Origin of the sequence: Pseudonocardia nantongensis (genome assembly GCF_046546495.1) — a bacterium.
Lineage (GTDB): Bacteria > Actinomycetota > Actinomycetes > Mycobacteriales > Pseudonocardiaceae > Pseudonocardia > Pseudonocardia nantongensis.
Genome location: NZ_JBKGXT010000008.1, coordinates 1 through 113,948, shown reverse-complemented (window position 1 = coordinate 113,948; position 113,948 = coordinate 1). Strand labels below are relative to the sequence as shown.

The following is a 113,948-nucleotide window of genomic DNA, read 5'->3' as shown; positions in this document are numbered from 1 at the left end:
CGAAGCGTCCCCCGGACTGATCCGCGCCTGCGCCGTGCCGGGCGCTCCGAGCCGGACCCTCCGGCACCGTCGGAGTGACCGGGATCGCACCCGGGAACCGGTCCGGGCATCCGGGCGACCACTGCGACGTGCCGAACGAACGTCGCGCGTGCCCGCCGCCGCACCGGGAGGTCCCGTGATCTCGTCCCTGCCACTGGCGCTCGGCCTGACCGCCCTGTTCGCGGTGACCGGTGGCTACGCGCTGCTGCGCTGGTCGTCCGCGGTGGCGGCGGCGCTGTCCCCGGGCCGGCGGCTCGCCGAGCTGGCGCACCTGCTGATGAGCGCGGCGATGCTGGTCATGACCTGGATCTGGTACGGCAGCGCCGGGCTGTGGGTGCAGATCGTGCTGTTCGGCGGCTTCGCCGTCTGGTTCGCCGCGGACGCCGTGCGCCGGCACCACCGGCGGGTGCACGGCTGCGCCGGCGGGTCCGCACACGCGCTGATGGCCGCGGCCATGGTGTGGATGCTTGCGGCCATGCCGCTGATCATGGCGGCGCCGGTGACCGCCTCCGGGGGCGGCGGGCACGAGGGCCACGGCGGGCACTCCGGTGGCGCCGGCGCCGCGTCGACCGCGCACGCCGGCCCGGCGGGCTGGGCGGTGACGGTCACCGTGCTGCTGTGCGTCGTGCTGCTGGTCACCGCCGGGTTCTGGGCGGCGCGGGCGCTCGCGTCCGGCACCCGCGGGCACGAGTTCGACGAGGACGTCCCCGGGGTTCCGCTCCGCGGCAGGGGCGACGACGATCCGACCGGCGCCGCGGCCGCCGCGACCACCGCCGTCGCCGAGCGGGCCGCGGTCGGGCCGGTCGGCCGGCTCGGTGCCCGCACCGACGCCGGCTGCCACGCGCTGATGAGCATCGGCATGGTCGTGATGCTCGCGGCGATGGTGGCGGGCTGGTGAGCGCCGGCCCGCAGCTCCGGGACGGCGGCGACCCCGCAGGCACGGCACCGGCGGCACCGCCCGGTCGCTGGCGCGGGCTCCGCCCGCTGATCCTGCGCATCCACTTCTACGCCGGCCTGCTGGTCGGCCCGTTCCTGCTGGTCGCGGCCGTGACGGGGCTGCTGTACACGGTGGCCCCGCAGCTGGAGCGCTGGGTGCACTCCGGCGCGCTCACCGCGCCGGTGTCCGGACCCGAGCGGCCGCTGTCGGCGCAGGTGGACGCGGCCGCGGCCACCCAGCCCGGGCTGCCGGTCACCGAGGTCCGGCCGTCCGGCGGGCCCGGGGCGACCACCCGGGTCTCGTTCGACGCGGGCCTGCCGGAGAGTTACGCCCGCACCGTGTTCGTCGACCCGTACACGACCCGGATCGCCGCCACCGAGGACACCTACGCCGAGTGGCTCCCGGTCCGCGGGGTGCTCGACAACCTGCACCGCTCGCTGCTGCTCGGCGACGCCGGGCGGGTTTACACCGAGCTGGCCGCGTCCTGGCTGGCGGTGCTGGCCGCGTCCGGACTGGTCGTGGCGCTGACCCGGCGGGTCCGGGGCCGGCGGGCGCTGCTGCCGCAGCGCGGCGGGTCCCCGCGGGCGCGGTTGCGGTCCTGGCACGGCGCGGTCGGGATCTGGGCCTCGATCGGCCTGTTCTTCCTGGCCGCGACCGGCCTGACCTGGTCGCAGTTCGCCGGGGCGAACGTGACGGCGCTGCGCGAGGCGCTCGACTGGACGACGCCGTCGGTGAGCTCCACGCTGCCCGCCGCCGGTCCGGCGGCCGGCCTTCCGGCGACCGGTGCAGCGCCACTCCCGGCCGCGGACGTGCCCGCGGCCGCCCAGCGGGTCCTCGACGCGGCCCGCGCGGACGGCGTCGGCGGCCCGGTGGAGATCGTCCCCGGGGACCCGGGCGAGGCGTGGCGGGTGCAGCAGACGGTCCGGTCGTGGCCCTCCCAGCAGGACGCGGTGGCGGTCGCGCCGGGCACCGGCGAGATCACCGACCGGCTGGCGTTCGCCGACTGGCCGGTCGCGGCGAAGCTCGCCCGCTGGGGGATCGACGCGCACATGGGGTTGCTGTTCGGCGTCGCCAACCAGATCGCGCTGGCCGCGCTGGCGTCCGCGGTGATCGTGCTGGTCGTCTGGGGGTACCGGATGTGGTGGCTGCGCCGGCCCCGCCTCCCGGGATCGCGCCTGCCCGGGCCGGGCCCGGCCGGGCCGCCGGGTTCCCCGGAGCGGCCGTCGCCGGCGGCGGTCGCCGTGCTCGGTGCGGCCGGCCTGCTCGCCGGGCTGGTGCTGCCCGTGCTCGGCGTCTCGCTGATCGCGTTCCTGGTGCTCGATGCCGTCCTGGCCGGGCGGTCGGCGGCCCGGTGCCCGGCCGCCGGAGGGCACCGGACGGGGGACGGCTGAGCCGGTCCGCACACTTCGGCGCCCGGGTGGGTACCCCGGGCCCGAGTACCCCGACCCCGCGAATGGAGCTCCCCGTGTTCTGGTCCGCACCCGCCCCCTGGACGACCGCCGACATCCCGCCGCAGCACGGCCGCACGGTGGTGGTGACCGGCGCGACCAGCGGGCTCGGCCTGGAGACCAGCCGGGCGCTGGTGCACGCCGGCGCCCGGGTCCTGCTGGCCGTGCGGGACACCGACCGGGGTGCGGCGGTCGCCGCCGAGCTGGGCGGCGCGGCCACCGCGCACCGGCTCGACCTGGCCGACCTGACGTCGGTGCGCGAGTTCGCCGCCGGCGTCGAGGGCCCGATCGACGTGCTGATCAACAATGCCGGCCTGATGGCGGTCCCGCAGGGCCGCACCGCCGACGGCTTCGAGACCCAGCTCGGGGTGAACTTCCTGGGGCACTTCGCGCTCACCGGGCTGCTGCTGGACCGGATCACCGACCGGGTGGTCACGCTGTCCAGCGTCGCGCACCGGATGGGCCGGATCCGGCTCGACGACCTCAACCGGGAGTCCGGCCGCTACGAGCGCTGGTCGGCCTACGGCCAGTCCAAGCTGGCCTGCCTGATGTTCGCCTACGAGCTCCAGCACCGGTTCGTCGCGGCCGGCTCGACGTTGCGGTCGATGGCCGCGCACCCCGGGTACGCGGCGACGAACCTGCAGTCCCGGACCGAGTCGTTCCAGGACGCGGTGATGAGCGTGCTGAACCGGGTGGTGGCGCAGTCCGGCGAGGCCGGGGCGCTGCCGTCGCTGTACGCGGCGACCGTGCCGGACCTGCCCGGCGGCAGCCACATCGGCCCGGACGGGATCGGCGAGGCCCGCGGCAACCCGCGCCCGGTGGGGTCGACGGCGGCCTCGCACGACCGCCGGATGCAGCAGGCGCTCTGGGAGCGCGCCGAGGAGCTCACCCGGGTCGCGTTCCCGCTGTAGAAATCCCGCCGGAACGCGAGCGATGAGTTCCGCCGCCCGGACCGGTCGTCCCTCCCGAGCACCGAGTGAGGGAGGGCACATGTCCGGAGTGCGGGTACTGGTCGGGACGCGCAAGGGCGCGTTCGTGCTGTCGTCGGACGGCCACCGCCGGGACTGGGAGGTGACGGGACCGCTGTTCGGCGGCTGGGAGGCCTACCACGTGGCGGGTTCCCCCGCCGACCCGGACCGGCTGTGGGCAGCGCTGTCGCTGGGCTGGTTCGGCCAGCAGGTGCAGCGCTCCGACGACGGCGGGCGCAGCTGGGCACCCGTCGGCAACGAGTTCAGCTACGCCGGAGTCCCGGGCACGCACCAGTGGTACGACGGCACCCCGCACCCGTGGGAGTTCACCCGGGTCTGGCAGCTGCAGCCGTCCGCGACCGACCCGGACGGCCTGCTCGCCGGGGTCGAGGACGCCGCCCTGTTCCGGTCCGCCGACGGCGGCGCGACCTGGTCGGAGATCGCCGGGCTGCGCGAGCACGGCTCGGGGCCGCACTGGCAGCCGGGCGCGGGCGGGATGTGCCTGCACACGATCGTCCCCGACCCGCGCGACGACGACGCCCTGCTGGTCGCGATCTCCGCGGCCGGGGTGTTCCGCACCGCCGACGGGGGCGCGAGCTGGAAGGCCGCCAACAAGGGCCTGCTCAGCGAGGGCATCCCGGACCCGGACGCCGAGGTCGGGCACTGCGTGCACAAGCTGGCCCGGCACCCGGCCCGGCCGGACACGGTCTACATGCAGAAGCACTGGGACGTGATGCGCAGCGACGACGGCGGCAGCTCCTGGTACGACATCGGCGAGGGCCTGCCGAGCGACTTCGGGTTCGTGGTGGACGTGCACGCGCACGACCCGGACACCGTCTACGTCGTTCCGATCACCAGCGACACCGAGCACTTCCCGCCGGACGGACGGCTGCGCGTCTACCGCAGCCGTACCGGCGGCGAGGGGTGGGAGCCGCTGAGCACCGGGCTGCCGCAGCAGCACTGCTACGTCGACGTGCTGCGGGACGCCATGGCGGTGGACGCGATGGAGCGCTGCGGGCTCTACCTGGGCACGACCGGTGGGCAGGTCTACGGGTCCGCCGACGAGGGCGACACCTGGGAGCCGATCGTCCGGGACCTGCCCGCGGTGCTCTCGGTGGAGGTGCAGACGCTGTGACCGGCACCGGATCGGGGACCGGGCCGGTGCCCGGGTCGGAGCCGGAGGGCACCGCCGTGCGGGTGGTGCTGCCGGCCCAGCTGCGCCGGCTGGCCCGGGTGAACGGCGAGGTCCGGCTGGCGGTCCCGGCGGCGCCGGTCACGCTCGGGGAGGTGCTGGACGCGCTGGAGGCCCGCCATCCGGAGCTGCGCGGCGCCCTCCGGGACCGCGAGACCGGTCGCCGACGCGCGTTCGTGCGCTACTTCGCCTGCGAGGAGGACCTCTCGCACGATCCCCCGGCGACGGTGCTGCCGGATCCGGTCGCCCGGGGCGCGGAGCCGCTGCTGGTCGTCGGCGCGATGGCGGGCGGCTGAGCGGCCACCGTGCCAGGTGACATGCGCCACTTGACACGGACGAGCGATCTTGGAAATGTGCTCTGTCGGCGGGATGGACTTCGATGACGTTCGGGCGATGCCCGCCACCTTTCCCGGCACCAGAATGATCGAGTTCGGCGGGGACTTCTTCGCGATCCACGACCCTGCCGGGGACTACGAGCAGCGCCCCCGGCAGGGCTGGGCGACCCTCGTACGGTCCGATGCCCACGACTCCGCATCCGACCTGACCCGACCCGGTGTGTACCGGCTGAACATCGGCCGTCCGCGCCGGCGGTTCCGCGAGCTCACCGACGAGGTGGTCGCCCCGGACTTCACCGAGGCCGACGTCGTGATGCCGCACCCGGTCTACGCCGGCTACGGCTGGGTGTGCGTGCTCAACCCCGACCGTTGCCGGACGACCGTCGAGACGCTGCTGGCCGAGGCTCACGACTTCGCGGTCCGCAAGCACGACAACGCCGCCCGACGTCGGACCGAGGCGTCGGAGTAGCCGCGAGCGGGACGTCACGGCTGTTCGACCAGGCCCGGGAGCCGTGACGTCCCGCTCACCGGTTCAGGGTTTCGAGCTCCTGGCGAAGCTCTCCGGGATGATCAGATCGTCCCGGGACAGCTCGTGGATGGACGCCTTGCCCAGCCCGAGAAGCGCCTCGTCGATGCCCTTGTACATGATCGACAGCACGTTGCTGACGCCCCGCTCGCCCTGCGCGGCCATCCCCCACAGGTAGGCCCGGCCGATCAGGCAGGCCCGGGCGCCCAGCGAGAGCGCCTTGACGACGTCGGCGCCGCGGCGCACGCCGCCGTCCTGCAGCACCTCGATCTGGTCGCCGACGGCGTCCGCGATCGCCGGCAGCGCCCGGATCGATGCCGGTGTGCCGTCCAGGTTGTTGCCGCCGTGGTTGGACACCGAGACCGCACTGGCACCGGCGTCGACGGCCCGGCGGGCGTCGTCCGGGTGCATGATCCCCTTGACCATGAACGGGCCGCCCCACTGCTCGCGCAGCCAGGCGATGTCTTCCCAGGTCGGCAGCGGCGAGGTCCACCACTGGCCGTAGGCACCGAAGAAGGTCGGTGCGTCGTCGGTGCCGGGGGGCGCCATGTTCGGCGTCGTCAGGTCCGGGAGCTTCCCGGTCCTCGCCCAGTCCAGCAGGTAGCGCGGCTTGGTGACGACCTCGGGCGCGAACTGCATCATCGCCCTGAGGTCCATCTTCTCCGGGATGGGCGGGCTGCCCCAGTCCCGGCGGGTGGCGAAGGTCCAGTCCAGGGTCACGATGAGCGCCTTGGCGCCGGCGGCCTTCGCCCGCATCGCGCGGGCCAGGACGTCATCCCGCGAGCCGGCCCAGTAGACCTGGAAGAAGACCCTGTCGTGGACCGCGCAGACGTCCTCGACCGAGCGCGAGGCGAACGACGAGAGCCCCATCGCGGTGGAGACCGTCTGCTCCGGGTTCAGCGGGTTCTGGATGTTCGAGCTCGCCGCCGCCCTGGCTACCGCGACCTCGCCCTCCGGGTCGACCGCCTGCACGCCGGTCGGCGAGATGACGACCGGGAAGTCGATCTCCTGCCCGAGCACGCTGGTCGTCTGCTCGCGCTGCTGGGGCAGGTCGGCGATGTGCGGGCGGAAGCCCAGCTCGTCGAAGGCGGCGACGTTGTCGGTCAGGGTGATGCCCTGCTCCGCCCCGGCGACCAGCGCGTAGTAGACCGACTTCGGGAGGCGCCTGCGCGCGCGGCGCTGGGCCTCCGCCACCGTCTCGAACCAGTCCTTGGTGCTCGCCATCGAAGCCCCTTCGCCGTCGGTCGTCGATCGTGGCCCGTGACGGTGCCACGTGATGCGGTTCACGACACGGTAGCGATTCGGCACCCGGTGCCATAATGCGGGGCACCCGGACCCCGCCGAACGGCGAGGACGCGCTCACCCGGCCGGCCGGGGAGCGCGACCGGCCACCGCGGCACCGGCCCGCCGGGCCACCGGACCGGACGCCGAGCGCTCACCCTCCGTCGTCGACACCACCGACCCGGCCTACCCCGCATCGTGGTACGGCGCGGCCGGGCCCGGGGGGCAGTGACGCTGTGCAGTCTCGCTACGGTGTGCCGGCAGTCACCGGTCAGCGGACTCCGAGGTCCGCGGCGAGGAGGAGCCGTGTACAGCCACGCGCGCGGTGGGCCCGCTCCCGGCACGATGCCGGTCGCCCCGGGCCCCACCCCCGGGTTCGGCGCGCCCGCCGGCTACGGCGCGAACCACCACCGGCCGATCGGGCTGCCCGGGCAGTCGCCCAGTCCCGAACCGCCACCGCCACCCACCCCGAGCGGTGCGATGACCGTCCTCGCGGTGGACGACGAGGAGCCGGCCCTGCTCGAGCTGGCGCACCTGCTCGGCGAGGACCCTCGGGTGGGGGACGTGCTCACCGCACCGGACGCCACCGAGGCACTGCGCATCCTGCACGGTTCGCAGGTCGACGGCACGACTCCGCGGGTGGACGTCGTGTTCCTCGACATCCGGATGCCCGGCCTGGACGGGCTGGAACTCGCGCGGGTGCTGAATGCGATGGCCGACCCGCCGCAGGTGGTGTTCGTGACCGCGCACGACGACCGCGCCGTGGACGCCTACGAGGTCGGCGCCGTCGACTACCTGCTCAAGCCGCTGCGCACCGAGCGGCTGGCCGGCTCGCTGGACCGGACCGTGGCGTTGCGCACCGCACGCCGCACCGAGCCGGGCCCCCGGCCGGACGGCGCCGCCCCGGCCCCGGACGGCGCCGCGGTCCGCCGCGGCGCGGCGCCGGCACCCTCCGCCGACGACGAGGTCGTCCCGGTCGAGCTGGCCGGCACCACCAAGCTCATCCCGCGGTCGTCGATCCGGTTCGTGGAGGCGCAGGGCGACTACGCCCGGCTGCACACCACCGAGGGCAGCCACCTGGTCCGGATCCCGGTCTCGGTACTGGAGGACCGGTGGGGCGACGCCGGGTTCGTCCGCATCCACCGTGCGTACCTGGTGGCGCTGCCGCTGATCACCGAGCTGCGGATGTCCGGGTCGGGCTACGTCGTCCGGCTCGGCACCGGAACGAGCGCGGTCGAGCTGCCGGTCAGCCGCCGGCACACCGCCGGGCTGAAGCGGATCCTGCGCGGCCGGCCGCCGCGCCCGCCGCGGAGCCCGGAGGACGGCCCCGACGGGCCGATCCTGCCCCGCTGAGCAGACCTGCCGACCACGCCGGCGGCCGTCCGGGCCGGGCTTGTGCGGAGAGACACGCCGTGGTCACGCTCCGGTACACCGGGGGACGCCGCGTCACCTAACGTGGTGACAGTGTCTGCTCCCGGGGGTCCGCGTCCGCTCACCGTCCGCCGTCGACCCGGCCGCCTCCGGCCGGCCGCGCTGCTCGCCGTGCTCCTCGCGGCGTGTGCGCTCGCCGCCGGGTGCACCGGCGCGCCCGCCGATCCGGCGACCGCCGGGACACCGCCATCCGGGCCGCCGGCCGCCGACGCACCGGCCACCGCGGCCGCGCCGCCGGTCCCCGAACTGCCCGGCGGCGGCACCGAGATCTTCCCCGGCCGCCGGATGGCGGCCCTCTACGGCCACCCCGGCGCCCCCGGTCTCGGCGTGCTCGGCGAGCAGGACCTGCCCCGCTCGATCGCCCGCGCGGAGGACCTCGCCGCCGACTTCCAGCCGCTGGTCCGCGAGCCGGTGGTGCCCGCGTTCGAGATCATCGCCACGGTCGCCGACTCCGGTCCCGGGCCGGACGGCGACTACTCCGCCGAGTCGACGGTCGAGACCCTCCGGCCCTGGGTGGACGAGGCCCGCAAGGCGGGCGTCTACGTCGTGCTGGACCTGCAGCCGGGCCGCGCCGACTTCCTGGAGCAGGCCCGGCGCTACACCGAGCTGCTCCGCCAGCCGCACGTCGGACTGGCGCTGGACCCGGAGTGGAAGCTCGAGCCCGGGCAGCGACACCGGACACAGGTCGGCTCGGTGGACGCCGCCGAGATCAACCGCGCCTCGGCCTGGCTGGCCGACCTGGTCCGGCGGGAGCGGCTGCCGCAGAAGGTGTTCCTGCTGCACCAGTTCCAGGTCCCGATGATCACCGATCGGCAGGCGGTCGTCACCTCGCACCCGGAGCTGGCGACGGTGCTGCACGCCGACGGGTTCGGCTCGGCCCAGGAGAAGCTGGAGACCTGGAACACGCTGCACACCGCGCCGGGCCCGGCCGGGCTGTGGTGGGGCTGGAAGAACTTCCTCGACGAGGACACGCCCACCTTCACCCCGCGGCAGACCTACGATCTCGGGCCCGCGTCACCGGTGTTCGTCTCGTACCAGTGACCGACCGCCGCCACCAGGTGCGTTCGCCGGTGCGTGCTCCCCCGAACGGCCGACGCTCGGGCGGGTGGGTGGGCGCCGGGCGGGTACCGGGTGGGCAGCCCCCGAGATCGTGATCACGGGAAGTATCCTCGACGCACCCGGACGCCGCAGCCGTCGCCGGGCACACGAGGCCCGTGGCCGGTTCCGCACACCGACCGCGGGGTACCCGTCCGTGCCGACCAGTGAAGGGGGGTGCCCGGGTGGGAGATCGACCACGAGAGGGCGCCCGTCCCGCGGACGACGACCCGCGACGTCCCGGCAGTCCGGCGGGCCGCCGGAGCCCGGCCGGTGGTCGCCGTCGTCCCGACGAGGGCACCCGGCCCGACGACGCCCCCGGCGCCGCTCCCGAGGACCCCGCCGCGGGTGCACGGCGTTCCGGGCAGCCCGGCCCGCGCGGTGCCGACCCCCGCGCCGCCGACCCCCGAGCGGCCGACCCCCGAGGCCACGCCTCGCGCGGCCCCGCCCCGAGCGGCTCCGTGCCGCCGGGCGCCCCGGAGGCCCGGGACGCCGGGTCCTCCGGCCCCCCGCCGCACGACCGCCGGCCCGCCGGTCCCCCGCCGGCCGGCCGGCCGGTCCCGCCACCCGCCGGCCGCACGGCCGACGACCCGGCCGGCGGTGCACCCGGCGGGCCGCCGCCCGGAGGCGGCGCGAACCCGTCCGGCGAGGTCTGGCCGCGCCGCCGCGAGCGCGAGGCCGCCGCCGATGCCGAGCGCGCCGCCGCGTGGGCCCAGCGCAACACCCGTCCGGCCGCGTCGGAACAGGGCAGGCACAGCGACAGCCGCCCGACCGACATCCGGTCGATCGGCGCCGGTCGGCGCGGTATCGGCGCGACCACCCGCAGCCCGAGCAGCACGGGCGGCACGGCCGGGCGGCCGGAGAGCGCCGCCGAACGGCGCCGGCACCGGGCCGCCGAGGCGGACGCCCCCGCGGCCGACCGGGACCGCGCGGCACGCCTGAGCGGCGAGCTGCCGGTCGTCCCCCGCCGTCCCTCCGACGAACCGGGCGCGCCCGGGCGGCCGGTGCCACCCGGCACACGGCCGGCCGGACCACCGCAGGCCGGAGCACAGCAGGGCGGACCGCCGCAAGCCGGACCGCCGCAAGCCGGACCGCCGCAGGCCGGGCGAACGCAGGGGCCCGCCGCCGCGAACCGTGCGCGCACCGGGCCTCCCCCCGGCGCCCCGGCCCCGAACGGTCCGGGCAGCGCAGGCCCGGGAGCCGCAGGGCCGGGACCGGCCGGAACACGGCCCGGACGGCCGAACCCGGCGGGCCCGGGCCCGGCCGGAGGGTCCCGGGGAGCCCACCCGCAGGCGGGACCCGGCGGCCCCGGTCGCCCATCGGCCGGCACGAACCGTCCACCCGGCGATCCCTCCGGTAAGGGCCCCGGGCCGGCACAGCCGGGTGACGCCCCCCGCACCGCCACCGGTCGCCCGCCCGCCGGCGCCCCGCCGCGACCCGGCGGCCCGGGCGCCGCAGGAACGGCGGCCGGAGCGGGCGCCGTGGCCGGAGCGGGCGCCGCCGGCGCCGCAGCCGCGACCGGTCGCGCCGCGGGAGCGCCGCCGGCCGGGGCGGGCGCCGGTACCGGACGGCTCGGGGCGCGACGCCCCGGCACGGCCGACCCGGACGCCCCCGGCGAGGGACCGCGGCCGCCCGGCGGCCGGGAACACCCCGCGGCACCGACCGAGGTCGCTCCGGCGGCCGGGTCAGGCACGCCAGGGCGCAAGCGCCCGCTGGACACCGCACGGTCGTCGCTGGCCGCCGCGCTCGGCCTCACCGCCGCCTCCACCGTGCTGCCCGGCAGCGGCCACCTCGCGCTGCGCAGGCGCCGGACCGGCGGACTGATCATCGGCACGCTGCTCGCGATCGTGGTCGGGCTGGCGGTCCTGGTGCTGCTGACCCGGCGCTCGACGCTGCTGCAGAACCTGCTGTCCACCACCACGCTGACGGTGATCGCCGGCGTGCTGGTGCTCGGCGGCATCGGCTGGATCGCCCAGATCGCCCGCACCTACGCGCTGGCCCGCCCGCGCGGGATGCCGTTGGGCCGGCGGATCCTCGGCACCGGCACCGCGGCCCTGATGTGCCTGACCGTCGCCGTCCCGTTCGGGTTCGGCGTCGAGCTGCTGAACTCCCAGCGCGGCCTGCTGAACTCGCTGTTCCAGGGCGGCGGGACGTCCGCGGCCGAGGCGCTGGGCAAACCCCGGCTCAACGTGCTGCTGCTCGGCAGCGACGCCGGGGACGACCGGACCGGGACCCGGACCGACACCATGATGGTGGCCAGCATCGACACGGTGTCCGGGCGGACGACGTTGTTCAGCCTGCCCCGCAACATCCAGCGCGCCGAGTTCCCGCCCGGCAGCCCGGCGTCCGAGGAGTTCCCGAGCGGGTTCAACGACCCGTCGGGGTCGTCCGGGGACTACCTGCTCAACGCCGTCTACGCCTACGGCCAGCGGAACCCGCAGGTCGCCCCGCAGGGCCCCACCCCGGACCCCGGACTCAACCTGCTCCAGTCGACGATCTCGTACATGACCGGCCTGCCGCTGGACTACTACCTCGAGGTCAACATGGCCGGGTTCACGTCGATGATCGACGCGGTCGGCGGGGTCACGGTGAACGTCGGCCCGGAGCCGATCCCGGTCGGCGGGGTCACGGCGGGCGGCACGTACGTCAAGCCGGACTACTACATCCAGCCCGGCATGCAGACCCTCAACGGCACCGACGCGCTGTGGTTCGCCCGCTCCCGCCGGAACGGAACCGACTACCAGCGGATGGGCCGCCAGCGGTGCCTGATCCAGTCCGTGGTCGCCGAGACCAGCGCCACCGAGCTGATCACCCGGTTCCAGCAGATCGCCGCGGTGACCCGTGACCACGTCGCCACCGACATGCCGCAGCAGGTGCTGCCGGCACTCGCCGTGCTGGCCGACGAGGGCTTCCGGCTGGAGAGCGTGGCCTTCGACCCGTCGCTGCCGGACCCGAACACCTCGTCCGGCACGTTCGACACCTCCGACCCGGACGTGCCCTACATGCAGGAGGTCGTGCGGTCGGCGATCGCCGAGCCGCCGCCACCCCCGGACCCGGCCCTCGCCGCACCGCCGCCGGCCGCCCCGACGCCGTCGGACAGCGCGTCCCCGGACTCCTCCGGGTCGAGCGGGTCGGGGTCGAGCGAGTCGTCCGAATCGTCGGAGTCGTCCGGGTCGCCGTCGGCCGGGGCCGAGCCACCCGCCACCTCGGCCGCACCGCAGTCGGTCGCCGACTCGTGCGGGGGCACCGGCGGGGCCGGGGCACCGGCCGTCGACCAGTCCCCCGGGACCTCCGACTCCGGCGGCAGCTCGTCGGGGGGCGGCTTCTCCGGGGGGTCGGGGACCACGGCCAACGGCCTGGGCCCGGCGGCGGAGCTGCGCCGCGAGAGCGACTGAGCCCCTCCCCTCCGGCGCCCCACGCTGTCGGGCGGGGCCTCAGGCCGTGGCGAACGCCCCGAGGACGTGGCTCGGGCGGATCCCCGCGAAGTGGCCCTGCCAGATCTCGTAGTAGAGGAACTCCTCCTCCGAGCGCAGCGGCCAGCTGTCCACGGGCTGGCCCGGCACCGACCGGGTCTCCCCCCGTTCCCGGGCGGCGTCGGCCTTGCGGGCGGCCAGCTCGGCGAGCACGGTACCCGCGCCGGAGCCGTCGCCGAACTGCTCCTTGCCCCGCCACAGCAGGTCCTCGGGCAGCCAGCCCTCGAACGCCTCGCGCAGGATCGCCTTCTCCGGGCGACCGTCCGGGCACTGCTTCCACTCCGGGGGCAGCGCCAGCGCGGTGCGCACCAGCGCCGAGTCCAGGAACGGCTCGCGGGCCTCCAGCCCGACGTACATCGTGGTCCGATCGCAACGCTGCAGGTTCAGGTGGTGCAGCTGCTCCAGCGACCGGACCAGCTCGGCGTGCAGGGTGCTCGGGTGCGCGTACTCCGGGCCGTGGATGTAGGAGTAGCCGGCGAACAGCTCGTCGGCACCCTCCCCGGTGAGCACCACCTTGACCTTCTTCGACGCCTCCCGGGCCAGCAGCAGGTTCGGCACCGCGCTGCGGACCAGGGCCGGGTCGAAGTGTTCGATCACCTCGACGGCGTGGTCCAGCGCCTCGCCGATGTCGGAGGCGCTCACGACGATCTCGTGGTGGTCCGAGCCGATGTGCTCGGCCACCCGGCGGGCCGCGACCAGGTCGCCGGAGCCCTCGGTGCCGACAGCGAAGGTGGGCAGCACCTCGCCGCGGGCGGTGGCCTCGCGCGCCGCGATCGCCGCGACCAGCGCGGAGTCCAGGCCACCGGAGAGGAACACGCCCACCCCGACGTCGGACATCATCCGGCGGCGCACCGCGGCGATCACCGCGTCCCGGACCCGGTCGAGCACGGCCTCGTCCCACCGCGGCTGCTCGGCGCGGCGCGCCGGGCGGACCTCGACCGGGACGGCGTCGGCGTAGCGGACCAGACCGGACGCCGGGCTCCACAGGCAGCCGGGCGGGAAGGACTCGACCAGCGGCCGGTCCTCCGGGTCGAAGGCCCGCAGCTCGCTGGCGAACAGCACCGTCGTCGACGGATCCGGCGCGGTGTAGGGGACGGTGTCGTCGCCGCCGTCGGCCAGGTCGGCCGCCGGGATCCAGTACAGCGGCTTGACGCCCATCGGGTCCCGGGCGACCAGCCCGCTGCCGTCGGCCCGGCCCATCGCGACGGCGAACATGCCGTTCAGCGAACCGACCGCGATCTGGCCCTCGCGCATCAGCGCGTGCAGCGCGGCCTCGGTGTCGGACTTGGTGCGGACGGTGCCGTCCGGAAACTCCGCGGAGATCCGCTCGTGGTTGTAGATCTCGCCGTTGCCGACGATCCAGGCCGTCTCGGCCGCATCGGACATCGGCTGATGCCCGCCGCTCACGTCCATGATGGACAGTCGCTGGTGGCCAAGCCAGGTGTTCCCCACGACCACCACGCCGGTGTCGTCCGGCCCGCGGTGCGCCACCCTGGCGAGCATCCGCTCGTACTTCTCGGTGTCCTTCGGTGTCCCTACCGCTGTCCCGCCGAACGCGGCGACGATCCCGCACATGAACTCCATCGTCGCACGTCCGGATGGGTCCGCATCCTGCTTGCGCATGATCAGAGTGTGAGTTCCGACGCCGAAAGCCGTTTCCACGGCGTTCCGGTTTGCCCCCCACCCGCGGGCTTCGTACCGTCGTCGATGGCCGGGACCGTCGTCGTCACTGGTGCCGACTCCGCAGACCGGACCCGCGCACCACGCGGGGAGGCCCGAATCCGGCCACCGAGCAGGCGCGGACACCCCGCGCACCGGACCGACCGACGAGGGGCGGACTCACGTGAGCACGGCAGCACACGACGAACGGCGGGGCCGGCACAAGGTCGTGATCGTCGGCGGCGGGTTCGGCGGTGTGCAGGCGGCCAAGGCCCTCAAGGGCGCCGACGTCGACGTCACCGTCGTCGACCGCACCAACCACCACCTCTTCCAGCCGCTGCTCTACCAGGTCGCGACCGGGATCCTGTCCCCCGGCCTGATCGCCCCGGCGCTGCGCCGGGTACTGAAGACCCAGCGCAACGTGCGCACCCTGCTCGCCGAGGTCGGCGAGATCGACGTCGACAACAAGGTCGTGCACGCCGCCGCCCCCGACGGCCAGCACCTCGATCTGCCCTACGACACCCTGGTCGTCGCGGCGGGCGCCACGCACGCCTACTTCGGACACCCCGAGTGGGCCGAGCACGCCCCCGGCATGAAGAGCATCGAGGACGCCCGGCTGCTGCGCAGCCGCATCCTCGGCGCCTACGAGCTGGCCGAGGTCTCCGACGACCCGGCCGAGCAGCAGGCCTACATGACCTTCGTGGTCGTCGGCGCCGGCCCCACCGGCGTGGAGCTGGCCGGCCAGCTCTCCGAGCTGGCCCGCCACGTGCTGCCCCGCGAGTACCGGTCGATCGACACCCGGAAGGCCCGGATCGTCCTCCTGGACGCCGCGCCCGCGGTGCTGCCGCCGTTCGCGAAGAAGCTGCAGCGCTACACCAAGAAGACCCTCGAGGAGAAGGGCATCGAGGTCCGGCTGGACACCATGGCCACCGACATCGACGCCGACTCGATCACGGTCAAGGGCCCGAAGGGCGAGGAGCGCATCGTCGCCCGGACCAAGGTCTGGGCCGCCGGCGTGCAGGCCTCCCCGCTGGGCGCGATGCTGGCCAAGGCGACCGGTGCCGAGGTCGACCGGGCCGGCCGGCTCCCGGTCGATCCCGACCTGGCCCTGCCCGACCGCCGGGACATCTTCGCGATCGGCGACATGGTCTCGACCATCGACCGGCTGCCCGGCGTCGCCCAGGTGGCGATGCAGCAGGGCACCTACGTCGGCAAGCTGATCAGCGCCCGGGCCAAGGGCGACGACACCACCCCGGCCCCGTTCCAGTACTTCGACAAGGGCTCGATGGCCACGATCGGGGCCCGCGAGGCCGTCGCCGACGTGCGGGGCGCCAAGTTCACCGGGTGGCCCGGCTACCTGATGTGGTGCTACGTCCACGTGATGTTCCTGATCGGCTGGGGCAACCGGCTCGGGACCCTGTTCAACTGGGTCCGGTCGCTGCGCTACGCCCGCTACCGCGGGCACCGGCTGATCAGCGTCACCGCGAACTACGACACGGAGCAGCACTCGGGGCACCCGCCCGAGGTGGTGGAGCACCGGGCCGAGGTCGACCCGCGGACCGCGCCGGGGCGCACCGCCGCCTCCTGACCGGCCCGGCCGCGCCGGGCGGGACCCGCCCTCCCGTGCGGCGCCACCCGGTCGCCGATCCGGGTGACACCTCTCGTTCCGGTCGCTGACCTGCGACGACGACCCCGGTCGGGGTTCTGCGACGGGCGGTCGACCGGGTGCGCCGAGAAGCCGCTGACCAGCGGCGACACGCCTCGATCCGGGGGTTCCCGCAGGTCGCGGGCATGGCTCTGCCACGCTGTACCGCGACCTGCGATCCGTAGCCACCCCGTACGGGGTGCGTGGAACCGAGAGGAGGCGTCAGCGATGGCCCTGCCCACCCTGACCCCGGAACAGCGCCAGGAGGCGCTCAAGAAGGCGGCCGCCGCGCGCACCGCCCGCAAGGAACTGCGCGACAAGATCGCCAGCGGCGAGGAGACCATCTCCGGCGTGCTGGGTCGCGCGAAGACCGACCAGATCGTCGGCAAGACCAAGGTCGCCGACCTGCTCAAGTCCGTCCCGGGCTGGGGCCCGGCGAAGGTCACCAAGGTGATGGAGGACGCCAACATCGACGCCTCCCGCCGCGCCGCAGGCCTCGGCGACCGCCAGCGCCAGGCACTGATCGAGAAGGTCGGCTGAGACCCTCCTCGATCGTCGCGACGGCCCGGTCCGCCTCCCGCGGACCGGGCCGTCGCACGTCCGGGGCCGGTGCCCGGCACGGGTGCGCGGGCCCCTCCCGCCGCGGGCGTGATCACCGGCTGGCAGGCTCGGCCCCGTGCAGCGCGAGGTCGAGGTCGAGCCCGGGGTGACGCTGTGGGTCGAGGACCTGCCCGCGCACCAACCGGCCGCCGACGGCCTGCCGGTGCTGCTGGTCGCCGACGGCGACACCTCCGGTCTCGGCTGGCCGGACGAGCTCGTCGAGCGGTTGCGTGCCGGGCACCGGGTCCTGCGCTACGACCACCGCGACACCGGCCGGTCCACCGCGGCGTTCGAGGACCACCCGTACGGCATCGCCGACCTCGCCACCGACGCCGTGACCGTGCTGGACGCCTGCGAGGTCCCGCGGGCGCACGCGGTCGGCACCGGGACCGGCGGCATGCTGGTCCAGCTCCTGCTGCTCGACGCCCCGGAACGGCTGGCGAGCGCGGTGCTGCTGTGCACCGCCGCCCTCGACGCCGACCGGTCCGGGCTGCCCGGCCCGTCCCGGGAGGTGCGGCGGATGTGGCAGGAGCGGCACGACCCGCGCGACGAGGCCGGGGAGCTGACCTGGCGGGTCGAGTACCGGCGCCGGCTGCACGGGGCCGCGGGCGGGTTCGACGCGGCGTGGTCCACCGAGCTGGAGCGCCGGGAGATGGCGCACACCGGCCGCACCGAACCCCCGACCGCACACGCCGAGGCCCACCTGGACGGGCTGGACCGCGCCGACGAGCTCGCCGGCGTCACGGTGCCCACGCTGGTCGTCGAGGGGCCCGAGGACCCGGTGTACCCGGCGCCGCACGCGGCGCACCTGGCCGAGCGGATCGGCCCGGCCGCGCGGGCGGTCGCTGTCGAGGGCATGGGGCACGTGTTCGGCCCGGCGCTGGTGGGCACCCTGACCTGGCTGCTCGCCGAGCACTGGGTCCGCGCGGCGCGGGCGGCCTACCCGACCCAGCTGTAGCGACGCTCCGGGCGGCCGGTGCCGCCGTAGCGCAGGCGCACCGTCACCGCGCCGGTCGCGACGAAATGCTCCAGGTACCGGCGCGCGCTGACCCGGGACAGCGCGGTCGCCTCGGCGCACTCGGTGGCCGACAGGTCCGTCGCGCCGTCCGCGGTCCGGAGCCGCAGCGTCCGGGCCACCAGGTCCGCGGTCGGCGTCGTCAGGCCCTTCGGCATCCGCTCCGGGCCGCCGGCCGGGTGCGCCGGGGCCGGGCCGGAATGGAACAGCCGGTCGATGTCGTCCTGCCCGCGGACCCGGTCGAGATCGCGCCGGAGCCGACGGGCCCGCTGCACCTGGGTGGCCAGCGCGGCCTGGTCGAAGGGCTTCACCAGGTAGTGCAGGGCGCCGCCGTGCAACGCCGCGGCCACCGTGTCCGGGTCGTCGGCAGCCGTCACCACCAGGACGAACGGGTCGTCACCGGAGCCGGTGCGCAGGCTGCGCAGCACCTCCAGGCCGGAGACGTCGGGCAGGTACACGTCGAGTAGCACCAGGTCCGGGCGCAGCTCGGCGGCCCGCGCCACCGCGTCGGCGCCGGTGTGGGCCACCCCGACGACCGTGCAGCCCTCGATCCGCTGCACGTAACCGGAGTGCACCTTCGCGACCATGAAGTCGTCGTCGACCACCAGCACGTTCATCCACGCACCCCCTCGCGCACCGGATCGCCGGTCCCCGACGGGCCCGGGCCCGGGCGTGGCGGCAACGACGCCGTGAACACCGCGCCGGTCCCGGTGCCGCCGGTCACCGCGATCGTCCCACCACGGCGCAGGCACGCCTGCCGGGCCAGCGCCAGGCCGAGCCCGCGACCGCCGATCTCGGCGGCCTTCGTGCTGAACCCGGCCCGGAAGACCTCCTCGGCCAGCCCGGAAGCCACCCCCGGGCCGGAGTCGCGCACCTCGACCCGCACCTCCTCGTCGGCGCCGCCGGCCAGCCCGATCCGCACCCAGCGCGGCTCGGCGGCCCCGGCGGCGGCGTCGACGGCGTTGTCCACCAGGTTGCCCAGCACCGTCACCAGGTCCGCGGACAGGTCCGGGTCGCGTTCCGGGTCGATCGGCTCGAGCCGGGTGTCCGGGTCCAGCGCGAGCGCCACACCCCGCTCGGCGGCCCGGCTGTTCTTCGCCACCAGCAACGCCGCCGCGGCCGGGTCACCCACCGCCGAGGACACCTCGCGGCGCCAGCCCTCGGACGCCGCGACGATCCCGGCGACGAACCGCCGCACCTCCTCGTGCTCGCCCAGCTCGGTCAGACCGGCGATGGTGTGCAGCCGGTTGGAGAACTCGTGCGCCTGGGCGCGCAGCGTGTCGGTGACGGTGTGCGAGGCGTCGAGGCGATGCTGCAGCGAGGTCAGCTCGGTCCGGTCCCGCAGCGTGACGACCGCGCCCACCTCCCGGCCGTCGAGGCGGACCGGCATCCGGTTCAGCACCAGCGCCCGGGTGTCGCGCAGCACCAGCTGGTCCGCACCCGCCGCGGCGCCGGTGAGCACCTCGCGCAGCCGGTCGTCCAGATCCAGGTCGCCGACGTGGTCGCCGGGACCCGCGCCGGGCAGCTCCAGCAGCTCGCGGGCCACCGGGTTGAGCAGGGTGATCCGGTCGGCGGTGTCCAGCCCGACGACGCCCTCCTTGATCCCGAGCAGCATCGCCTCCCGGCGCTGCACCAGCTCGACGATCTCGTCCGGTTCCAGGCCGAGGGTCTGCCGGCGCACCCGGCGGGCCAGCAGCAGCGACCCCGCGAGCCCGACCCCGAGCGCCAGCCCGAGCAGCGCCACCGTCTCGGTGCCCGTCCCGGCCAGCGACGCCCACAGCGACGGCGCCCGGATCCCGGCCGACACCAGCCCGGCGACGGCGCCCCGGTCGTCGATCACCGGCACCTGGGCGACGACGGTCCGTCCGTCCGGGTTGCCCACCCACGCGCGGCCGGACGGCGCGGTGCTCGCACCCGGATCGAAGGGCTGCCGCACCCGGGACGGGTCCGGGGCGGTCCGCACGACCAGCCCGGCGTCCACGATCTCGATCTCGTCGGCCCCGGAGAGGTTCTCCGCGCTGCGGGCGAACGACGGGAGCAGGTCGTAGCGGCCCTGCTGAAGCGCGTCGCGCACGGTCGGCACCGCGGCGAGGTCCTCGGCGACCGACAGCATCCGGCGGCCCTGGGTCTCCCGGAACGACTCGGCCGACTGCACCGCGGCGAGCGCGGCGACGGCACCGAGCAGCACGACGACGACCGCCAGCTGCCAGACCAGGAACTGGCGGGCCAGCGGCCCGCCCGTCCCGCCGGCGCGCCGTCGCATCCGCCCAGCCTAGGCCGAGCCCGGGCCGGCGCACCGTGTACGAAACGACCACAACGACCGTTGTGTGCCCAACGCAGACAAGGCCCCGGCGCGCCGCGCAGACTCCCCGGAACCGGATCGACAACGGCGAGATCGGACGAGGATGACCCAGTCAACGACGACCGAGGGCAGACCGGCGGAGCCGGACGGTGCCCCGCCGCCCCCTTCCCGGAGGGCAGGCACCCTGCTCGGCACAGCCGTGGCCGTGCTGGCCGCCCTGCTGCTGGTGCCGCCGGGGATCGGCGCGCTGAGCGGTGGCGGTGACGGCACCCAGCTGCGCGGCCTGCGGATGCTGGTCCCGAACGCGCCCGGCGGCGGCTACGACGTGACCGCCCGCAGCGCGGCCAAGGCCATGGAGGACACCGGGCTCACCGGCTCGGTCGAGGTGTTCAACCTGCCCGGCGCCGGCGGCACCGTCGGCCTCGGCCGCACGGTGAACGAGGCCGGCAACGACCGGCTGACGATGAGCATGGGCCTCGGCGTGGTCGGCAGCGTGTACTCGAACGACTCGCCAGCCACGCTCGCCGACACGACGCCGATCGCGCGGCTGACCGAGGAGACCGAGATCGTCGTGGTCCCGGCGGACTCGCCGTTCCGCGACATCGGCCAGCTGCTCGACGCCTGGAAGCGCGACCCGTCCGGCACCCCGGTCGGCGGCGGCTCCTCCCCCGGCGGTCCGGACCACCTGGCCCCGATGCTGATGGCCGAGGGCACCGGCCTGGACCCGACCCGGGTCAACTACGTGGCCTATGACGGCGGCGGCGAGCTGCTGGCCTCCGTGCTCGGCGGCAAGGTCGCGTTCGGGGTCTCCGGGCTCGGCGAGTTCGCCGACCAGATCGAGTCCGGGGACCTGCGGGTCCTCGCCGTCACCGCCGGGCAGCGGGTCCCCGGCGTCGACGCGCCGACACTGCGCGAGTCCGGTGTGGACATCGAGTTCACGAACTGGCGCGGCGTCGTCGCCCCGCCCGGGCTGTCCGAGCAGAGCCGTGCCGAGCTGGAGCGGGCCTACGCGGAGATGGTCCGGACCCCCGAGTGGCAGGAGGTTCTGGCGCTCAACGGCTGGGAGGACGCCTACCAGCCCGGACCGGAGTTCGGCGAGTTCGTGCAGTCCGAGAACGACCGCGTGGAGCGGGTCCTGAGGAGGCTGGGGCTGGTATGACGATCACCGACGGATCGACCCCGGCCGGGCCCTCCGGCCTGCGGGAACGGCTGAAGGGACGCTCCGAGCTGGGGGTCTCGGCGTTGCTGGCGGCGGCCGGGCTCCTGGTCGTCGTCGACACCCTGGCCGAGTCCGGTGGGGGTGCCGCCGGTTCCGACCCGCTCGGCCCGCAGCTGGTGCCGCTGGTGCTCGGCGGCGCGCTGCTGCTGCTCGCGGCACTGCTCACGGTGGACATCCTGCGCGGCGGGCGCGGGGAGGCCGAGGGCGGCGAGGACGTCGACCTGACCGCGCCGATGGACCTGCGGACGGTCGGGACGCTGGTCGGCGTGCTGGTCGCCACCGCGGCGCTGATCCCGGTGCTGGGCTGGCCGATCGCGGGCACCGTGCTGTTCTTCGGCGCCACCTACGCGCTCGGCTCCCGCACCCTCGCCCGGGACCTGGCCATCGCGGCGACGATCTCGCTCGCCACCTGGGTGCTGTTCGACGTCGTGCTGGGCGTCGACCTGCCCGGTGGACCGCTGATGGGGGTGTTCGGGTGATGGGCACCTTCGACCTGCTCATGAACGGGTTCGGGAACGCGCTGACCCCGGGGAACCTGTTCTTCGCCGCGGTCGGGGTGCTGCTCGGCACCGCGATCGGCGTGCTGCCGGGCATCGGCCCGGCGATGGCGGTGGCGCTGCTGCTGCCGGTGACCTACGCGTTCGAGCCGACCGGTGCGTTCATCATGTTCGCCGGGATCTACTTCGGCGCGATGTTCGGCGGCTCGACGACGTCGATCCTGCTCAACACGCCGGGCGAGTCGGCGTCGGTGATGGCGGCGATCGAGGGCAACCCGATGGCCAAGTCCGGCCGCGGCGCGCAGGCGCTGGCTACGGCGGCGATCGGGCACTTCGTCGGCGGGCTCGTCGGCGTCACCGGGCTGGTGCTGATCGCGCCGCTGATCGCCTCGGTGGCCGTCAACATCGGTGCGCCGGACTACTTCGCGATCATGGTGCTGGCGTTCGTCGCGGTCACCGGTGTGCTGGGTGCGTCCCGGGTGCGCGGGTTCGCGGCGCTGGCGCTGGGCCTGACGATCGGGCTGGTCGGGCTGGACCCGGTCGCGGGCCAGCCGCGCCTGACCTTCGGGGTCCCGCAGCTCGCGGACGGCATCGACGTCGTCATCGTCGCGGTCGGCCTGTTCGCGGTCGGCGAGGCACTCTGGGTGGCCGCGCACCTGCGCCGTACCCAGCAGGAGGTCATCCCGGTCGGCCGCCCCTGGCTGGGCCGCGCGGACCTGCGCCGCACCTGGAAGCCGTGGCTGCGCGGCCCGTTCATCGGGTTCGGGTTCGGCTCCATCCCGGCCGGCGGTGCCGAGATGTCGACGTTCATGGCCTACGTCACCGAGCGGAAGCTGTCGAAGCACCGCGACGAGTTCGGCACGGGCGCGATCGAGGGCGTCGCCGGACCGGAGTCGGCGGCCAGCGCGTCCTCGGCGGGCACCCTGTCCACGATGCTGACGCTCGGCCTGCCGACGACGGCGATCGCCGCCGTCATGCTGGCCGCGTTCCAGCAGTTCGGCATCCAGCCCGGCCCGCTGCTGTTCGAGCGCGAGCCCGAGCTGGTCTGGACGCTGATCGCCAGCCTGTTCATCGGGCTGGTCATGCTGCTGGTGCTGAACCTGCCGCTGGCCCCGGCCTGGGCGAAGCTGCTGCGGATCCCGCGGCCCTACCTGTACGCGGGGATCCTGTTCTTCGCCTGCGTCGGCGCCTACGCGGTGTCCGGGCAGGCGGTGGACCTGCTGGTGCTGCTGGCGATCGGTGCGGTCGGGTTCCTGATGCGGCGGTTCGGGCTCCCGGTGCTGCCGGCGATCATCGGGGTGATCCTCGGGCCGGACGCGGAGCTGCAGCTGCGCCGCGCCCTGCAGATCTCCGACGGGGACGTGACGACGCTGTTCTCCACCCCGCTGGCGATCATCGTCTACGGGGCGATCGTGATCCTGTTCGTGGCACCGGTGGTGCTGCGGGCGGTCCGCGCGCAGCGCGACCGGGAGACCGAACAGGTCTGACCCGGATACCCGGCCCGGGGCCCCCGGCCGGGCGCCCCGCGATCGAGCGGGGCGGGGGGCGCCGGCACGCTCTGCTCGGCCACGCAGTCAGCAGGCCACGCAATCAGCAGGCCACGAAGCAGTACCGGTTGAGGGTGAACAGGTAGTCCTCGCCGCGGCTGCGCAGGTCGTCCGCCCACGCCTCGACGTCGGCCGCGGTCAGGCCGTCCCGCCCGGTGACGTACGCGGCGACCGTGTCGATCGTCAGCGCGCTGTAGGTGTCCGGGTCGTAGGACGGGTTGAAGATCGGCACGAGGTGCCGCCCGGTGACCCGGAACCCGGCGCGGCGCAGCATCCCCGGCAGCGTCCGCGGCAGGTACGGGTGCACCAGGTGCCCGTCCCAGACCGCCATCACCCGGCGGTGCCGGTCGGGGTCGGCCGCGTGCCAGACCACCGACTCCCAGTCGGTGTCCAGCACCACCACGCGGCCGCCGGGGCGGACCACCCGGCGGAGCTCGGCGAGTGCGGCGGGCACGTCGGGGACGTACTCGTACACCTGGGTGGAGACGGCGGCATCGAAGCTCGCGTCGTCGTAGGGGAGCGCGCAGGCGTCCCCCTCGTCCAGCCGCACGACCGCCCGGTCCGCGATCAGGGTCGCGGCGATCGCCTGCATGGCCGGCGCCGGGTCCAGGCCGTGCACCGCGCCACCGGGGCCGACCCGGTCGGCGATCTCGGCCAGCAGGTAGCCCGGACCGGAACCGACGTCGAGAACCCGGTCGTCCGGCCGCGGATCGAGCAGCTCCAGCACCCGTTCCCGCTGGGCGACGACGTCCGCGGTGGCGTAGACCCGCTGGATGTGCCGGGCCGCCCGCTCGTCGAAGTCGAGCGTGGGCATGGTCGCCCTCCCGTCGCCGCGTGCAGCGGGACTCGGGCCGGCTACCGGTCGCGTTACCGCCCGAGCAGCGCCTCCGGCACGTCGACGAGCCGGCTGCGCAGGTACTCCCCCAGCCCCTTGGCCTGCGGGTCCGGCCGGACCGAGGACGCGACGCCGTCGCCGAGCAGGCCGTGCACGACGACGTTCACCGCGCGCAGGTTCGGCAGCCCGAACACCTCGACGTCCAGATCCGCGGCCTCCGGGCCGAGCAGCGCGCGCACCCGCTCGGGGGTGAGGAACGACGCCAGCCAGGCGGCCCCGGCGTCGTCGCGGGCCCAGACGCCGATGTTGGCGTCGCCGCCCTTGTCCCCGGACCGGGCCCCGCAGATCGTCCCGAGCGGGACCCGCTGCGTCGGCCCTTTGCTCTGCGCACCTCCACGCACCACGCCGTCGACCTGCGGTTTCTCCGGCTGCGGGCCGGTGGGCGGGTCAGGGATGCCCCGCCGGGTTCCGTCCGGCAGCACGACGGTGTGAGTCACCGCGTCCCGCGACACGGCGGCGGGCCGGTAGACCCCGAACGCCGACGAGTCGGTCGGCGGGGTCGTGGTGTGGAACCCGGCGTAGCCACCGAGCGCGAGCTGCATCGTGGCGTTCGAGAACGCCCGTCCGACCTTCTTCGGGTCCGGGTCCTTCACCGTGATCCGCAGGTGCGCGGTGGCCTCGGCGTTGCCGCCGGCGTCCGGGTGGTCGAAGCGCAGCAGCCGGACGTCGACGCCGGCGAACCGATCCCGGCCGCCGAGCACGTCGAACAGCAGCGCCTCGGCGTGCGCGGCCTTCGCCTCGACGTCCAGGCCCGTGAGCACCAGGGTCATCGTGTTGCGGTGCCCGCCGACGTCGTTCAGCGCGACCTTGAGCGTGTCCGGCGGGGCGCTGCCGCGGACGCCGGAGATCGCGACCCGGTGCTCGCCGTCCGGGGCGAGCCGGATGGTGTCGAAGTGCGTGGTGACGTCCGGGCCGAGGTAGGCGGGCGGGCCGATCTCGTAGAGCAGCTGCGCGGTGACGGTCCCGACCGACACCAGCCCGCCGGTCCCGTCCGGCTTGGTGATCACGCTCGACCCGTCGGCGGCGACCTCGGCGATCGGGAAGCCGGGGTAGCGGCGGTCGGTGATCTCGTCCAGGAACGGGTAGTTGCCGCCGGTCGCCTGCGGCCCGCACTCGATCACGTGTCCGGCGGCGACGGCCCCGGCCAGCGCGTCGACGTCGTCGCGTGCCCAGCCGTGCCACCAGGCGGCCGGCCCGGTGACCAGGGCGGCGTCGGTGACCCGCCCGGTGACGACGACGTCGGCCCCCGCGGCGAGCGCCTCGGTGATCCCCCAGCCGCCGAGGTAGGCGTTGGCGGACACCGGCTCGCCGGACACCGCGGGCGCGATCCGGTCCAGGTCGCCGCGCAGGTCGTCGCCCTGGACATGGGCGACCTTCGCGTCCACGCCGAGCCTCGTGGCGACCTCGCGGATCGCCTCTGCCAGCCCGGCCGGGTTCAGCCCGCCGGCGTTGGAGACGATCTTGATACCGCGCTCGACGCAGGACGCGAGGACCTCCTCGACCTGGGTGAGGAACGTCTTCGCGTAGCCCAGCGACGGGTCCTTCGCCTGCGCCTTGGCCAGGATCAGCATGGTCAGCTCGGCCAGGTAGTCGCCGCACAGGACGTCCACGTCACCGGTCTCGGCCATCTCCCGGGCGGCGTCGATCCGGTCGCCGTAGAAGCCGGAGCAGTTGCCGATCCTGAGCGGGCGGGTCATCCGATCTCCTTCGAGAACTGTCCGGGAACCCGGCCGCCGCCGGGCGCCCCGGCGAACGCCTGGGCGAACGACATCCACTCGGTCGCCACCGGGCCGGTGATCGTCAGGGTCACGTCGTCGAGATGACGGCGCTGGGTGACGGCCAGGCAGAAGTCGAGCGCCGGGCCGGTCGCCCGGTCCACGGCGTCCTCCGGCCCCCAGGCCCAGAGCTCGCCGTCCGGGGCGGACAGCTCCACCCGGATCGGGTCCTGCGGCATCTCGCGCCCGTTGGCCGTGTAGCTGAACGCGCGCGCCCCGACGCCGATGTGCGCGACGTGCCGCAGCCGGGCGCTCGGCTCCCGGATCGCGCCGAGCGCGTCCGCGACGTCCTGACCATGCGCCCAGGTCTCCATGATCCGGGCCGTCAGCGACGACGCGGCGCTCATCGCGGGGCCGAACCACGGCACCCGCTCCTTCGGGTCCAGCGGGCGGAACGACTCCAGCAGCCGGCCCCGGGCCTCGTCGAACCAGGCCAGCATCGCCTCGCCGGACACGTCGCGGAAGCGCTCCGCGATGCGGTCCGGGTTCACGCCGCCGTCCGCGTCCATCTGCGCCTTCTCCGCCTCGAACTCGTCCGGTCGTACGGCGGACCGGACCGCGACGTCGTCGAAGTAGGCGAGGTGCGAGACCTGGTCGGCGATCGTCCACCCGACGGCCGGGGTGTCCCGCCGCCAGTCCTGTTCGGACAGCGGCGCGAGCAGCTCCCGCAGGACCGTGGACTCCGCGGCCAGGTCGTCGGCCAGCGCGTCCATCGATACCGGCATCTATCGTCCCTTCCAGACCGGGGCGCGCTTCTCCCGGAACGCCGCCGGGCCCTCCTGCGCGTCCCTCGAGCGGTACACCGGCGCCCAGATCTCCTCGGCCCGGTCGTAGGCGTCGTCGAGCCCGCAGTGCGCGGACAGGTAGGCCGTCCGCTTCCCGGCGGCCACCGACAGCGGCGCGTTCGCCGCGATCCGCTCGGCGAGCTGCTGGGTGAACCCGCGCAACTGCGCGCCGGGCACGACGTGATTGACCAGGCCGACCTCGCGGGCGCGCTCGGCGTCCAGCGGGTCGCCGGTCAGCAGGATCTCCATCGCCACCCGCGGCGGGACCAGCCAGGACAGCGGCGCCGCCCAGGGGGACCCGCGACCCACCTTGACCTCGCTCACCGCGAACCGGGCGGTGTCGGCGGCGACGACGAGGTCGCACTGCTGGGCGAGCAGGAACCCGCCCGCGAACGCGACGCCGTTCACCGCGGCGATCGTCGGCTTCGGCACCTCGACGTTGCGGCCGAACTGCGGCAGGAAGTCCGGAGGCGGGATCTCCAGTGACGTCTCGGCCATCTCCTTGAGGTCGCCGCCGGCGCAGAACGCCTTCTCCCCGGCGCCGGTGAGCACCAGGACGGCGGCGGACTCGTCGTCGACGAACCGCCGGGCACCCGCCCACAGGCCGTCGCGGACGTCCTTCGACAGCGCGTTGCGGGCGTCCGGGCGGTTGATCGTCAGCCAGGCGACACGGTCGACGACCTCGTAGGTCACCACGGGGTTGTCAGAGGTCACGGGAACTTCTTCCGCAGCTCGGGACGGTTCAACTTGCCGCTTCCGGTACGCGGCAGCTCTTCCACGATCTCGACCCGGCGAGGCCGGGCGATGCCGCGCAGGTTCGGGTGCTCGGCGCACCAGGCCGCGACGTCGTCGGCGGTGACACCGTCGCGGTTCGGGACGACGACGGCGGTCACCTGCTCGACCCAGCGCTCGTGTGCGGTGCCGATCACGGCGACCTCGGCCAGGTCCGGATGCCCGGCCAGGTGCTCCTCGACCATCTGCGGGAACACGTTCTCACCACCGCTGACGATCATGTCGTCGATCCGGTCGATGTAGTACAGGTAGCCGTCGCCGTCGCGCGACATCAGGTCGCCGGTGTGGAACCAGCCGTCCGACCAGCGCTCCGACGCCTCGATGCCCCAGTACCCCGGGGTCACGGCGTCGCCGCGCACCCAGAGCTCGCCGACGGCATCGGAGCGTGCGGAGCCGCCATCGGCGCCGTGGGAGCCGGACGGGACGTCCTCGCCCGTGTCCGGCGACACGAGTCGCGTGTGGACGATCTGCTCGAGCGGCCTGCCCATGGAGTCCGGGCGGCGCGGGTCACCGGGCGCGTAGCTGATCACCAGGCCGCTCTGCTCGGTCTGACCGTAGATCTCGGTGCCCTTGATCCCGGTACCCGCCTCCAGCCGTTCGATCGCCGCGGACGGCGAGCGGGACCCGCCGAACATGCAGATGCGGAACGAGTCCAGCACGACCGGACTCCCGACCGTCCGGTTCCCGACGTCGATCATCATCGTGGAGATCAGGCCGCCGTAGGTGGGCCGCAACGTCTGCGCCAGCTCCAGCCAGCGCAGCGGGTCCCAGCGCGGCATGAACGTGATCTGTCCGGCGCGCAGCAGCACGGTCAGGCTGGCCAGCTGCAGTCCGCCGACATGGAACAGCGGCATGCAGTTCAGCACCTGGTCCGACCCGTCGATCTCGTAGAGATCGATCACGGCCTCGCAGTGCGCGGTCGTGTTCCGGTGGGTCTGGCGGACGCCCTTCGGGACGCCGGTCGAGCCGGACGTGTACATGAGCAGGGCGTCGTCGCCGTCGACGCGCGGCGTGACGTCGGCGGCCGGCTCGTGCGCGGCGAGCGCCGCGGAGTAGGAGCCGTCCGGGCCGAGCGTGAGCAGCTCGGGCAGCGCATCGCCGAGCACGTCCGTCAGCCTGGCGACGTCGCCGGGCAGCACCACCAGGGACCGCGCCCCGGAGTCGCCGACGGCGTGCCGCAGCGCCGCGTCCGGGAACAGGTAGTTCAGCGGCACGGCGACGGCCCCGGCCTGCCAGACCCCGAGCATCCCAGGCAGGTACTCCAGGCAGTTCGGGAGGAAGAACCCGACGCGTTCGCCGGGCTCGACCCCGGACGCCCGGAGGAACGTCGCGAACCGGCCACCCTCCTCGGCGTACCCGGCGTAGGTGACCTCGGTGTCGTCGAGCCGGAGCGCGACGCGGGCGGGATGGTCGGACGCGCTGCGGCGCAGCAGAGTGGCGATGTTCATGTTCGGCCCTTCTCCCGGCGGCTGTGCCGAAACGTCTCGAACCCCTTCACGGCGCAACCCGCCGCGCGCCGGTCGAGAACGGTTCGCCCGAGGAACGGACTGCTCCTCGCCCGGGGGTCACGTCTCCTCCTCCGGGTCGGTCACGACCGCGAGGACCTGGCCGGTGTCGACCTGGTCGCCTGCGGACACCCGCACCTCGCCGAGGATCCCGTCGCCCGGGGCGGCGACGGTGTGCTCCATCTTCATCGCCTCCAGGACGACGAGCGGCTGCCCGGCCTCGACCTGCCGGCCCGGCTCGCCGAGCACGCGCACGACCGTGCCGGGCATCGGGGCGAGCAGCGAACCGGCGCGGGCGACGGCATTGGGGTCCGCGAAGCGCGGGACCTCGGCCAGCGCGACCGACCCGTCGGGACCGTCCACGAAGGACCACTCGTCGCGGCGGTGCACGGCGTAGTCACGGCGCACGCCGTCGGTCTCCAGCACGACGCGCTCCGGGGTGGCCGACACCAGGACCGTGGCGAGCGGCTCGTCGTTCACGCGCACGTCGAGGCCGCCGCGGCGGAAGCGGTACGCGACGTTCACATCGGAACCACGCAGCGTGTACGTGACGTGCTGGGAGGCGCCGCCGACGTTGCGCCACCCGGACGGCATCCCGGCCAGCACCCGCGCCGACGCACGGTTCGCGGCCTGGGTGGCGAGCGCAGCCGCGGCGGCGTGCCTGCGGCCGCCGTCGGCGAGCGTGCCGGAGAACAGCGCGACCGGGTCGTGGCGCACGAGGTAGCCGGTGTCCGTCGCGCCGTCGAGGAACTCGCGCTCGCGCAGGATCCCGACGAGCAGGTCGCGGTTCGTCGTGACGCCGTGCAGCGCGGCCCCGGCCAGTGCGCGGGCCAGCGTGCGGGCTGCCTCGGCGCGGGTGCGGCCGTGCGCGATCACCTTGGCGAGCATCGGGTCGTAGTGCGGGGAGACGACGGAGCCGTCCTCGACGCCGGTGTCCACACGCACCTCCCCCGGTACGTCGAAGCGGTGCAGCGTGCCGGTCGCCGGCAGGTAGTCGGTGCTGAAACTCGTCCCGCTGCCGCTGCTCTCGGCTCCGTTCTCCCCGCGGGCCACCGACTCCGCGTAGAGCCGCACCTCGATCGCGTGCCCGTCGATCCGCGCACCCAGCACGTCGTCGCCGAGCGCGTTGCCCTCCGCGACGCGGATCTGCTGCTCCACCAGGTCCAGGCCGGTGACCAGCTCGGTCACCGGGTGCTCGACCTGCAGCCGGGTGTTCGCCTCGAGGAAGTAGAACGACCCGTCCTGGCCGAGCACGAACTCGACGGTCCCGGCGCCGGTGTAGCCGATCGCCTTCCCCGCCGCCACCGCCGCGGCGCCCAACTCGGCACGCAGGGCATCGGAGACGGCCGGGGACGGCGACTCCTCGACGATCTTCTGGTAGCGCCGCTGGATCGAGCACTCCCGCTCGTAGAGGTGCACGACCGTCCCGTGCTCGTCGCCCAGGATCTGCACCTCGACGTGCCGCGGGTCGACGACGAACCGCTCCAGGAACACCGTCCCGTCGCCGAACGCGGCCTGGGCCTCCCGGCGGGCGCCCTGCACGGCGTCCCGCAGCGCAGACGGCTCGTGCACGACGCGCATTCCGCGCCCGCCACCGCCGAACGCGGCCTTGACCAGCACCGGGAAACCGATGTCGCCGGCGATCGCGTCCAGATCCGACTCCTCGGTGACCGTGGCACCCGGCAGCACCGGAACGCCGGCGCCGGCCATCAGCGCCTTCGCCTCGAGCTTCGAGCCCATCGAGGCGATCGCCTCCGGCGACGGGCCGACGAACGTCAGACCGGCCGCCGCGCAGTCGCGGGCGAACCCCTCGTTCTCGGACAGGAACCCGTACCCGGGATGCACGGCGTCGGCCCCGGTCGCCCGGGCGGCCGCGATGACCGACGTGCCCACCAGGTAGGTCTCGGACGGCGTCACGCCCGGCAGGCGCACGGCCTCGTCGGCCAGGCGGACGAACGGGGCGTCGGCGTCCGCGTCGGAGTACACGGCGACCGTCGCGATCCCGAGCCGGTGCGCGGTGCGCATCACCCGGACCGCGATCTCCCCGCGGTTGGCGACGAGCAGCTTCGAAATCATCACGGCCCTCACATCCGGAAGACGCCGTAGCCGCGGCGCCCCTGCACGGTCTGGTTGTGCACGGCCGACAGCGACATGCCGAGCACGGTGCGGGTGTCGCGCGGGTCGATGATGCCGTCGTCGTAGAGCCGCGCGGTGATGTAGAACGCGTGCGACTCCTCCTCGATCTGGGCCTCGATCGCCTCGGTGCGCTTCGCGTCCGCCTCGTCGTCGAACGGCTTGCCCTGCGCCTCGGCGGACGACTTCCCGACGATCGACATCACGCCCGCCAGCTGCGCCGCGCCCATCACCGCCAGCTTCGCGCTCGGCCAGGCGAACATCAGCCGCGGGTCGTAGGCCCGCCCGGACATGCCGTAGTTGCCGGCCCCGAACGACGACGCCATGTTGATCGTCAGGTGCGGCACCGTGCTGTTGGTGACCGCGTTGATCATCTTGGCGCCGTCCTTGATGATCCCGCCCTGCTCGTACTCGGCACCGACCATGTAGCCGGTCGTGTTCTGCAGGAAGATCAACGGAGTGTCGGTCTGGTTGGCCAGCATGATGAACTCCGACGCCTTCTTGGCCTCCTCGGAGAACAGCACGCCCCGGTGGTTCGCCAGCACGCCGACCGGGTAGCCGTGGATCCGCGCCCACCCGGTCACCAGCGACGTCCCGTAGAGCGGCTTGTACTCGTCGAACTCCGAGCCGTCGACGGTGCGGGCCAGGATCTCCCGCGGGTCGAACGGCACCTTCGACCCCGGCGGCAGGATGCCGAGGATCTCGTCGGGGTCGTACAGCGGCGCGGCCGGGTCCATGGCCGGGGCCGGGCCGAGCTTGCGCCAGTTGACCCGGGTCATGATCTCGCGCCCGATCCGGATCGCGTCGTGCTCGTCGACGGCGAAGTAGTCCGACAGGCCGGAGACCCGGCTGTGCATCTCGGCGCCGCCGAGCGCCTCGTCGTCGGCCTCCTCGCCGGTGGCCATCTTGACCAGCGGTGGCCCGCCGAGGAACACCTTCGCGCCGCGGTCGACGAGCACGGCGTAGTCGCACATGCCGGGCACGTAGGCGCCGCCCGCGGTGGAGTTGCCGAACACCAGCGCGACGGTCGGGATGCCGAGCCCGGACAGCTCGGTGAGCTCGTGGAAGATCCGCCCGGCCGGGACGAACAGCTCGGCCTGGGTGGGCAGGTCGGCGCCGCCGGACTCCACCAGGTTGATCACCGGCAGCCGGTTCAGGCGGGCGATCTCCAGCGCGCGCAGCGTCTTGCGCAGCGAGTACGGGTTCATCGCGCCACCGCGTGCGGTCGGCTCGTGCCCGATCACGACGCACTCCACACCGGACACCACACCGATCCCGGTGAGGATGCTGGCGCCGACGGTGAACCCCGTGCCCCACGCGGCGAGCGGCGAGAGTTCCAGGAACGGCGAGTCCGGGTCGAGCAGCAGCTCGAGGCGCTCGCGGACCGGGAGCTTGCCGCGGTCGCGGTGGCGCTGCATGTACTTCGCGCCGCCACCGGCGATCGTCGCCTCCAACTGCTCGTCGAGCGCCGCGATCGCGGCTTCCTGCACCTTCCGGTTCTGGGCGTACTCCTCGGTGGTGGTGTCCAGGCTGGACCGCAGGACGGCCATCAGGCCCCCTCGTAGTACGCGGCGTTCGACTGCCGCAGGACGTTCTTCTGGATCTTTCCGGTGGACGTCTTCGGGAGCGCGTCGGCGACGATCACCGACTTGGGCACCTTGTAGCCGTCCAGGTGTCGCCTCAGCGACGCCAGGAGCGTGTCCGGGTCGACGGACTCGCCCGGCTTCGGGACGACGACGGCCGTGATCGCCTCGGTCCACCGGTGGTGCGGCAGCCCGACGACGACCGCCTCCGCGATGCGGGGATCGGCCGCGTAGACCGCCCGCTCGACCTCGATCGAGGCGACGTTCTCACCACCGGTCTTGATCACGTCCTTGTACCGGTCGGAGAACCAGAGCATGCCCTCGGCGTCGAGGTGTCCGACGTCGCCGGAGTGGAACCAGCCGTGCCGGAACGCCTCGCCGGTGGCGTGCTCGTCGTCCAGGTAGCCGTTCATCGTCGACGGCCCGCGGTAGACGATCTCGCCCAGCTCGCCGGGCGGCAGCAACGCGCCGTCCGGGCCCATGATCGCGACCCGGACCCCGGTGATCGGGGTGCCGACGGCGCCGACGTGGCTGAGCTGGTGCTCGGGCCGGAACAGTGTGGTGCACGGGCTCATCTCGGTCTGGCCGAACAGCAGCGCGAAGTCGCAGCCGAACCCTTCCAGGCAGGCCCGGATCAGCGGTTCGGGCATCGGCGCCATCGCGTACACCGCGCGCCGCAACGAGCTCAGGTCGCGGCCGGCGAACGAGCCGTGCTCCAGCGCCGCCCGGTACATCATCGGCAGCCCGAAGACCTGGGTGATCCGCTCGCGCTCGACGGTGTCCAGGAACGCACCGGGCTCGAAGCCACGGGCGGTGTGGATCGTGGCACCGACCAGGACCGCCGGCGTGCAGAACGCGTTGAGCTGCGCGGTGTGGTACATCGGCATCATCGCGAGGAACCGGTCGGCGGAGTTCCAGCCCGAGTCCAGCGCGGCCGAGAACGACTCCATCGTGATCGCCAGGTGCGACGTCGCGACGCCCTTCGGGAACGACGTCGTGCCCGAGGTGTAGAGGTAGCTCAGCGGGTCCCGGTCGTCGACGAGGACCTCGACCGGCCCGCCGCCCGCGGTCTCGACCGCGTTCAGGGTGCACCAGCTCCGGTCGGTCGGCTCGGCAGCGTACTCCGCGCCCGTCCCCGGCGCGACGACCACGTCCGCCACCGCCGGGACCGCCCCGACCGCCTCGGCGACGGCGCCCACCAGCTGGGTCTCGACGACGATCCCGCGGGCACCGGAGTGCCCGAGCACGTAGCCCACCTCGTCCGGGCGCCAGCCCAGGTTGACCGGCACGCAGACCAGCCCGAGCCGGGCGCAGGCGTAGTAGACGGCCAGGAACTCGGCGCTGTTGCCCGCCGCCAGGGCGAGCACGTCGCCGCGCCCGTAGCCGCGCGCGGCGAACCCGCGGGCCAGCCGGTCCACCCAGGTGTCCAGCTCGGCGTAGGTCCAGGACCGGTCGCCGTCGACGACGGCGACCTGCGCCGGCCGGGCGGCGGCGCTGCGGCTCAGCGCGTCGGCGACGTTGACCCGCTGGATCAGGTTCCGCGCGAGGTCGGGGGTGGGATCGGGGCCGGTCATCAGTACGACCTCGGCAGGCCCAGGCCGTGCTGGGCGACGTGGTTGAGGATCATCTCCCGGTTCACCGGGGCGACCCGCATCAGCCGGGCCATCCCCCAGTACGGCATCAGGCCGTACTCGCTGGCCAGGCCGTTGCCGCCGAGGGTCTGCATGGCCGCGTCCAGGGCGGCGAGCGAGGCCTCGGCGGCGGCGTACTTGGCCATGTTCGCCGCGTCGCCGGCGGGCAGGCCGTGGTCGTGCAGCCAGGCCGCCTTCCGGGTCATCAGCGCGGCCAGCTCGGTCTCGATCCGGGCCTTCGCCAGCGGGTGCGCGACGCCCTGGTGCGCGCCGATCGGGACGTCCCAGACCTGGCGGGTGCGGGCGTAGTCGGCGGCCTTCTCCAGCGCGAACCGGGCGATGCCCACGCCCAGGGCGGCGCCGGTGATCCGCTCCGGGTTGAGCCCGCGGAACACCTGCCGGAAGCCGTCGCCCTCGGCGCCGACCAGGTTCCCGGCCGGGACCCGCACGTCGTCGAAGTGCAGGACGTGCTGCTTGTCCGGCGCGATCAGGTCCACCGGCAGCGGGGTACGGGACAGGCCCGGCGAGTCGACCGGGACCACGAACAAGCTCAGCTGCGCCTTGCCCTGCTCGGACCGCCCGGTGCGCGCGACGACCAGCACGGCCTCGGCGTCGTCGGTGCCAGAGATGTAGTGCTTGGTGCCGTTCAGGATCCAGTCCCCGGTACCGCTGTCGTCCCGGGCGGCCTGCGTAGCCATCTTGTGCGTGTTCGAACCTGCCTCCGGCTCGGTGATCGCGAAGACGACCTTGGTGGAGCCGTCCGCGAGGCCGGGCAGCCAGCGGCGGCGCAGCTCCTCGGACCCGAACTCGCCGATCACCTCGGCCGAGATCGCCGCCGAGACCAGGATCAGCAGCAGCGGCGCGCCCTGCCCGGCGGACTCCTCGCACACCGCGGAGAGCTCGACCAGCCCGCCGCCCCCGCCCCCGTACTCCTCGGCGACGTTGACGCCGATGAACCCGGCGTCGCCCAACGCGGTCCACAGCTCGTGGGTGTGCCTGCCCTCGCGGGCGCACCGCACGTAGTAGTCGCTGCCGAACCGGCCCGCGATCGCGGCGACCGCCTTGCGGAGGTCGCGCTCCTCGTCGGTCTCGGTGAAGTCCACGCCGACTCCCCAGTCTCGGGTTCGAGTGATTGTCGGTTCACTCGTGGCGGAGACTACCGCGCGGGTGCCATGCTGACCAGATGGTGGCCGAAACCTCTCCCGGTCCGGATGCGACGCGGCGTCGTCGCGACCCGGAGCGCGCCGAGCGGATCCTCGCCGCGGCGGCCCGGCTCGCCGCCGGCCGCGGCTTCCCGTCTGTCGGCATGGCCGAGATCGGCGCCGAGGCCGGGATCGTCGGCTCCGGGATCTACCGGCACTTCGCCTCCAAGGAGGCGATCCTGGTCGCCCTGCTGGACCGCGGCATGACCCGGCTCGAGCGTGGCGCGGCCGAGGTGCTGGAGCGCGCCGGATCCGACCGAGAGGCACTGTCCCTGCTGGTCCGCGACCACATCGCGGTCGCCGTAGAGCACCGCACCGACCTCGCGGTCTACCACCGCGAGGCGCACACCCTGCCCGAGGACGAGCGCCGGGGCCTGCGCCGCCGGCAGCGGCACCATGTGGAGGACTGGGTGCACGTGCTCAGCCCGCTGCGCCCGGACCTCGGCGACGGCGAGCTGCGCCTGGTCGTACACGCGGCCGTCGGGGCGATCCAGTCGACGTTGTTCTTCCGCAGCGGGCTCGATCCCGAGCGACTCGCCGAGCTGCTCGTCGCGGCGGCACACGGCTGCCTCGGGGTCGATCCGGTCGATCCCGGCCGGTGAGCGTCTAGTGAACCGATATTGACGCCGACCCGTGTCGTGGTGGCCTGCATCACGTCAGAGTGGCGTCGCTGACCGCGAGCCGGACGTCGTGGTGCACGGCGACGACACTCCTGCCGATGATCTAGGGCGACCGCGCTCTGGGCCGGGTCGCCGCAGTTCGTCGGCGCGCTGACCGCGGAGCTCGACGTGCATCCGGAGCTGGACTGGTCGTCGGTGACCGCCCTCGTCGTCCCGACCGCGGGCGTGGCGCCGGGGAGCGGGACGTCATCGCGTTCTGCCGGGAACGGCTCGCGGGTTCGAGACGCCGAAGGCCGTCGTGGTCGTCGAGGTGTTGCCGGAGACGGTCGGCGAGAAGGTACTCAAGTACCGGTTGCGGGCCGAGCACGCCCGTCTGTGCGAGCGGTGACGCGCACGACCAGCGGTTGACAACACACCTACCCGCGGGTTCGGTGGAGTAGTGGTCGGATACCTGCTGACGCGGCGCCGTCACGTCGATCACCTGGTCGTCGTGAGCCAGGCCTGTCGCCACTCCTGAATCCGCAGGTCCGTTTTCTCCCGTCACATCCCTTTCATCCCGGGACGCACGGCGTCGTGCGCCCTGCCGCCGTGTGCGGCGGCCGATCACGAGGAGATCCTCCCCCGTGTCCGACTCCACCATCGACAACCTCGATACCACGCTGAACGCGCAGGTCACCGAGCCGCTGAAGTTCGCCTACTGGGTTCCGAACGTCTCCGGCGGGCTCGTCACCAGCACCATCGAGCAGCGCACGGACTGGGGCTACGACTACAACGTCAAGCTGGCGCAGACCGCCGAGAACAACGGCTTCGAGTACGCGCTCTCCCAGATCCGCTACATGGCGAGCTACGGCGCCGACCACCAGCACGAGGCCACCAGCTTCTCGCTGGCGCTGGCGCTGGCGACCGAGCGGCTCAAGGTCATCGCCGCCGTGCACCCGGGCCTGTGGCAGCCGGCCGTGCTCTCGAAGTGGCTGGCGACCGCGGACCACCTGACCAAGGGCCGGATCGCCGTCAACGTCGTCTCCGGCTGGCTCAAGGACGAGTTCACCTCGATGGGCGAGCCGTGGCTCGAGCACGACGAGCGCTACCGTCGCAGCGACGAGTTCATCCGGGTGCTGCGCGAGGCCTGGACCGCGGGCGAGGGTGGCGCCGAGTTCTCCGGTGACTTCTACCGGGTGCACGGCTTCGACCTGAAGCCGAAGCCGGTCGACGTCCCGGGCCGCCCGCACCCGGAGATCTTCCAGGGCGGCAACTCCACCGCCGCCCGCCGCAACGGCGGCCGGGTCTCGGACTGGTACTTCTCCAACGGCAAGGACTACGCCGGGTTCACCGAGCAGGTCGAGGAGGTTCTCGGTCACGCCAAGACCGCGCAGCGGCTGCAGCCGGTCCGGTTCGGCCTGAACGGCTTCATGATCGCCCGGGACGACGAGAAGGAGGCCCGGGACACCCTGCGCGAGATCATCGAGAAGGCCAACAAGCCCGCCGTCGAGGGGTTCCGGGACGCCGTCCAGCAGGCCGGCAACTCGACCGGTGACAAGCGCGGTATGTGGGCGGACTCGTCGTTCTCCGACCTGGTCCAGTACAACGACGGCTTCAAGACCCAGTTCATCGGCACCCCGGAGCAGATCGCCGACCGCGCGATCGAGTACAAGCGCCGCGGCGCCAACCTGCTGCTGCTCGGCTTCCTGCACTTCCAGGAGGAGGTCGAGTACTTCGGCAAGAACGTGCTGCCGATCATCCGGGAGAAGGAGGCCGAGCTGGCCGGCCGCGAGCTGCAGCTCACCACGGTCTGACCCACTCGCGTCGGGGAGCCCTCTCACGCTCTCAGGACGAGGTGAGGGCGATGCGGAGGCGGTCGGCGTTGGCGCGGGCCCATGCCTCGACCGTCGTCCCGGGGCGGCCGGTGAGGTCCTCGACCATGCCGTTCGGGACCGGCTCGGCGTCGCGCAGGAACCCCAGGATGGTGTGCACGACGACGCCGGCGTGCTCGGCACCCAACGACGGCTCCAGCGCGGCGACCGCCTCCTCCGGGCGCACCTGCTCGAACCGGACGGAGAGGCCGGTGGCGTCGGCGATGGCGGCGACCCACCGGCGCCGGGAGACCACCTCCGGGCCGGTCAGCGAGTAGGCCTTCCCGGCGTGCCGGGCGCCCTCGATCAGCGCGACGGCGGCGACCTCGGCGATGTCGGTCATCGCGGTCGGGGTACTGGCCAGGTCCGGCCACGGCTCGCGGACCACACCGGTGGCGCGGATCTGCGGCAACCACATCTCGCCGTTCTCGACGAAGTCGGCCGGCCACAGGTGGGTCCAGACCGTCCCGCCGTCCTCGACGGCCGTGCACACCGACCCCCACCAGCTCTCCGGTTCCCCGGACAGGTCGACGACGTGCTCCACGCCCGCCTCGGCCGCCCGCGCGACGACCTCGGCGGCGGACTTCTCGTCCGGGGCGAGGTACATCGCGCGGATGCCGTCGAACACCCCGTCCAGCGTCTCCGGCCGGCGGATCGACCCGCGGACGGCCTCGACCTCGTCCGGCAGCGCGGCCCGCTCCGGGTTCACCGTCAGCGCCCGCACCGGGCCCGCCTCCCGGGCCAGCAGGTGGTCCACCACCATCCGGCCGATGTTCCCGGTGGCCCCGGTGACCAGGATCGTCATCGCACGTTCCCCCTCGTCGACCGTCCGGAGCGGCTCAGGCACCGACGCCGGACTGCGTACACCGTACCATTTGAACCGTACGCCGTACCGAGTAAGGGTGTGCGCCGACGCCGACGCCCGCCCCGGGGCACCGGGACGGGCGTCGTCGACGGGAGGTGCGGTCAGCCGACCCGCGTGCGGTTCCCGGGACCGGAGGGCATCCCCGGCTTCGGCTCCGGTGGCCGGACCCGCGGCAGGAACCGGCCGGTCCGGGTCCGGTAGGCGGTGTACTCGGCGCCGAGCGCGTCGCCCAGCCCGGTCTCGTACACCCGGCGGGCCTGGATCTGCACCGCGACCAGGATGAGCACCCCGGCGAGCAGGCCGGCCGGCGTCGGGGCCATCAGCAACAGCCCGGCGCAGCCGACGATCAGGCCGGTCAGGGCCGGGTTGCGGACCCGGCGGTAGAGCCCGCCGGTCACCAGCACCGGGCGCCGGGCGGCCGCCGGATCGCCGGCCGCGGCGCAGCCGGCCTCGACCGACGACCGCCGCCAGACCGTGCCCAGCTGCAGCAGCGACATCGCGGCCACGGCGAACCCGAGCAGCACCAGGCCGGCACCGGCCACCGCGAGCCCCGGCCGGGACAGCAGCGCGATCGGCTCGATCACGTCCACGGCGACCAGCAACGGGGCACCCAGCCCGAGCACCCCGGCGGCCAGGAACAGCACCCGCGCCCACCAGGCCGGGCTACCCGGCGCGCGGGACACCCCCAGCGAGCGCTCGCCACGGGCCCGGTGCGCGGTCCACCGCACCAGCAACGTCGTCAGCACCGCGAGCGCGCCCAGGCCCAGCGCGACCCAGCCGACCACGTGATGGTCGGGCGCGGCCGCCACCCGCGTCCAGGCGTCCGGGCCCCAGACCTGGGGCACCGCCTCGGCGAACAGCCAGCCGCCGAAGACGAAGAACAGCACCGCGGCACCGGCCGAGACGAGCTTCTCCGGAAGCCTCCTCCCGAGCGAGCGGCCGACCACGATGGCCAGCGCGTCGGCGACCACCATGCCCAGCGTCGAGCCGAGCCAGACGCCGAACCAGCCGTACTGGGTGGCCAGCGTGATGGTGGCCAGCATCGTCTTGTCACCGAGCTCGGCGAGGAAGAACGCGACCGACGCCGCGATGACCGCCGACCCGCCGGTCCGCTCGGCCTTGCGCCCCTCGTCGTCGGACAGCGAGTCGCCGCGCAGGGTCCACGCGCCGAAACCGAGGAACGCGACGGCCGCGACCAGCGAGATCCAGCCGGTCGGGATCGAGGCGCCCAGGCCGTAGCCGACGGCGACCGACACCAGGTGCACCACCGAGGTGGCGATCGTGATGCCGACGAGTACCGGCAGCGCCTTGAAGCGTGTCGCGAACGTCAGGGCCATGAGCTGGGACTTGTCACCCAGCTCGGCCACGAAGATGACTCCGAAACTGACCGCGAACGCTACCAGGAACCCGTCCATGTCCATCCCTCGATCTCCGAGCCGGGCCGAGGATGGAAGGCGACCTCGATCCGGCTCACCCGGATCGAAGGTCTCGCTCGCCTGGTGGTGGTCAGGCCGTTGCGCCCGGGCCCGCCCGTCAGAGGGGCGTTCCAGTATGTCGAGCGCAGCGTTGGGAGCTACTCCCCTTCGCGTGCGACGCGACCGTACCGCACCGATCCAGTGCCGCTCGACCCCTGAGTGCCGGTCTGTGAGCCCCCTCACCGATGCCCGGGAGGCTGGCGCGCGGTCGGGTTCCGGCTTAGCGTCACGAACGATCGAATGCCGGTGATCGAGGAGGATCCCCATGCCCGAGGCCGTCGTCTGCGAGGCCGTCCGGACCCCGATCGGCAAGCGCAAGGGGTCGCTGTCCGAGGTCCATCCGGTGGACCTGTCCGCCGCCGTGCTCACCGCGCTCGCCGAGCGCACCGGCATCGACCCGGGCGTCGTCGACGACGTCGTGTGGGGATGCGTCAACCAGGTCGGCGACCAGGCCGCGCAGATCGGCCGGTACGCGCTGCTCGCCGCGGGCTGGCCGGAGACCGTGCCCGGGGTGACCGTGAACCGGGCCTGCGGGTCCAGCCAGTCGTCGTTCGACTTCGCGGCGGGCATGGTGCTGGCCGGGCAGTACGACGTCGTCGTCGCCGGTGGGGTGGAGTCGATGACCCGGGTGCCGCTGGGCGCCGGACGCGACCTCGGCCGCCCCTACGGCCCGCTGGTCCGCCAGCGGTACGCGGCGGACCTGACCTCCGGCGAGTTCCCGAACGACGACTTCAACCAGGGTGTCGGCGCGGAGCGGATCGCCCGGGACTGGGGCCTGTCCCGCACCCGGCTCGACGCCTACGCCGCCCGCAGCCACGAGCTCGCCGCGGCCGCGATCGACTCCGGCGCGTTCGACGGTCAGCTCGCCCCGATCCCCGGGGCCCCCGGGTTCACCGCCGACGAGGGCCTGCGCCGCGGGACCACCGTGGACACGCTCGCGAACCTGAAGCCGTCGTTCTCCGCGGACGGGGTGATCCACGCCGGGAACAGCTCGCAGATCTCGGACGGCGCGTCCGCGGTGCTGGTCACCACGCCGGAGCGGGCGAAGGAGCTGGGCCTGACCCCGATCGTGCGCTACCACTCCGGGGCGGTCTCCGGGGCCGACCCGCTGCGAATGCTCACCGGTCCGATCCCGGCGACCCAGAAGGTGCTCAAGCGCTCCGGGCTGGCGATCGGTGACATCGGCGCATTCGAGGTGAACGAGGCGTTCGCCCCGGTACCGCTGGCCTGGCAGGCCGAGCTGGGTGCCGACGACGACCGGCTCAACCCGCTCGGCGGGGCGATCGCCGTCGGGCACCCGCTGGGTGCCTCCGGCACGATCCTGCTGACCCGGCTGGTGCACCACATGCGCGACCGCGGCATCCGGTACGGCCTGCAGACCATGTGCGAAGGCGGCGGCACCGCGAACGCCACGGTGGTCGAGCTGGTATGACCCCGGCCCTCACCCCGGCCCGCCGTCCCGGCCCTCGACGTCCAGCAATCCCAGCCGCTGGGTGGCCCGGGTCATCGAGACGTAGAGGTCGGCGGGATGCCGGGCCCGGATCCGTTCCGGGTCGACGATCACGACGGCGTCGAACTCGAGACCCTTCGCCGACACCGGGGTGTGGCGCTGGACGTCGAGCCCGGTGAGCGCGGCGAGGTCGTCCGGCTCGGCGGCGATCACCGCGAGCGTCCCGCGTCCCGCCCGCGCGGCCTCCTCCCCGACCGCCGCGCGGACCTCGGCCGCGAGACCGGCCGCGGGCACGGTGCGCCGCCACGGCTGCTCGCCGGTCGAGCGCACCGACTCCGGCGGCGTCCGCTCCGCGCGTACTCGGCCAGCACGGCCGCGGCCGGCTCCATGATCTCGGTGGGCGTCCGGTAGTTGACCGTCAGCGTCCGGTGCGTCCACCGGTCCCCGAGGTGCGGGCCGAGCACGTCGGTCCAGTCCTGCGCGCCCGCGGCGGCGCTGCGCTGTGCGAGGTCGCCGACCGCGGTGATCGAGCGCGCGGGGCAGCGCCGCAGCAGGACGTGCCAGTCCATGGCCGAGAGCTCCTGCGCCTCGTCGACGACGAGGTGCCCGTAGCGCCAGTCCCGGTCGACGGCCGCCCGCTCGGCGACCGTTCCGGCGAGACCGGCCACGTGCCGGGCGGCGAGCACGTCCGCGGTGACGAAGTCGGTCGGGCGCAGCTCGTCGGGGTCCTCCCCGGCGAGGTCACGGTCGGCCGACTCGAGGATGCTCAGCACCTCCGTCGCGTAGCGGTCGTCGGGCTCGGCCTGCCCGGCCGCGGCGCCGGGCGGGGGTCCGAGCAGCTCGGCCAGCTCGTCGAGCAGCGGGGCGTCCGCGACGGTCCACGCCGCGCCCTCGGCGCGGTGCAGCCCGGCGAGGTCGGCGCCGGCGCCCGCCACGGCCAGCCGCTGCGGCGACGCGAACAGCTCGGCGAGGGCCCGCTGCGGGGTCAGCGCCGGCCAGAGCCGCTCGACGGCCGCGTGGAAGCCCGGATCCGCGCGCAGGTTGTCCCGCAGCCCCTGGCGCATCTCGGCCGACACCTCCGCCGCACCCGCCGGCTCGATCTCCGGGAGGTCACCGAGCCCGGCGAGGAGTTCGGCGAGCTCGGGCGGGTCCTCGAGACGGTGGCCGAGCCGCTCGAGCCCCTGGTCGACGAGCAGGCTCCCGAGCGCGTCGCGGAACGCCGGCCGGGCGGCGTTGTGCACCGCACCGGTGGCCCGGGCGCGCCGGCGCGCCTCGCCGACCGTCGCCCGGTCGATCTCGACGGTGACGTCGTCGAGCGCGATCCGGATCGGCTCGTCCGGGAGCTCCTGGCGGTCGGCGACGGCCCGGCGCAGCACGTCGAGCATCGCCAGGTCGCCCTTCGTGCGGGCCACCTCGTCGTCATCGACGGCGGTCGCGACGACGCCGTGCGCCAGCCGGCCGGGCGTGGTGAACACGACGGCGGACTCGCCCAGCGCGGGCAGCACGCCGCCGACGTAGGAGATGAAGCCGGCGCTGGGGCCGACGACGAGCACGCCGCTGCGGGCCAGCCGCTCGCGGTGGGTGTAGAGCAGGTAGGCGACCCGGTGCAGGGCCACCGCGGTCTTGCCGGTCCCCGGGCCGCCCTCGATCACGGCGACACCGGACAGCGGCAGCCGGATGATCGCGTCCTGCTCGGCCTGGATCGTGGTCACGATGTCGCGCATCGCCGACCCGCGCGGCGCCGTCAGGGCGGCGAGCAGCGCCGGATCGGACGCGGACGCCGAGTCGGCCGACCCGGCGGCCGCGGAGTCCAGCACGTCGTCGTGGAAATCGGCGACCCGTTCGTCGGGCGCCGTCCCGGCGATCCGGAAATGCCGGCGCCGGGTCACACCGAGCGGCGTGACCGGGGTGGCGCAGTAGAACGGCCGGGCCGCGGGCGCGCGCCAGTCGAGCAGCGCGCTCTCCGAGTCCGCGGGATCGGTGAGCCCGATGCGTCCGATGTAGGCGGTCGAGGAATCGGTGTGGTCGAGCCGGCCGAAGCACAGACCCGCACGGGCCGCACTCAGCGCGCTCGCCCGCTCCGACCAGCGATACACCGACACCTCGCGCTCCCAGCGGGCGCTGAGCTCCCCGCCCGCCCGCGTTGCCAGCACCCCCCGGGCCCGGTCCGCGGCGGCCGCGAGCTCGGCGGCGAGCAGGTCGTGCAGTCGGCGGATCCGCGCGGTCTCCGTCACGCGTTCCTGTTCGACGAGATCTCTGGTCATCCTCTCCCCACCCGTGTTACAATTAAAATGCGTCGGCATACATTTATGCCTTGATAGCGCCCTTTAGAATAGCGCGTCCTGCAGTTCTTCTGTCAGCAGTTCTCGGGCTCTTCCCGCGGTCGTCGCCGGTGCGGCCGCCCGAGCGCCGCGGGCGTGGCCCACGCCACCTGCTGAACGCGCCGCCGCTACGCGCACACCGAACGCCCGACGGATTCCCAGCGCGATCACAGGGTCGTCTCAGGGTCGCGGCGCACAGTTGTGTCCATGAGCGAGTACGGGCCGGGCAGCGGCGAGCGCGCGGACGGGCGGGCCACCGGGGGCGACGCGCCGGACCCGACCCCGCCCGAGGCGCGTGCGGACCGGCCGCACGCCGGCGGCACACCCGATTCGGAGGCGACGACCGTGACCGACACCGACCAGCGCCAGGGCGTTCCGGAGTGGGGCGCCCGGCCGTACTCCGGGATCCCGGCGCACGGCACGGGCGCCCCGCCCACGTCGGTGTACCCACCGTTCCCACCACCCTCGCCCGGTTCGGGCGGCGGCCCCCGCGGGCCGCGCCGCCGGATCACCGGCCTGGTCGCGCTGGCGCTGGCCGCCGGGCTGCTCGGCGGTGGGGTCGGGTTCGGAGGCGCCTACGCCGTGCTGGGGTCGTCCTCGGCGAGCAGTGGCGCGACGCTGACCAGCGCGCCCGAACCGGGTGCGACCGCGCAGCCGGCCGACGGCTCGATCGCCGGCGCCGCGGCCGCCGCCACCCCGAGCACGGTCGACATCCAGGTCCGCACCGCACAGGGCGTCGGCGAGGGTTCCGGGGTCGTGCTGACCGCCGACGGCGAGGTGCTCACCAACAACCACGTGGTCACCGGCGCCGGCGAGGGTGCACAGATCACGGTCACGATGGCCGACGGCAGCACCCACGAGGCGAGCGTCGTGGGCACCTCCCCCAGCTACGACCTCGCGGTGATCAAGCTGCAGAACGTCTCCGGGCTGAATGCCGCGACGCTCGGGCAGTCGTCGGGGGTCCAGGTCGGTGAGCAGGTCGTCGCGATCGGCTCGCCGCAGGGCCTGTCCGGCACCGTCACCGCCGGCATCGTGAGCGCACTGAACCGCACGGTCACGGCCGGCGGCGAGGGTGGGGCGCCGGTCGTCTACAACGGACTGCAGACCGACGCCCCGATCAACCAGGGCAACTCCGGCGGACCGCTGGTCGACCTGCAGGGACACGTCGTCGGCATCAACTCCGCGATCGCGACGAACGGCCAGAGCTCCGGTTCGATCGGCCTCGGCTTCGCGATCCCGGTGGACACCGCCAAGCGGGTCGCCCAGGAGCTGATGACCGAGGGCGTCGCGACCAAGCCGCAGCTCGGCGTCCAGGGATCGGTCTCGGCGGCCGGGACACCGAGCGGGAGCGGCGCGACGATCGCGGCGGTGGAGCCGGGGTCCGCGGCGGCGCAGGCCGGGCTCAAGGCCGGCGACGTCGTCACCAAGGTCGACGACGCCGCGGTGGAGAGCTTCGAGGACCTCATCGCCCGGGTCGGCAACCTCACGCCCGGCCAGCAGGTCACGCTCACCGTCGGGAGCGGCGCCTCCGCCCGCCAGGTGCCGGTGACGCTGGGCACCGTCCAGGACACCGCCGCCGCGTCGGCGCAGAACGGGTCGCTGAACTCGCCGGGACAGCCCGGCGGCTCCGGGAGCCCGGATGGCTCCGGGGGCTCCGGGAGCGGCCTGCCGTTCGGGATCAACCCGTTCGGCGGCGGTAACTGACCGCTGTCCCACCAGACTCCGGCCGGGCGCAGCCGACCCCCTCCAGCTGCGCCCGGCCGGTTCCGACATGTTCCTACACGAGCCGTTCTCGCACGCACGATAGGTCAGGCGCGGTGCCGCCATGGGGACGCTTCACCCACCGACCCGAACGGCGGCCGACCCGATGGCCACCGCGGTGGAAATCGAGTGATTGACGCGATCGGATTGGCCGGGTTACAGTTTTGACCACTTGAGCCCGCAGCCCCTTCTCGCCACAGGATGAATTGACCCGAACAGCCCCACATGGTGACCATTCGGTAACTGGGCAGAACTTTCCTGGAGACGATAATGAACACTCGCGCGTCGAGGAGGCGATCCCGCTCCGCCCTTCCTGGATCCATTGCCGCACTGGCCATGATGCTGATCGCTCCCGGGGCAGCGAGCGCCTCCGAGGCGCCGTCGCAGATCAGCGAGGAACCGTACACCGTGATTCTCGACCAGACTGCGCAGAAGAGTGCGGTTTCGGGCGGGTCGGCCGCCGCGGGAGTGGTTGTCTGCCTGACCTCTGCGGGCGCCGCCTGCACATTGACCAGCGGGGCCTTGACCGCGATGCAGCCAGTTCTACTGGAAGAGGGCGTATGCCCGAACAATCAGAGCCGGAAACTCATCCTGCAGAATAAGCAGGCCCCGATACAGCCCGGTCCGGGAACGACAGGGGTGGGAACTGCTGTGCTAGATAACAGCTGCGTTCCGGCCTAGCATTTCCACCTCAGAGGGCATTGATTCATCCGGAGTCCGGTGCGGCCGCACGGGCGCGGTCACGCCGTAGCCATGAGATCGCGGTGGTGACCGCGCCGACCACGGCCACGACCAGCACCGCGAGCACCGCGGCGACCAGCGGCGAGTCCGTGAGGTTGCCGGCCAGCACGCCGAGCACGCCGTAGAGCAGCGTCCACAGCACCGCACCGGCGGCGACCGCGGGAGCCAGCCGGCGCCACGTCATCCCGGTCGCCGCGGCCGAGAGCAAGGCCGGGACGCGGGACGCGGGGGCGACCCGCCCGACCAGCACGAACAACCAGCCCCGCGTGGCGAAGGCCTCCCGGACCCGCTCCCACCGCGCGGACGACCGGCCCGGTGCGATCATCCGCAGCACCGACGCGCTGCCCCGCCGGGCAAGCGCGAACGTCACCAGGTCCCCGCCCAGCGCGGCGCCGAACGCGAGCAGCAGCACCAGCGGCAGCGACAGCACGTCCGAGGTCATCGCCGTCGCGGCGGCCGCACCGACGATCGCCCCGGTCGGCACCACCGGCAGGATCGAGCCGAACAGCACCCCACCCGCGACGACGAGGTAGGCGACCCGTCCGGCGTCCGGGCTGAGCTCGGTGGCGAACCAGTCCTCGCCGGGCAGCGCGGCCAGCGCCGCGAGGGTGCTCACCGGGTCTCCGACGGCGAGCCGCCCGGCGGGACGACGCGGGTCTCGACCGGCAGACCTGCCGCGGCGACGGCGTCGGCGAAGTCGTGCGGCGGGCGCACCAGCAGCTCCCGCATCCGCGGCCCGATCCGCGGGACCGACCGCACCCCGGCGACGGCGAGCGTGCCCCAGTGCACCGGCACGGCGACCCGGGGACGCAGCCGGCGCACCGCCTCGGCCGCGCCGGCCGGGTCCAGGTGCCCCGGTCCCAGGCTCGGGCCCCAGCCCCACACCGGGATCGCGGCGAGATCGATCGGGCCCTGCGCGGCGACGTCGTCGAGGCCGGGGAACAGCCCGGTGTCACCGGCGAGGTAGACCCGCAGGCCGTCGGCCTCGAGCAGGTGGCCCATCGCGTCGGACTGCGGACCGTGGGTGAGCCGCGGACCCCAGCGGTGTCCGGAGTGGTCGGCCGGGGTGCCGGTGACCCGCAGCCCGCCGAACGTCCGGACCTGACCGGCGCGCAGCTCGGACACCCGGGCGATCCCGCGCCGGCGCAACCAGTCCACCGCCCCCGCGGGCACGACGACCTCGGTACCGGCGGGCAGCAGGCGCAGCGACCCCAGGTGCAGGTGGTCGGCGTGCAGGTGCGAGATCAGGACCAGGTCGACGTCGGCCAGCTCGGCCGGCGCGGGAGTCGGGGCGGTCCGGCGCAGCGGGCCGATCGTCGTCGTCAGGACCGGGTCGGTGAGCACCGTCCGCCCGCCCATCCGCAGGCGCACGGTGCTGTGCCCGAGGAAGGTCGTCTCCGGCAGGTCCACGGCCCGAGTATCCCCGTTTCAGACGTTGCCGAGGACCCGGTCGACGGCGATCTCCAGCAGCACCCGCCGCGGGTTCTCCCGGGGCACCTTGTACTGCTCGGCGTAGCGACGCTCGGCGTCGCGCACCTGCTCCGGCTCGTCCCGCACGACGGCGGTGCCCTCCAGCGTCGACCAGCTGCGTCCCTCCACCAGCGACACCGTGACCCGGGCACCGCCGGGACCGGCGGCGGCCACGTTACGGGCCTTCTGCGAACCCCCGCTGCAGATCACCCGGGCGGTCCGCTCGCCGACGTCGACGGTGACGCCGACCGGTACGGCGTGCGGGGTCCCGTCCCGCCGCGGGGTCACCAGGATGCACGGGCGGCGCTGCGACCAGAGGTCCAGGAACGTCTCGGACACCCCGTCTTCGAGGGAACGGCGTCGGGTCATGCGCCCATCCTCACCGCCGCCGGTCCGGGCCGCTCCACCGGCACGCCGCACCTGGCGTCACCGAGCGAGACCACCCGGTGCAGCGATTCCCGTCCGGGTGACATATCTCCCGATCATGACCGGGAGTCGCTTCACTCTCCGCTACCGGCACGGCAGCACCATCCGCCCCACCGGCCCCGAACGACACGCCCGTCACCCCGGAGGAGTCCACGATGAACCAGCCGCGACCGCTCGCCCGCCGCGCCGGAACCGTCACCGCCACACTGGTGCTCGCCGCACTCGCCGGCGTCCCGCTGGCGGGGGCCGCCTCCGCCGCACCCGCCCAGGACGTCGACTGCCCCGCGCTCACCCGGTCCGCGGCCCAGGCGATCCTCGACGCCGACCCGTCGGACCCGAACCGGCTCGACCGGGACGGTGATGGTCTGGCCTGCGAGGACTCGGACCTCGCGCCGTCCGGCGGTACGGCTCCGGCGGAGCCGTCCGAGGACCGCGCCGCGGCCAGCCCGTCCGAGGACCGGGTCACGGCCGACCCGTCCGGGAGCCAGGTGTCGGTGGTGCCGTCCGGCGGGGTGGCCGCCGGTGACGGCTCCGGCGGGCCGGACGGCCCGGCCGACGCGGGCACGTTCCTGCTGGTCGGCGCCGGCGCGGTCGTCGCGGCGGGCGCGGGAGCGGCGGTCCGGGCGGGGCGCCGCGCGGGGCGCCCGGACCCCGTCCGGGGCTGAGGTGCCCGGAGCAGGTCCGCGACGGGGCCGGGTGGTCGGGGCGCTGCTCGTGGTCGCGGTCGCCCTGGCCGTTCCGGCAGCCGCGCCGCCTGCGGCGCTCGGCGGGACGGTCCCCGCTCCCCCGACCTCGACGGTGCGCCCGGCTGCGGCACCGCTTCCGGCCGCCGCACCGGTCCGGGTGCGGTCCGGGGCCGCCGGGCTGGACAGCACGCTCGTCCCGCTCGGCCTCGACGCCACCGGCGCGCTCGCCGTCCCACCGGACGGCGCGACGACCGGGTGGTTCACCGGCGCACCCGCACCCGGAGCGCCGGGTCCGGCGGTGCTCGCCGCGCACGTGGACTGGAACCACGCGCCGGGCCCGTTCGCCCGGATCGACGAGCTGGCCGCCGGGGACCTGGTGCAGGTGGACCGCAGCGACGGCCGGACCGCGACGTTCGAGGTGCAGGCCGTGCGCCGCTATCCGAAGGACCGGTTCCCGACCGCCGCCGTCTACGGCGACCTGCCCGGCGCGGGCCTGCGGCTGGTCACCTGTGGCGGCTCGTTCGACCGCGGGGTGCGCAGCTACCGGGACAACGTCGTCGTCTGGGCGGCGCTGGTCACGGACTGATCCAGGGCGGTCGCACGACACGTCGGCTCCACAACGCGGGCGCGGTCGGGGCGGGCGTGCGGGTGGGGGATCAGTCGCCGCGGGTGTCGCCGCGGGTGTCGCGGCGGATCGGATGGTCCGGCGGGATCTGGACCAGGACGATCCGGGTGCCGTCCGGGTCGGCGATCCACATCTCGTGCAGTCCCCACGGTTCCTGACGGGGTTCGCGCAGCACCGGCACCCCGGCGCCGGACAGCTCCGCGTGCGCCGCGGCGAGGTCGCGGACCTGCATCCACAAACGCAGGCCACCGCGGTCCGGGGCCGGCCCGTCCGGGGCCCCGGACGCCCGCCCGTCCGGCGCTCCGGACGGTGCGGCCGAGACCTCCAGCAGGCCGTTGCCGAGGAAGAACACCGTGCCGCCCTGGAACTCACGGGAGATCGCCAGGCCGAGGACGTCGCGGTAGAAGGCCACCGCGGCGTCCGGGTCGGCGGGGCGCAGGATGGCGCGGCTGCTGAGGATCTCCACGACGTCGCACGCTATCCGGCGGAGCCGGGTCCGCGTGAGTTTGCTGCCAATGCGAACTTCCTGTCTTGCCGCGCGTGGCCAGGCGTGCTCACCTGATCGGGTACCCCGTCCCTCGGACCACGGAGGTCGAGTGTCCGCCGCGACGACCCGTCAGCGCCCGATCGTCGCGATCACGGTCCTCGCCTCGTGCGGACTGCTGGTCTCGCTGATCCAGACGATGGTGATCCCGCTGCTCCCGCGGTTCCCGCAGCTGCTGTCGGTCAGCCCGTCGACGGCGTCCTGGCTGATCACCGCCAACCTGGTCGCGGGTGCGGTGTCCGCTCCGGTGCTGGGCCGGCTCGGCGACATGTACGGCAAGCGGCGGATGCTGCTCGTCGCGCTCGGCCTGGTCGGCGCCGGATCGCTGATCGGTGCGCTCGCGCCCGGCATCGGGCTGATGCTGCTGGGCCGGGTGCTGCAGGGTGCGGCGTTCGGGGTGATCGCGCTCGGGATGAGCCTGATGCGCGACGTCCTGCCGTCCGACCGGGTCGGCTCCGGCGTCGGGCTGATGAGCTCGTCGCTCGGCTTCGGCGGTGCGATCGGGCTGCCGGTGACCGGGGTGGTCGCCGAGTTCGCGCACTGGCGGTGGCTGTTCGCCGGGGCCGCGGTGATCGCGGTCCTGCAGATCCTGGTAGTGCGCCGGCTGGTCCCGGAGTCGCGGCTGCGCGCCGGCGGCCGGTTCGACGCCGTCGGTGCGGTCGGGATCGGCGGCGCCCTCGTCTGCCTGCTGCTCGCGGTCTCCAAGGGCAACGACTGGGGGTGGGTCTCGCCGCCGGTCCTCGGCCTGCTGGCCGGGGCGGTGCTGCTGGCGCTCCTGGTGGGGCGCTACGAGCTGCGCGTCCGGTCGCCGCTGGTGGACCTGCGGGTGTCCGCACGGCCGGCGGTGCTGCTGACCAACCTCGCCTCGGTGCTGATCGGGTTCGCGATGTTCGCGGGCTTCGTGCTGGCCACCCAGATCCTTCAGGCACCGGTGGCCACCGGCTACGGCTTCGGGCTATCGCTGATCTCCTCCGGGCTGGCGCTGCTGCCGATGGGCGGGGCGATGGTGGTGTTCTCCTCCGCCTCCGCGCGGCTGTCGCGCACGCACGGCCCACGCACCACCCTGGTCCTCGGCTCGGCGCTGCTCGGTGTGGGCAACCTGGCGTACTCGACGATGCCCGGCTCGGTGTGGCTGGTGATGGTCGTGGCCACCGTGACGGCCATCGGTGCCGCGTTGGCCTACTCGGCGATCCCGCTGCTGATCATGCGGGCGGTGCCGGAGTCCGAGACGGCGGCCGCGAACAGCCTCAACACGCTGGCCCGCCAGCTCGGCACCAGCTCCTGCACCGCGGTCGTCGCGGCCGTGACGACGGCGCTGGTGCTCGACGCCGGCGGGCTGACCGTGCCGGCCTCGGGCGCCTACACGATCGCGTTCGCCGCGGCCGGTGCCGCGGCGCTGGTCGCCGCGGTCGTCGTCCTGCTGACCCCGGCGCCGGAGCCCGCCCTGCCGGCCTCCGCGCAGCCCGCCGCGGCCTGAGTGAGGACCGTCGGGTGCGCCGCCCGGCCGACCCCGCCGGCCCCGGGTCTCCCGGGCCCGAGCCCCGGGGGCTCGGTGTCCCGGGTCGCGAGCTCCGAAGACCCCAGGCCCGGGCGCCAGATGCAGCGGGCGTGGCGCCCGGGCCGTGTCTTGCGCCACCATGACCGCCGGGTGTGCACATGCACGTGCACGCAGCGCCACCGCCCGGCGACCTGCCGTGACTGCTCCACTATGGACTCCGACCCGCGACTCACCTGGGCAGACCCCGACATTCGAATCCGAACGCGACGGTAGAACCGGCCGGTAACATTCCGGCCGGTAACAGTCGGAGTTGACCGGGAATCCGTGAGGGCGCACACTCCGGGGTCCGGATCACATTTCAGTCGTGGGCGCACGCCGATATCGTCAGGGCACCGCATACAACTCGATCAACCGGCTCGCTCAGCGTCTGAACCTGCTGATTCCGCCCGGTCGGCGCCACCCAGGAGGTCTCCCGATGAAGCCGTTCGTGGTGAACAACCACGACCGCCTGGTCTTTCCCGCCAACTTTCTCGCAGAACTCGATTTCTCTGTGATCGACGACCTGGAACAGTTCAACGCAATCGTCGGACGCGATTTCGAGGCCAAGGCGCCGACCGGGACCGATATCCTGGAACGCATCACCGCCGGTAAGTACGAGAGCCGTTTCGGCCTGCTCCGCGACATGAGCCAGAACCTGTTCTGGGTCAACCGGTTCTCGATGACCATGTTCGAGAAGCGGCCGACCCGCTGGCGCGACCTGCCCCGGCACCGCGGCGACGTCTTCCTGCCGGTGCTGACTCCCTGGCAGGGCGGCGACACCAAGGTCCGCGCGGTCCGCGAGGCGTTCGAGTCGCTGCCCGCCACCTGGGACGACGCGACCGAGCAGCACATCTTCGATCTGCTCTTCGACGTGTTCGGCCACCGCCGCCACCACGCCACCGAGCTGCCGGCCGTGAAACCGACGGTGCAGGAGTTCCTGGCGACCCCGGACGCGATGACCTTCGTCGTGCCGACCCACGACCCGGACTTTCCGGTCTTCTCCTGGGGCGAGATCCTCGACGCGAACGCCGAGCGCCCGGAGCTCGAGGCGCTGACCCGCTGGGCGATGGTGCTGCACAACCAGTACCCGTGGGACCGCGCCGCCACCGAGCTGCGCACCGCCGACCGGATCGGCGACGACGACCACGTCATCGCGTTCCACCCGCGCAACCGGGACGTCACCGCGTTCCTGGACCGCGTCACCGGCACCCGCCCGGCCCGCCGGGGCCGGATCTCCACCCGGTCCGAGCCGGTGCAGCCGCAGACCCCGCTGCCCCCGGTCCGGGTGCGCGAGGCGTTCGCGGTGCAGCCGAAGGTCGAGGCGCTGGCCGTCGTCCGTGGCGAGCACGTCTGCTCGAACACCGACGTGGTGCGCAACTCGGCGTTCTCCTGGTCCCCGATGAGCGCCGACGAGATCTCGGCCAAGACCGGCATCGACCAGCGCCGCTACACCGAGCTGGACATCGAGGACCTGGCCTGGTCGGCGGCGGTCCGGGCGCTGGAACACTCCGGGCGCCGGACCGAGGAGATCGGCGCGGTCCTGGTCGCCACCTGCACCAGCGAGCGGCTGATCCCGTCGCTGTCCACATGGCTGTCCGGGCAGCTCGGCCTGCTCCAGACCCACTGCTCGGCCGACATCATCGCGGCCTGCGCCGGGCTGCCATACGGCCTGGCCGAGGCGGTCCGCCAGCTGCAGGAGGTGAACCGGCCGGTCCTGCTGGTCTGCGTGGAGAAGTTCTCGGACAAGATCGGCAACGTCCGCACCTCGCGGATGATCTTCGGCGACGGCGCGGCCGCGATGGTGATCGCGCCGGCCGCCGATGGCGAGGCCGGCGACGTCGACCTGCTGCAGACCTACGCCTCCGGGCCGGTCTCCCAGGTCAACTCGATCATCTGGCCGAACCCGGAGTTCGACAACGACATCACCGTCTACGGCCCCGAGGTCAAGGCGCTGGTCGCCCGCTACCTGGACCAGATGATCGGCGAGCTCACCGGGCAGGCCGGACCGGACGGCGAGGGCTCGATGCTGGACGCGATCGACGTGATCGTCCCGCACCAGGCCAACAAGACGATGATCCTGCAGCTGGCCGGGAAGGCGGGGCTCTCGGCCGACCAGCTCTACTTCAACATCGAGACGATGGGCAACGTGTCCGCGGCGTCCATCCCGATCGCGATGTTCGACGCCGCGGCCGACGGCGTCGTGGCCGGCCGCACCCGGGTGTTCGCGCCCGGCTTCGGCGCCGGCGCGGTCGGCGGCTACGCGGTGCTGACGGTGGACCCGGCGGTGATGGCGCCCGAGGTAATCCTCGACCCGGCCGTCACGTCGACCGGGGTGTCGCCGGTGGAGAGCCCTGCCGCACCGACCTCCGACGACGTCCGCATCGCCTTCGGCGAGTGACTCCCGAGGAGGTGACACGGTCCACGATGGGCGAGGAGGATCCCACCACCGTGCCGTGTCCCGTCCACCTGACGTCTCGCACCCGCTGACCGCACACAGGAGCAGTGAACCCCGCAAATGTTCTCGCGCATCGCCATCGTCAACCGCGGTGAACCCGCCATGCGGCTGATCAACGCCGTCCGGGAGTGGAACGCCGAGCAGCCCGCCGACCGCAGGCTGCGGACGATCGCCCTGTACACGGCGGTCGACCGCCGCGCGATGTACGTCCGGGAGGCCGACGAGGCCGTCCTGATCGGACCCGACGACCCGGACCACATGGGCACCAGCCCCTACCTCGACCACGCCGAGCTGGAGCGGGCGCTGCGCGCGACCCGCGCCGAGGCCGTCTGGCCGGGCTGGGGCTTCGTCTCGGAGAAGGCCGACTTCGCCGAGCTGTGCGAGCGGCTGGGGATCATCTTCGTCGGTCCGTCCGGCGAGGTCATGCGCCGGCTCGGGGACAAGATCGCCTCCAAGCAGCTGGCCGAGTCGGTCGAGGTCCCGATGGCGCCGTGGTCCGGCGGGCCGGTGACCGACGTCGAGGCGGCCCGCAAGGCCGCCGGGACCATCGGCTTCCCGCTGATGGTGAAGGCCACCGCGGGCGGCGGCGGTCGTGGCATCCGCTTCGTCGCGAGCGCGGACCAGCTCGACGAGGCCTTCGAGCGGGCGGTCTCCGAGGCGTCCCGGACGGCCGGCGACGCGACCGTGTTCCTGGAGCGGGCGGTGGCCGGCGGCCGGCACGTCGAGGTCCAGGTGGTCGCGGACGCCACGGGCGACGTGTGGACCCTCGGCGTGCGGGACTGCTCGGTGCAGCGGCGCAACCAGAAGGTGATCGAGGAGTCGGCGTCCACCGCGCTGGACGCCACGCAGGAGAAGCTGCTGCGCGACTCGGCGGCCGAGCTGGTCCGCGCCGCCGGCTACGTCAACGCGGGCACCGTGGAGTTCCTCTACCAGCCCGAGGAGCAGCTGCTCTCCTTCCTCGAGGTCAACACCCGGCTGCAGGTCGAGCACCCGGTCACCGAGGCGTGCACCGGCGTCGACATCGTCAAGCTGCAGCTGCACGTGGCCGCGGGTGGGACACTGGCCGAGGTGGCGCCGTCGGCACCGTCGGCGCTCGGGTGGGCGATGGAGGCCCGGCTGACCGCGGAGGACCCGGAGCGCGAGTTCGCTCCCGCCCCGGGACGGATCGAGCACCTGGCGCTGCCCAGCGGCCCGGGCATCCGGGTGGACACCGGCGTCGCGGCGGGCGACGTCATCCCGCCGCAGTTCGACTCCATGATCGCCAAGGTGATCGCCTGGGGCCGGGACCGCGGCGAGGCCCGCGCCCGGCTGACCCGCGCGCTGCGGCAGACCGCCGCGGTGATCGACGGCGGCTCCACCAACAAGGCGTTCCTGCTCGACCTGCTCGACCGCGACGAGCTTCGCTCCGGCGACGTCGAGACCACCTGGCTCGACTCCATGATGGCGCAGGGCTACACGCCGCCGCGCCGGGTCGACGTCGCGCTGCTGGCCGCCGCGATCCAGTCGCACGAGGGGCACGTGACCCGCCAGCAGGACCGGCTGTTCCGCTCCGCCGAGGCCGGCCGGCCGGAGGTCGGCTACGACACCTGGCACCAGACCGACGTCACCGCGGCCGGGCAGCCCTACAAGCTCCGGGTCGCCCGCACCCGGGCCGGGCGCTACCGGGTCGAGCTCGACGTACCCGGTTCCTCGCCCCAGTCGGTGGACGTCGACGTCGAGCGCAACGGCGCCTACGAGCGCCGGCTCACCGTCGGTGAGCAGAGCTGGGCCGTGCTGTCGGTGGCCCAGGAGTCCGACTACCTGGTCGAGGTCGACGGCGCGGTGCACCGGATCTCCGGCGGCGAGGCCGGCATCGTCCGGGCCCCCGCTCCGGCGATGGTCGTGGCGCTGCCGGTCTCCCCCGGCGACAGCGTGGCCGAGGGCGACACGGTCGCGATCGTCGAGTCGATGAAGCTGGAGACCTCGCTGCGGGCGCCGTTCGACGGCACCGTGGCCGACCTACTCGTCCCGGCCAACACCCAGGTCGACGGCGGCACGAAGCTGATCCGGCTGGAGCCCGCGGCCGACGCCGACGCCGTCGCGGCCCCCGCCGACGACCGGACGGACTTCTCCGCCTTCACCGGCGCCGGCGAGGCGGGCGCCCCCGGCGCGATCGCCGCCGACGCGCTGTCCGCGCTGCGCTACCAGGTGCTCGGCTTCGACGTCGACGAGACCCAGGCCCGGCCGCAGCTGCGCCGGCTCGCCTCAGCCCGGTCCGGCCTGGCCGACGACGATCCTGCGGTGCTGGCAGGCGAGACCGCCGTGCTGCAGATCTTCGCCGACCTGTGCGCGCTGTCGCGCAACCGGTCGGAGACCGACGACGAGACCGGCGAGACCGAGCGGAACCCGCAGGAGTACCTCTACGCGTACCTGCGCAGCCGGGACGCCGAGGACGAGGGCCTGCCCGAGTCGTTCCAGGCCAAGCTGCGCGCCGCGCTGGCGCACTACGGCGTGTCGGACTCCTCGAAGCAGGCCGACCTGGGCCCGGCGCTGTACCGGATGTTCCTGGCCCACCGGCGCGCCTCGCAGCAGGTGCCGGTGGTGCTGGACCTGCTGAACTGGCGGCTGAAGCACCCCGGGTCGCTGACCGCGCTCGCGCCTGCCGACCGCGAGGCCTACCAGCGGACCCTGGACGACCTCGTCGTCGCCACCCAGCTGCGGCACCCGGTCGTCGGCGACACGGCCCGGCTGGTCCGCTACCGCGCCTTCGACGCCCCGGTCGTCGCCGCCGAGCGCAAGCGCGTGCTCGACGAGGTCCGGGAGAGCCTGGACGTGCTGGCCGAGAACCCGGACACGCCGGACCGGGCCCGGCGGATCGACTCCCTGGTCGCCTCCTCCGAGCCGATCCTGGGCGTGTTCGGCGCGCACCACGACGCCGTGCTGCTGGAGGTCATGACGCGGCGCTACTACCGGGTGCGACCGCTGCGCGAGCTGGAGCTGACCGAGCACGCCGGCAAGCCGCTGCTCACCGCGCACTACCAGTACCTGGGCAACGACCGCGCGGTCTTCGCCTCGGTGATCGATAACAACGACCCGGCGGGTGCCGCGGCGACCGCCGAGGAGCTCCGGCGCCGGGTCGGCGAGCTGGGGGCCGGGCGGACCGCGCTGGTCGACCTCTACGTCACCTCCACCAAGGCCGACGACGGCGGCGACCCGGACGCCCGGGCCGAGCGGGTCCGGGCGGCGCTGGGCCGGGTGCCCGGTGGTGTGCTGCACCGGGTCGCGGTCGCGGTGCGCCCGAACCCGCGGGCCGCCGGATCCGAGGCTGCCGACTCGGCCGAGGGGCCGACCTGGTTCACCTTCCGCCCCGACGAGACCGGTGAGCTCGTCGAGGACCGGACGCTGCGTGGCATGCACCCGCTGGTCGCCGACCGGCTGCGGTTGTGGCGGTTCCGCAACTTCGAGCTGAACCGGCTGCCCGCGGCGACCGACGTGCACCTGTTCCGGGCCACCGGCCGCGAGGTCACCGCCGACGACCGGCTGGTCGCGATGGCCGACGTCCGCGAGCTGACCGTGCGACGCGACGACGAGACGGGGAAGGTCCGGTCGCTGCCGCAGTTCGAGCGGGCACTGGACGCCTGCATCAACTCGCTGCGCGCGGCCCGGGCCGGCGACCGGACCCTGGCCCGGATGTCCTGGAACCGGATCCAGCTCTACGTCTGGCCGGAGGTCGACGTGCCGCTGGCCGAGCTGAACTCGGTGGTCCGCCGGCTCGCCCCGCGTACCGCGAACCTGGGGCTGGAGCAGGTGCTGGTCGAGTTCCGCACCCCCGAGAGGAGCGTCAGCGGAACGAGCATCAGTACTGCGAGGAGCGTCAGCGGAACGAGCATCAGTCCCGAGAGGAGCGTCAGCGCAGACCCCGCCGTGAGCGGCGGCGAGGGCATCGCCCGCTCGATGCTGCTGCGGATGTCCCGCCCGCCGGGCGCCGGGCTCACCGTGCGCCTCGACGAGCCACCGACCGAGCCGATGCGCGAGCTGGACGCCTACGACCAGAAGGTGCTCAAGGCCCGCCGCCGCGGCGCGGTGTACCCCTACGAGATCGTCCCGCTACTCACCGCGCCGGTCGACGCCGGCCCGGGCACCTGGACCGAGTACGACCTGGACGACGGTGCCGATGGGGGCGTGCCGCACCCGGTGGAGCGCGCCCCCGGCGGAAACACCGCCAACCTGGTGCTCGGCGTCGTCTCGGTGCCGACCCGGCGATACCCGGACGGCATGCGGCGGGTCGTGCTGCTGGGTGACCCGACCCGGGCGCTCGGCGCGATCGCCGAGCCAGAGTGCCGCCGGGTGCTGGCCGCGATCGAGCTGGCCCGCGAGATGGACGTGCCGATCGAGTGGTTCGCCGTCTCGGCCGGCGCGAAGATCGCGATGGACTCCGGCACCGAGAACATGGACTGGATCTCCCGGGTGCTGCGCGGGATCATCGAGTTCACCCAGGACGGCGGCGAGCTCAACGTGATCGTCACCGGGATCAACGTCGGCGCCCAGCCCTACTGGAACGCCGAGGCGACGATGCTCATGCACACCAAGGGCATCCTGGTCATGACGCCGGACTCGGCGATGGTGCTGACCGGCAAGCACTCGCTGGACTTCTCCGGCGGTGTCTCGGCCGAGGACAACTTCGGCATCGGCGGCTACGACCGGATCATGGGCCCGAACGGCCAGGCGCAGTACTGGGCACCGGACCTCTCCGGTGCCGTGCAGGTGCTGCTCCAGCACTACGCGCACACCTGGACGCTGCCCGGCGAGCGGTTCCCGCGGCCTGCCCCGACCACCGACCCGGTCTCCCGGGACGTCACCACCGCCCCGCACTCCGGCCCGAACTGCGAGTTCACGACGCTGGGCGAGGTCTGGGCGGAGGAGACCAACGGCGAGCGCAAGAAGCCGTTCGACATCCGCTCGGTGCTGCGCGGTGTCGCCGACGCCGACCACCCGACGGCCGAGCGGTGGGCCGACATGCACGACGCCGAGTCGGTCGTCGCGCTGGACGCGCACCTCGGCGGGCAGCCGATCGCGATGATCGGCATCGAGTCCCGGCCGATCCCGCGCCGCGGCCCGAGCCCGGTGGACGGCCCGTCCCAGTTCACCGCCGGGACGCTGTTCCCGCGGTCCTCGCGCAAGTGCGCGCGGGCGATCAACGCGGCGTCCGGGAACCGGCCGCTGATCGTGCTGGCGAACCTGTCCGGGTTCGACGGCTCGCCGGAGTCGCTGCGCGGGCTGCAGCTGGAGAACGGCGCCGAGATCGGCCGGGCCATCGTCAACTTCGACGGCCCGATCGTGTTCTGCGTCGTCTCCCGCTACCACGGCGGCGCGTTCGTGGTGTTCTCCGGAACGCTGAACGACAACATGGAGATCGCCGCGATCACCGGCTCGTACGCCTCCGTGCTGGGCGGCGCCCCGGCCGCGGCCGTGGTGTTCGCGGGCGAGGTCAACGACCGCACCGCGAAGGACGAGCGGGTCACCGGGCTGGAGGCCCGGATCGCCGAGGCCACCGAGGCCGGGAACGAGGCTGAGACCGCCCGGCTGCGTGGCGAGCTCGCCACGCTCCGCCCGGACGTCCGCTCGGAGAAGCTCGGCCAGGTGGCCGACGAGTTCGACAACAAGCACTCCATCGAGCGGGCGCAGAACGTCGGCTCGGTGCACCGGATCGTCACCCCGGACCAGCTGCGGCCCTACCTGGCAGACGCAGTGCAACGGGGCATGAAGCGAACGCTCGATACCCACGAGAGCGACAACCCTGGAGGTTCCGCATGACCGCCATCACCGACACCCAGCCGGAGCAGCGCGTCGCGATCGTCACCGGCGGCGCACGTGGCATCGGCGCGGCCATCACCACCGCGCTCGCCCGGCAGGGAGTGCACGTCGCGGCCGGCTACAGCTCCAACTCCAAGGCCGCCGAGGACCTGCGGGACAAGCTCGGCGCCGAGGGCGCGTCGGTCTCGATGCACCAGGGCAACGTGGGCTCGCCGGACGACTGCCAGCGCGTGGTGTCCGAGGTGCTCGAACAGCGTGGCCGGGTCGACTACCTGATCAACAACGCCGGCATCACGGTGGACAAGACCGTCCGCAAGCTGTCCGTGGACGACTGGCACGCGGTGCTGCGGATCAACCTGTCCGGCTCCTTCTACATGTCCAAGGCGCTCCTGGAGCACATGATCGGCAACAAGTTCGGCCGGATCGTGAACATCTCCTCGGTGATCGGCCAGACCGGCTCGATCGGCCAGGCCAACTACGCCTCCTCCAAGGCGGGCCTGATCGGCTTCTCGAAGTCGCTGGCCCAGGAGGTCGCGAACAAGGGCATCACGGTGAACTGCGTCGCGCCCGGGTTCATCGAGACCGAGATGGTCGCCGCGATGCCGGAGAAGGCCCTCGAGAAGATGCTCGCGAAGATCCCGGTCGGCCGGCTGGGCCAGGCCGACGAGATCGCCCGCGCCGTCCAGTTCCTGGTCGACGAGCGCGCCGGTTACGTCACCGGGTCGGTGATCAGCGTCAACGGCGGCATGGACATGGCGTCCTGACCGTCCTCCCCGCCGAGAGCCCCGTGCGACGACGCGCGGGGCTCTCGTGCATCACACCCGGCCCGCCGCGGCGGCCGGATTCCCGCCGAGATGCAGGTCAGCGGGATTTGTCGATCTCCACGGGCCGCTGAGGTGCATCTCGGCGAGGATGGTCCGTGCTCGGACGGTCAACGCCGGGAGCACAGGGCCTTGGACTCCAGGACCCGCGCGGCGGCGACGTCGTTGGCCTGCGCGGGGATCCGGCCGCTGCCCAGCGCCTGCTCCGCGGCGTCGAGCAGCGGTGCGACCGGGGTGACGTTGGAGAACAGCGCGATGTCGGCGCCCGCGGACAACGCCCTGGTGGTGGCCTCGGCCAGCCCGAACCGGTCGGTGATCGCCTTCATGGCGCCGAGGTCGTCGGTCATCACGACGCCGTCGAACCGGTACTGCTCGCGCAGCAGCCGGTAAGCGGCCGGGTCGACGCTCGTGGGGTTCCCGCCCGTCAGGCCCGGAACCTCCAGGTGGCCCAGCATCACACCGATCCGGCCGTCCAGCGGCTTCCCGGGACCGACCAGCGCCGCGTAGGGCGTCAGATCCCGCTTCTCGAGCTCGGCCAGGGGCGGCGTGCTGACCGAGCCCTCGTGCGAGTCGCCGGAGCCCTCGCCGTGCCCGGGGAAGTGCTTGAGGACGCCGTACACGCCGCCGGCCTGCTGGCCCTCCGCCCACGCCTGCGCGTAGCGGGTGGCGGTGTCCGGGTCGTCGGAGAACGACCGGTCGCCGATGACGCTCGCGCGGGCCTGGTCGGAGACGTCCACGGACGGGGCGAGGTTCCAGGTGACGCCGCGGGCCTTCAGCTGCCCGGCCCGCTTCCGGGCGATCTCGGTGACCTGCTCGGGGGTGTTCGAGGCGGCCATCTGCCGGGCGCTGGGGATGTCGCCGTCCAGCTCGTCGATCCGCTGGACCCGGCCGCCCTCCTCGTCGACGGCCGCGGCGAGCGGGGTGCGGGAGGCGTCCTGCAGCGGCTGCATCCGGTCGTCCTGCAGCAGCGCGGTCTTGTTACCGCCCAGGAAGACGCCGCCGACCTGCGAGCCCGCCACGATCGCCCGCGCACCCGCCGGATCGGAGGCGTCCACCCCGACCATCAGCCGTTGCGCCAGCCGGTCCCGCGGGGACAGCGCCGCCACCATCGGAGCGCAGTCCGGCGGCCCCGGCGGTGCCGCCGCGGTGCCCGGCGGCGCGGCCCCGGGCGCCGCAGGGTCGCCGGCCGCCGGGTCACCACCGGTGGCCGCGGTCAGGGCGGGTCCCGCGACGACGAGTCCCGCGATCAGCCCGCCGGCGACCAGGGCGGTCAGCAACCCGGTGCCGGCGGGCCGGCGCCGTCGGGACCCGGTGACCGGGTGAACACGTCCTCGCATCGCCGATCATCGTGACAGCTCGGGCGCCGCCCCGGGCCGTCGCCGCCCGCGTGTCCCCGGGTCGACGCCGAGGTGCACCCCGCGATCGCCCGGCGGCCAGGCCCCGCCGGACCCACGCGCATCTCCCACGCGCATCTCCGGGCGGCACACCGCCGTCTCCGGAGCGTGGCCGGGCAAGCCGCTCAGGCGATCGGCGGGACCTGCTCGGCCGCGGGCGGCGGGCCCGGCGGGGTGCCGTCGCCGAACGGGCGCCCACCCAGCTCCGCGCGGCCGTGCGGGTCCAGCCAGTTCGCCGTGTCCGGCCCCAGCGGTACGACGCCGGTCGGGTTCACCGAGCGGTGCACGCCGTAGTAGTGCTGCTTGATCTGCTCGATGTCGATGGTGTCGCCGAACCCGGGGGTCTGGAACAGGTCCCGGGCGTAGGCCCACAGCACCGGCAGCTCGGTGAGCTTGTGCCGGTTGGCCTTGAAGTGGCCGTGGTAGGCGGCGTCGAACCGGGCCAGGGTCACCCACAGCCGGATGTCGGCCTGGGTGATGGTGTCCCCGACCAGGTAACGGCGGGTCGCCAGGTGCTCGGACAGCTCGTCGAGGCGGGCCCACAACGCGCGGTAGGCCTTCTCGTAGGCCGCCTGGGTGGTGGCGAAGCCGCACTTGTAGACGCCGTTGTTGACGTCGTGGAAGATCCCCTCGCCGATCCGCTCGATCGCGTCCGGCTCCGGCCAGAGGTCCGGGGCCCCGGCGCGGTGGAACTCCCGCCACTGGGTGGACAGGTCGCGCTCCAGGGCGGCGTACTCGTTCGTCGCGACCTGGCCCGAGGCGACCTCCACCATCGCCGGCACGGTGACGCCCTCGCGGTAGCCGGGAACGGCCTTCTCGTAGGCCTCGCGCAACCACTCGATGCCCAGCACCGGGTCGACGCCGCCGGGGTCCAGGTGGAACCGCCAGCTGCGCTCGTCGTGCAACGGCCCGGCGATCCCCAGCGAGATCGCGTCCTCCAGCCCGAGCAACCGGCGGGTGATGATCACCCGGTTCGCCCACGGGCAGGCCCGCGCCCCGACCAGCCGGTAGCGCCCCGCCTGCACCGGCCACGGGGACGACCCGTCGGCCGTGATCCGCTCGGCCACCCCGAGCGGTTCCCGCACGAACTCGCCGCTCTCGCGTTGGGTCCCCATGACCGCGACGGTAGTGGGGTGTGACCCGCCCCGCAGGCCCGGCGCGGGCCGCGTCCGGACATGATCCGATACCGCGGTGAGCACCGGTGACGACGACGTCCTCCTGCCCGGCACGCACCCGGACGCCGCCCCCGGCGGCCCGCTCGAGCGGGCGCTGGCCGACCTGGTCCGGCCGGGGGCCCGGGTCGCGGTCTCCGACGCGTGCGGCCTTCCCTACGTCCTGGCCGGGCCGCTGAGCCGGGTCGCCGCGCGGGCCGGCGGCGTGCGGCTCGTGCTGGGCTGGGTCCCCGGCCCGGCCCCGTCGCTGGACCCGGCCGCGTTCGCCGACATCCGGACCGTCGTCGGCGGTCCCGGCCTGCGGGCCCTGATCGAGTCGGGCGCGGCACACCGGGTCCCGGCCCGGCTGTCCGCGACGCCGGCGCTGCTGGCCGGCCCGCTGCGCCCGGACCTGCTGCTGGCCACCGTCGTCGAGCACCCGGATGGGTACCGGTTCGGCGCCGAGGCCTCCTGGATGCGCGGGCTGGCCGCCGCCGGGGTACCGGTGGCCGCGGTGGTGTCCCGGTCCGCCCCGCACGCCGAGGCCGGGCCGCCGCTGCCGGACGTCACCGTGCTCGGCACGGTCGACGGCCCGGCCGGTACCCCGCACACCATCGAGACTCCCCCGCCCACCCCGACCGACGAGGCGATCGCGGCCGGGGTGGCCACGCTCGTCCCGGCCGGCGCCCGGGTGCAGTTCGGGCCGGGCCGGCTGGCCGGCGCGCTGATGGCCGCCCTGGACGTACCGGTGCAGATCGACTCCGGCCTGCTCGGCGACCCGGTCGTCGACCTGGACGAGCGCGGGCTCCTGCGCGGGACGCCGTCGTCGCTGGCGCTCTACGGCAGCCCCCGGCTGCACGCCTGGGCCGAGGGCCGCGGCGTCGTCCGGCCGGTCGAGCACACCCACGACGTGTCGCGGCTGGCCTCGGACGCGGGCCCGCTGATCGCGCTGAACGTCGCGCTGGAGATCGACCGGGACGGCCAGGTCAACGTCGAGGGGGTCGCCGGGTCGGCGGCCGGGATGATCGGCGGGCATCCGGATTTCGCCGCCGCGGCGACCATCGGGCCCGGCCTGTCGGTGATCGCCCTGCCGGCCACCCACCGCCGCCGCCCGACGCTCGTCGACGCGCTCGGTGGGCCGGTCACCACGCCGTCACACGATGTCGAGGTCGTCGTCACCGAGCGGGGGTGCGCGGACCTGCGCGGCCTGGCACGATCGGAGCGACGTCGGGCCCTTGACGCACTGTGGAGTGGCTCGCCTGAGCCGGTCGAGTGAATTTCGACTGATGCCGTGACCGACATCACACAGTTCTTTTGGGCGCACCGGGAGTGGCGCCGCGCACACCCGGCGGTGGGCGGCGTCACCGCTCCCGGCTCCGCGCACCGGACCGGGCCACCGGACGGGCGAGGCGCCGACGGCACAGGTAAGAGCGCCGTCGCGCGCTGCCCGGCCCGGGCGAGACGGGCGAACGCACTGTGACCGGACACACCGGTAGATCCGGCCCGGTTGCGTATAGCACAACATCTGCTCCCGATCCATGGCCCGGCATCGGGTGCGGACAGACCCGGCCCGTCCGATCTACGGTCGACCGACCCCGCAGCACCCGAACATTTCGAGGAGACCGCGGTACATGACAGCCGACCACCGCACCGCCAGCGACGAGCTGCCCGAGCTCGGCCGAACCGTCCAGGAGTTCGGCGACGAACCGATCGAGGTTCGCGAGTCGACCCACTACAAGCACGAGTACGTGCAGACGTTCGTCGACAAGTGGGATGAGCTGATCGACTGGCGCGGCCGCTACGAGAGCGAAGGAAAGTTCTTCGTCGAGCAGCTGCGCAAGCGCGGCGTACGCAGCGTCCTCGACGTCGCGACCGGCACCGGGTTCCACTCGGTCCGGCTGCTCGAAGAGGGCTTCGACACCGTCTCGGCCGACGGCAGCGCCGAGATGCTGGCCAAGGCGTTCGACAACGGCATGAAGTTCGGCGGGCACATCCTGCGCGTCGTGCAGGCCGACTGGCGCTGGCTGAACCGGGACGTGCACGGCGAGTACGACGCGATCATCTGCCTCGGGAACTCGTTCACGCACCTGTTCTCCGAGAAGGACCGGCGCAAGGCCCTGGCCGAGTTCTACGCGATGCTCAAGCACGACGGCGTCCTGATCCTGGATCAGCGCAACTACGACTCGATCCTGGACAACGGCTTCTCGTCGAAGCACCAGTACTACTACTGCGGTGACGGCGTCGTGGCCGAGCCGGAGCACATGGACGAGGGCCTCGCCCGGTTCCGGTACGAGTTCTCGGACGGGTCCGAGTACCACCTCAACATGTTCCCGCTGCGCAAGGACTACACGCGGCGGCTCATGCACGAGGTCGGCTTCCAGCAGATCGACACCTACGGCGACTTCCAGTCGACCTACTCGGACGACGAGCCGGACTTCTTCGTGCACATCGCGGAGAAGACGTACCTGGAAGACCCCGAGGAGGGCTCGGCGTGACGGCGCAGCAGGCCGAGAGCACGGCGCGGAGCTACTACGACTCCGAGGACGCGGACAACTTCTACTCCCGGGTCTGGGGCGGCGAGGACATCCACGTCGGCCTCTACGAGACCCCGGACGAGGAGATCGCCACGGCCAGCCGACGCACGGTGGCCCGGATGGCCGAGGTCGCGGGCATCGGTGCCGGAACCCGGGTGCTCGACCTGGGCGCCGGGTACGGCGGTGCCGCGCGCCAGATCGCGAAGCGGCTCGGCGCGGCGGTGCACTGCCTGAACCTGTCGCCGGTGGAGAACGAGCGCAACGCCCGGCTGACCAAGGAACAGGGTCTGGAGAACCTGATCACCGTCGCGACCGGCACGTTCGAGGACGTCCCGGTCGAGGACTCCTCGGTCGACGTCGTCTGGTCGCAGGACGCGTTCCTGCACTCGGGCGACCGGGACGCGGTGCTCGACGAGGTCGTGCGGGTGCTCAAGCCCGGCGGCCAGGTCGTGTTCACCGACCCGATGGCCGTCGACGGGCTCGACCAGTCCTCGATCCAGCCGATCCTGGACCGCATCGCGCTGTCCACGATGGCCACGCCCGGGTTCTACACCGGTGGGCTCGAGAAGCGCGGGCTGTCCGCGGTGACCTTCCACGACCACGCCGCGCAGCTGCCCACGCACTACCGGCGGGTGCGCGAGGAGCTGGTGGCCCGCGAGCAGGAGCTCGCGTCGACGATCAGCGCCGACTACATCACCAACATGAAGGCAGGCCTGCAGCACTGGGTGGACGGTGGCAACGCCGGCAACCTGACCTGGGGCATCGTGCACGCGGTCAAGAACTGACCCACGCACCCGGCGACGGCCCGACCCCCACGGGGGCCGGGCCGTCGCCGTGTCCGGGGCCGGTCAGTTGTCGTCGTCCCCGCCGCCGCCCTGCTCGTCCTGCTCGTCCTGGTCGTCGCCGTCCTGGTCGTCTCCGTCCTGCTGCTGCTGTTGCTGCTGCTGCGGGGGTGCCGGCTGGGCCTGGTCACCGCCGCAGGAGGCCGCGGTGGTGAACACGAGGGCGAGGGCGGCGAGGGTGCCGAGCAGCGCCCGGATCAGGGTCTGACGTCGCATGTGCCCGATTGTGTCACCGACGCCGCTTCTCGGTCCCGCAGGAACCGGGCCAGTTCGGCTGCGGTCTCCGCGGGCCGCTCGTCGACCAGGAAGTGCCCGGCCTCCCCGATCTCCCGGCCGGTGACCATGGACGGGTCGCGGGCCAGCCGCCGCCACACGTGCAGCGGGTTCTCGGCGTTCGCGCCGACCACCCCGCGGCCGCCCCACAGCACCAGCGTGGGGGCGGCGATCCGGTGCCCGGCGGCCTCGTCGGCGGCGTCGTGCTCCAGGTCGATCGAGGCGCCCGCCCGGTAGTCCTCCAGCATCGCGTGCCGGGCCGCCGGGTCGGCGAACGCGCGCTCGTAGCCCGCCAGCGCCTCGGCCGGGTGCGCGTCCAGGCCGGAGCCCCAGCCCCCGAGCAGCGTGTGCAGGTAGCCGATCGGATCCCCGCCGATCAGCCGTTCCGGCACGTCGGCCGGCTGGATGAACAGGAACCAGTGGTAGTAGGCGGTGGCCGACGCCTTGTCCACGTGGTCGTACATGTAGGCGGTGGGCAGGATGTCCAGCAAGGCGGCCCGGGTGACCCGCTCCGGGTGGTCGAGCAGCATCCGGTGGGTGACCCGGGCGCCCCGGTCGTGCCCCGCCACCGCGAACCGGTCGAACCCGAGCCGGGTCATCACCTCGACCTGGTCGGCGGCCATCGCCCGGAACGAGTACGCCGCGTGGTCCGGCCCGGAGTCCGGCCGGCCGGACGCGCCGTAGCCGCGCAGGTCGGTGGCGACGACGGTGTGCGTGCGCGCCAGCTCGACCGCCACCGGATGCCACATGGCGTGGGTCTGCGGGAACCCGTGCAGCAGCAGGACCGGGGGCCCGCTCCCGCCGCGGACGCCGTGGATCGGTACCCGCTCCCCGGCCGCCCCGTCGACGGTCAGGTCGAACGGTGTGAAGTCGTCGAACACCTCGCCGTGCCCTCCTGTGCTCCGCTCGGGTGCGCGTCCGCGCCGGTTTCGAAGACCCAGAACCGCAGCACCGTGTAGCGCAGCACGCCACCGGCGAGGCTGGCCGCCGCCACCGCGGCGGCCTCCTGGCCGGGGGTCGGCTCGGTGATCAGCGCGTGCAGCGTCACGAGCACCACGGACGTGTAGCAGGCGTAGAACGCGACCGTCCCGACGTCCTGCACCCAGCCGCGCAGCCGGTGTGCACGGGCGCCGTCGAAGGCGAACCGGCGGTTGGCCTCGGTACTCACGGCGGTCGTCAGGGTGAGCGCGATCAGGTTCGCCGGGAACGTGTCCAGGACGTAGCGCAGCAGCAGGAACAGCACCGCGTTCAGCGCGGTCGCCGCGCCGCCGACGGTGGCGTACCGGACGAGCCGGCGCACGGTCGGGTAGCGGGCGTGCCACCACGACGGCACGTGCCCGCCGTGCCGCTCCCCCGGCCCGGGCGCCGATGCTGGGTTCACCTGTCCTCCTGCGCCGATCCCACTACGGATCTTCCCAGGAGATACCCGCGCCGGGTAGCCGCGAATCCGCCTCGCCCGTCACACGGCGCCCCTACACCGCCAGGAAGACGGTCTCCCCCGCGCCGCGCAGCCGGATATCGAACCGCAGCGTCCCCTCCCCGGCGTCGGTCGCGACCAGCGTGTCCCGGCGGTCGGCCGGGACGGCGGCCAGCACCGGGTCGGCGGCGTTCGCGGCCGCCTCGTCCGGGAAGTAGATCCGGGTGACCACCCGGTCCAGCAGGCCGCGGGCGAACACCGAGACGTCGATGTGCGGAGCCTCGGCGGAGCACACGCCAGCACCGTGCGGAGCCTCGGCGGAGCACACGCCAGCACCGTGCGGAGCCTCGGCGGAGCACACGCCAGCACCGTGCGGAGCCTCGGCGGAGCACACGCCAGCACCGTGCGGAGCCTCGGCGGAGCACACGTCAACACCGTGCGGAGCCTCGGTACCGCCGTCCGGGGCCGGCAGCGCGCCCGGGCGCACGGTGCGGATCCACCAGCGCCCCTCGGCGTCGGTGGCGCTGCGACCGAAGCCCCGGAAGCCGGGCACCGCGGACACCACGGCACCGCGCGGGTCGTCCGGGTGGTCGAACCGGCCGTCCGGATCGGCCTGCCAGGTCTCGATCATCGCGTCGGTCACCGGGTCGCCGTTGCCGTCGCGGACGACGCCGGTGATCGTGACCGCGCCCGGCGTGCCCTCTGGCACGACGTCGGCGCCGTCGGTCCAGGTCAGCCCCAGCGACAGGAACGGGCCGACGGTCTGGGACGGCGTCGGGGCCGGGGCCGGGTTCGGGCTCATGCGTGCGGCTCCTCGAACGGGGTCTGCTCCCGGCCGCGCAGCACGATGTCGAACCGGAACGCCAGCGCCCACTCCGGCCGGGTCGCGTCCAGGTCGAAGGTGGAGACCATGCGCTCGCGGGCGCCCTCGGGAACCGAGTTGTAGATCGGGTCCTGGGCGAACAGCGGGTCGTCCGGGAAGTACATCTGGGTCACCAGGCGCTGCGGGAACGCCCGGCCGAACAGCGAGAAGTGGATGTGCGCGGGCCGCCAGGCGTTGTGGTGGTTGCCCCACGGGTACGCGCCCGGCTTGACCGTGGTGAACGTGTAGTCGCCGAGCGCGTCGGTCAGCACCCGGCCGCCGCCGGTGAAGTTCGGGTCCAGCGGAGCGGGCCAGTTGTCCCGCTTGTGCGCGTACCGGCCGGCGGCGTTGGCCTGCCAGATCTCGACCAGGGTGTCCGGGACCGGGCGGCCGTCGGAGTCCAGCACCCGGCCGAAGACGACGATCCGCTGGCCCAGGGCCTCGCCACCGGGTCCGATCGTGAGGTCGTCGTCGCCGGGGGCGATCGGGCCGGTCAGCAGCGGGCCGGTGATCTCGGTGAGCCGGTGCGGCACGACGACCGGCTGCTGCGACGGCGCGCGCAGGCCGGTGCTCCGGTAACCGGGGGACTCCAGCGGCGGGTGCGTGCCCTCCGGGGCCGGCGCGTAGCCGGGCGGGCGGACCAGGGGCGGCGTCATCGGCGGTTCCTCTCGTGGTGGGGGTGACGCTCAGTGCTGATGTTCGCTTCGCAAGCTGCGCTCAGGCGGCGCCGTGCGGCAGGCCGACGTAGTTCTCGGCCAGGCTCGTCGCGGCCGCCCGGGAGGTGACCGTGTAGCGCAGCTGGGACCGCTGCAGCCCGAGACCGAACGGGTCGCCGGCCTCGGTGCTCCGGTCGAACCGGTGCAGCATCGAGGTCATGAACCAGGAGAAGTGCTCGGCCCGCCAGACCCGGCGCAGGCAGGTGGCTGAGTACTCGTCGAGCCCGGTCTGCGACCCGTTCGCGTAGAAGGCGGTGAGGGCCTCGGCGAGCACCCGGACGTCGGCGATCGCCAGGTTCATCCCCTTGGCGCCGGTGGGCGGGACGATGTGCGCGGCGTCCCCGGCCAGAAACAGCCGCCCGCGGCGCATCGGCTCGGTGACCATGCTGCGCATCCCGGTCACGCCGGGCTTCTCCAGGAGCTCCCCCTCGTTGAGGGTGAACCCGTCGCAGGCCAGCCGGGTCTGCAGCTCGTCCCAGATCCGGCGCTCCGGCCAGACCCCCGGGTCGGCGTCCGGCGGCACCTGCAGGTAGAGCCGGGTGACCTCGGGGCTGCGCATGGAGTAGAGGGCGAAGCCGCGGTCGTGGTGGGCGTAGACCAGCTCGTCGGTGGTGGGCGCCGCCTTCGCCAGCACGCCCAGCCAGCCGAACGGGTACTCGCGTTCGGCGACGGTGCCCTCCCCGCCCGCCAGCAGCTCCGGGCGGGAGACGCCGTGGTAGCCGTCGCAGCCGGCGATCACGTCGCAGCGCAGCAGGTGCTCGGTGCCGTCGGCCGCGGTGTAGCTGATCGACGGGGTGTCGGTGGTGACGTCGTGCAGGCCGACGCCGGAGACCTCGAACTCGACCAGCAGGCCGGCGTCGTCCACCCGCTCGGCGAGCAGGTCCTTCACGACCTCCTGCTGGCCGTAGACGGTGATGCCGGTACCGACCAGGTCGGCGAAGTCGATCCGATGATCCGTCGCGGGGCCGCCCGGCGTCTCGGCGAACCGCAGCGAGATGCCGTGGTGCGGCATCCCCTCCCGGTCCAGCCGGCCGGCCACACCGGCGTCGCGGAGCAGCTCCACGGTCGGGGCCTCCAGCACCCCGGCCCGGACCCGGCCCTCGATGTGGTCCCGGCTGCGGGCCTCCAGCATGACCGACTCGATCCCCGCCCGGGCCAGCAACCGGGCCAGCACCAGCCCGGCCGGCCCGGCACCGACGATCCCGACCTGCGTCCGGTGCTCGCTGCGCTGCGCCATGCTCCCACCCTGTCCCAGCCCGGGCCCCGGTTCGACCCCGCTTCCATCCTTCGGAAGAATAGCCGGTCATGAGCACGGTTCGACGGCGTCCGGTGCGGTCCGGGGTGACCGCCCGGGTGCTGGACGTGCTCGGCGCGTTCACCCCGTCCGCCCCCGAGCTGGGGCTGACCGACATCGCGACCCGCACCGGACTCCCGCTGACGACCGTGCACCGCCTGGTGGGCGAGCTCGCCGCAGGCGGCGCCCTGGACCGCGGCGACGACGGCCGCTACCGGATCGGGCTGCGGCTCTGGGAGATCGCCTCGCTGGCCCCGGCCAGCCGCGGGCTGCGCGAGGCGGCGATGCCGTTCCTGGAGGACCTGCACGAGGTCACCCGGCACAACGTGCAGCTGGCGGTGCCGGACGCCGCCGACCCGGGCGAGGTCGTCTACGTCGAGCGGCTCTCCAGCCGCGACGCCGTCTCGATCGTGACCCGGACCGGGTCCCGGCTGCCCGCGCACGCCACCGGCGTCGGGCTGGCGCTGCTCGCGCACGCCGACCCGGACGACGTCGAGCGGGTCCTGGCCCGGCCGCTGCGCCGGTTCACCCCGCACACCGTGTGCGACCCGGACGGCGTCCGCACGCTGCTGGCCCAGGTCCGCGGGTACGGGTTCGTGATCTCCGACCGGCAGATCGAACCGGTGTCGCTCTCGGTCGCCGCCCCGGTCCGGGCCGGGGACGGGCCGGTGGTCGCCGCGCTGTCGGTGGTGGTGCCCGCGGACGGCACCAACCCGCACACCTGGGTCCCGGCCGTCCGGGCGGCCGCGCGCGGGATCAGCCGGGCACTCGCGGCGCCCGAGTCCCGATCGTGATCCTCTCCGATGCCGGCGACCCTGCCGGTGCCACCGCCCGCGTGTCACGGTGGCGCCGTGCGCGACTTCCGGATCGAGATCCCCGACGGCGAGCTCGACGACCTGCGCGAGCGGCTGGCCCGGACCCGCTGGCCGGAGCCGGCCACGGCGCCGGGCTGGACCCAGGGCGTCCCCCAGGACTACGCGCGTGAACTGTGCGAGTACTGGCGCAGCCGCTACGACTGGCGCCGGGTCGAGGCCGAGATCAACGCCTGGCCGCAGTTCCGGACCGGTCTGGACGGTGGCGGTGACGACACGGTCGAGGTGCACGTCCTGCACGCCCGCTCGCGGCACCCGGACGCGATGCCGCTGCTGCTCACGCACGGCTGGCCGGGCTCGATCGTGGAGTTCCTGGACGTGCTGCCGGCGCTGACCGACCCGCCGGACCCGGCCGACGCGTTCCACGTGGTGGCGCCCACGCTGCCCGGCTACGGCTTCTCCGCGAAGCCGGGCCGCACCGGCTGGGGTGTGGAGCGGATCGCGGTGGCGTGGGCGCAGCTGATGGACCGGCTGGGCTACGAGCGGTTCGCCGCGCAGGGCGGCGACTGGGGCTCGATGATCACCTCGGCGCTCGGCACCGCCGCGCCGGAGATGTTGATCGGCGTCCACCTGACGATGGCGCTGGCACCCAAGCCCGAGGACGACGACCCGGGCGGGCGGGCGCCGGAGCTGACCGCGCAGGAGAAGGCCGACATCCGGTTCTCCCGGGAGTTCTCCCGCTACGGCGCCGGGTACTCCGCCGAACAGTCCACCCGACCGCAGACCCTCGGGTACGGCCTGGTCGACTCCCCCGCCGCGCAGTGCACCTGGATCGTGGAGAAGTTCTGGGACTGGACCGACTGTGCCGGTCACCCGGAGAACGTGATCAGCCGGGACCGGCTGCTGGACAACGTCATGCAGTACTGGCTGAACGCGGCCGGGGCGTCCTCGGCCCGGCTGTACTGGGAGAGCTTCGCCCGCCGCCGGATGGACGACGTCGAGGTCCCGACGGGCGTCGCGCAGTTCCCGCACGAGATGGTCAAGCTGCCGCGGGCCTGGCTGGAGCGCCGCTTCACCGACCTGCGCCGGTTCTCCCGGCCGGAGGTGGGCGGGCACTTCGCGTCGCTGGAGCAGCCGGAGACGTTCGTGGACGAGGTCCGGAGCTTCTTCCGTCTCCTGCGCTGAGCCGGCGAAGCGCACATCAGCGCAGCGCTGAGCCGGCGAAGCGCACATCAGCGCTGCGCTGAACTCGTTTCCCGATCGCGGGGCTCAGCCATCGAACACGAGCACCGACGCGGTGAAACCGTGCATGTGGTTGCGGCCGCCGACCGGGCCGATCTCCCCGGCGGCGAAGAACCCGGCCACCGGCGGGCCGGCCGCACCGGTACCGGGCGCGGCCGCGGCGCCGTCCGGATCCAGGCCGGACCGGACCGCTCGGACGTCGTGGTCGGCGTCGCCGAACATCGCGGCCCCGCGCCCGTTGCAGGAGAACAGCAGCGCGCCGGCGAGTGGCCCGCCGCGGCGCAGCGGGCCCAGCAGCTCGTACAGGTTCCGCGCGGCGCCGGCGGCGTCGCGGACCTGGAACCGGACCGTGGTGCCGACCTCCAGGACGTCCCCCGCAGTCACCGCGCCGGATCCGGTGTCCACCCCGAGCACCGCGCGGATCAGGAAGTCGCCGCGCTCCTGCTCCTCGGCGTACTCGTCGACCGCGACGCCCAGGTGCAGCCCGCGCAGGGCCTGTTGCTGCTCGTCGTCGGGGAGCGCCACGACGATCTCCCGCAGCCGTTCGGCCGCGGGCCGGCCGGCCAGTTCGAGCAGCTGGTTGTGTTCGGCACGGGTGACGACCATCGGTGGCCCGATCGGCCGGCAGCCCTGGCTGACCACCGGCCGGAACCGCACCTGGCCGCCGAGCAGCGCGACGACGGCCCCACCGTCGTGCACCCGCCCGTCGACGAACAGCCGGTTGGCGTCCGGCCCGCCGGGCGCGCTCGCCAGGCCGCCGATCACCGGGAACCCGGGGCGGTCCCCGTTCAGCCGTTCCAGCACCGCACCCACCGGGAACGCGTGCGGGTCGGCGAGCAGGATCGCGACGCGCTCGCCGTCACCAGGGCCGCGCAGCCCGCGCACGGTGATCGCATCCCCGCCGCCCGGCGCGGCACCGGGCCGCCGCTGCGCGACCGGGGCGAGGACCGCGACGTCGGCGCCGGGCAGCACCGCCGCCCACACCGCGACCGACGGCGCACCCTCGACGCCGCGGGAGTCGGCGATGACGCCGTGCGCGGTGGCACCGATCGCGGTGCCGGCCCCGGCCAGCTCCATCACCCGCAGTCCGGCGGCCTCGGTCTCCTCGACCGGCAGGGACGGGCCTGCCCCCGGGCAGACGAAGAACACCAGCAGGTCGGGCCGGGCGCCGTCGAGCGCGGCGAGCGCCTGGCCGGTGGCGACCTCGGCCGCGCCGGTGAGGTCCGGCCCGACGGCCAGGCCGTCACCGATCCGCTGCCCGGACGGCGCTGCCGCGGGTGACATGCCGGCTCCCGTCCCCGGCGTCGGACGCGCCGGTGCTCGTTCCGGGGCCCGACGCTACGGCAGCGACCGGACCGGTGCCACGGAGGCGCAGGCACACGGGTTTCCGTCGTCCACACGGGATCCGACCCCGTGTGAACGACGCGAACCCGTGTGGATTCCTGCCGGGTCAGCGGGCGGCAGGGGCGGCGGGGAGCCGGCCGGGGCGGGGCCACAGCCGGAGGCGAGCGACGGCGTGCACGCGGGCCGGGCCGAGGGTGGCCGAGTCGGTGGAGCCGAACGGGTTGTCGCCGCGGACGTGCCAGCCGGGGCCGTCCGGGTGCACGGCACGCTTGACCGACAGCTGCCCGGGGCGGGTGTCCCAGGTGACCAGCACGACGTCGGCGGCCCGGACGGGCGCGCCGAACCGCATCAGGACGACGTCGCCGTCGGTCAGGGCGGGTGACATGGACGGTCCCCGCACGGTCACCCGGCGCCAGCGCACAGCAGCCTCCAGTGTGGATCTCCCGGGCCGCGCCCGTCCTGCCGCGCCCTCGCCACGAGGGTAGGGTCGGCCCCGCCAGAACGATCACCCACCAGGGAGGACTTCATGCGGCTGTCCCGCATTCTCCGCCCGCGGCTGGAGGCCACCGCGCACTGCGACCTCCCCTGCGGCGTGTACGACCCGGCCCAGGCCCGGATCGAGGCCGAGTCGGTGAAGGCCATCCAGGAGAAGTACCAGGGCAACGACGACGCGAGCTTCCGGGCGCGCGCCATCGAGATCAAGGAGCAGCGCTCCGACCTGGTCAAGCACCACCTGTGGGTGCTGTGGACCGACTACTTCAAGCCGCCGCACTTCGAGAAGCACCCGGAGCTGCACGAGCTCTTCAACAAGGCCACCAAGGCCGCCGGTGCCACCGGCACCAAGGGGTCGAACGACCCGGCGACCGGCCAGGAGCTGCTGGACTACATCGCCCAGATCGACAAGATCTTCTGGGAGACCAAGCAGGCGGCCTGATCCAGGCGCTGAAAGCGGCGCTGACCAGCGGGACACCACTCTCGTCGGTCAGCGTCGTTCTCGTTGTCGGGTGGTCTTCCACGACCCGGCGACGGCCCAGACGGCCCGGAGACGGCCCAGGCACCGGTCCGAAACGGCGTGCCGGCCTGGCCGGTACCTGCGAGGGTGAGCCGGTCGAGCCGTGGCAGGTGGCGGTCGAGCGGGCGGCCGCCACCGACGCCGAGTCGCTGTCCGAGTCCGAGCTGATCGATCAGATCCAGCAGATCGAATCCCTGCAGAACTCCCTCGCAGCACGCCGGCCGCATCCGCGCCTTTCGGTCACGCCCACGTCGACGCGCGGATCAACGCCGGCGTCCTCGACCCGGAGGAGCTCGGCCACGGCCCCGTCCCGCTCGACCTGCTCGCCACCACCAACGGCCGCCCGTCGCTGCGGCGGCCACTGACCCGGGCCGGGATCGACCGCGGGTCCCGGCAACGCTGCTTCACCCCGCCACGACAGTCGACGTGAGTAACGCACCGAGACGGTGACGCGCCTGTCCCGGAGCGATCCGGAGCCGTGGGGGGACGTCTCGGATCGCTCAGCAAGACTGGTGATGACGGTTCCACTGCGCCGGAGGACCGTCTGTGGTCATCCGGCGAGCCCGGGATCCTTTCCCTTTCGATGAGGGAGGTCGAGCGTGACCATCTCTACGTCTCATCTGACCCGAACGGCTGGCGTGTTCGCCGTGGCCTCGGGCCTCTTATACATCATCATCCAGTTCGTCCATCCGGCCGAGGACGCCGCCACGGTCACCACCGGCACCTGGGCGATCGTCGGCAGTATGACGGAGTTCATGGCCATCTTCGGGATGGTCGGTGTGACCGGCATCTACCTGCGCCAGGTCACCGCATCCGGGATCCTGGGCCTGATCGGCTTCGTATTGTTCTGGTGCTTCTACCTCCTCACAGCCGCCTTCAACTTCGCCGAAACGCTCATCATGCCGCCATTGGCGGCACAGGCACCGCAGTTCGTCAACAGCTTCGAAGGCATCTTCACCGAAACCGCCCCCCAGGTGGACATTGGTGTACTCCCGGCAGTCAGCCCGATTGCGGCGGTGCTGTACATGCTCGGTGGCGCGCTGTTCGGGCTCGCGATCTTCCGCGCCCGCGTCCTGGACCGCTGGGCCGGTGCCCTCCTCGCCGTCGGGGCAGTGTCGACACTGGCGGTCCCGCTGCTGCCGCACGCCGTCGGGCGTTTCGCCGCGATCCCGGTCGGTCTGGCCATGGTCTGGCTCGGTTACTCCCTGTGGACTCTCGAGCGCCGCACAATCCTGCCCCACGGCGGCGGCCCGCTGCTCGATCTGTCCACGGCGACGTGACCACCGGCGAGCTGGAGGCGAAGGTAGCCCCGGCTGCCGTCCGGCACTGGCTGGTGGCGGCTGCCCTGGCGCTGTTCGCGCTTGTCCCCGCCCTCGCCCGACTCCTGGTGGCCCTGGCGGGGGACCCGGCGGTCACGTCCGCAAACACCGGTTCCGTCGCTTCGCCGGTGGCTCTCACCGTGCACGCCGCTACCGGGACGCTGTTCACGGTCCTGGGCGCGTTCCAGTTCCCCACTGCGATGCGACGGCGCTCGTCCTGGCATCCCGCTGTCGGCCGCCTGCTGGTGCCCCTCGGGCTGACCGCGGCGCTCTCGGCCCTCTGGCTGACCCTGTTCTACTCACACACCGACGCTAGCGAGGATCTGCTGTACGTGTTCCGCCTGATCTTCGGTGTCGCGATGGTCGCGACCATCGTCGCGGGGTTCACCGCGATCAGGCATCGCAACATCATCCAGCACCGAACATGGATGATCCGGGCCTACGCGCTCGGCCTGGGCGCGAGCACGCAGATCTTCACCATCGGTTTCGGAGCCGCTGCATTCGGGACCGGCGAGATCAGCACCGCCTTGCTCACCGCAGCGGGCTGGGTGATCAACCTCGTTGTGGCGGAATGGGTGATTCGGCACCGGCGTCGGGAGCTACGTCGAGCAGAGCCTGACCGGGAGGTCGACTTCGTTGCCGGCCGCCGAGAACCGGGCAGCCATGGCGAGGTTGTCCTCCAGCAGCACGTCCGCGCGGCCGACGGTCAGCAGCACCGGCGGGAGGCCGCGGAGATCACCGAAGACGGGTGAGACGTCCGGGAGGGTGCGGTCCGCGACGTGGCCGAGGTAGGCCTCGAGGAAGTACTCGTCCGCGATCCGGCGTCCGGCCGGGGTCTGCGCGCTCAGGTCGTAGGTACCGAACTGGAGCGCGGCGCCGACGAACCCGTCGGCGACGCCCCGATCCCGCAGCCCGAGCAGGGGTGGTCATGGCGAGCGTCGCTCCGGGCCGCGGAGTCCAGGTAGAAGCCGCCTCCGTCGATGTCCAGGTACAGGTCGACGGGCTCCGCGACGGCCGGGTGCGCCCGCAGCTCGTGCAGCTGCTCCAGCGTGCTCGGGCCCCGCCCGACGGGCCGCGCAGCGTAGAAGGCACGAGCCTCGTCGATCTGGGCCGCGGGCACCGCGGTCGACAGAGCATCCAGCGCGAACCGCACGGGCCTCCTCGGCGCTCACCCCGGGCGGGTCAGCTCATCGAGCAACGTCAACGAGCCGTCGGACTCGGGTGGCAACGGGCATTCTCTCGGGGTGCGAACTCACGTCGCCCTGCTGCGCGGAATCAACGTCGGCGGGACCGGGAAGGTCCCGATGGCCGAGCTGCGGACGCAGCTGACCGGGGCTGGTTTCGGCGACGTCGGCACCTACATCCAGTCCGGCAACGTCGTGCTGAGCAGCGACGACCCGGACCCGGCCGCCGTCGCGGCGACGATCGAGGCCCTGCTGCGGGACCAGTTCGCGGTCCCCCGGCCGGTCGTCGTGTTCGGCCGGGACGAGTACCTCGCGGCGGTCGCGGACAACCCGTTCCCACAGGTCACCGAGCCGAAACAGCTGCACGCCGTGTTCCGTGCCGGACCGCCCACCGGCGCCGAGCTGGCCGCACTGGAGGCGGCGGTGGCGGCGGCGCGGGCCAAGGGCAGCCGGGACGAGGCGGCCGTCGTCGGGCGGGTGGTGTACCTGCACCTGCCCGCCGAGATGGGACGCAGCGAGCTGGCGGCCCGGATCACGCCCCGCACGAAGGCCGCGGACGGCGGCGGCACCGCGCGGAACTGGGCCACGGTGCGGAAGCTGCTCGACCTGCTCGGTTGAGGATCCGCCGGGTGTGGCGGAGCCGCCGCCCGGGGACTACCGGGCGGCGGTGCCGCCGGTGGGTGCCGAGCTGCCAGAACGATCACACCACCAGGTCGCCCACTACTGCAAGCAACTTGCATCAGCGTAACGTCCGCAGCGAGGTCCGTCCATGCGTAGCCCCTGCGGATCGCGGGTAGGTCGCAGTTGCGACATAGTGGCAAATGACCCTGCACGGCGTCCCGCCGTGCATCCCGTTGATCGAGGAGGTCGACGACCACCGATGGCCGAGTACACGCTCCCGGACCTGCCCTACGACTACGGCGCGCTCGCCCCGCACATCGCGCCGGAGATCATGGAGCTGCACCACTCCAAGCACCACAACACCTACGTCCAGGGCCTCAACGGCACCCTCGACAAGCTCGCCGAGGCCCGCGAGAAGAACGACTTCGGCGCGATCGTCGGCCTGGAGAAGACCCTCGCCTTCAACCTGGGCGGGCACGTCAACCACTCCGCGTTCTGGAAGAACCTCTCCCCGGACGGCGGCGACAAGCCCACGGGTGACCTCGCCGCGGCGATCGACAACGACTTCGGGTCGTTCGACGCCTTCCAGGCCCACTTCACCGCGGCCGCCACCACCATCCAGGGTTCCGGCTGGGCCATCCTGAGCTGGGACCACCTCGGTGGTCGCCTACTGATCCACCAGCTCTACGACCAGCAGTCCCAGCTGCCGGCCGGGCAGACCCCGGTCGTCCTGCTGGACATGTGGGAGCACGCGTTCTACCTGCAGTACAAGAACGTGAAGCCGGACTACGTCAAGGCCTGGTGGAACGTCGTGAACTGGGCCGACGCCGCCCAGCGCTTCGCTGCCGCCCGCGGCTGAGCCGGGCCATCGGCACAGCCCGCGGCTGAGCCGGGCCATCGGCACCGCCCGCGGCTGAGCCGGGCCATCGGCACCGCCCGCGGCTGGGCCGGTTCGGATCTCCGCGCCCCGTCCGGACGGGTTCCGGGCGGGGCGCGCCACCGTCAGCGGTGGGCGTCCCCGCCGGTGACCCCGGTGATCCGCAGCAGCAGGTGCACGGCCAGATCGACCGAGCGTTCCCGGACGTCGGCGCGGCCGCCCGGCAGCTGCGGATCGCGGGCGATCACCTCGCCGTCGGCGGTGCTGACGCAGAGGCAGACGTAGCCGACCGGCTTGGCCTCGGTCCCGCCGTCCGGGCCCGCGACACCGGTGATCCCGACGCCGATGTCGGCGCCGAGCCGCTCGCGGGCGCCATCGGCCAGCGCCCGGGCGACCTCCGGCGACACCGCACCGTGCTCGGCGATCATGTCGGCGGGGACGCCGAGCAGCGACGTCTTGGCCTCGTTCGAGTAGGCAACCACCCCGCCCGCCATGTACGCCGACGATCCCGGCCGGTCCACCAGGCGTCCGGCCAGCAGGCCACCGGTGCAGGACTCGCCGGTCGCGACCGTGGCGCCCTGCGCCAGCAGCGCGCGGGCCAGCAGCTCGTCGGTGCCGGTGCCGTCCGCGCTGATCAGCCGCCGGCGGTGCCGCTCGACCAGCAGCTCCGCCAGCTCCCCGGCGACGCCCTCCGCGCCGGGCAGCGGGTGCAGGTCCACCTCCAGCTCGGAGCGACGCAGGCAGGTCGTCACCTCGACCCGGGACAGGTCGAGCCGACCGCCGAGCTCGCGCAGCGACCCGGCGATCTCCGACTCGGGCAGCCCGGCGAACCGCAGCAGCCGGGACGTGGCGCGCGGCGCTCGGGCGAGCAGCTCGGCCAGCGGCGGCGACGCCAGCGCGGCCAGCCACATCCCCTGCAGCTCACGCGGCGGCCCGGGCAGCACGACGACCAGCGGCCCGTTCCCGCCCGTCCCGGCGGCGGCACGCACCACCAGTCCCGGGGCGGTCCCGACCGGTTCCAGGACGTCCGCCCCGCGCGGCACCCGGGCCTGCTTGGCGGTGGCCTCGTCGAGCGCTGCCCCGGCCCAGCCGGCCCGGGCCGCCCACCCCTCGATCCTGGCGTGGATCCGGTCCCGCAGCCCCGGGTCGGTCTCCATCGGCGCATCGCAGAACTCGGCGACGAGATCGGCGGTGAGGTCGTCCGCGGTCGGCCCCAGTCCACCGCTGGTGACCACCAGGTCGTCGCCTGCGGCGAAGGCGAGTGCGGCTCGCAGGTCGTCGGGCCGGTCGCCGACGAGCACGACCCTGCTCACCACGACGCCGAGCCCGCCGAGCTCGCGGGCCAGGAAGGGTCCGTTCGCGTCGGCGACCTGACCGGTGAGCAGCTCGCTGCCGGTGACCAGCACCGCGGCCGTCGGGCGGCCGGGCGTGCGCTCGGACTCCTGCGAGGTGGACATGATCCGAACCTACCCGTGTGGGCGCGCTGCGCCCCGTGAGTGGTTATCGCGGTCGGGACCGCGATAACCACTCACGGGGCACTTCTCACCCGATAGTGAACGTTCCGGTGTCGCGGACACACCGGACGAGCCCCGGCACGGCGTGTCCCCGCGCCGTTCAGACCGCTCGTCGCGCCGCACGGCGCCCAGGGTCGATCCGACCGTCGCGCGGCGGCCCGCCCACCCGATAGGGCGATCTGCGACCCACCTGCGACGACGCCGCGCCGCGGCCGGATCCGGTGACCCGGACACCCGGCCATCACACACAGTGAGAAGCCCGGGGCGATCCCACACTCTCAGTGTCGTCTCAGGGCGGATGCTCGACACTGTCCCTTATGTCAGCACTGTCTGGGACGAACGCGGCGGCGATCTGGGTCGGCGAGCTCGACCGGCTCGCCCCGCTGCGCGACCTCCGGGTCGACCCGCGGTTCGGCGCCGCTCGGTTGCTGGTCACCGTCGGCGGCACCCCGCAGGGACAGATGACCGTCCCGCTCCGGGGCGGCCGGGCCACCGCCGCCGACCTGCAGGCCGCACTGATCGCCCTCGGTGCACCCGAGGACGTGACCCCCGCGCCGATGGCGGCCGACCCGATCACCGTGGTGATCGCGACCCGCAACCGCGCCGACTCGCTGACCCGCTGCCTGCGCGCCGTGCTGGCCTCCGACCACCCCGCCCTCTCGGTCATCGTCGTCGACAACGACCCCGACGACGAACACACCCAACACGCCGTCACCGCCCTCGGCTCCCCCCGCGTCCGCTACGTGCGCGAACCCCGCCGCGGCACCTCGGTCGGCCGCAACCGCGGCCTCGCCGAAGCCCGCACCGACCTGGTCGCCTTCACCGACGACGACACCGAGGTCGACCCCGCCTGGGCCTCCCGCATCGCCGGCACCTTCGCCACCGACCCCGACCTGACCTGCCTGTCTGGCCCCGTCCTGGCCGCCCGCCTCGGCTCCCCCGAAGAACGCGCCGCCGACATCGCCCTGGCCTGGAACAAGGGCTTCATCCCCCGCCGGTTCGACCTCACCGACCCGCCCGCCGACACCCCGATCTTCCCGTTCTCCCCGGGCCTGTTCGGCATCGGCGCCAACCTCGCCGTCCGCGCCGTCCCCGCCCGCGCCGCCGGCGGCTTCGACGAGGCCATGGGCCCGGGCACCCCCACCCACGGCGGCGAGGACTGCGAGTTCCTGGTCCGCATGATCCTGGCCGGACACGTCCTGGGCTACGCCCCCGGCGCCTACCTCTGGCACCACCACCGCGTCGACGCCGACGGCCTGCGCACCCAGCTCGAGGGCTACGCCGTCGGCCTCGGCAGCTTCCTGGCCAAGGTCGCCCTCTCCCCGCACGGCCGCACCGCCGCCCTGCGCCGGCTCCCCGCCGCCGCGGCCCGGCTGCGCCACATCTCCGACCGCGAGACCGGAGCCGGGGACGCGATGCCCACCGACGCCGACCAGACCCGGGCCCGCGGGCTGCTCACCGGGCCGCGCGCCTACCTGCGGTCGCGGCGCGCCGTGCGCCGGGCAGGCGGCGCGGTCCCGCCGCTGATCGACCACCGCCCGCACGCCCCGGCCGGACCGCCCGCGGCGTACGGCCCGGCCGGTCGCTCCGGCGACGGGGCCGCCGGCCGCCGCGACGGTGGGACGGAGGAGCGCCCCGTGCCCGTCGACGGCCCGGGCCCGCGGGGAAGCCTCTCCACCGGCAACGCCGACCCGGCCGTCCCGGCCTGAAACCGACCGGTCAGGCCGGTCCCGGCCCCAGCAGCGCCGGGTCGCTCGCCGCGGCCGTCAGCCGGGCGTGCGGGTCGGCCACCAGCCGCCGGCTCGCGACGTCGAGCACCCCGAGCGTGCACTCCGCCTCGGCCGCCAGGTCCTCGGCCGGCGAGCCGTCACCGTCGGTGACCCGGACGATGCGGTGCCGCATGGTGAACGGCTTCCGGCCCGTGAACTCGAGCTCGGAGTCCACCTCCACCAGCTCGCCGGCCCGCAGCTCGGCGCGGAAGTGCACGGTCGTCGACAGCAGCACGATCGTCAGCCCGTGCTCGCCCAGGGCCGCCTGGGACAGCCCGGCCTCGCGGACGTGCTCCATCCGGGCGTGCTCGGCGTACTGGTGGTAGACGGCGTGGTTGACGTGCCCGTTCACGTCCATCTCGTAGCTGCGGACTCCGATCCGGACCGCGAACCGGGCGGCCTCTGCTGCGCTCATGGTGGCCACCCTGTCACCCGGCAGGATCCGGACGACGACCGTGTTCACCCGGTCGCGCGCAACGTTTGTGCCACCGGCGACCGCGCTCGTAGGGTGAGGAACCGTCCCGACTAGGCTGGGCCGGGGACAGGACGAGTGGTACGTCGAGCAGTGGCGACCCCCAGTCACTCGCGGTATCCCTCCCGGACCGGGAGGGGCCGACCGCTGTCGGCGACACGTCGAGGGAGCACGGTGCAGATGAGCAGTGAGACGCCCACCGGTGTGGGGGACGAGCAGGACCCCGACGTCGGCGAGGTCGTCCGCTTCGAGGTGGTCGGGCACGGCGACGGCGCGGTCGTCGTCGGTGTGCACGGCGAGATCGACACGATGACCGCGCCGGTGCTGACCGAGCGCCTGTCCACCCAGATCCCGACCGCGCCGCTGCTGGTCGTCGACCTGACCCGGGTGACGTTCCTGGGGTCGGCAGGCCTCGCCGCGCTGGTCGAGGCGAAGGAAGCGACCGAGAAGGCCGGCCACCGGCTGCGTCTGGTCTGCGGCTCGCACGCCGTGGCCCGCGCGCTCGAGGCGACCAACCTGATGGCCCTGTTCGACGTGGCCGACGGCGTCCCGGAGGCGCTCGACTCGGTCTGAGGTGGCCTGGAGGCGTATGGGTGCCTGGTGGCCCCCGCGGCCTTCAAAGCCGACGTGGCCGAGCATCTCGGCCAGGCGGGTTCGATTCCCGTCCGCCTCCGCCACATCTCCCACCCGATGGCCCGCTGCTCATGACCACGACCTCATGACCACGACCTCATGACCATGACCTCATGACCACGACACCGCCTCCCGCCGGATCGCCCGCCGCGGGCGGCGTCGCGGGCACCGCCTGGGCGGTCCGGGCGGGACGGACGACGGCCGCCGAGGTCGCGGACGAGGTCGTCGCCCGCGCCGCCGGGGTCGCCTGGCTGCAGGTCGAGGCCGAAGCCCTGCGGGCGGCGGCAGCCGCGCTGGACCGGCGCACCGACCGGTTCGCGCTGCCGCTGGCCGGGGTGCCGGTCGCGGTCGAGGACGGCATCTCCACCGCCGGTCGAGGCGACGAACCGGTCCGCCGGCTGCGCGGGGCGGGCGGCCTGATCGTCGGCCGGACCCGCACCGCCGAGTACGGGATCGGCCCGGACGGCTCCCCGGGCGGCCGCTCCACCGCGGCCGCGGTGGCCGGGGGCCTGGCCGGGCTCGGCGTCGGGCTGGACGGCGACGGGGCCCTGCGCGCGGCCGCGGCCGCGCACGGGCTGGCCGCGCTCAAGCCGGGACGCCGGGTGCTGCCGCTGCCCGCCACCGCCGAACGGCGCTGGTCCGGACTGGCCGAGACCACCGTCGTCGGGTCCGGACCGGACGACCTGGCCACCGCGCTCGACGCGCTGTCCACACCCCGCTCCCCCGCGGCCGCGCCCGCCGCCCCGGCCGGGCCCGCGCCGGTCCAGGCGCTGGGCACGCTGGCCTGCTCGCTGCGCACCGGACGGACCCGGCACGCCGGCCCGGACACCGCAACGCCCGTGCACACCGCGACCCGGGTGCTCGCCGCGGCCGGGGTCCGGCTGGTCGCGAGCGACCCGCCGTACCGGGCCGCGCTGACCGTGCACGGCGCCCGCCGCCGGCACGCCGGTCTGGCCCGCCGGGTGGACGAGCTCGGCCTCGACCCGGCCGAGCTGCCCCGGTCGGCCCGCACCGGGCTGCGCCGGGGCCGCCGGGTCCGCCGGCTCGGCGGGCTGCGGCCGGCGACGCCCGCGACATGGCGGCAGCAGGTGCTCGGCTGGCTCGACGACGCCGGCGCGGACGCGGCCCTGCTGCCCGCCCCCGCCGGTCCCGGCGCGGCCGGGGACACCGGGCTCGCCGCCTGGAACCTCGCCGGGCTGCCGTCGCTGGTCACCCCGGTGCCCGGCGGGTCCGGTCCCGGCTGCGTGCAGCTGGTCGGCCGCCCGGGCAGCGAGGCCCGGCTGCTCGCCACCGCGGCCCTGCTCGCCGGCTGACCCGGTCGCCGGGCCGGGGCGTCACGCCGCGGGCGGCTCCCACCGGCCGGTGCTCAGGAACGTGTCCAGGGTGGCCCGATAGGGGGCCGGGTCCAGGCCCTGCCCGGCGAGCCAGCCGTCGTCGTAGTAGCTGTGCCGGTAGCGCTCGCCGCCGTCGCAGATCAGCGTGACCACGCTGCCCCGGCGCCCTGACCGCAGCATCTCCGCGACCAGCTGGTAAACGCCCCACAGGTTGGTGCCGGTCGAGCCGCCCACCCAGCGGCCGGTGAGCTCGCGCAGGTGGCGGGCCGCGGCCACGCTCGCCGCGTCCGGCACCGGGAACATCCGGTCGATCACCGACGGCACGAAGCTCGGCTCCATCCGGGGCCGCCCGATCCCCTCGATCCGGGACGGCATCCCGGTCGCGTAGTCGTCCGCGCCGGTGGCCCAGCCGGGCAGGAACGCCGAGTTCTCCGGGTCGACGACCGCCAGCCGGGTCGGCAGCCGCCGGTAGCGCAGGTAGCGGCCGATCGTGGCCGACGTCCCGCCGGTCCCGGCCCCGACGACGATCCACTCCGGTACCGGGTGCTCCTCCTGCCCGAGCTGGGTGAGGATCGACTCGGCGATGTTGTTGTTGCCACGCCAGTCGGTGGCCCGCTCGGCGTAGGTGAACTGGTCCAGGTAGTGCCCGCCGGACTCGGCCGCGAGCCGCTCGGCCTCGGCGTAGACGTCCGGGCCGCGCTCGACGAAATGGCAGCGCCCGCCCTCGCGCTCGATCAGCGCGACCTTCTCCGGGCTGGTCGAGCGGGGCATCACCGCCACGAACGACACACCGAGCAACCGGGCGAAGTAGGCCTCGGACACCGCCGTCGACCCGGAGCTGGCCTCGACGACGGTGGTGCCCTCGCGGATCCACCCGGACGCCAGCGCGTACAGGAACAGCGAGCGCGCCAGCCGGTGCTTGAGGCTGCCGGTGGGGTGCACCGACTCGTCCTTGAGATAGACCTGCACGCCCCACTCGGCGGGCAGCTCCAGCACGTGCAGGTGGGTGTCGGCGGACCGGTTGGCGTCGGCCTGCACCCGGCGCATCGCCTCGTCGACCCAGGCGCGGGTACGGGCACAGGAACGGTCGACGGGATCCACGGCCGCACCCTAGCCGTCGACGTGCGCCCTAGCCGTCGACGTGCACCGTCCCGGTCCCCTCGGTGACCGTGCCGATCCGGGCCGCCGGGTGCCCGAGGTCGCGCAGCCGGGCGACGGCGGCGTCGGCGGCCTCCGGCGCGGCGCCGAACAGCAGGCCGCCGGAGGTCTGGGCGTCGGACAGCAGCAGGATCTCGTCCTCGGTGGCGCCGCCGGGGCCGATCCGGCCTGCCACCCAGTCCCGGTTGCGCCGGGTCCCGCCGGGCACCACCCCGTCGGCGATCAGCTCGCGGACCCCGTCCAGTACCGGCACGGCGGTCGGATCCACCCGGGCGTCCACCCCGGAGGCGGTCGTCATCCCGGTGAGGTGCCCGAGCAGGCCGTAGCCGGTGACGTCGGTGCAACCGGTGGCGCCGGCCTCCAGGGCGGCGGCAGCGGCGTCGGCGTTCGGGGTGGTCATCGCGGCGATCGCGGCCTCGACCTGCCCCGGCGTCGCCCTTTCGGTCTTGATCGCGGTCGAGATGACACCGATCCCGAGCGGCTTGGTCAGCACCAGCGCGTCACCCCGGCGCAGACCGGCGTTGGTGAGCACCCGGTCCGGGTGCACCTCCCCGACGACGGCGAGGCCGTACTTGGGCTCCGGGTCGTCGATGGTGTGCCCGCCGACGACGGCGAACCCGCACCGGCGCCCGACCTCGGACCCGCCCTCCAGGACCTGCGCCAGCAGCTCGGGCGGCAGGTCGTTCGACGGCCAGCAGACCAGGTTGAGCGCGAACAGCGGGGTGCCGCCCATCGCGTAGACGTCGGACACCGCGTTGGTCGCCGCGATCGCCCCCCAGGTCCACGGGTCGTCCACGATCGGGGTGAAGAAGTCGGTGGTGGCGACCAGCGCGCGGTCCGCGGACAGCCGCCAGACCGCGGCGTCGTCGCCGGTGTCGTTGCCGACCAGCAGGTCCGGGTGTGCCGGCGGGGTCACCCCGGCCAGCACCTCGCGCAGCGCCGCCGGCCCGAGCTTGCAGCCGCAGCCCGCGCCGTGGCTGAACTCGGTAAGCCTGCGCGCCGTCGTCACGCCGTCCATCCGGCTCCCTCCGCTCGCCTCCGGTGTCCGGGCGAGGCTACCCCGGCGGTGACGGGGGACACGCGGTCGCGCGCCGTCGGTCGCGCCGCCCGGTCCGTCCGTCGAACGGGGGTGTCGCCCTCACCCGATGGACGCCGAAACTGACCCACCGTGATGGCAGGGTGAAGGACGTGCACAAGCCGCAGCGCCCCACCGGCTGGTGGCCCCGGTCCGGCCGGGATCCCGACGACGGCGACCTCTTCGCCGCGAGCGTCGGCCCGGACGCGCGGTGGACCGAGGATCTCCGGGACGACGAGTCCACCCGCGCGGACACCGCAGACCCCGTGCCGGCTCCGCGCGGACCGGCCCGCGGCGACGGCCCCGTGCACCCGGGCGGCCCGGCGCACCCCGGCGACGCCACCCCCGGGTTCGAGGAGCTGCTGGCCCGGCTGGCCGCGGCCGAACGGGCCCGCGAGGTCGCCGAGCACGCCCTGGAGGAGGCGCGGCACCGCGCCGACGCGCTCGCGGCGGCGCTCGACGACGCCCGCGCCCACCCGCCGGAGACGTTCGGGATGCGCGCCGACAAGGTGCTGCGGATGGCCGAGCACGACGCCGCGCAGCGGCGCCGTGCCGCCGAGGCCGAGGCCGAGGCGCTGGTCGAGCGGGCCCGCAGCGACGCGGAGCGGATCACCTCCGAGGCGCGCACCGAGGCCGCCGGTATCACCGCCGTGGCGCAGGCCGACGTGGACCGGCTGCGGGCCGCCGGTGACGAGGCGCGCCGGGACAGCGAGCTGGTCGCCGACACCGCGGCGTCGATGCACGCGCACGTCAGCGATCTGCGCGGCACCGTCCGCGACGAGGTCGCCCGGCTGCACGCGTTGCTCGGCGCCGAGCTCGGCCGGCTGGACGGGCCGGCCCGGGTGCTGCGCCGGGCCGGGGCCGGCCACGTCGTGGGGTCCCCGGGAACCGGGGCCGCGGCCCGCTGGGCCGTGAACCCGCCGGGGATCGTCCCACCCGTCCCCGCAGCCGGCGAGGCCCCGGCCACCGACGGGGACGACGCCGATGGGAGCGACGGCGCCGGGGACGAGCGGGCCGGGCGGTCCGGGAACGCCGCGGCGGCCGACGATTCCCGCGGGCCCGCCCACGCCCTCACCGGGCGGGCGCCCGAGCCGCTGCCGGAGTCCTCGGACGAGGCCACCCCGCCGGACGGGGGTGCGGCCGCCGCGGGGGCCGGGTCGGCGCCACCGATCGTCCTGCCCGAGCAGCGGGCCGCGGACCGGGTGGCCCCGCAGTCCCCGGCCGCCGACACGGACGCCCCGGACGGCTCCGCGGCCCCCGGCGACGGGGACGACGACCCGGGCCGGGAGCACCGTCCGGTCGACGGCGTCCGGGGCGGCGCCGGAGTCTGAGCGCTACCGTGCGCGGATGACCACCGCGCGCCACCGGGACGCGGCGGACCCGCGCCGCCGCGTCCCGCGCACCGACGCCGTGCTCGCCGACCCGGCGCTGGCCGCCGCGGCCGCCCGGCTCGGCCGGGAACGGGTCAAGGACGCCGTGGCCGGTGCCCAGCAACGGGCCCGGGACGGCGTCGTCGCGCCGGAGGAAGTCGCCGCCGACGCGCTCGCCGCGCTGCCGGCCACCGCGACGTCGATCCGCCCGGTGCTCAACGCCAGCGGCGTGCTGCTGCACACCAACCTCGGCCGGGCACCGCTGTCCGCCGCGGCCCGGGAGGCGATCGACGCCGTCGCCGGGACCTGCGACGTCGAGCTGGACCTGGGCACCGGGCGGCGCGGGCCGCGCGGCACCGGTGCGCTGGCCGCGCTGCGCCGCGCCGTGCCGGAGGCGTCCGCGGCCTGGGTGGCGAACAACGGTGCCGCCGCGCTCGCGCTGGTCTGCGCCGCGTTCGCCGGCACCGGCCGGGAGATCGTGATCTCGCGCGGCCAGCTCGTCGAGATCGGCGACGGCTTCCGGATCCCGGAGCTGATCGAGTCCACCGGCGCCCGGCTGCGCCCGGTCGGTACCACCAACCGCACCCACCTGCGGGACTACGCCGAGGCGATCGGCGACGACACGGCGTTCCTGCTCGTGGTGCACCCGTCGAACTTCGTGGTCACCGGCTTCACCTCGGACGTCGACGTCGCCGAGCTGGCCCGGCTGGGACCGCCCGTCGTCGCCGACACCGGCTCCGGGCTGCTGCGCCCGCACCCGCGGCTGCCCGAAGAACCGGACGTCGCCTCCACGCTGGCCGCCGGGGCGGACCTGGTCACCGCGTCCGGCGACAAGCTGCTCGGCGGGCCGCAGGCCGGGCTGCTGCTCGGCGGCGGGGAGCGCGGCGCGGAGCTGGTGGAACGGGTGCGCCGGTTCCCACTGGCCCGGGCGGTGCGGGTGGACAAGCTGACCCTGGCCGCGCTGGAGGCGTCGGTGACCGGGCCACCCACCCCGGTCCGCGACGCGCTGGACGCCACCCCGGAGGACCTGCGGGCCCGGGCGGCGGCGCTGGCGGCCGCGCTGGCCGCGGACGGCGTCGACGCGCACCCGCTGGACACCGTCGCCGGGGTCGGCGGCGGCGGCGCCCCGGGGGTGGAGCTGCCGAGCGCGGCGGTGTCGCTGCCGGCCCGTTACGCCGACCCGCTGCGCGCCGGGGACCCGCCGGTCCTCGGCCGGGTCGCCGACGGGCGCTGCCTGCTCGACCTGCGGGCCCTGCCCCCCTCCGCCGACGACGTGCTGGGCGCGGTGGTCCGGGCCGTGCCGGACCCGGAGGCCTGAGGTGCACGTGCTCTGCACCGCCGGGCACGTCGACCACGGCAAGTCCACCCTGGTCCGGGCGCTGACCGGGATGGAACCCGACCGGTACGCCGAGGAGCGTCGCCGCGGCATGACGATCGACCTCGGCTTCGCCTGGACGACGCTGCCCGGGCTCCCCCGGGACGGGACGGTCGCGTTCGTCGACGTCCCGGGCCACGAACGGTTCGTCTCCACCATGCTCGCCGGCGCCGGTCCGGCGCCGGCCGCGATGTTCGTCGTCGCCGCCGACGAGGGCTGGATGCCGCAGTCCGCCGAGCACGCCGACGCCCTGGCCGCCGCCGGGCTGGACCGCGGGCTGCTCGTGATCACCCGTTGCGACCTGCTCGACCCCGACCTCGCGCTGGCCGATGCCCGGGACGCGCTCGCGGCCCGCGGACTCGGGGACTGGCCCGCGGTGTGCGTGTCCGCACCGACCGGTGCCGGGCTGGAGGACCTGCGCACAGCGCTCGCCGACCTGGTCTCCGGGATCCCCGCCCCCGAGCCCGACGCCGACGTGCGGCTGTGGGTGGACCGGGCCTTCACCGTGCGCGGGGCCGGGACCGTCGTCACCGGGACGCTGCGCAGCGGCACCGTCGCGCCCGGGCAGGAGCTGGAGCTCGACGGTGCGGACGGCCGGACGGCGGTCACCGTCCGGGCGGTGCAGGAGCTCGGTGAGCCGGTGGACGCCGCGACGGCGGTCGCCCGGGTCGCGCTGAACCTGCGCGGCCTCCCGCACTCGGCGGTGCGCCGCGGCGACGTGCTGCTCGCCCCGCGGGCCTGGCCGGTGGCCCGGGAGTTCGACGTCCGGCTGCACGGGATCGGCGGCCCGCCGGAGGTCGGGAACTCCCCGGTCGGGCTCACCCTGCACGCCGGATCGGCGGCCGTCCCGGTCCGGATGCGCCCGCTCGACGCCGGTGCCGGGCTGATCCGCCTCCGGCCGGCGCGGCCGCTGCCGCTGCGGATCGGCGACCGCGCGGTGCTGCGCGACCCGGGCGCCCGCCGGGTGGTGGCCGGGCTGACCGTGCTCGACCCGAAACCGCCCCCGCTGCGTCGCCGCGGCGCGGCCCGGCAACGGGCCGGGGAGCTCGCGGCGGCGACCGGCACCCCGGACGCCGGCGCGGAGCTGGCCCGCCGCGGCACGGTGCGCACCGCCGAGCTGACCCGGCTCGGCGTCCCGGGGCCCGAGATCCGCGCGCTCGCCGGGCGGGTCCCCGGCGCGGTGGGGCTGCTGCTGCACCCGGCCCGGGCGCTGTCCGCGGCCGCGGACCTCGCGGCGGCGCTGGCCCGGCACGACGCCGCCGACCCGCTCGATCCGGGCCTGCCGCTGGCCGCCGCCCGGCGCGCGGTCGACCTGCCGGACGCCGCCCTGGTCGAGGCGGCGCTGGACTGGGCCCGGGACACCTCGTCGGAGGCGGCCGAGGTCCCGGTCGTGCGGGACGGCCGGGTCCGTACCGCCGCCGACGCGGGCCCGCCCGCCGAGCTGCTCGCCGCCGCCGCCGAGCTGCGCGCCGATCTCACCCGCACGCCGTTCACCGCGCCGGACGCCGAGCGGCTGGCCGGACTCGGCCTCGGGCCGCGGGAGCTGGCCGCCCTGGAGCGCGCCGGGGAGCTGCTGCGGCTCACACCCGAGGTGGTGCTGCTCCCGGACGCCCCGGACCGGGCGGTGGAGGTGCTCCGCGACCTCGGCGACGAGTTCACACCGAGCACGGTCCGGGAGGCGCTCGGATCCAGCCGGCGGGTCGTGGTCCCGCTGCTGGAGCTGCTCGGCCGCCGGGGCGTCACCGTGCGTACGGCCGGAGGGGTGCACCGGTTGCGCTGACCGGTGGTGCGACATCGTCGCTCCGAGTGGCGGGGCGTCCTCCGGGTGCCTACCGTCGGGCCGATGACCGACTTCGGTGGATCGGCCCCCGGCACACCGGACGGCGGCCCCGGAGCGACCCGCGCCGACCCGCTGCAGCAGGACGCCGACCGGCTGCTCGCCGACGACCCGGACGCCGACGACCCGGACGCCGACGACCCGGACGCGCTCGGGCTGGGGATCACCAGCCCGTCGTCCGGGGTGCTGGTGGTGACGGTGACCGGGGAGCTGGATATGCTCACCGCCCCGCAGCTCCGCCACGAGGTCACCCGGCGGATCCCGGACAGCTCGCTGGTGGTCCTCGCGCTGGACGGGGTCCGGTTCCTCGGCACCAGCGGGCTGGCCGCGCTCATCGAGCTGCGCGAGCAGGCGCACCGGGAGGGCGTCGAGCTGCGGCTGGCGTGCACCGAGCGCCGGGTACTGCGCCCGATCGGCATCGCCGGGTTGCACCACCTGTTCGACATCCACGACGACGTCGAGGCCAGCCTGAACTCCTGACTGGATGTGACCTATATCACACACCATGGTCTCCAGGGGTCAGTCCCGTGCCGGACGCGCCGGCACGGCCCCTGCGACCAGGGTCGCCGGTCCCGATCCCGTCGCCTCCGGGCGGCCCGGGCACATCCCGTGCATCCGCACGTAGCACTGATCGGCGCCGCCCGCATGTTTGGTCTCGTCGGACTTCGGGAACCGACTGCCAACCACCCCGGCGGCCCCGGGGTCCCGATCGACGAGGTGAGCGCGTGAGCGACGTGTCCCGGCTTCCCGGCCCGATGGACGACGAGTGGGAGTGGCAGCGGCTCGGCGCCTGTCGCGGCATGGACAGTGCCGTGTTCTTCCACCCGGACGGCGAGCGCAACCCGTCCCGGTCCCGCCGCACCGAGCGGGCCAAGCAGGTCTGCCGGAGCTGCCCGGTCATCCAGGAGTGCCGCCGCTTCGCGCTCGCCAGCCGGGAGCCGTTCGGCGTCTGGGGCGGGCTCGGCGAGTCCGAGCGCCGGGCGATCCTGGAGCGCCGCGACGCCGCCGGACAGGACGACCTGGTCGCCGCCGGCTGATCCGACCCCGCACCGCGGCCCGTCCCCGGGGACGGGCCGTTCGTGTGTCCGGCCCCGGGTTCAGGCCGGCGGGAGCCCGGCCCGCGACGGCGGAGCGGGAGCCGGCCCGGCGATCGCGCTCGTGCGCCGGTAGGGCAGTACCGGCAGCCCGTACACCCGGGCGACCCGGCGGACCGCCCGCCGTACGACCTCGATCTCCGGGTCGGCCACCGGGGAGGTCCGCGCGGGCGCCACGCAGAACGTGTCGTCGTCCGGGTCGAAGCCGACCAGCTCGGACAGCGCGGCCACGAGGTCCGGCTCGTCACCGTCCTGCACCGTCCAGCGCAGTCCGAGCCGGTGCAACCGGATCCGGCCACCCGGCAGCCGGCCGAGCGGCATCGTCACCGGCTCGTCGTCGGGATCGTCCGCGGGATCGTCGCAGGAGTAGTCCTCGGCCTCGGCCGGTCCGACCAGCCGCCGCTGCGCCGCCGGGTCGCGGCGGACCACCAGCAGGTCGGTCTCGCCGGTGCTCCCGCAGAGTTCGGCCAGCGTGCTGCCGGCCCGTGCGGACTCGGCCTCGGTCAGCGCGACCGCCACCAACCGGCGCGCCGGGACCGCCGACTCCCCCGCGACCATCACGCACCTCCGCCCTGATCGTCCACCTGCCGCCGGAGGGAGTAGATCGCGTACGACGCGGTTGCGCGCCCCGTTTCCGACCCCGTTCGGACGAATGGGGGCACGCGCGCCGCGAGCGGGTCCGCCGCGGCAGCGGGCCGATCCGGGCTCGCGTGCCCGGGGTGGCCGGGCGCCCCCGCGCACGCCCGCCGGTCGACCGGCCGGGCCGACCGGTCGAGACGGGCCGCCGTCCCGCCGCCCGGGGCGTTCCGCCGCAGCCACCCGACCGACCGGCCCGGACGGAACCGATCCAGCCCGTCGCCGGGCGGGCTGCGCCGGGCCCGCGGTAGCGGCGACCCCGGTGCGCCGCGGACCGGCCGGTACCCTTCCGGGCACGCCCCGTCCGGCCGGCCCGCTCCGGCACGAGAAGAGTGCGCGGACCGTCGGGACCACGGCGTCCGGTGCCGTTCCGCCCCGCCCAGGAGGTGATCCCCTGTCCGGATCCGCTCCGGTACCGCCGTTCCGGGACGACGGCGAGTCGCCCGACCTCGGGGTGGCGTTCGCCACCCCGCGCACCGGGCTGACCGTGCTGATCGTGCGGGGCGAGGTGGACACGCTGACCGCGCCCCGCCTCGGCACCGCCCTCCACGACCTCCTGGACACCCCCGGCGACGACCTCGCCGTCGACCTGGCGGGCGTCACCTTCCTGGCCTCCAGCGGCCTGGGAGCGCTCATCCGCACGGCCCGCCGCGCCGCCGACGACGACCGGCGGCTGTTCGTCGTCGCCACCGGCCGGGCGGTGCTGCGGCCGCTGGAGGTCACCGGCACCGCCCAGCTGTTCACCGTGCTGCCCGGCCAGAACCGGATCCCCGGTCCCGGCGTGCCGGCCGGTGGCTGAGGACGCACCCGGCCGCCGCGCACCCGGCGCTGCGGCGCGCCGGGACGCGCGTCATGATCCCGGTGCGACCGGCGCGGACCGGCCGTGACGACCACCCACACCGACCCGCAATCCCCCGACCCGGACGAGGAAAGGACACCCCGCGTGGCCCAGGACGACTTGCCGAGCGCCCCCGAGAGCGCCGACGGCGCGACGGGGCCGGCCACCGTCGAGATCCGGACGGCGGCCCGTGCCGCGCTGATCCCGACCGTGCGGGCCGTCGCCTCCGATCTGGCGGCCCGCGCCGACTTCGACCTCGACGCCATCTCCGACCTGCGGATGGCCGTCGACGAGGCGTGCGCGACGCTGGTCGGCCTGGCCACCCCGGACTCCGCGCTGCGCTGCACGTTCGACGTGCACGGCGAGCGGATCGACGTCTCGGCGCGGGTGCACACCCCGGACGGGGCCGAGCTGCCCACCGACAGCTTCGGCTGGCGGGTCCTGCAGACACTCGCCGACCGGGTGTCGGTGGAGGCCGGTGCCGCTGACGGCGCCGCGAGCGCCGCGGACAGCGCGTCCACGCTGACCATACGACTGCACAAGCTCTCCGGACCCGGGCTGTGACGTCGACGGACTCCGAGTACGGCCACCTCACCCCGCTGCTCGAGGAGTACGCGGCACTCGACCCGGACGACCCGCGCCGGGAGGTGCTGCGGGACCGTCTGGTCACCGGGTTCCTGCCGGTCGCCCAGCACATCGCCCGCCGGTTCAACCACCGCGGGGAGCCGCTGGACGACCTGACCCAGGTCGCCACCGTCGGGCTGATCAACGCCATCGACCGGTTCGACCCGGGCAAGGGCGGTGAGTTCTTCTCGTTCGCCGTGCCGACGATCTCCGGCGAGGTCCGCCGGCACTTCCGCGACCAGAGCTGGTCGATGCGGGTGCCCCGGCGGCTCAAGGACATGCACGTGTCGATCAATGGCGCGGTGTCCGAGCTGTCCCAGGTGCTCGGGCGCGCACCGAAGCCATCGGAGATCGCGCACCGGCTGGACCTGCCGGTGAACGAGGTTCTCGAGGGGCTGGAGGCGGCCGAGGCCTACCGCAGCTCCTCGCTGGACGAGATGCTCTCCTCCGAGGACGGTAGCGCCACCGTCGGCGAGCTCGTCGGTGACGCCGACGCCGAGCTCGACCGGGTCGACTACCGGGAGTCGCTGCGACCCCTGCTCTCCGAGCTCGCGCCGCGCGAGCGCACCATCGTGATGCTGCGGTTCTTCGGCAACCAGACCCAGACCCAGATCGCCGACCAGGTCGGCATCTCCCAGATGCACGTGTCCCGGCTGCTGTCGCAGACCCTGACCCGGCTGCGCGACCGACTCGAACCGGGCGACCGCGCGCCGTAGGTAGGCTGCCGTCGTCGAGCGACGACACGGGAGGCGCAGTGGGCGAGCAGGACGGCGTGCCGGAGCACGTGCTGGTGGTCGGGGCCGGGCTGAGCGGCCTGCGCACCGTGGAGGGCCTGCGCCGGGCCGGCTACGAGGGCCGGATCAGCCTGGTCGGCGCCGAGGAGCACCTCCCCTACGACCGCCCGCCGCTGTCCAAGCAGTTCCTGGCCGGCGACTGGGAGCGGGACCGGATCGACCTGGTCGGCCATGACGCCCTCGACGAGCTGGGGGTACGCGCCCACCTCGGCCGGGCCGCCGTGGCCCTGCGGGTGGGCGGCGAGGGACAGGAACTCGAGCTCGACGACGGCACCACCCTGCACGCGGACGCGATCGTGCTCGCCGTCGGTGTCACCTCCCGGCTGCTCGACGGCCAGCCCTCCTCGGCGCACCTGCTCCGCAGCGTGGACGAGTCGCAGGCCCTGCGCGACGCGCTGAACGGGGCCTCGTCGCTGCTGGTGGTCGGGGCCGGGTTCATCGGCGCAGAGGTCGCAGGCGGTGCGCTGGACCGCGGCCTGGACGTCACGGTGCTGGAGGCCGGGGATGTCCCGATGGGCCGGGTGCTGGGCCCCGAGGTCGGTGCGCTGGCCGCCCGGCTGATCTCCGACGGCGGCGCGGACCTGCGCTGCGGCGTCACCGTCACCGCGTTCACCGACACCGGGGCCGAGCTGTCCGACGGGACCTCGGTGACGGCCGACCAGATCGTCGTCGGGGTGGGCGGGCAGCTCGATCTGGGCTGGCTGGAGTCCACCGGGCTCAACCTGTCCGGCGGGATCCCGTGCGACACGCAGGGGCGGGTCGAGGGCCTGCCCGGCGTCTGGGCGGTCGGCGACGCCGCCGCCTGGACCGATCCGCTGCAGGGCGACCGGCCCCGGCACGAGCACTGGACCTCGGCCACCGACCAGGCCGCCGTGGTCTCCCGGGCCATCGCCGGCGCCGAGCCGCCGCCCGCGACCGTGCCCTACTTCTGGTCCGACCAGTTCGGGATGAAGCTCCAGCTGATCGGACGCCCGGACCTGGCCGACGGCCTGCTGTCACTGCACGGCGACGGCCTGGACGGCGGCGAGATCAAGGGCACCGTCGTGGGGTACCTGCGCGGCGAGGAGCTGGTCGCGGTCGTCGGGTTCGGCGCGGCCCGGCGGATCGCCCGCTACCGCAAGCCGCTCGCCGACGGCGCCGACCGGGCCGCGGTGCTGGAGTTCCGCGACACCCTGGGCTGAGGTCCCGGGACCCGGGACCTCAGCGCCGATGTTCGCTCCGCAAGCTCCGCTCAGCGCCGATGTTCGCTCCGCAAGCTCCGCTCAGCGCCGATGTTCGCTCCGCAAGCTCCGCTCAGCGGAAGATCGAGCGGACCAGGACCAGCCCGACCAGCGTGCCGACCGCGATCAGCGTGTACTTGATCTTCGGGTCGGCCAGCTTCTCGGCGATCTGCTCCTTGCTCCCCTCGATCAGGGTCTTCGGGTTCGCCCGGTCGGCCAGGGCGTCGAGGCTCTCGGCCAGCGCGTCCCGGGTCTTCTCGATCTCGCGCTGGATGTTCTCGGGGTCGCGGGCCACCAGGTCTCCTCCGCGTCGGCCGGACGCGCGGACGCGTCCCGGTTGTCTCCTGCTCCTCGCGCCGGTCCCACCGGCGGCGTACGGCGCCGGTGAGCGGCGACGTGGCACACCGTAGCCACCCGGGGGCCGGGCCGCGCGCGGCGGGCACGGCGAGTTGTCCACAGGTCACGAAGTCGGCGGTCCGGTGTCGGTCCCGGGTGAGAGGCTGATCGCATGAGCAGCAGGCTGCAGGCGGGCGACACCGCCCCCGACTTCACCCTCGACGACGCCGACGGCAAGCCCGTCTCGCTGGCCGACCACCGCGGCCGCAAGGTGATCGTCTACTTCTACCCCGCGGCGAGCACCCCCGGCTGCACCAAGGAGGCGTGCGATTTCCGTGACAACCTCGCCGAGCTGAACGACGCCGGGATCGACGTCCTCGGCATCTCCCCGGACAAGCCGGCGAAGCTCGCCACCTTCCGGGATGCCGAGGGTCTCACCTTCCCGCTGCTGTCCGACCCGGAGAAGAAGGTCCTCGGCGAGTGGGGCGCCTTCGGTGAGAAGACGATGTACGGCAAGACCGTCACCGGTGTCATCCGCTCGACGTTCCTGATCGACGAGAACGGCACGATCACCGACGCCAAGTACAACGTCCGGGCCACCGGCCATGTGGCGAAGCTGCGCAAGGACTGGAAGATCTGACGTGCGTACGGTCCGGCCGGCGGGCGGCGCCTGATGCCGCGCGCCCGCCGGTGGACCGACGAGCAGCTCGTCGAAGCCGTCGCGGCGTCGAGCCGGCTGAGCGAGGTGTGCCGGCGGCTCGGGATCCAGCCGGGGCGTTACGACTGGTTGCGGGGGCACATCGCGCGGGTCGGCGTGGATGCGAGCCACCTTCCCGGGGCGGTGGAGGTTCGTCGCCGCAACAACTGGACCGACGAGCATCTCGCGCAGCTGGTGCGGGAGGCCGACTCGCTCGCCGAGGTGATGCGCCGGCTCGGGTACTCGCCGAGCGGCGGGATGCACCGGCACATCCGCAGTCACATCCGTTCGCTCGGCCTCGACACCTCGCACTTCACCGGGCGGGCATGGGCGCGCGGCCGCACGTTCCCGGGGCGGCGGCTGTCCCGGCCGCTGGACGAGATCCTGGTGCGGAACTCGACCTATCGCAGCAGCGCCCCGCTGCGCAGGAGGTTGATCGCCGAGGGGGTCAAGGAGAATCGTTGCGAGGAGTGCGGCAGGAACGAGTGGCGCGACCGGCCGCTGCCCCTCGCACTGGACCACATCAACGGGGACCACACCGACAACCGGCTGGAGAACCTCCGTATTCTGTGTCCGAACTGCCACGCGCTCACCGAGACGTGGTGCGTCCGAAAGGACTAGCCGGCGTAGCCCAAAGGGAGAGGCCCACGGTTTAGGTCCGTGTCAGTGCGGGTTCGAATCCCGCCGCCGGCACAGTAAACCCGCAGCTCAGGCGGCCGGCTCGTCCGGCAGCGGCCGCCGGGCCGCGAGCAGCACCCCGCCGAGCCCGACCACCGCGCACGCCGCGGAGACCAGCAGCAGGGCCGGCGGTGGCTGCCCGGTCACCGCGTCGCCGAGCGCGACGATGGCGACCGTGCTCGGCAGCGAGCCGATCACCGTCCCGATCAGGTAGGGCCAGAACCGGACCGCGGAGAGCCCGGACAGGTAGTTCATCGCCGCGAACGGCACCATCGGGATCAGCCGGAGCGAGGTGACGGCGAGCGTCCCGTGGTGGTCGAGGCGCCGGCGGACCCACTCCGCGCGCGGGTGCCGGGCGTAGCGGGCGATCAGCCTGCCCCCGGTCAGCCGGACCAGTCCGAACGCGACGACCGCGGCCAGCGCGGTCGCGGACAGGGTGAGCGCGGTCCCGGCGACGGAGCCGAACAGCACCCCGGCCGTCACGGTGAACACGGTCCGCGGGAACGGCGGCACGTTGAGCAGCACCTGCAGCAGTACGAACATCACCGGGCCCCAGGCACCGGACTCGGTGACGACCCGGCGAAGATCCTCGAACCGGGGCACCGCGGGCAGGCCGTGCGCGCGGGCGATCAGGACGACGAGCGCGACCACGAGCACCAGCCCGAGGGCACCCAGGATCTGCCGCCACCACCGCACGAGACACCACCGTACTCAGACGCGGCGGGTTGCCGTCGTCACGTCTGCTCCCGGGAGACGACCTGCTTCCGCTCTGCGGATCACGGCCAGGACCGGCCGGTGGACCGTGAGAGGCTACCGGCCATGGCCCACGACACCCCCGGTATCGACCCCGCCGAGCTCGACGCGGACGGCCTGGCCGTGCGCCGCGAGGTACTCGGCGCGGACTACGTCGCCGCGTCCCTGGCGAAGGTCGACGCCAGCACCGCCGAGTTCCAGCAGCTGATCACCCGGTACGCCTGGAACGAGATCTGGACCCGGCCCGGGCTGGACCGGCGGATGCGCTCCGCGGTCACGATGACCGCACTGGTCGCGCACGGGCACTGGCACGAGTTCGAGCTGCACGTGCGCGCCGCGAAGCGCAACGGCCTGTCCCGCGAGGAGATCGTGGAGATCCTACTCCAGACCGCGATCTACTGCGGTGTGCCCGCCGCGAACAGCGCCTTCAAGATCGCCCAGCCGATCCTCGCCGAAGACTGACCCCTCCCCATCCCGCGTCGTGGAGCCGACCCGCTCCCGGGCAACGGGGGTGGGGTCAGCGGGGGGTGAAGGCCTGCAGGTGCGGGACCAGGGCGCGCAGCGCGCGGCCGCGGTGCGAGGCGGCGTCCTTCTCCTCCGCCGAGAGCCCCGCCGACGACCGGGACTCCCCCTCCGGCCGGAAGATCGGGTCGTAGCCGAACCCGTTCTCCCCGCTCGGCTCGCGCAGCAGGGTGCCCCGCCAGGTGCCGTGCACCACCGTGCGCCCCGGTGCCTCGCCGAGCGAGGCGCACGCGGCGTCCGGCGCGGCCCCGGGCCCGGCGGCGCCGGCGGGCGTCACCAGGGCCGCCGCGCACACGAACGCCGCCCCGCGCCGCTCGTCCGGCACGTCGGCCGTCTGCCCGAGCAGCAGCCACAGGTTGGCCTCGTCGTCGCCGTGCCGGCCGGCCCAGCGGGCGGAGAAGATGCCCGGCATCCCGTTGAGCGCGTCGACGGTGATCCCGGAGTCGTCGGCGATCGCCGGCAGGCCGGTCGCGGCGGCCGCATCACGGGCCTTGGCCAGCGCGTTCTCCGCGAACGTCGCGCCGGTCTCCGGGGCCTCCGGGAACTCCGGGACGTCGGCCAGCCCGACGATCTCGACGCCGCCGAGCCCGGCGGCGTCGACGATCCGGCGCAGCTCGACGAGCTTCTTGGCGTTGCGGGTGGCCAGCAGGACCCGGCGCGGAGGCTCGCCGGAGCGCCCGTCGTCACCGCTCACGCGGACCCCTCCGTCGCCGTCGCGGCCTCCTTCTCGGCCTGCTCGGCGGCCACCTTCGGGTGCGGCTCGGCGAGCGCCTCGACCTGCATCCGGGCCAGCCGCTCGATACCGGCCAGGGCCGAGTCGAGCATGGCGTCGAGCGTGCTCCGGGAGAACGTCGCGCCCTCACCGGTACCCTGCACCTCGATCAACGTGCCGGTCTCGGTGGCGACGACGTTGGTGTCGACCTCGGCCCGCGAGTCCTCGACGTAGGGCAGGTCCAGCCGGACCCGGCCGTCGACGACGCCGACCGACACCGCGGCGACCTGGCAGGAGATCGGCTTCGGGTCGGACAGCTTGCCGTGCTCGCCGAGCCAGCCAACGGCGTCGCAGAGGGCCACGTAGGCACCGGTGATCGCGGCGGTGCGGGTGCCGCCGTCGGCCTGCAGCACGTCGCAGTCGATCGCGATCGTGTTCTCGCCGAGCGCGCGCAGGTCGATGCAGGCGCGCAGCGACCGGCCGATCAGCCGGGAGATCTCGTGGGTCCGTCCGCCGATCCTGCCCTTCACCGACTCGCGCGACGACCGGGTGTCGGTCGCGGAGGGCAGCATCGCGTACTCGGCGGTGACCCAGCCCAGGCCGGAACCCTTGCGCCAGCGCGGCACGCCCTCGGTCACGCTGGCCGCGCACAGCACCTTCGTGTCGCCGAACTCGACCAGCACCGACCCCGCCGGGTGCTTCTGGAAGCCCCGGGTGATCGTCACCGGGCGCATCTCGTCGTCCGACCGTCCGTCCGCCCTGGTCTCGGCGCGCATGCCCTCTGCTCGTGTCACCACGTCATCGTAGGAACCCGGGCGGGCCGGTCCACGCGCGGCATTCCCGGATCCGGGGACTCAGACCTCGAAGACGGCGTCCGGGAGGGCCTGCTCCACCGTCCCGCCGAAGGCGCCCTTCGCCTCGACGGTCAGCTCGGCGGCGTCGTACCAGGCCGGGACGTGGGTCAGGACCAGCCGCGCGGCGCCGGCCGCGGCGGCGTGCTCGCCGGCCTGCCTGCCGGACAGGTGGACCCCGGCCGGCAGGCCCGCGGCGTGCGGCCAGCTGGCCTCGCAGAGGAACAGGTCGGCACCGCGGGCGGCGGCGACCAGGCCGTCGCACGGTCCGGTGTCGCCGGAGTAGACCAGCGTCCGGCCGGTGTGCGAGACGCGCAGTGCGTAGGCCGTGCACGGGTGGTCGACCGGGTACGCGGTGACCGTGACGGCGTCGTCGCCGGCCCCGACCCGCAGCGGCTCGCCTGCCACGAGATCGTGAAAGGTGAACACGTCGGTGAGGTCGGTGGCCGCCCGCTCCTGCTCGGACACCGCATAGGCGGCCGCGAACCGGTCAGCGGCGCCGGCCGGGGCGTGCACGGCCAGCGGCGCGACCGTCGGATCGTACGGGGGCCGCGGGTGGTAGCGACGGTGCACGGCCAGGGACGCGAAGTCCGAGCAGTGGTCCGGGTGCAGGTGGCTGAACACCGTGGCGTCCAGCTGCCACGGATCGAGGTGGCGCTGCAACGCGCCGAACGTGCCGTTGCCGAGATCGAGGGTGATCCGGGTCGAGCCGGCCTCCACCAGGTAGCCCGATGCCGGTGACTCGGGCCCGGGACCGCTGCCGGAACATCCCAGCACGATGAGCCGCATGCGCGACCCTAACCCGAACGTGCGGTACGGCGCAGCCACCAGATCCCGACGAACGGGAGCACCAGCGGGACGAACCCGTAGCCGATGCCGAAGTCGGTCCAGACGGTGTCGTCCGGGAAGTCGCTCGGCACCAGGAGCGTGAAGGAGCCGATCGCGAGTACCCCGGCGAGCTCGAAGCTCACCGCCGACCACGCCAGCCGTCGGAACCCGGGGCCGGTGCCGGCGAGGCCGACCGTGGCCAGGATGTAGACCACCCCGGCAAGCGCGGACAGCGTGTAGGCCAGCGGGGCCTCGTCGAACCGTTCCGCGATCTGCACCCCGGCGCGTGCGGTCGCGGCCAGCGCGAAGATCCCGTAGACGGCGATCAGCACCCGGCCGGGGCCGGTCGCCGTGGCGCGGACCGGCGGCTCAGGCACCGGGGACCGCCGGGAGCCAGAGACCCTGCAGCCGCAGCACGACGACCAGCGTGGCGGCCGCACCGACCGCGACCACGGTGCCGCCCCAGCGGCTCGGCTCGGCGGTGGCGAACTGCAGCGCGATCGGCAGCACGCAGACCGATACCACGAGATAGATCAGGAAGGTGCTCTGCTCGGGCAGCGTGACGCCGCCGACCAGCACCCGGTACGCCGCGACCGCGGCCTGGCCGACGAGCAGCACCTCGGCGATCCCGACGGCGATCCGGTGCACCTGGCCCGGCGGCCGGTTCGCCACGGTCGTGACCAGGCCGAACGCCGCGACGGCCGCGAGGACCACCGTGATCACCAAGACCAGGACTTCGATCACGGCACGGACGTTACCGGGGTGTCGACGGGCGTCCCGGCACCGGCCCGACCCACCACCGCGCCGATCTCCGGGCCCAGGAATCGACGTCCGAGCCGGCGGAACGGTTCCGGGTCGCCGGTGGCCAGGAACCGGTGCGGGGCCGGCGGCGCGGTGTCGTCGCGCAGCAGGTCCCGCCCGTGCAGGGTGCGGACCAGGGTGCGGGCGGTCTCGTCGGCCGACGACACGAGCGTCACGTCCGGGCCGAGCACGATCTCCAGCACGCCGGTCAGCAGCGGGTAGTGCGTGCAGCCCAGCACGACGGTGTCCACCCGGGCCCGCTGCAACGGCTCCAGGTAGCTCTGCGCGACGCCGAGCACCTGCCGCCCGCTGGTGGTGCCGCGCTCGACGAAGTCGACGAACCGGGGGCATGCCACCGAGGTGATCTCGGTCTGCGGGGCGGCGTCGAACGCGTCGGCGTAGGCGCCGGAGGCGATCGTGGCCCGGGTCCCGATGACGCCGATCCGGCCGTTGCGGGTGGCGGCCACGGCCCGGCGCACCGCGGGCCGCAGCACCTCGACGACCGGGACCGGGTAGCGCTCGCGGGCATCGGCCAGGCACGCGGCCGAGGCCGTGTTGCACGCGATGACCAGCGCCTTCACCCCGCTCTCGACGAGCTCGTCGCCGATCGCGAGCGCGTGCCGGCGGACGTCGGCGATCTTCTTCGGCCCGTACGGCCCGTGCGCGGTGTCGCCGACGTAGCGGACCTGCTCGGCGGGCAACAGGTCGATCACCGAACGGGCCACGGTGAGCCCACCGACACCCGAGTCGAAGATCCCGATCGGGGCGTCGATCGCGGAGCTGCTCACGCCCTCAGGGTAGGCGTGGCCGATCGCCCGTCGGCCCGGGCCACCCAGGATGCGGCCAGCAGGCCGCCGAGCGCGCCGAACAGGTGCGCCTGCCAGGACACCAGCGGGTTCGACGGGAGCACGCCCCACAGCAGCGACCCCCAGAACAGGAACAGCACCACCGCGAGCACGATCTGCCCGACGTTGCGCGCGTAGAACCCGCGGGCCAGCAGGAACAGGAACCAGCCGAACACGATCCCGGACGCCCCGAGCACCGGGGCCGGCGAGAGCAGCCATACCCCGATCCCGGAGGCCAGCCAGATCGTCGCGGTGACCGCGAACCACTGCCCGATCCCGCCGGAGAGCGCCAAGAACCCGAACACCAGGAACGGGACGGTGTTCGCGACCAGGTGCCCGAAGCCGCCGTGCAGCAGCGGGGCGGTGACGATCCCGACCAGGCCGTCGACGTCCCGCGGGACGAGCCGCCCGGCCTGGTCGAGCCGGCCCCCGGACGCCCCGTCGACCGCCTCGATCAGGTACAGCGCGGCGGTGAACAGCAGCATCAGCGCCGCGGCCCGCTTCGGTGCGGGCGGCAGCACCCGCGCGGGCGCGCGGCCGGGGTTCGTCATGCCCTCGACGGTACCGATCGGGGGTACGGCCGAACGGGCGAACCGCGCCGGGATCAGGCCCAGAGGTGCCCGTCGATGCCCTGCGCGGCGGTGCCCAGGTCGCCCGAGTAGGCGCCGGTGGACAGGTACTTCCACCCGCCGTCACACACGACGACGACGATGTCGGCTCGCTCGCCGGCGTCCTCCGCCTTGGTCGCGGCGGTGATCGCGGCGTGCAGGATCGCGCCGGACGAGACCCCGGCGAAGATCCCCTCCTGCTCGACGAGCTGGCGGGTGCGGCGCAGCGCCTCGTAGCTGCCGACCGAGAACCGGCCGGTCAGCACGCTCTCGTCGTAGAGCTCCGGGACGAAGCCCTCGTCCAGGTTGCGCAGGCCGTAGACCAGCTCGCCGTACCGGGGCTCGGCGGCGATCACCTGGACGTCGGGCTTGTGCTCGCGCAGGTACCGCCCGGCGCCGACCAGGGTGCCGGTGGTGCCCAGCCCGGCCACGAAGTGGGTGACCGACGGCAGGTCGCGCAGGATCTCCGGGCCGGTGCCGCGGTAGTGCGCGTCGGTGTTGGCCGGGTTGCCGTACTGGTAGAGCATCACCCAGTCGGGGTGCTCGACGGCCAGCTGCTTCGCGACGGCGACGGCCTGGTTCGAGCCGCCCGCCGCGGGCGAGGAGATGATCTGCGCCCCGTACATCGCGAGCAGCTGGCGGCGCTCGGCGGAGGTGTTCTCCGGCATCACGCAGACCAGCTGGTAGCCCTTGAGCTTCGAGGCCATCGCCAGCGAGATGCCGGTGTTGCCCGAGGTCGGCTCCAGGATGGTGCAGCCGGGCGTGAGCAGCCCCTGCTTCTCGGCGTCGGAGATCATCGCCAGCGCGGGCCGGTCCTTGATCGAGCCGGTGGGGTTGCGGTCCTCCAGCTTCGCCCACAGCCGCACGTCCTCGGACGGCGACAACGACGGCAGCCCGACCAGCGGGGTGTCGCCGACGGCGTGCAGCAACGAGTCGTAACGCACGGTTCTCCTTCGCGACCGGGGCGGACCGGCATGGACCCGCCCCGGGCAGGCGGGTCGGGCTCAGCGCCCGCCGGCGACGGCCGGAAGGATGGTCAGCGAGGAGCTCTCCTGGACCGGGGCCTCCAGACCACCGGCGAAGCGGACGTCCTCGTCGTCGACGTAGATGTTGACGAAGCGGTGCAGCTTGCCGTCGGTGATCAGACGGTCCTTGATGCCGCTGTGCTGCGACTCCAGGTTGTCGATGACCGCGGAGACGGTGTCGCCCTTGGCCTCGACGGTCTTCTCGCCGCCGGTGTGGGTGCGAAGGATGGTGGGGATGGAGACGGAGACGGCCATCTCGGTGATCACTCCTGGGGTCGGGTGGTACAGCGGACTCTCTCAGCGCGGCAACGCGACCCGTGGAGGCGACATTCCCGCGCGACCTCGACGGCGCGGGAGCGCGCCGAGGGTGGCTCAGGCCTCGTCCGGGACGTCGTCGGAACCGGTGTGGGCGAACATGTAGCTCTCCACGACCTGGAGATCGTCCTCGACGACCTCGCCGTCGGAGAGGTGGTAGGAGCGCACCTCGGGCGCCGCGTCGGCGGTGGTCAACCCCACGATCAGCCAGTGCTGGTCCGGGGTCCACTCCATCTGCGCGACGTCCTTCACCGATGGGTACGCCTCGGGCAGCCCGGAGTCGGTCAGCGGGCGGCGCGGGACCCGGGTGTGCGAGTGGACGACGAGCATCCGGCGCTCGCCGCGGGCGTCGAGCTCGCGCTCGAGCCGGATGTCCTCGACCGGCGAGAAGGCGAAGTCGCTCGCGACCTCGTCGGCGTTGGTCATCGGGACGTAGCGCTCCGGCCGATCCTCCTGCTCGGGCCCGACGAGCTGCCCGCACGCCTCCACCGGGAAGTCCCGCCGGGCGTGCGCGACGATCTCGTCGATCAGGTCCGCACGGATGGCCAGCACGCCATGAAGGATACCGGGGCGTCTCCGTCCGCCGCACACCATGCGGGGACGGGTCACAGCTACAGCGCCGTGACCCGGACCCGGACCAGCGAGTCCTGCACGTAGGTCAGCCAGTGGTATACGCCCAGGTGCTGGCCCCGCGGGTCGTCCTCGGGCAGCTGTTCGGGCATGTCCTCGCTCACGTCCAGCGCGGTGCCCAGCGCCAGCCGGACGTCGTTCAGCGCGGCGAGCCAGGCGTCGGCCTGCTCGCTGGTCAGCTCGAGCCGGCCGCCGGCCTCCGGCAGGGTGTCCAGCACCGTCTCGGCCGCCCGGTCCTTGGCCTCGATCAGCTCCGGCTCGTGCAGCGACCGCAGGCCGCCGGCCAGGTCGGAGTCCTCGGTCGTGAAGTCCGGCAGCAGCCGGGCCAGCACCCGGTCGGTGGGGCGTGAGGTGGGCCCGGTGCGGATTCCGGTCAGCGCGGCCAGCTCGTCCTCCGGTGCCACCGCGGACCGGTTCGCCAGCATCTGGCGGACCTCGCCGAAGAGCCCGCGCAGGACCGCGGCCTCCTCACCGGAGAACCCGGACACGTACCGCACGCGGTCCCCGCGACCGCTGCGCTTCCAGCCGTTCATACCGCTCGATCCGTTCGGTGTCGTGCCGGGCTCAGGCCCGCTGCATGGTGGCCCACAGGCCCGCCGCGTGCAGCTTCGCCACGTGCCCCTCGACGGTGTCCTTATCCCCGGAGGAGACGGCCGCCTTGCCCTTGTGGTGCACGTCCAGCATCAGCGCCGTCGCGGTCGGTTCCGGGTAGCCGAAGACCTGCTGGAGCACGTAGGTGACGTAGGACATCAGGTTGACCGGGTCGTTCCAGACGATCGCCTGCCAGGGCGTGTCCCCGGCACCCGCCTCGTCGAGGTCCGGCGAGACCTGCTCGGTGGGCGAGGGCGACGCGGTCATGCATCCCATGGTGGCACAGGGCCCCGACCGCCCCGACGCCTCCGGTGGCGGGCGCCCGCGGGCCGCCGGCCGGCACATAGGCTCCGCATCATGACCGTTCCGCCGGGCAGCGGCACCGCACTGTTCACCGACCGCTACGAGCTCACGATGGTGGCCGCGGCGCTGGCCGAGGGCGCCGCGCACCGGCAGTGCGTGTTCGAGCTCTTCGCCCGCAGGCTGCCGGACGGCCGCCGCTACGGCGTCGTCGCCGGGACCGGGCGGCTGCTGGAGGCGCTGTCGGAGTTCCGGTTCGGGCCGGCCGACCTGCAGCTGCTGGCCCGGGTGGTGGACGCCGACACGCTGGACTGGCTGCGCGACTACCGGTTCACCGGCGACGTCGACGGCTACCCGGAGGGCGAGCTCTACTTCCCCGGCTCGCCGGTGCTCACCGTCAGCGGCACCTTCGCCGACGTGGTGCTGCTGGAGACCCTGGCGCTGTCGATCTACAACCACGACTCGGCGATCGCCTCGGCCGCGGCCCGGATGGTCACCGCGTCGGCCGGCCGGCCACTGATCGAGATGGGCTCCCGGCGCACCCACGAGGAGGCTGCCGTGGCGGCCGCCCGGGCGGCCTACCTGGGCGGTTTCGCGACGACGTCGAACCTGGCCGCCGGCTCCCGCTACGGCATCCCGACCGCCGGCACCGCCGCGCACTCCTGGATCCTGCTGCACGACGACGAGCTGTCCGCCTTCCGCAGCCAGGTCGCCGCGCTGGGCACCGGCACGACGCTGCTGGTCGACACCTACGACATCCGCCGCGGCATCGAGCACGCCATCGAGGCCGCCGGCACCGGTCTGGGCGCGGTCCGGATCGACTCCGGTGACCTCGGCGAGCTGGCCCGCCAGGCCCGCGAGCAGCTCGACGCGCTCGGCGCGACCGGTACGAGGATCGTGCTCTCCGGCGACCTCGACGAGTACGCGATCGCCTCGCTGCGGGCCGAGCCGGTGGACTCCTACGGCGTCGGGACCTCGCTGGTCACAGGCTCCGGCGCGCCGACCGCCGGCATGGTCTACAAGCTGGTCGAGGTGGACGGGCGCCCGGTCAGCAAGCGCTCGAGCGCGAAGGAGTCCCGCGGCGGGCGCAAGTCGGCACTGCGCCGGTTCAAGCCCACCGGGACCGCCGTCGAGGAGGTCGTGCACCCGCACGGGACGGCGCCGGCGGCGGGCCCGCACGACCGGGTGCTGCCGGTCCCGCTGGTGCGCGGCGGCGCGGTCGTGGACGGCGCCGCGGACCTGGGCGCGGCCCGCGAGCGGCTCCGGGCCGCGCTGGTCGCCGTCCCGTGGGAGGGTCTCAAGCTCTCCCGGGGCGAACCCGCGATCCCCACGACGTTCCACACGGAGTGACCGCCATGAGTGACGAGCCGACCCACGCACTGATCGTGGTCGACGTGCAGAACGACTTCTGCGAGGGCGGCGCGCTGGCCGTCGCCGGTGGCGGTGCGGTGGCCGCGCGGATCGGGGCGCTCGCCCGCGGCTACACCCACGTCGTCGCCACCCGGGACGTGCACGTCGACCCGGGACCGCACTTCAGCGACACCCCGGACTTCCGCGATTCCTGGCCGCCGCACTGCCGGGCCGGGACGCCGGGGGCCTCGTTCCACCCCGCGCTGGACGTGGCGCCGATCGCCTGCGTGTTCGACAAGGGCGCCTACTCCAGCGCCTACTCCGGGTTCGAGGCCGCCGCGGAGAACGAGTCCGGCCCGCCGCTCGCGGACTGGCTGGACGAACACCGCGTGACCGCGGTGGACGTGGTCGGGCTGGCCACCGACCACTGCGTGCGGGCCACCGCGCTGGACGCCCAGCGGCTCGGCCTGACGACGCGGGTGCTGCTCTCCCACTGCGCAGGCGTGGCCCCCGACATCACCGCCGAGGCCCTGGAGGAGCTCCACGCCGCAGGCGTCCGCGTTGTGGAGCCCTGACGTCGCCACGGGCGCCGTGGGACGGCGTCAAGGCTCCACAACGCGACGGTGAGGCTCGTGATGTGGGTTCGGTGGGTCAGTCCTTCATCCGGAAGGGGGCCAGGGCCTCGGCCAGCCGGACCGGGTCGCCGTCGTCGCCCGGGGCGTGGTGGAAGCCCTCGGCCTCGGCCAGCCCGATGCAGCGGGCACCGTCGAACAGGCCGCAGTGGTAGCGGACGGTGTCCTCGCCGATCTCGGCCACGCCGACCCGCAGCGTGTGGATGCCCGGGTAGTGCACCTGGTCCAGGTACTGCACCGACAGCGACGACGGCGACAGGCCGTCCAGCGGGCCGCCGACCGGATAACCCAGGACGTCCTGGTGCAGCTCGGCGATGCCGTCGAGGTACCAGGCCGCCAGCGCCACGTTGTTCACGTGCCGGTTGGTGTCCAGGTCGGTGAACCGGGTCCGGACGTCGTAGCGGAACGGGTAGTTCTCCCGGACCAGGCGCTCGCCGCCGCGGTCCGGGCGGCCGGACGCGGTCGCGTCGACGCGCAGCCCGCTCAGCGCGGCGCGGACCTCGTCGGGCAGCGGCGACGGGGCGGTGCCGTCGGTGTGCACGCTGGTCGACTCGCCGGCCGCGACGCACTCGTCGCCGGCGAACACCGCGTACCGGTACGAGAACGAGGTCGTGCCGACATGGCTGACGCCGACGCCGATCCGGTAGCGGCCGGCGACCCGCAGCGGGGCCAGCACGTCCACCCGGATCGCGGCGAGCAGCAGCCGCACCCGGGACTGCAGGCGGGCGACCAGGTCGGCGCCGAAGGCGTCCCGCTCGACCGCGACCCGGGCGTCCTCGAACCAGCGCACGAGGGCTTCGCGGCCGATCCGCCGGCTCGGGTCGAGGTCGGCGTAGCGGGCCTCGTGCTCGATCAGCACGGGGAACTGCCCGGGCTCGGGCACCGTGGCGTTCTGCGTGGTGATTGTGGCTGTCACGCCTCCATGGTGACCCTGTGTCGCCGCTCACCGGGCACCGGCCGCCCCACATCACGCCCCGCAGCGCCGGCCGGCGCGGGTTCCCCCGGCCCGCACCGGTTGTCGGGGCTGCTCGGTAGCCTCGTGCGGTGCCCGCTCCCGTGCCGACCCGTGACCTCCCCGGCGTGCACGAGCTGCTGGAGACGGCGGTCTCGTCGGTCGGTGGGAGCCGGCGCGAGGGCCAGGACCGGATGGCCGACGCGGTGCGCCGGGCGCTGTCGTCCGGCGAGCACCTCGCCGTGCAGGCCGGGACCGGGACCGGCAAGTCGCTGGCCTACCTGGTGCCCGCGATCCGGCACGCGATGGCCCGCGACAGCACCGTCGTGATCTCGACGGCGACGATCGCGCTGCAGCGCCAGCTGGTCGACCGGGACCTGCCGAAGGTCGCGAAGAGCCTGAAGGCCGTGCTCGGCCGGGAGCCCACGTTCGCGATCCTCAAGGGCCGCCGCAACTACCTGTGCCTGAACAAGCTGCACGGGGACATGGAGGACGCCGCCGAGGAGGCGGACCAGCTGTTCGACGCGTTCGCGATCTCCGCGCTGGGCCGGAACGTGAAGCGGCTGCACGAGTGGGCCTCGGACACCGAGACCGGGGACCGCGACGAGCTGGTCCCCGGCGTCCCGGACAGCGCCTGGCGGCAGGTGTCGGTGACCGCCAGGGAATGCCTGGGCGCGAACCGCTGTCCGGCCGGCGAGGACTGCTTCGCGGAGAAGGCCCGCGGCGAGGCCGGGCGGGCCGACATCGTCGTCACCAACCACGCGCTGCTCGCGATCGACGCGATGGGCGAGGCGCAGGTGCTGCCCGAGCACGACGCCGTGGTGGTCGACGAGGCGCACGAGCTCGTCGACCGGGTGACCGGCGCGGCCACCGCCGAGCTCACCGCGACCACCGTCGCCGGGGCCGCGCGACGCTGCGGCAAGCTGGTCGACCAGGAGCTGGCGGACCGGCTGGCCGAAGCCGGCGAGGGCCTCGGCGTGGTGCTCGAGGACATGCCGCCGGCCCGCTGGGAGTCGCTGTCCCCGGCCGCGTCGGGCGCGCTGAACGCGATCCTGGAGGCCGCGGCGGGCTGTCGCCAGGCGCTCGGGGCGAACCGCCGTTCGGACGAGGGCGACCCGGAGGGCGCCGCCGCCCGCAAGCTCGCGCTGGCCCTGCTCGACGAGGTCTCCGAGACCGCGGTCCGGCTGGTCGACACGTTCTCCGAGACCGACCCGGCCCAGCGCCGCGACGTCGTCTGGCTGGGCGAGCAGGGCCCGGACGGCAGCCGCTACAAGGTGCTGCGGGTCGCGCCACTGTCGGTGGGCGGGCTGCTGCGCGAGCGGCTGTTCAACACCCGCACGACGGTGCTGACCTCGGCCACGCTGGCCCTCGGCGGCTCGTTCGACGCCCTGGCCCGCCAGTGGGGGCTGCCCGCGTCGCAACCGAAGGAGACCGGTGACACCCCGCCCGCGACCCCGGAGGGGCACGGCCCGGTGCAGGACCCGGAGGCCCCGCGCTGGAAGGGCCTCGACGTCGGCTCGCCGTTCGCGCACGGGCGCTCCGGGATCCTCTACCTGGCCCGGCGGCTGCCCTCCCCCGGCCGGGACGGTCTCGCGCGCGAGACGCTGGACGAGATCGAGGCCCTGGTCCGGGCCGCCGGCGGGCGCACGCTCGGGCTGTTCTCCTCGACCCGGGCGGCCAAGCAGGCCACCGAGGCGCTGCGCGGCAAGCTGGACACCCCGCTGCTCTGCCAGGGTGACGACTCGACGATGCTGCTGGTCAAGCGGTTCGCGGAGGACCCGGAGACGTCGCTGTTCGGCACCCTGTCGCTGTGGCAGGGCGTCGACGTGCCCGGCCCGTCGCTGTCGCTGGTGCTCATCGACCGGATCCCGTTCCCGCGCCCGGACGACCCGCTGGTCTCCGCGCGGCAGCGGGCCGCCGACGCCCGCGGCGGCAACGGGTTCCTCTCGGTGTCGGCGACGCACGCCGCCCTGCTGCTCGCCCAGGGCGCCGGGCGGCTGCTGCGCTCCACCGAGGACCGCGGCGTCGTCGCGATCCTGGACCCGCGGATCGCCACCGCCCGCTACGGCGGCTTCCTGCGGGCCTCGCTGCCCCCGTTCTGGGAGACCAGCGACCCGGAGAAGGTGCAGGGCGCGCTGCGCCGGCTGCGCGGAGCCTGAACTCACGGTCCGACCGCCCCTCGACGGGGACCCTTCACCGAGGTCAACGCCACCCCAGCGCTGTCGAACGACGCCCGGACAGCACGTGGTGTGCCGTTCATCATGGAACCTTCGCCGACGGTCCGTCCACCGACGGCAGCTGACTCCGGGCTGCGCCGCCGGCCGGAATCTGGTTAAGTTGTGCCCAACTGAATTGGACACAACCGAAGGAGCGATCGACGATGGCGAACTACTCGACGGCGGCGACCTCGTCCGGCGGCGGCCGGGACGGGCGCATCCGGTCCGAGGACGGCCTCATCGACCAGGACCTGAAGATGCCGCCGGAGCTCGGCGGCCCGGGCGGCGCCACCAACCCGGAGCAGCTGTTCGCCGCGGCCTACGCGAGCTGCTTCCACGGCGCGCTGCGCCTGGTCGCCGGCAAGAAGAAGGTCGCGGTCCCGGACGACGCCACAGTGCGCGCCACCGTCACCCTCACCCCTGACGACACCAGCTTCACGATCGGCGCCGAGATCACCGCGCACCTGCCCGGCCTGGACCGCGCGCAGGCCGACGAGCTGGTCGAGGCCGCGCACCAGGTGTGCCCGTACTCCAAGGCCACCCGCGGCAACGTGGACGTGTCCCTCGCCACGACGGTCTGAGCGGACGTCTCAGGCGCGTTCTGTGGGTTGATCGGCGTGTCGGCGCACGACATGAAGGTGCCCCTGGACAGGCTGGTGATTGCTGAAGTCGCCGACCTGTCAGGGGCGCCGGTCATGTTGCCTGCCGAGGATCTGTTC

The 113,948-nt window shown here is 74.2% G+C and carries 104 protein-coding genes, 2 tRNA genes and 2 pseudogenes; 55 read left to right on the top strand and 53 right to left on the bottom strand.

The genetic code is table 11. The features are described 5' to 3' along the window. The first annotated feature begins 175 nt into the window (after positions 1-175). From ACLFMI_RS10850 to ACLFMI_RS10825, 6 genes are all read left to right on the top strand, one after another. On the top strand, positions 176-937 hold the full coding sequence (locus tag ACLFMI_RS10850) for a DUF5134 domain-containing protein (protein ID WP_410947652.1): 762 nt from the start codon (positions 176-178) through the stop codon (positions 935-937). Further along, positions 934-2,367: a PepSY-associated TM helix domain-containing protein gene (locus tag ACLFMI_RS10845; RefSeq protein WP_410947651.1), complete on the top strand. Its 1,434-nt coding sequence runs from the start codon at positions 934-936 to the stop codon at positions 2,365-2,367. Before ACLFMI_RS10850 ends, ACLFMI_RS10845 begins: the two co-directional genes overlap by 4 nt. A 74-nt stretch (positions 2,368-2,441) precedes the next feature. Beyond that, positions 2,442-3,335 carry an oxidoreductase gene (locus ACLFMI_RS10840; RefSeq protein WP_410947650.1) on the top strand — a complete coding sequence of 298 codons (894 nt, stop codon included), beginning with the start codon at positions 2,442-2,444 and terminating at the stop codon, positions 3,333-3,335. A 79-nt stretch (positions 3,336-3,414) separates the two neighbouring features. Further along, positions 3,415-4,527: a WD40/YVTN/BNR-like repeat-containing protein gene (locus tag ACLFMI_RS10835; protein WP_410947649.1), complete on the top strand. Its 1,113-nt coding sequence runs from the start codon at positions 3,415-3,417 to the stop codon at positions 4,525-4,527. Next, positions 4,524-4,880 carry a MoaD/ThiS family protein gene (locus tag ACLFMI_RS10830; protein WP_410947648.1) on the top strand — a complete coding sequence of 119 codons (357 nt, stop codon included), beginning with the start codon at positions 4,524-4,526 and terminating at the stop codon, positions 4,878-4,880. The genes ACLFMI_RS10835 and ACLFMI_RS10830 overlap by 4 nt, the downstream gene beginning before the upstream one ends. A 55-nt stretch (positions 4,881-4,935) precedes the next feature. Further along, positions 4,936-5,388, top strand: a complete 453-nt coding sequence (locus tag ACLFMI_RS10825) for a DUF6194 family protein (protein ID WP_410947776.1) — start codon at positions 4,936-4,938, stop codon at positions 5,386-5,388. Positions 5,389-5,451: 63 nt separating this feature from the next. On the opposite strand, the gene mftD is transcribed toward ACLFMI_RS10825, so the two are convergent. Continuing rightward, positions 5,452-6,669: a pre-mycofactocin synthase MftD gene (gene mftD, locus ACLFMI_RS10820; protein ID WP_410947647.1), complete on the bottom strand. Its 1,218-nt coding sequence runs from the start codon at positions 6,667-6,669 to the stop codon at positions 5,452-5,454. Between the two features lie 537 nt (positions 6,670-7,206). On the opposite strand from mftD, the gene ACLFMI_RS10815 reads away from it, so the two are divergent. The 3 genes from ACLFMI_RS10815 (at position 7,207) to ACLFMI_RS10805 (ending at position 12,647) form a co-directional block, all read left to right on the top strand. Continuing rightward, positions 7,207-8,079 (top strand): LytR/AlgR family response regulator transcription factor, encoded by an 873-nt coding sequence (locus ACLFMI_RS10815; protein WP_410947775.1) that lies wholly within the window; start codon positions 7,207-7,209, stop codon positions 8,077-8,079. Between the two features lie 111 nt (positions 8,080-8,190). Further along, positions 8,191-9,198 carry a hypothetical protein gene (locus tag ACLFMI_RS10810; RefSeq protein WP_410947646.1) on the top strand — a complete coding sequence of 336 codons (1,008 nt, stop codon included), beginning with the start codon at positions 8,191-8,193 and terminating at the stop codon, positions 9,196-9,198. A gap of 1,535 nt (positions 9,199-10,733) precedes the next feature. Further along, positions 10,734-12,647, top strand: a complete 1,914-nt coding sequence (locus ACLFMI_RS10805) for an LCP family protein (protein ID WP_410947645.1) — start codon at positions 10,734-10,736, stop codon at positions 12,645-12,647. 39 nt (positions 12,648-12,686) lie between these two features. Here the strand turns inward: ACLFMI_RS10805 and ACLFMI_RS10800 are convergent, their stop codons facing one another. Further along, on the bottom strand, positions 12,687-14,348 hold the full coding sequence (locus tag ACLFMI_RS10800; protein ID WP_410947644.1) for an asparagine synthase-related protein: 1,662 nt from the start codon (positions 14,346-14,348) through the stop codon (positions 12,687-12,689). 220 nt (positions 14,349-14,568) lie between these two features. On the opposite strand from ACLFMI_RS10800, the gene ACLFMI_RS10795 reads away from it, so the two are divergent. The 3 genes from ACLFMI_RS10795 (at position 14,569) to ACLFMI_RS10785 (ending at position 17,587) form a co-directional block, all read left to right on the top strand. Then, entirely contained in the window at positions 14,569-15,972 is a 1,404-nt protein-coding gene (locus ACLFMI_RS10795; protein WP_410947643.1) for an NAD(P)/FAD-dependent oxidoreductase, read from the top strand. Positions 15,973-16,257: 285 nt separating this feature from the next. Next, complete coding sequence (gene mihF / locus ACLFMI_RS10790; protein ID WP_410947642.1) at positions 16,258-16,569, top strand: integration host factor, actinobacterial type; 312 nt, start codon at positions 16,258-16,260, stop codon at positions 16,567-16,569. 136 nt (positions 16,570-16,705) lie between these two features. Next, positions 16,706-17,587, top strand: a complete 882-nt coding sequence (locus ACLFMI_RS10785; RefSeq protein WP_410947641.1) for an alpha/beta fold hydrolase — start codon at positions 16,706-16,708, stop codon at positions 17,585-17,587. Here the strand turns inward: ACLFMI_RS10785 and ACLFMI_RS10780 are convergent. After that, the gene (locus tag ACLFMI_RS10780) at positions 17,569-18,261 is read right to left on the bottom strand and encodes a response regulator (protein WP_410947640.1); all 693 of its coding nucleotides are present in this window, start codon (positions 18,259-18,261) and stop codon (positions 17,569-17,571) included. The two genes, ACLFMI_RS10785 and ACLFMI_RS10780, sit on opposite strands and share 19 nt — an antisense overlap. Then, positions 18,258-19,907 (bottom strand): sensor histidine kinase, encoded by a 1,650-nt coding sequence (locus ACLFMI_RS10775; protein WP_410947639.1) that lies wholly within the window; start codon positions 19,905-19,907, stop codon positions 18,258-18,260. The genes ACLFMI_RS10780 and ACLFMI_RS10775 overlap by 4 nt, the downstream gene beginning before the upstream one ends. 238 nt (positions 19,908-20,145) lie before the next feature. On the opposite strand from ACLFMI_RS10775, the gene ACLFMI_RS10770 reads away from it, so the two are divergent. From ACLFMI_RS10770 to ACLFMI_RS10760, 3 genes are read left to right on the top strand one after another with little or no spacing between them, the layout of a single operon-like run. Continuing rightward, positions 20,146-21,105 carry a Bug family tripartite tricarboxylate transporter substrate binding protein gene (locus ACLFMI_RS10770; RefSeq protein WP_410947638.1) on the top strand — a complete coding sequence of 320 codons (960 nt, stop codon included), beginning with the start codon at positions 20,146-20,148 and terminating at the stop codon, positions 21,103-21,105. After that, positions 21,102-21,644 (top strand): tripartite tricarboxylate transporter TctB family protein, encoded by a 543-nt coding sequence (locus ACLFMI_RS10765; protein ID WP_410947637.1) that lies wholly within the window; start codon positions 21,102-21,104, stop codon positions 21,642-21,644. The genes ACLFMI_RS10770 and ACLFMI_RS10765 overlap by 4 nt, the downstream gene beginning before the upstream one ends. Further along, the gene (locus tag ACLFMI_RS10760; protein ID WP_410947636.1) at positions 21,644-23,149 is read left to right on the top strand and encodes a tripartite tricarboxylate transporter permease; all 1,506 of its coding nucleotides are present in this window, start codon (positions 21,644-21,646) and stop codon (positions 23,147-23,149) included. The genes ACLFMI_RS10765 and ACLFMI_RS10760 overlap by 1 nt, the downstream gene beginning before the upstream one ends. A gap of 103 nt (positions 23,150-23,252) precedes the next feature. Here ACLFMI_RS10760 and ACLFMI_RS10755 read toward each other — a convergent pair whose 3' ends face one another. The 9 genes from ACLFMI_RS10755 to ACLFMI_RS10715 form a co-directional block, all read right to left on the bottom strand. Continuing rightward, positions 23,253-24,023, bottom strand: coding sequence for a methyltransferase domain-containing protein (locus ACLFMI_RS10755; RefSeq protein ID WP_410947635.1), 771 nt, complete (start codon positions 24,021-24,023; stop codon positions 23,253-23,255). A gap of 53 nt (positions 24,024-24,076) precedes the next feature. Continuing rightward, positions 24,077-25,801: an acyclic terpene utilization AtuA family protein gene (locus ACLFMI_RS10750; RefSeq protein WP_410947634.1), complete on the bottom strand. Its 1,725-nt coding sequence runs from the start codon at positions 25,799-25,801 to the stop codon at positions 24,077-24,079. Further along, the gene (locus tag ACLFMI_RS10745; protein ID WP_410947633.1) at positions 25,798-26,604 is read right to left on the bottom strand and encodes a TIGR03084 family metal-binding protein; all 807 of its coding nucleotides are present in this window, start codon (positions 26,602-26,604) and stop codon (positions 25,798-25,800) included. The genes ACLFMI_RS10750 and ACLFMI_RS10745 overlap by 4 nt, the downstream gene beginning before the upstream one ends. Further along, positions 26,605-27,378: an enoyl-CoA hydratase/isomerase family protein gene (locus ACLFMI_RS10740; protein WP_410947632.1), complete on the bottom strand. Its 774-nt coding sequence runs from the start codon at positions 27,376-27,378 to the stop codon at positions 26,605-26,607. Further along, on the bottom strand, positions 27,375-28,904 hold the full coding sequence (locus ACLFMI_RS10735; protein ID WP_410947631.1) for a class I adenylate-forming enzyme family protein: 1,530 nt from the start codon (positions 28,902-28,904) through the stop codon (positions 27,375-27,377). The genes ACLFMI_RS10740 and ACLFMI_RS10735 overlap by 4 nt, the downstream gene beginning before the upstream one ends. Before the next feature lie 117 nt (positions 28,905-29,021). Continuing rightward, positions 29,022-31,037, bottom strand: coding sequence for an acetyl/propionyl/methylcrotonyl-CoA carboxylase subunit alpha (locus ACLFMI_RS10730; RefSeq protein ID WP_410947774.1), 2,016 nt, complete (start codon positions 31,035-31,037; stop codon positions 29,022-29,024). Between the two features lie 8 nt (positions 31,038-31,045). Next, complete coding sequence (locus ACLFMI_RS10725) at positions 31,046-32,644, bottom strand: acyl-CoA carboxylase subunit beta (protein WP_410947630.1); 1,599 nt, start codon at positions 32,642-32,644, stop codon at positions 31,046-31,048. Beyond that, positions 32,644-34,251 carry an AMP-binding protein gene (locus ACLFMI_RS10720; RefSeq protein WP_410947629.1) on the bottom strand — a complete coding sequence of 536 codons (1,608 nt, stop codon included), beginning with the start codon at positions 34,249-34,251 and terminating at the stop codon, positions 32,644-32,646. The genes ACLFMI_RS10725 and ACLFMI_RS10720 overlap by 1 nt, the downstream gene beginning before the upstream one ends. Then, positions 34,251-35,411, bottom strand: coding sequence for an acyl-CoA dehydrogenase family protein (locus ACLFMI_RS10715; protein WP_410947628.1), 1,161 nt, complete (start codon positions 35,409-35,411; stop codon positions 34,251-34,253). Before ACLFMI_RS10715 ends, ACLFMI_RS10720 begins: the two co-directional genes overlap by 1 nt. Before the next feature lie 80 nt (positions 35,412-35,491). Between ACLFMI_RS10715 and ACLFMI_RS10710 the strand changes: the two genes are divergently transcribed. Both ACLFMI_RS10710 and sfnG read left to right on the top strand, forming a co-directional pair. Then, positions 35,492-36,112: a TetR/AcrR family transcriptional regulator gene (locus ACLFMI_RS10710; RefSeq protein ID WP_410947627.1), complete on the top strand. Its 621-nt coding sequence runs from the start codon at positions 35,492-35,494 to the stop codon at positions 36,110-36,112. 641 nt (positions 36,113-36,753) lie between these two features. Continuing rightward, complete coding sequence (gene sfnG / locus ACLFMI_RS10705; protein WP_410947626.1) at positions 36,754-37,923, top strand: dimethylsulfone monooxygenase SfnG; 1,170 nt, start codon at positions 36,754-36,756, stop codon at positions 37,921-37,923. 31 nt (positions 37,924-37,954) lie between these two features. On the opposite strand, the gene ACLFMI_RS10700 is transcribed toward sfnG, so the two are convergent. Then, positions 37,955-38,785 (bottom strand): SDR family oxidoreductase, encoded by an 831-nt coding sequence (locus ACLFMI_RS10700; protein ID WP_410947625.1) that lies wholly within the window; start codon positions 38,783-38,785, stop codon positions 37,955-37,957. A 161-nt stretch (positions 38,786-38,946) separates the two neighbouring features. Further along, positions 38,947-40,260 carry a TMEM165/GDT1 family protein gene (locus ACLFMI_RS10695; protein ID WP_410947624.1) on the bottom strand — a complete coding sequence of 438 codons (1,314 nt, stop codon included), beginning with the start codon at positions 40,258-40,260 and terminating at the stop codon, positions 38,947-38,949. Positions 40,261-40,585: 325 nt separating this feature from the next. Between ACLFMI_RS10695 and ACLFMI_RS10690 the strand changes: the two genes are divergently transcribed. Beyond that, positions 40,586-41,752, top strand: coding sequence for a thiolase family protein (locus ACLFMI_RS10690; RefSeq protein WP_410947623.1), 1,167 nt, complete (start codon positions 40,586-40,588; stop codon positions 41,750-41,752). Positions 41,753-41,761: 9 nt separating this feature from the next. Here the strand turns inward: ACLFMI_RS10690 and ACLFMI_RS10685 are convergent, their stop codons facing one another. Together ACLFMI_RS10685 and ACLFMI_RS10680 are read right to left on the bottom strand one after the other, a co-directional pair. Next, the gene (locus ACLFMI_RS10685) at positions 41,762-41,983 is read right to left on the bottom strand and encodes an ATP-binding domain-containing protein (RefSeq protein WP_410947622.1); all 222 of its coding nucleotides are present in this window, start codon (positions 41,981-41,983) and stop codon (positions 41,762-41,764) included. Beyond that, a complete protein-coding gene (locus ACLFMI_RS10680) occupies positions 41,980-44,034 on the bottom strand; it encodes a UvrD-helicase domain-containing protein (protein ID WP_410947621.1) in 2,055 nt (684 codons plus the stop codon). Before ACLFMI_RS10680 ends, ACLFMI_RS10685 begins: the two co-directional genes overlap by 4 nt. A 264-nt stretch (positions 44,035-44,298) precedes the next feature. On the opposite strand from ACLFMI_RS10680, the gene ACLFMI_RS10675 reads away from it, so the two are divergent. Beyond that, a complete protein-coding gene (locus tag ACLFMI_RS10675; protein WP_410947620.1) occupies positions 44,299-45,795 on the top strand; it encodes a S1C family serine protease in 1,497 nt (498 codons plus the stop codon). A 763-nt stretch (positions 45,796-46,558) separates the two neighbouring features. On the opposite strand, the gene ACLFMI_RS10670 is transcribed toward ACLFMI_RS10675, so the two are convergent. From ACLFMI_RS10670 to ACLFMI_RS10660, 3 genes are read right to left on the bottom strand one after another with little or no spacing between them, the layout of a single operon-like run. Beyond that, complete coding sequence (locus ACLFMI_RS10670; protein WP_410947619.1) at positions 46,559-47,209, bottom strand: DedA family protein; 651 nt, start codon at positions 47,207-47,209, stop codon at positions 46,559-46,561. After that, positions 47,206-48,003 (bottom strand): MBL fold metallo-hydrolase, encoded by a 798-nt coding sequence (locus tag ACLFMI_RS10665; RefSeq protein ID WP_410947618.1) that lies wholly within the window; start codon positions 48,001-48,003, stop codon positions 47,206-47,208. The genes ACLFMI_RS10670 and ACLFMI_RS10665 overlap by 4 nt, the downstream gene beginning before the upstream one ends. Positions 48,004-48,021: 18 nt before the next feature. Then, entirely contained in the window at positions 48,022-48,432 is a 411-nt protein-coding gene (locus tag ACLFMI_RS10660; RefSeq protein WP_410947617.1) for a pyridoxamine 5'-phosphate oxidase family protein, read from the bottom strand. A 212-nt stretch (positions 48,433-48,644) separates the two neighbouring features. Here ACLFMI_RS10660 and ACLFMI_RS10655 point away from each other — a divergent pair, with 212 nt between their 5' ends. Further along, positions 48,645-49,154 carry a calcium-binding protein gene (locus ACLFMI_RS10655; RefSeq protein ID WP_410947616.1) on the top strand — a complete coding sequence of 170 codons (510 nt, stop codon included), beginning with the start codon at positions 48,645-48,647 and terminating at the stop codon, positions 49,152-49,154. Position 49,155: 1 nt separating this feature from the next. Further along, complete coding sequence (locus ACLFMI_RS10650; RefSeq protein ID WP_410947615.1) at positions 49,156-49,761, top strand: class F sortase; 606 nt, start codon at positions 49,156-49,158, stop codon at positions 49,759-49,761. 70 nt (positions 49,762-49,831) lie between these two features. On the opposite strand, the gene ACLFMI_RS10645 is transcribed toward ACLFMI_RS10650, so the two are convergent. Beyond that, complete coding sequence (locus ACLFMI_RS10645; protein WP_410947614.1) at positions 49,832-50,266, bottom strand: VOC family protein; 435 nt, start codon at positions 50,264-50,266, stop codon at positions 49,832-49,834. A gap of 130 nt (positions 50,267-50,396) precedes the next feature. Between ACLFMI_RS10645 and ACLFMI_RS10640 the strand changes: the two genes are divergently transcribed. The 4 genes from ACLFMI_RS10640 to ACLFMI_RS10625 all read left to right on the top strand — a co-directional run bounded on the left by ACLFMI_RS10640 (position 50,397) and on the right by ACLFMI_RS10625 (position 60,893). After that, a complete protein-coding gene (locus ACLFMI_RS10640; protein WP_410947613.1) occupies positions 50,397-51,821 on the top strand; it encodes an MFS transporter in 1,425 nt (474 codons plus the stop codon). A 496-nt stretch (positions 51,822-52,317) separates the two neighbouring features. Then, positions 52,318-54,279: a 3-oxoacyl-ACP synthase III family protein gene (locus ACLFMI_RS10635; protein ID WP_410947612.1), complete on the top strand. Its 1,962-nt coding sequence runs from the start codon at positions 52,318-52,320 to the stop codon at positions 54,277-54,279. Between the two features lie 117 nt (positions 54,280-54,396). After that, entirely contained in the window at positions 54,397-60,129 is a 5,733-nt protein-coding gene (locus ACLFMI_RS10630) for an ATP-binding protein (protein WP_410947611.1), read from the top strand. Continuing rightward, positions 60,126-60,893 carry a beta-ketoacyl-ACP reductase gene (locus ACLFMI_RS10625; protein ID WP_410947610.1) on the top strand — a complete coding sequence of 256 codons (768 nt, stop codon included), beginning with the start codon at positions 60,126-60,128 and terminating at the stop codon, positions 60,891-60,893. The genes ACLFMI_RS10630 and ACLFMI_RS10625 overlap by 4 nt, the downstream gene beginning before the upstream one ends. Positions 60,894-61,060: 167 nt before the next feature. Here the strand turns inward: ACLFMI_RS10625 and ACLFMI_RS10620 are convergent, their stop codons facing one another. Together ACLFMI_RS10620 and ACLFMI_RS10615 are read right to left on the bottom strand one after the other, a co-directional pair. Beyond that, positions 61,061-62,287, bottom strand: a complete 1,227-nt coding sequence (locus ACLFMI_RS10620) for a glycoside hydrolase family 3 N-terminal domain-containing protein (RefSeq protein ID WP_410947609.1) — start codon at positions 62,285-62,287, stop codon at positions 61,061-61,063. A 182-nt stretch (positions 62,288-62,469) separates the two neighbouring features. Continuing rightward, positions 62,470-63,459 carry a glutathione S-transferase family protein gene (locus ACLFMI_RS10615; protein WP_410947608.1) on the bottom strand — a complete coding sequence of 330 codons (990 nt, stop codon included), beginning with the start codon at positions 63,457-63,459 and terminating at the stop codon, positions 62,470-62,472. Between the two features lie 76 nt (positions 63,460-63,535). On the opposite strand from ACLFMI_RS10615, the gene ACLFMI_RS10610 reads away from it, so the two are divergent. Continuing rightward, positions 63,536-64,771, top strand: a complete 1,236-nt coding sequence (locus ACLFMI_RS10610; protein WP_410947607.1) for an acetyl-CoA hydrolase/transferase C-terminal domain-containing protein — start codon at positions 63,536-63,538, stop codon at positions 64,769-64,771. 355 nt (positions 64,772-65,126) lie between these two features. Next, positions 65,127-66,814: pseudogene (locus ACLFMI_RS10605) on the top strand (glycine/sarcosine N-methyltransferase). Between the two features lie 63 nt (positions 66,815-66,877). On the opposite strand, the gene ACLFMI_RS10600 reads toward ACLFMI_RS10605, so the two are convergent. The 6 genes from ACLFMI_RS10600 to ACLFMI_RS10575 all read right to left on the bottom strand — a co-directional run bounded on the left by ACLFMI_RS10600 (position 66,878) and on the right by ACLFMI_RS10575 (position 71,376). Next, a complete protein-coding gene (locus ACLFMI_RS10600; protein ID WP_410947606.1) occupies positions 66,878-67,087 on the bottom strand; it encodes a hypothetical protein in 210 nt (69 codons plus the stop codon). Next, on the bottom strand, positions 67,069-68,025 hold the full coding sequence (locus tag ACLFMI_RS10595) for an alpha/beta fold hydrolase (protein WP_410947605.1): 957 nt from the start codon (positions 68,023-68,025) through the stop codon (positions 67,069-67,071). Before ACLFMI_RS10595 ends, ACLFMI_RS10600 begins: the two co-directional genes overlap by 19 nt. Further along, positions 67,995-68,525 carry a GtrA family protein gene (locus ACLFMI_RS10590; RefSeq protein ID WP_410947604.1) on the bottom strand — a complete coding sequence of 177 codons (531 nt, stop codon included), beginning with the start codon at positions 68,523-68,525 and terminating at the stop codon, positions 67,995-67,997. The genes ACLFMI_RS10595 and ACLFMI_RS10590 overlap by 31 nt, the downstream gene beginning before the upstream one ends. A gap of 91 nt (positions 68,526-68,616) precedes the next feature. Next, positions 68,617-69,363: a dioxygenase family protein gene (locus ACLFMI_RS10585; protein ID WP_410947603.1), complete on the bottom strand. Its 747-nt coding sequence runs from the start codon at positions 69,361-69,363 to the stop codon at positions 68,617-68,619. Beyond that, positions 69,360-70,079, bottom strand: coding sequence for a protocatechuate 3,4-dioxygenase subunit beta (pcaH, locus tag ACLFMI_RS10580; RefSeq protein WP_410947602.1), 720 nt, complete (start codon positions 70,077-70,079; stop codon positions 69,360-69,362). Before pcaH ends, ACLFMI_RS10585 begins: the two co-directional genes overlap by 4 nt. A gap of 61 nt (positions 70,080-70,140) precedes the next feature. Next, the gene (locus ACLFMI_RS10575; RefSeq protein WP_410947601.1) at positions 70,141-71,376 is read right to left on the bottom strand and encodes a 4-hydroxybenzoate 3-monooxygenase; all 1,236 of its coding nucleotides are present in this window, start codon (positions 71,374-71,376) and stop codon (positions 70,141-70,143) included. A 68-nt stretch (positions 71,377-71,444) separates the two neighbouring features. Here ACLFMI_RS10575 and ACLFMI_RS10570 point away from each other — a divergent pair, with 68 nt between their 5' ends. After that, positions 71,445-72,227, top strand: a complete 783-nt coding sequence (locus ACLFMI_RS10570) for an IclR family transcriptional regulator (RefSeq protein ID WP_410947600.1) — start codon at positions 71,445-71,447, stop codon at positions 72,225-72,227. 9 nt (positions 72,228-72,236) lie between these two features. Then, a complete protein-coding gene (locus ACLFMI_RS10565) occupies positions 72,237-73,430 on the top strand; it encodes an epoxide hydrolase family protein (RefSeq protein WP_410947599.1) in 1,194 nt (397 codons plus the stop codon). Positions 73,431-73,514: 84 nt separating this feature from the next. Here the strand turns inward: ACLFMI_RS10565 and ACLFMI_RS10560 are convergent, their stop codons facing one another. Both ACLFMI_RS10560 and ACLFMI_RS10555 read right to left on the bottom strand, forming a co-directional pair. After that, positions 73,515-74,771: an FIST signal transduction protein gene (locus ACLFMI_RS10560; RefSeq protein ID WP_410947598.1), complete on the bottom strand. Its 1,257-nt coding sequence runs from the start codon at positions 74,769-74,771 to the stop codon at positions 73,515-73,517. A 166-nt stretch (positions 74,772-74,937) separates the two neighbouring features. Further along, entirely contained in the window at positions 74,938-75,264 is a 327-nt protein-coding gene (locus ACLFMI_RS10555) for a S26 family signal peptidase (protein WP_410947773.1), read from the bottom strand. A gap of 93 nt (positions 75,265-75,357) precedes the next feature. Between ACLFMI_RS10555 and sodN the strand changes: the two genes are divergently transcribed. The 3 genes and pseudogenes from sodN to ACLFMI_RS10540 all read left to right on the top strand — a co-directional run. Beyond that, complete coding sequence (gene sodN, locus ACLFMI_RS10550; protein WP_410947597.1) at positions 75,358-75,765, top strand: superoxide dismutase, Ni; 408 nt, start codon at positions 75,358-75,360, stop codon at positions 75,763-75,765. Between the two features lie 677 nt (positions 75,766-76,442). Beyond that, positions 76,443-77,123 (top strand): hypothetical protein, encoded by a 681-nt coding sequence (locus tag ACLFMI_RS10545; RefSeq protein ID WP_410947596.1) that lies wholly within the window; start codon positions 76,443-76,445, stop codon positions 77,121-77,123. Further along, positions 77,051-77,731: pseudogene (locus tag ACLFMI_RS10540) on the top strand (DUF2306 domain-containing protein); the annotation flags it as partial. The gene ACLFMI_RS10545 and the pseudogene ACLFMI_RS10540, both read left to right, overlap by 73 nt. 30 nt (positions 77,732-77,761) lie before the next feature. Here ACLFMI_RS10540 and ACLFMI_RS10535 read toward each other — a convergent pair. After that, on the bottom strand, positions 77,762-77,980 hold the full coding sequence (locus tag ACLFMI_RS10535) for an alpha/beta hydrolase fold domain-containing protein (RefSeq protein ID WP_410947772.1): 219 nt from the start codon (positions 77,978-77,980) through the stop codon (positions 77,762-77,764). 26 nt (positions 77,981-78,006) lie between these two features. Next, positions 78,007-78,315, bottom strand: coding sequence for a hypothetical protein (locus ACLFMI_RS10530; protein WP_410947595.1), 309 nt, complete (start codon positions 78,313-78,315; stop codon positions 78,007-78,009). A gap of 91 nt (positions 78,316-78,406) precedes the next feature. On the opposite strand from ACLFMI_RS10530, the gene ACLFMI_RS10525 reads away from it, so the two are divergent. Next, complete coding sequence (locus tag ACLFMI_RS10525) at positions 78,407-78,964, top strand: DUF1697 domain-containing protein (RefSeq protein WP_410947594.1); 558 nt, start codon at positions 78,407-78,409, stop codon at positions 78,962-78,964. A gap of 262 nt (positions 78,965-79,226) precedes the next feature. Further along, positions 79,227-79,826 (top strand): superoxide dismutase, encoded by a 600-nt coding sequence (locus ACLFMI_RS10520; protein WP_410947593.1) that lies wholly within the window; start codon positions 79,227-79,229, stop codon positions 79,824-79,826. Positions 79,827-79,969: 143 nt separating this feature from the next. Here ACLFMI_RS10520 and ACLFMI_RS10515 read toward each other — a convergent pair whose 3' ends face one another. Further along, positions 79,970-81,301: a competence/damage-inducible protein A gene (locus tag ACLFMI_RS10515; protein WP_410947592.1), complete on the bottom strand. Its 1,332-nt coding sequence runs from the start codon at positions 81,299-81,301 to the stop codon at positions 79,970-79,972. A 374-nt stretch (positions 81,302-81,675) separates the two neighbouring features. Between ACLFMI_RS10515 and ACLFMI_RS10510 the strand changes: the two genes are divergently transcribed. Beyond that, a complete protein-coding gene (locus ACLFMI_RS10510) occupies positions 81,676-83,067 on the top strand; it encodes a glycosyltransferase family 2 protein (protein ID WP_410947591.1) in 1,392 nt (463 codons plus the stop codon). A 10-nt stretch (positions 83,068-83,077) separates the two neighbouring features. Here the strand turns inward: ACLFMI_RS10510 and ACLFMI_RS10505 are convergent, their stop codons facing one another. Next, positions 83,078-83,542: an acyl-CoA thioesterase gene (locus ACLFMI_RS10505; RefSeq protein ID WP_410947590.1), complete on the bottom strand. Its 465-nt coding sequence runs from the start codon at positions 83,540-83,542 to the stop codon at positions 83,078-83,080. A gap of 237 nt (positions 83,543-83,779) precedes the next feature. Here ACLFMI_RS10505 and ACLFMI_RS10500 point away from each other — a divergent pair, with 237 nt between their 5' ends. The 3 genes from ACLFMI_RS10500 to ACLFMI_RS10490 all read left to right on the top strand — a co-directional run bounded on the left by ACLFMI_RS10500 (position 83,780) and on the right by ACLFMI_RS10490 (position 85,545). Further along, positions 83,780-84,172: an STAS domain-containing protein gene (locus ACLFMI_RS10500; protein WP_410947589.1), complete on the top strand. Its 393-nt coding sequence runs from the start codon at positions 83,780-83,782 to the stop codon at positions 84,170-84,172. Positions 84,173-84,180: 8 nt separating this feature from the next. Next, positions 84,181-84,276, top strand: a tRNA-Sec gene (locus tag ACLFMI_RS10495). Between the two features lie 69 nt (positions 84,277-84,345). Next, the gene (locus ACLFMI_RS10490) at positions 84,346-85,545 is read left to right on the top strand and encodes an amidase family protein (RefSeq protein WP_410947588.1); all 1,200 of its coding nucleotides are present in this window, start codon (positions 84,346-84,348) and stop codon (positions 85,543-85,545) included. A gap of 21 nt (positions 85,546-85,566) precedes the next feature. Here ACLFMI_RS10490 and cds1 read toward each other — a convergent pair whose 3' ends face one another. After that, on the bottom strand, positions 85,567-86,667 hold the full coding sequence (cds1, locus tag ACLFMI_RS10485; protein ID WP_458788579.1) for an L-cysteine desulfhydrase Cds1: 1,101 nt from the start codon (positions 86,665-86,667) through the stop codon (positions 85,567-85,569). 28 nt (positions 86,668-86,695) lie between these two features. Continuing rightward, on the bottom strand, positions 86,696-87,742 hold the full coding sequence (gene selD / locus ACLFMI_RS10480) for a selenide, water dikinase SelD (protein ID WP_410947587.1): 1,047 nt from the start codon (positions 87,740-87,742) through the stop codon (positions 86,696-86,698). Positions 87,743-87,903: 161 nt separating this feature from the next. On the opposite strand from selD, the gene ACLFMI_RS10475 reads away from it, so the two are divergent. The 5 genes from ACLFMI_RS10475 (at position 87,904) to ACLFMI_RS10455 (ending at position 93,418) form a co-directional block, all read left to right on the top strand. Further along, on the top strand, positions 87,904-89,130 hold the full coding sequence (locus ACLFMI_RS10475; RefSeq protein WP_410947586.1) for a hypothetical protein: 1,227 nt from the start codon (positions 87,904-87,906) through the stop codon (positions 89,128-89,130). Between the two features lie 16 nt (positions 89,131-89,146). Next, on the top strand, positions 89,147-90,487 hold the full coding sequence (gene selA, locus ACLFMI_RS10470; protein ID WP_410947585.1) for an L-seryl-tRNA(Sec) selenium transferase: 1,341 nt from the start codon (positions 89,147-89,149) through the stop codon (positions 90,485-90,487). A gap of 1 nt (position 90,488) precedes the next feature. Then, positions 90,489-92,324: a SelB domain-containing protein gene (locus tag ACLFMI_RS10465; protein WP_410947584.1), complete on the top strand. Its 1,836-nt coding sequence runs from the start codon at positions 90,489-90,491 to the stop codon at positions 92,322-92,324. A 63-nt stretch (positions 92,325-92,387) separates the two neighbouring features. Beyond that, entirely contained in the window at positions 92,388-92,861 is a 474-nt protein-coding gene (locus tag ACLFMI_RS10460; RefSeq protein WP_410947583.1) for an STAS domain-containing protein, read from the top strand. Between the two features lie 245 nt (positions 92,862-93,106). Next, on the top strand, positions 93,107-93,418 hold the full coding sequence (locus ACLFMI_RS10455; RefSeq protein WP_410947582.1) for a WhiB family transcriptional regulator: 312 nt from the start codon (positions 93,107-93,109) through the stop codon (positions 93,416-93,418). A 60-nt stretch (positions 93,419-93,478) separates the two neighbouring features. Here the strand turns inward: ACLFMI_RS10455 and ACLFMI_RS10450 are convergent, their stop codons facing one another. Then, complete coding sequence (locus ACLFMI_RS10450) at positions 93,479-94,033, bottom strand: hypothetical protein (RefSeq protein ID WP_410947581.1); 555 nt, start codon at positions 94,031-94,033, stop codon at positions 93,479-93,481. Between the two features lie 532 nt (positions 94,034-94,565). Between ACLFMI_RS10450 and ACLFMI_RS10445 the strand changes: the two genes are divergently transcribed. The 4 genes from ACLFMI_RS10445 (at position 94,566) to ACLFMI_RS10430 (ending at position 97,548) form a co-directional block, all read left to right on the top strand. Continuing rightward, positions 94,566-94,910: an STAS domain-containing protein gene (locus ACLFMI_RS10445; protein WP_410947580.1), complete on the top strand. Its 345-nt coding sequence runs from the start codon at positions 94,566-94,568 to the stop codon at positions 94,908-94,910. Between the two features lie 144 nt (positions 94,911-95,054). Further along, positions 95,055-95,513, top strand: a complete 459-nt coding sequence (locus ACLFMI_RS10440) for an ATP-binding protein (RefSeq protein WP_410947579.1) — start codon at positions 95,055-95,057, stop codon at positions 95,511-95,513. Next, positions 95,510-96,289, top strand: a complete 780-nt coding sequence (locus ACLFMI_RS10435) for a SigB/SigF/SigG family RNA polymerase sigma factor (protein WP_410947578.1) — start codon at positions 95,510-95,512, stop codon at positions 96,287-96,289. The genes ACLFMI_RS10440 and ACLFMI_RS10435 overlap by 4 nt, the downstream gene beginning before the upstream one ends. Before the next feature lie 38 nt (positions 96,290-96,327). Continuing rightward, the gene (locus tag ACLFMI_RS10430; RefSeq protein ID WP_410947577.1) at positions 96,328-97,548 is read left to right on the top strand and encodes an NAD(P)/FAD-dependent oxidoreductase; all 1,221 of its coding nucleotides are present in this window, start codon (positions 96,328-96,330) and stop codon (positions 97,546-97,548) included. Between the two features lie 112 nt (positions 97,549-97,660). On the opposite strand, the gene ACLFMI_RS10425 is transcribed toward ACLFMI_RS10430, so the two are convergent. Further along, on the bottom strand, positions 97,661-97,882 hold the full coding sequence (locus ACLFMI_RS10425; RefSeq protein ID WP_410947576.1) for a DUF3618 domain-containing protein: 222 nt from the start codon (positions 97,880-97,882) through the stop codon (positions 97,661-97,663). A 213-nt stretch (positions 97,883-98,095) separates the two neighbouring features. On the opposite strand from ACLFMI_RS10425, the gene bcp reads away from it, so the two are divergent. The 3 genes from bcp (at position 98,096) to ACLFMI_RS10410 (ending at position 99,313) form a co-directional block, all read left to right on the top strand. After that, positions 98,096-98,563: a thioredoxin-dependent thiol peroxidase gene (bcp, locus tag ACLFMI_RS10420; RefSeq protein WP_410947575.1), complete on the top strand. Its 468-nt coding sequence runs from the start codon at positions 98,096-98,098 to the stop codon at positions 98,561-98,563. A 33-nt stretch (positions 98,564-98,596) separates the two neighbouring features. Further along, positions 98,597-99,241, top strand: a complete 645-nt coding sequence (locus ACLFMI_RS10415) for an HNH endonuclease (RefSeq protein ID WP_410947574.1) — start codon at positions 98,597-98,599, stop codon at positions 99,239-99,241. Continuing rightward, positions 99,241-99,313, top strand: a tRNA-Leu gene (locus ACLFMI_RS10410). The genes ACLFMI_RS10415 and ACLFMI_RS10410 overlap by 1 nt, the downstream gene beginning before the upstream one ends. Before the next feature lie 15 nt (positions 99,314-99,328). On the opposite strand, the gene ACLFMI_RS10405 is transcribed toward ACLFMI_RS10410, so the two are convergent. Next, the gene (locus tag ACLFMI_RS10405) at positions 99,329-99,994 is read right to left on the bottom strand and encodes a TVP38/TMEM64 family protein (RefSeq protein WP_410947573.1); all 666 of its coding nucleotides are present in this window, start codon (positions 99,992-99,994) and stop codon (positions 99,329-99,331) included. A 123-nt stretch (positions 99,995-100,117) separates the two neighbouring features. Here ACLFMI_RS10405 and ACLFMI_RS10400 point away from each other — a divergent pair, with 123 nt between their 5' ends. Further along, positions 100,118-100,513, top strand: a complete 396-nt coding sequence (locus tag ACLFMI_RS10400; RefSeq protein WP_410947572.1) for a carboxymuconolactone decarboxylase family protein — start codon at positions 100,118-100,120, stop codon at positions 100,511-100,513. 55 nt (positions 100,514-100,568) lie between these two features. Here ACLFMI_RS10400 and ACLFMI_RS10395 read toward each other — a convergent pair whose 3' ends face one another. The 12 genes from ACLFMI_RS10395 to clpS form a co-directional block, all read right to left on the bottom strand. After that, on the bottom strand, positions 100,569-101,267 hold the full coding sequence (locus ACLFMI_RS10395) for a non-canonical purine NTP pyrophosphatase (protein WP_410947571.1): 699 nt from the start codon (positions 101,265-101,267) through the stop codon (positions 100,569-100,571). Then, entirely contained in the window at positions 101,264-102,061 is a 798-nt protein-coding gene (gene rph / locus ACLFMI_RS10390) for a ribonuclease PH (RefSeq protein WP_410947770.1), read from the bottom strand. The genes ACLFMI_RS10395 and rph overlap by 4 nt, the downstream gene beginning before the upstream one ends. A gap of 78 nt (positions 102,062-102,139) precedes the next feature. Further along, a complete protein-coding gene (locus ACLFMI_RS10385) occupies positions 102,140-102,925 on the bottom strand; it encodes an MBL fold metallo-hydrolase (protein WP_410947570.1) in 786 nt (261 codons plus the stop codon). A gap of 8 nt (positions 102,926-102,933) precedes the next feature. Then, the gene (locus tag ACLFMI_RS10380; RefSeq protein ID WP_410947569.1) at positions 102,934-103,341 is read right to left on the bottom strand and encodes a hypothetical protein; all 408 of its coding nucleotides are present in this window, start codon (positions 103,339-103,341) and stop codon (positions 102,934-102,936) included. Further along, a complete protein-coding gene (locus tag ACLFMI_RS10375) occupies positions 103,334-103,708 on the bottom strand; it encodes a hypothetical protein (protein WP_410947568.1) in 375 nt (124 codons plus the stop codon). The genes ACLFMI_RS10380 and ACLFMI_RS10375 overlap by 8 nt, the downstream gene beginning before the upstream one ends. Further along, positions 103,705-104,553 (bottom strand): glutamate racemase, encoded by an 849-nt coding sequence (murI, locus tag ACLFMI_RS10370; RefSeq protein ID WP_410947567.1) that lies wholly within the window; start codon positions 104,551-104,553, stop codon positions 103,705-103,707. Before murI ends, ACLFMI_RS10375 begins: the two co-directional genes overlap by 4 nt. Then, a complete protein-coding gene (locus tag ACLFMI_RS10365) occupies positions 104,550-105,161 on the bottom strand; it encodes a rhomboid family intramembrane serine protease (RefSeq protein WP_410947566.1) in 612 nt (203 codons plus the stop codon). Before ACLFMI_RS10365 ends, murI begins: the two co-directional genes overlap by 4 nt. Before the next feature lie 53 nt (positions 105,162-105,214). Further along, a complete protein-coding gene (locus ACLFMI_RS10360; RefSeq protein ID WP_410947565.1) occupies positions 105,215-106,162 on the bottom strand; it encodes a PLP-dependent cysteine synthase family protein in 948 nt (315 codons plus the stop codon). Positions 106,163-106,222: 60 nt separating this feature from the next. Beyond that, positions 106,223-106,498, bottom strand: a complete 276-nt coding sequence (locus ACLFMI_RS10355) for a MoaD/ThiS family protein (protein WP_410947564.1) — start codon at positions 106,496-106,498, stop codon at positions 106,223-106,225. Between the two features lie 117 nt (positions 106,499-106,615). Then, positions 106,616-107,110: a M67 family metallopeptidase gene (locus ACLFMI_RS10350; RefSeq protein WP_410947563.1), complete on the bottom strand. Its 495-nt coding sequence runs from the start codon at positions 107,108-107,110 to the stop codon at positions 106,616-106,618. 59 nt (positions 107,111-107,169) lie between these two features. Beyond that, positions 107,170-107,721 carry a DUF2017 domain-containing protein gene (locus ACLFMI_RS10345; RefSeq protein WP_410947562.1) on the bottom strand — a complete coding sequence of 184 codons (552 nt, stop codon included), beginning with the start codon at positions 107,719-107,721 and terminating at the stop codon, positions 107,170-107,172. A gap of 31 nt (positions 107,722-107,752) precedes the next feature. Then, positions 107,753-108,046 (bottom strand): ATP-dependent Clp protease adapter ClpS, encoded by a 294-nt coding sequence (gene clpS / locus ACLFMI_RS10340; protein ID WP_410947561.1) that lies wholly within the window; start codon positions 108,044-108,046, stop codon positions 107,753-107,755. Between the two features lie 90 nt (positions 108,047-108,136). On the opposite strand from clpS, the gene ACLFMI_RS10335 reads away from it, so the two are divergent. Together ACLFMI_RS10335 and ACLFMI_RS10330 are read left to right on the top strand one after the other, a co-directional pair. Next, positions 108,137-109,429, top strand: a complete 1,293-nt coding sequence (locus ACLFMI_RS10335) for a nicotinate phosphoribosyltransferase (RefSeq protein ID WP_410947560.1) — start codon at positions 108,137-108,139, stop codon at positions 109,427-109,429. A gap of 5 nt (positions 109,430-109,434) precedes the next feature. Then, on the top strand, positions 109,435-110,004 hold the full coding sequence (locus ACLFMI_RS10330; protein WP_410947559.1) for an isochorismatase family protein: 570 nt from the start codon (positions 109,435-109,437) through the stop codon (positions 110,002-110,004). 76 nt (positions 110,005-110,080) lie between these two features. On the opposite strand, the gene ACLFMI_RS10325 is transcribed toward ACLFMI_RS10330, so the two are convergent. Then, positions 110,081-110,977 carry a thioesterase family protein gene (locus ACLFMI_RS10325; RefSeq protein WP_410947558.1) on the bottom strand — a complete coding sequence of 299 codons (897 nt, stop codon included), beginning with the start codon at positions 110,975-110,977 and terminating at the stop codon, positions 110,081-110,083. 140 nt (positions 110,978-111,117) lie between these two features. Here ACLFMI_RS10325 and ACLFMI_RS10320 point away from each other — a divergent pair, with 140 nt between their 5' ends. Then, positions 111,118-113,172 (top strand): ATP-dependent DNA helicase, encoded by a 2,055-nt coding sequence (locus ACLFMI_RS10320; protein ID WP_410947769.1) that lies wholly within the window; start codon positions 111,118-111,120, stop codon positions 113,170-113,172. Between the two features lie 221 nt (positions 113,173-113,393). Then, positions 113,394-113,810 carry an organic hydroperoxide resistance protein gene (locus tag ACLFMI_RS10315; protein WP_410947557.1) on the top strand — a complete coding sequence of 139 codons (417 nt, stop codon included), beginning with the start codon at positions 113,394-113,396 and terminating at the stop codon, positions 113,808-113,810. Positions 113,811-113,948 lie beyond the last annotated feature (138 nt).

Coding starts and splice junctions, on each gene's coding strand:
- ACLFMI_RS10315 (WP_410947557.1), top strand. CDS start 113,394: ATGGCGAACTACTCGACGGCGGCGACCTCGTCCGGCGGCGGCCGGGAC.
- ACLFMI_RS10760 (WP_410947636.1), top strand. CDS start 21,644: ATGGGCACCTTCGACCTGCTCATGAACGGGTTCGGGAACGCGCTGACC.
- ACLFMI_RS10520 (WP_410947593.1), top strand. CDS start 79,227: ATGGCCGAGTACACGCTCCCGGACCTGCCCTACGACTACGGCGCGCTC.
- rph (WP_410947770.1), bottom strand. CDS start 102,061: ATGCGCGCCGAGACCAGGGCGGACGGACGGTCGGACGACGAGATGCGC.
- ACLFMI_RS10490 (WP_410947588.1), top strand. CDS start 84,346: ATGACCACGACACCGCCTCCCGCCGGATCGCCCGCCGCGGGCGGCGTC.
- mihF (WP_410947642.1), top strand. CDS start 16,258: ATGGCCCTGCCCACCCTGACCCCGGAACAGCGCCAGGAGGCGCTCAAG.
- ACLFMI_RS10615 (WP_410947608.1), bottom strand. CDS start 63,459: ATGGGGACCCAACGCGAGAGCGGCGAGTTCGTGCGGGAACCGCTCGGG.
- bcp (WP_410947575.1), top strand. CDS start 98,096: ATGAGCAGCAGGCTGCAGGCGGGCGACACCGCCCCCGACTTCACCCTC.
- ACLFMI_RS10700 (WP_410947625.1), bottom strand. CDS start 38,785: ATGACGATCCTGGTCACCGGGGCCACCGGGAACATCGGCCGGATGGTG.
- ACLFMI_RS10675 (WP_410947620.1), top strand. CDS start 44,299: ATGAGCGAGTACGGGCCGGGCAGCGGCGAGCGCGCGGACGGGCGGGCC.
- ACLFMI_RS10725 (WP_410947630.1), bottom strand. CDS start 32,644: ATGGCCGTCCTGCGGTCCAGCCTGGACACCACCACCGAGGAGTACGCC.
- ACLFMI_RS10450 (WP_410947581.1), bottom strand. CDS start 94,033: ATGGTCGCGGGGGAGTCGGCGGTCCCGGCGCGCCGGTTGGTGGCGGTC.
- ACLFMI_RS10570 (WP_410947600.1), top strand. CDS start 71,445: ATGAGCACGGTTCGACGGCGTCCGGTGCGGTCCGGGGTGACCGCCCGG.
- ACLFMI_RS10560 (WP_410947598.1), bottom strand. CDS start 74,771: ATGTCACCCGCGGCAGCGCCGTCCGGGCAGCGGATCGGTGACGGCCTG.
- ACLFMI_RS10335 (WP_410947560.1), top strand. CDS start 108,137: ATGACCGTTCCGCCGGGCAGCGGCACCGCACTGTTCACCGACCGCTAC.
- ACLFMI_RS10400 (WP_410947572.1), top strand. CDS start 100,118: ATGGCCCACGACACCCCCGGTATCGACCCCGCCGAGCTCGACGCGGAC.
- ACLFMI_RS10655 (WP_410947616.1), top strand. CDS start 48,645: ATGAACCAGCCGCGACCGCTCGCCCGCCGCGCCGGAACCGTCACCGCC.
- ACLFMI_RS10660 (WP_410947617.1), bottom strand. CDS start 48,432: ATGACCCGACGCCGTTCCCTCGAAGACGGGGTGTCCGAGACGTTCCTG.
- mftD (WP_410947647.1), bottom strand. CDS start 6,669: ATGGCGAGCACCAAGGACTGGTTCGAGACGGTGGCGGAGGCCCAGCGC.
- ACLFMI_RS10680 (WP_410947621.1), bottom strand. CDS start 44,034: ATGACCAGAGATCTCGTCGAACAGGAACGCGTGACGGAGACCGCGCGG.
- ACLFMI_RS10575 (WP_410947601.1), bottom strand. CDS start 71,376: ATGGCGCAGCGCAGCGAGCACCGGACGCAGGTCGGGATCGTCGGTGCC.
- ACLFMI_RS10355 (WP_410947564.1), bottom strand. CDS start 106,498: ATGGCCGTCTCCGTCTCCATCCCCACCATCCTTCGCACCCACACCGGC.
- ACLFMI_RS10460 (WP_410947583.1), top strand. CDS start 92,388: ATGACCGACTTCGGTGGATCGGCCCCCGGCACACCGGACGGCGGCCCC.
- ACLFMI_RS10500 (WP_410947589.1), top strand. CDS start 83,780: ATGAGCAGTGAGACGCCCACCGGTGTGGGGGACGAGCAGGACCCCGAC.
- ACLFMI_RS10750 (WP_410947634.1), bottom strand. CDS start 25,801: ATGACCCGCCCGCTCAGGATCGGCAACTGCTCCGGCTTCTACGGCGAC.
- ACLFMI_RS10345 (WP_410947562.1), bottom strand. CDS start 107,721: ATGAACGGCTGGAAGCGCAGCGGTCGCGGGGACCGCGTGCGGTACGTG.
- ACLFMI_RS10330 (WP_410947559.1), top strand. CDS start 109,435: ATGAGTGACGAGCCGACCCACGCACTGATCGTGGTCGACGTGCAGAAC.
- ACLFMI_RS10735 (WP_410947631.1), bottom strand. CDS start 28,904: ATGAACATCGCCACTCTGCTGCGCCGCAGCGCGTCCGACCATCCCGCC.
- ACLFMI_RS10745 (WP_410947633.1), bottom strand. CDS start 26,604: ATGCCGGTATCGATGGACGCGCTGGCCGACGACCTGGCCGCGGAGTCC.
- ACLFMI_RS10690 (WP_410947623.1), top strand. CDS start 40,586: ATGCCCGAGGCCGTCGTCTGCGAGGCCGTCCGGACCCCGATCGGCAAG.
- ACLFMI_RS10630 (WP_410947611.1), top strand. CDS start 54,397: ATGTTCTCGCGCATCGCCATCGTCAACCGCGGTGAACCCGCCATGCGG.
- pcaH (WP_410947602.1), bottom strand. CDS start 70,079: ATGACGCCGCCCCTGGTCCGCCCGCCCGGCTACGCGCCGGCCCCGGAG.
- ACLFMI_RS10775 (WP_410947639.1), bottom strand. CDS start 19,907: ATGCGACGGCGCGCCGGCGGGACGGGCGGGCCGCTGGCCCGCCAGTTC.
- ACLFMI_RS10565 (WP_410947599.1), top strand. CDS start 72,237: ATGCCGGCGACCCTGCCGGTGCCACCGCCCGCGTGTCACGGTGGCGCC.
- ACLFMI_RS10385 (WP_410947570.1), bottom strand. CDS start 102,925: ATGCGGCTCATCGTGCTGGGATGTTCCGGCAGCGGTCCCGGGCCCGAG.
- ACLFMI_RS10415 (WP_410947574.1), top strand. CDS start 98,597: ATGCCGCGCGCCCGCCGGTGGACCGACGAGCAGCTCGTCGAAGCCGTC.
- ACLFMI_RS10815 (WP_410947775.1), top strand. CDS start 7,207: ATGACCGTCCTCGCGGTGGACGACGAGGAGCCGGCCCTGCTCGAGCTG.
- selA (WP_410947585.1), top strand. CDS start 89,147: ATGACCACCGCGCGCCACCGGGACGCGGCGGACCCGCGCCGCCGCGTC.
- ACLFMI_RS10365 (WP_410947566.1), bottom strand. CDS start 105,161: ATGACGAACCCCGGCCGCGCGCCCGCGCGGGTGCTGCCGCCCGCACCG.
- ACLFMI_RS10635 (WP_410947612.1), top strand. CDS start 52,318: ATGAAGCCGTTCGTGGTGAACAACCACGACCGCCTGGTCTTTCCCGCC.
- ACLFMI_RS10585 (WP_410947603.1), bottom strand. CDS start 69,363: ATGAGCCCGAACCCGGCCCCGGCCCCGACGCCGTCCCAGACCGTCGGC.
- ACLFMI_RS10620 (WP_410947609.1), bottom strand. CDS start 62,287: ATGCGAGGACGTGTTCACCCGGTCACCGGGTCCCGACGGCGCCGGCCC.
- ACLFMI_RS10825 (WP_410947776.1), top strand. CDS start 4,936: ATGTGCTCTGTCGGCGGGATGGACTTCGATGACGTTCGGGCGATGCCC.
- ACLFMI_RS10800 (WP_410947644.1), bottom strand. CDS start 14,348: ATGCGCAAGCAGGATGCGGACCCATCCGGACGTGCGACGATGGAGTTC.
- ACLFMI_RS10695 (WP_410947624.1), bottom strand. CDS start 40,260: ATGGACGGGTTCCTGGTAGCGTTCGCGGTCAGTTTCGGAGTCATCTTC.
- ACLFMI_RS10720 (WP_410947629.1), bottom strand. CDS start 34,251: ATGACCGGCCCCGATCCCACCCCCGACCTCGCGCGGAACCTGATCCAG.
- selD (WP_410947587.1), bottom strand. CDS start 87,742: ATGGACGGCGTGACGACGGCGCGCAGGCTTACCGAGTTCAGCCACGGC.
- ACLFMI_RS10730 (WP_410947774.1), bottom strand. CDS start 31,037: ATGATTTCGAAGCTGCTCGTCGCCAACCGCGGGGAGATCGCGGTCCGG.
- ACLFMI_RS10835 (WP_410947649.1), top strand. CDS start 3,415: ATGTCCGGAGTGCGGGTACTGGTCGGGACGCGCAAGGGCGCGTTCGTG.
- ACLFMI_RS10625 (WP_410947610.1), top strand. CDS start 60,126: ATGACCGCCATCACCGACACCCAGCCGGAGCAGCGCGTCGCGATCGTC.
- sodN (WP_410947597.1), top strand. CDS start 75,358: ATGCGGCTGTCCCGCATTCTCCGCCCGCGGCTGGAGGCCACCGCGCAC.
- ACLFMI_RS10710 (WP_410947627.1), top strand. CDS start 35,492: ATGGTGGCCGAAACCTCTCCCGGTCCGGATGCGACGCGGCGTCGTCGC.
- ACLFMI_RS10755 (WP_410947635.1), bottom strand. CDS start 24,023: ATGCCCACGCTCGACTTCGACGAGCGGGCGGCCCGGCACATCCAGCGG.
- ACLFMI_RS10600 (WP_410947606.1), bottom strand. CDS start 67,087: ATGCGACGTCAGACCCTGATCCGGGCGCTGCTCGGCACCCTCGCCGCC.
- clpS (WP_410947561.1), bottom strand. CDS start 108,046: ATGACCGCGTCGCCCTCGCCCACCGAGCAGGTCTCGCCGGACCTCGAC.
- ACLFMI_RS10505 (WP_410947590.1), bottom strand. CDS start 83,542: ATGAGCGCAGCAGAGGCCGCCCGGTTCGCGGTCCGGATCGGAGTCCGC.
- ACLFMI_RS10765 (WP_410947637.1), top strand. CDS start 21,102: ATGACGATCACCGACGGATCGACCCCGGCCGGGCCCTCCGGCCTGCGG.
- ACLFMI_RS10515 (WP_410947592.1), bottom strand. CDS start 81,301: ATGTCCACCTCGCAGGAGTCCGAGCGCACGCCCGGCCGCCCGACGGCC.
- ACLFMI_RS10510 (WP_410947591.1), top strand. CDS start 81,676: ATGTCAGCACTGTCTGGGACGAACGCGGCGGCGATCTGGGTCGGCGAG.
- ACLFMI_RS10780 (WP_410947640.1), bottom strand. CDS start 18,261: ATGAACGTGCTGGTGGTCGACGACGACTTCATGGTCGCGAAGGTGCAC.